This window comes from Streptomyces sp. GDS52 (assembly GCF_052246875.1).
Taxonomy (GTDB): domain Bacteria; phylum Actinomycetota; class Actinomycetes; order Streptomycetales; family Streptomycetaceae; genus Streptomyces; species Streptomyces cathayae.
Window position 1 is genome coordinate 1817168 of record NZ_CM125966.1, and the last position, 115343, is coordinate 1932510.

Annotated in this window: 85 protein-coding genes, 2 rRNA genes and 2 pseudogenes (2 of these 89 running past the window's edge); 31 read left to right on the forward strand and 58 right to left on the reverse strand. The window is 70.4% G+C overall.

What is annotated here, in order from left to right; translation table 11 throughout:
• The 5 genes from ACTWJ9_RS08155 to thyX all read right to left on the reverse strand — a co-directional run.
• Positions 1-1565, reverse strand: a 23S ribosomal RNA gene (locus ACTWJ9_RS08155); it reaches 1558 nt to the left of the window's first position.
• A gap of 300 nt (positions 1566-1865) precedes the next feature.
• A 16S ribosomal RNA gene (locus tag ACTWJ9_RS08160) occupies positions 1866-3394 on the reverse strand.
• Together the 16S and 23S rRNA genes form the textbook arrangement of a ribosomal RNA operon.
• A 505-nt stretch (positions 3395-3899) precedes the next feature.
• On the reverse strand, positions 3900-5585 hold the full coding sequence (locus ACTWJ9_RS08165; protein ID WP_279333478.1) for a ribonuclease J: 1686 nt from the start codon (positions 5583-5585) through the stop codon (positions 3900-3902).
• Positions 5586-5743: 158 nt separating this feature from the next.
• Entirely contained in the window at positions 5744-6643 is a 900-nt protein-coding gene (gene dapA / locus ACTWJ9_RS08170) for a 4-hydroxy-tetrahydrodipicolinate synthase (protein ID WP_279333479.1), read from the reverse strand.
• Positions 6644-6910: 267 nt separating this feature from the next.
• The gene (gene thyX, locus ACTWJ9_RS08175; protein ID WP_279333480.1) at positions 6911-7663 is read right to left on the reverse strand and encodes an FAD-dependent thymidylate synthase; all 753 of its coding nucleotides are present in this window, start codon (positions 7661-7663) and stop codon (positions 6911-6913) included.
• A 179-nt stretch (positions 7664-7842) separates the two neighbouring features.
• Here thyX and ACTWJ9_RS08180 point away from each other — a divergent pair, with 179 nt between their 5' ends.
• Together ACTWJ9_RS08180 and ACTWJ9_RS08185 are read left to right on the forward strand one after the other, a co-directional pair.
• A complete protein-coding gene (locus tag ACTWJ9_RS08180; protein ID WP_202281871.1) occupies positions 7843-8082 on the forward strand; it encodes a hypothetical protein in 240 nt (79 codons plus the stop codon).
• Positions 8083-8246: 164 nt separating this feature from the next.
• Positions 8247-8801 (forward strand): PH domain-containing protein, encoded by a 555-nt coding sequence (locus ACTWJ9_RS08185; RefSeq protein WP_279333482.1) that lies wholly within the window; start codon positions 8247-8249, stop codon positions 8799-8801.
• Positions 8802-8890: 89 nt separating this feature from the next.
• On the opposite strand, the gene ACTWJ9_RS08190 is transcribed toward ACTWJ9_RS08185, so the two are convergent.
• From ACTWJ9_RS08190 to rpsO, 5 genes are all read right to left on the reverse strand, one after another.
• Positions 8891-9334, reverse strand: a complete 444-nt coding sequence (locus tag ACTWJ9_RS08190) for a tetratricopeptide repeat protein (protein ID WP_279333483.1) — start codon at positions 9332-9334, stop codon at positions 8891-8893.
• A gap of 14 nt (positions 9335-9348) precedes the next feature.
• Positions 9349-10101, reverse strand: coding sequence for a 4-hydroxy-tetrahydrodipicolinate reductase (gene dapB, locus ACTWJ9_RS08195; protein WP_279333484.1), 753 nt, complete (start codon positions 10099-10101; stop codon positions 9349-9351).
• 102 nt (positions 10102-10203) lie between these two features.
• Entirely contained in the window at positions 10204-11583 is a 1380-nt protein-coding gene (locus ACTWJ9_RS08200; RefSeq protein ID WP_443295508.1) for a M16 family metallopeptidase, read from the reverse strand.
• Positions 11580-13793: a polyribonucleotide nucleotidyltransferase gene (locus tag ACTWJ9_RS08205; protein ID WP_279333486.1), complete on the reverse strand. Its 2214-nt coding sequence runs from the start codon at positions 13791-13793 to the stop codon at positions 11580-11582. Before ACTWJ9_RS08205 ends, ACTWJ9_RS08200 begins: the two co-directional genes overlap by 4 nt.
• A gap of 367 nt (positions 13794-14160) precedes the next feature.
• Positions 14161-14448: a 30S ribosomal protein S15 gene (gene rpsO / locus ACTWJ9_RS08210; protein WP_109377366.1), complete on the reverse strand. Its 288-nt coding sequence runs from the start codon at positions 14446-14448 to the stop codon at positions 14161-14163.
• A 294-nt stretch (positions 14449-14742) separates the two neighbouring features.
• On the opposite strand from rpsO, the gene ACTWJ9_RS08215 reads away from it, so the two are divergent.
• Positions 14743-15024, forward strand: coding sequence for a DUF397 domain-containing protein (locus tag ACTWJ9_RS08215; protein WP_055605087.1), 282 nt, complete (start codon positions 14743-14745; stop codon positions 15022-15024).
• Positions 15025-15093: 69 nt separating this feature from the next.
• Here ACTWJ9_RS08215 and eccD read toward each other — a convergent pair whose 3' ends face one another.
• On the reverse strand, positions 15094-16599 hold the full coding sequence (gene eccD, locus ACTWJ9_RS08220; RefSeq protein ID WP_423836156.1) for a type VII secretion integral membrane protein EccD: 1506 nt from the start codon (positions 16597-16599) through the stop codon (positions 15094-15096).
• Between the two features lie 345 nt (positions 16600-16944).
• Here eccD and eccCa point away from each other — a divergent pair, with 345 nt between their 5' ends.
• Positions 16945-20922, forward strand: a complete 3978-nt coding sequence (gene eccCa / locus ACTWJ9_RS08225; RefSeq protein WP_443295510.1) for a type VII secretion protein EccCa — start codon at positions 16945-16947, stop codon at positions 20920-20922.
• Between the two features lie 350 nt (positions 20923-21272).
• Here eccCa and ACTWJ9_RS08230 read toward each other — a convergent pair.
• The 4 genes and pseudogenes from ACTWJ9_RS08230 to ACTWJ9_RS08245 form a co-directional block, all read right to left on the reverse strand.
• Positions 21273-21728, reverse strand: a pseudogene (locus ACTWJ9_RS08230) (ATP-binding protein); the annotation flags it as partial.
• Positions 21729-21954: 226 nt separating this feature from the next.
• On the reverse strand, positions 21955-22416 hold the full coding sequence (locus tag ACTWJ9_RS08235) for an SUKH-4 family immunity protein (RefSeq protein WP_279333490.1): 462 nt from the start codon (positions 22414-22416) through the stop codon (positions 21955-21957).
• A 163-nt stretch (positions 22417-22579) separates the two neighbouring features.
• Positions 22580-22687, reverse strand: a pseudogene (locus tag ACTWJ9_RS08240) (type II toxin-antitoxin system RelE family toxin); the annotation flags it as partial.
• A gap of 68 nt (positions 22688-22755) precedes the next feature.
• On the reverse strand, positions 22756-23175 hold the full coding sequence (locus tag ACTWJ9_RS08245; RefSeq protein ID WP_279333491.1) for a hypothetical protein: 420 nt from the start codon (positions 23173-23175) through the stop codon (positions 22756-22758).
• Between the two features lie 605 nt (positions 23176-23780).
• On the opposite strand from ACTWJ9_RS08245, the gene ACTWJ9_RS08250 reads away from it, so the two are divergent.
• The 6 genes from ACTWJ9_RS08250 (at position 23781) to ACTWJ9_RS08275 (ending at position 30176) form a co-directional block, all read left to right on the forward strand.
• The gene (locus ACTWJ9_RS08250) at positions 23781-24623 is read left to right on the forward strand and encodes a helix-turn-helix domain-containing protein (RefSeq protein WP_443295512.1); all 843 of its coding nucleotides are present in this window, start codon (positions 23781-23783) and stop codon (positions 24621-24623) included.
• Positions 24620-24826 carry a DUF397 domain-containing protein gene (locus ACTWJ9_RS08255; protein ID WP_443295513.1) on the forward strand — a complete coding sequence of 69 codons (207 nt, stop codon included), beginning with the start codon at positions 24620-24622 and terminating at the stop codon, positions 24824-24826. Before ACTWJ9_RS08250 ends, ACTWJ9_RS08255 begins: the two co-directional genes overlap by 4 nt.
• 724 nt (positions 24827-25550) lie before the next feature.
• Positions 25551-26102 carry a hypothetical protein gene (locus ACTWJ9_RS08260; protein WP_387037432.1) on the forward strand — a complete coding sequence of 184 codons (552 nt, stop codon included), beginning with the start codon at positions 25551-25553 and terminating at the stop codon, positions 26100-26102.
• A gap of 189 nt (positions 26103-26291) precedes the next feature.
• Positions 26292-26732, forward strand: coding sequence for a hypothetical protein (locus ACTWJ9_RS08265; protein WP_279333495.1), 441 nt, complete (start codon positions 26292-26294; stop codon positions 26730-26732).
• A 73-nt stretch (positions 26733-26805) separates the two neighbouring features.
• Positions 26806-29055, forward strand: a complete 2250-nt coding sequence (locus ACTWJ9_RS08270; RefSeq protein ID WP_443295514.1) for a hypothetical protein — start codon at positions 26806-26808, stop codon at positions 29053-29055.
• A 116-nt stretch (positions 29056-29171) separates the two neighbouring features.
• Positions 29172-30176 (forward strand): hypothetical protein, encoded by a 1005-nt coding sequence (locus tag ACTWJ9_RS08275; protein ID WP_279333497.1) that lies wholly within the window; start codon positions 29172-29174, stop codon positions 30174-30176.
• Between the two features lie 89 nt (positions 30177-30265).
• On the opposite strand, the gene ACTWJ9_RS08280 is transcribed toward ACTWJ9_RS08275, so the two are convergent.
• The 7 genes from ACTWJ9_RS08280 to eccB form a co-directional block, all read right to left on the reverse strand.
• Positions 30266-30568, reverse strand: a complete 303-nt coding sequence (locus ACTWJ9_RS08280) for a WXG100 family type VII secretion target (protein WP_279333498.1) — start codon at positions 30566-30568, stop codon at positions 30266-30268.
• Positions 30569-30617: 49 nt separating this feature from the next.
• Entirely contained in the window at positions 30618-30959 is a 342-nt protein-coding gene (locus ACTWJ9_RS08285; protein WP_279333499.1) for a WXG100 family type VII secretion target, read from the reverse strand.
• Between the two features lie 102 nt (positions 30960-31061).
• Complete coding sequence (locus tag ACTWJ9_RS08290; protein WP_388705766.1) at positions 31062-32174, reverse strand: S8 family serine peptidase; 1113 nt, start codon at positions 32172-32174, stop codon at positions 31062-31064.
• A gap of 201 nt (positions 32175-32375) precedes the next feature.
• Positions 32376-34136 carry a hypothetical protein gene (locus tag ACTWJ9_RS08295; protein ID WP_443295515.1) on the reverse strand — a complete coding sequence of 587 codons (1761 nt, stop codon included), beginning with the start codon at positions 34134-34136 and terminating at the stop codon, positions 32376-32378.
• Positions 34136-34570 carry a hypothetical protein gene (locus ACTWJ9_RS08300; RefSeq protein WP_279333501.1) on the reverse strand — a complete coding sequence of 145 codons (435 nt, stop codon included), beginning with the start codon at positions 34568-34570 and terminating at the stop codon, positions 34136-34138. The genes ACTWJ9_RS08295 and ACTWJ9_RS08300 overlap by 1 nt, the downstream gene beginning before the upstream one ends.
• A 254-nt stretch (positions 34571-34824) precedes the next feature.
• On the reverse strand, positions 34825-36096 hold the full coding sequence (gene mycP / locus ACTWJ9_RS08305) for a type VII secretion-associated serine protease mycosin (RefSeq protein WP_388705772.1): 1272 nt from the start codon (positions 36094-36096) through the stop codon (positions 34825-34827).
• Positions 36097-36114: 18 nt separating this feature from the next.
• Entirely contained in the window at positions 36115-37650 is a 1536-nt protein-coding gene (gene eccB / locus ACTWJ9_RS08310; RefSeq protein WP_279333505.1) for a type VII secretion protein EccB, read from the reverse strand.
• Between the two features lie 227 nt (positions 37651-37877).
• Here eccB and eccE point away from each other — a divergent pair, with 227 nt between their 5' ends.
• Together eccE and ACTWJ9_RS08320 are read left to right on the forward strand one after the other, a co-directional pair.
• Entirely contained in the window at positions 37878-39194 is a 1317-nt protein-coding gene (eccE, locus tag ACTWJ9_RS08315; protein ID WP_279333506.1) for a type VII secretion protein EccE, read from the forward strand.
• Entirely contained in the window at positions 39191-40018 is an 828-nt protein-coding gene (locus ACTWJ9_RS08320; protein ID WP_388705777.1) for a hypothetical protein, read from the forward strand. Before eccE ends, ACTWJ9_RS08320 begins: the two co-directional genes overlap by 4 nt.
• A gap of 76 nt (positions 40019-40094) precedes the next feature.
• On the opposite strand, the gene ACTWJ9_RS08325 is transcribed toward ACTWJ9_RS08320, so the two are convergent.
• Positions 40095-41252 carry an RNA-guided endonuclease InsQ/TnpB family protein gene (locus ACTWJ9_RS08325; protein WP_279333508.1) on the reverse strand — a complete coding sequence of 386 codons (1158 nt, stop codon included), beginning with the start codon at positions 41250-41252 and terminating at the stop codon, positions 40095-40097.
• A gap of 23 nt (positions 41253-41275) precedes the next feature.
• Between ACTWJ9_RS08325 and tnpA the strand changes: the two genes are divergently transcribed.
• The 7 genes from tnpA (at position 41276) to ACTWJ9_RS08360 (ending at position 51398) form a co-directional block, all read left to right on the forward strand.
• Positions 41276-41704 (forward strand): IS200/IS605 family transposase, encoded by a 429-nt coding sequence (tnpA, locus tag ACTWJ9_RS08330; protein ID WP_387037444.1) that lies wholly within the window; start codon positions 41276-41278, stop codon positions 41702-41704.
• 351 nt (positions 41705-42055) lie between these two features.
• Positions 42056-44923, forward strand: a complete 2868-nt coding sequence (locus ACTWJ9_RS08335) for an SCO5717 family growth-regulating ATPase (protein WP_443295517.1) — start codon at positions 42056-42058, stop codon at positions 44921-44923.
• Between the two features lie 295 nt (positions 44924-45218).
• On the forward strand, positions 45219-47132 hold the full coding sequence (locus tag ACTWJ9_RS08340) for an ABC transporter substrate-binding protein (RefSeq protein ID WP_387037448.1): 1914 nt from the start codon (positions 45219-45221) through the stop codon (positions 47130-47132).
• Positions 47133-47150: 18 nt separating this feature from the next.
• Positions 47151-48224, forward strand: a complete 1074-nt coding sequence (locus tag ACTWJ9_RS08345) for an ABC transporter permease (RefSeq protein WP_279333512.1) — start codon at positions 47151-47153, stop codon at positions 48222-48224.
• On the forward strand, positions 48221-49258 hold the full coding sequence (locus tag ACTWJ9_RS08350; RefSeq protein WP_443295518.1) for an ABC transporter permease: 1038 nt from the start codon (positions 48221-48223) through the stop codon (positions 49256-49258). The genes ACTWJ9_RS08345 and ACTWJ9_RS08350 overlap by 4 nt, the downstream gene beginning before the upstream one ends.
• Positions 49255-50367 (forward strand): ABC transporter ATP-binding protein, encoded by a 1113-nt coding sequence (locus ACTWJ9_RS08355; protein WP_279333514.1) that lies wholly within the window; start codon positions 49255-49257, stop codon positions 50365-50367. Before ACTWJ9_RS08350 ends, ACTWJ9_RS08355 begins: the two co-directional genes overlap by 4 nt.
• Complete coding sequence (locus ACTWJ9_RS08360) at positions 50364-51398, forward strand: ABC transporter ATP-binding protein (RefSeq protein WP_443295519.1); 1035 nt, start codon at positions 50364-50366, stop codon at positions 51396-51398. Before ACTWJ9_RS08355 ends, ACTWJ9_RS08360 begins: the two co-directional genes overlap by 4 nt.
• Positions 51399-51424: 26 nt before the next feature.
• Here the strand turns inward: ACTWJ9_RS08360 and ACTWJ9_RS08365 are convergent, their stop codons facing one another.
• The 9 genes from ACTWJ9_RS08365 to rimP form a co-directional block, all read right to left on the reverse strand.
• Positions 51425-52378, reverse strand: coding sequence for a bifunctional riboflavin kinase/FAD synthetase (locus ACTWJ9_RS08365; RefSeq protein WP_279333516.1), 954 nt, complete (start codon positions 52376-52378; stop codon positions 51425-51427).
• Between the two features lie 188 nt (positions 52379-52566).
• Positions 52567-56136: a trypsin-like peptidase domain-containing protein gene (locus ACTWJ9_RS08370; RefSeq protein ID WP_443295520.1), complete on the reverse strand. Its 3570-nt coding sequence runs from the start codon at positions 56134-56136 to the stop codon at positions 52567-52569.
• 345 nt (positions 56137-56481) lie between these two features.
• The gene (truB, locus tag ACTWJ9_RS08375; protein ID WP_279333518.1) at positions 56482-57387 is read right to left on the reverse strand and encodes a tRNA pseudouridine(55) synthase TruB; all 906 of its coding nucleotides are present in this window, start codon (positions 57385-57387) and stop codon (positions 56482-56484) included.
• The gene (gene rbfA / locus ACTWJ9_RS08380) at positions 57384-57830 is read right to left on the reverse strand and encodes a 30S ribosome-binding factor RbfA (RefSeq protein ID WP_279333519.1); all 447 of its coding nucleotides are present in this window, start codon (positions 57828-57830) and stop codon (positions 57384-57386) included. Before rbfA ends, truB begins: the two co-directional genes overlap by 4 nt.
• Positions 57831-57895: 65 nt before the next feature.
• Complete coding sequence (locus ACTWJ9_RS08385; protein ID WP_109377392.1) at positions 57896-58189, reverse strand: DUF503 domain-containing protein; 294 nt, start codon at positions 58187-58189, stop codon at positions 57896-57898.
• Positions 58190-58384: 195 nt separating this feature from the next.
• Positions 58385-61474, reverse strand: a complete 3090-nt coding sequence (gene infB, locus ACTWJ9_RS08390) for a translation initiation factor IF-2 (protein WP_388705793.1) — start codon at positions 61472-61474, stop codon at positions 58385-58387.
• A 150-nt stretch (positions 61475-61624) separates the two neighbouring features.
• Entirely contained in the window at positions 61625-61918 is a 294-nt protein-coding gene (locus ACTWJ9_RS08395) for a YlxR family protein (RefSeq protein WP_279333521.1), read from the reverse strand.
• Positions 61919-62020: 102 nt separating this feature from the next.
• Positions 62021-63007, reverse strand: coding sequence for a transcription termination factor NusA (gene nusA / locus ACTWJ9_RS08400; protein WP_279333522.1), 987 nt, complete (start codon positions 63005-63007; stop codon positions 62021-62023).
• A 2-nt stretch (positions 63008-63009) separates the two neighbouring features.
• Positions 63010-63600, reverse strand: a complete 591-nt coding sequence (rimP, locus tag ACTWJ9_RS08405) for a ribosome maturation factor RimP (RefSeq protein ID WP_279333523.1) — start codon at positions 63598-63600, stop codon at positions 63010-63012.
• A 264-nt stretch (positions 63601-63864) separates the two neighbouring features.
• On the opposite strand from rimP, the gene ACTWJ9_RS08410 reads away from it, so the two are divergent.
• The 3 genes from ACTWJ9_RS08410 (at position 63865) to ACTWJ9_RS08420 (ending at position 66134) form a co-directional block, all read left to right on the forward strand.
• Positions 63865-64692 (forward strand): hypothetical protein, encoded by an 828-nt coding sequence (locus tag ACTWJ9_RS08410; RefSeq protein ID WP_443295521.1) that lies wholly within the window; start codon positions 63865-63867, stop codon positions 64690-64692.
• 3 nt (positions 64693-64695) lie between these two features.
• Positions 64696-65160, forward strand: coding sequence for a ferritin-like domain-containing protein (locus ACTWJ9_RS08415; protein WP_279333526.1), 465 nt, complete (start codon positions 64696-64698; stop codon positions 65158-65160).
• Positions 65161-65222: 62 nt separating this feature from the next.
• Positions 65223-66134, forward strand: a complete 912-nt coding sequence (locus tag ACTWJ9_RS08420; protein ID WP_443295522.1) for an aminoglycoside phosphotransferase family protein — start codon at positions 65223-65225, stop codon at positions 66132-66134.
• A gap of 68 nt (positions 66135-66202) precedes the next feature.
• Here ACTWJ9_RS08420 and ACTWJ9_RS08425 read toward each other — a convergent pair whose 3' ends face one another.
• The 9 genes from ACTWJ9_RS08425 to ACTWJ9_RS08465 all read right to left on the reverse strand — a co-directional run bounded on the left by ACTWJ9_RS08425 (position 66203) and on the right by ACTWJ9_RS08465 (position 77965).
• Complete coding sequence (locus ACTWJ9_RS08425) at positions 66203-67903, reverse strand: proline--tRNA ligase (RefSeq protein WP_279333528.1); 1701 nt, start codon at positions 67901-67903, stop codon at positions 66203-66205.
• 457 nt (positions 67904-68360) lie between these two features.
• Positions 68361-68927, reverse strand: coding sequence for a GNAT family N-acetyltransferase (locus ACTWJ9_RS08430; RefSeq protein WP_279333529.1), 567 nt, complete (start codon positions 68925-68927; stop codon positions 68361-68363).
• Between the two features lie 97 nt (positions 68928-69024).
• Positions 69025-69873 carry a GNAT family N-acetyltransferase gene (locus ACTWJ9_RS08435; RefSeq protein ID WP_279333530.1) on the reverse strand — a complete coding sequence of 283 codons (849 nt, stop codon included), beginning with the start codon at positions 69871-69873 and terminating at the stop codon, positions 69025-69027.
• 134 nt (positions 69874-70007) lie between these two features.
• On the reverse strand, positions 70008-71165 hold the full coding sequence (gene ispG, locus ACTWJ9_RS08440) for a flavodoxin-dependent (E)-4-hydroxy-3-methylbut-2-enyl-diphosphate synthase (protein ID WP_279333531.1): 1158 nt from the start codon (positions 71163-71165) through the stop codon (positions 70008-70010).
• A gap of 228 nt (positions 71166-71393) precedes the next feature.
• Positions 71394-72686 (reverse strand): M50 family metallopeptidase, encoded by a 1293-nt coding sequence (locus tag ACTWJ9_RS08445; RefSeq protein ID WP_279337906.1) that lies wholly within the window; start codon positions 72684-72686, stop codon positions 71394-71396.
• 8 nt (positions 72687-72694) lie between these two features.
• Positions 72695-73957 (reverse strand): 1-deoxy-D-xylulose-5-phosphate reductoisomerase, encoded by a 1263-nt coding sequence (gene dxr, locus ACTWJ9_RS08450; RefSeq protein ID WP_279333532.1) that lies wholly within the window; start codon positions 73955-73957, stop codon positions 72695-72697.
• Positions 73958-74045: 88 nt separating this feature from the next.
• Positions 74046-76025, reverse strand: coding sequence for an acyl-CoA dehydrogenase family protein (locus ACTWJ9_RS08455; RefSeq protein WP_279333533.1), 1980 nt, complete (start codon positions 76023-76025; stop codon positions 74046-74048).
• A gap of 102 nt (positions 76026-76127) precedes the next feature.
• Positions 76128-76862, reverse strand: a complete 735-nt coding sequence (locus tag ACTWJ9_RS08460) for an ABC transporter ATP-binding protein (RefSeq protein WP_279333534.1) — start codon at positions 76860-76862, stop codon at positions 76128-76130.
• Positions 76859-77965, reverse strand: a complete 1107-nt coding sequence (locus ACTWJ9_RS08465; protein ID WP_387038999.1) for an ABC transporter permease — start codon at positions 77963-77965, stop codon at positions 76859-76861. Before ACTWJ9_RS08465 ends, ACTWJ9_RS08460 begins: the two co-directional genes overlap by 4 nt.
• A gap of 169 nt (positions 77966-78134) precedes the next feature.
• On the opposite strand from ACTWJ9_RS08465, the gene ACTWJ9_RS08470 reads away from it, so the two are divergent.
• The 3 genes from ACTWJ9_RS08470 to ACTWJ9_RS08480 all read left to right on the forward strand — a co-directional run bounded on the left by ACTWJ9_RS08470 (position 78135) and on the right by ACTWJ9_RS08480 (position 81319).
• Positions 78135-79424, forward strand: coding sequence for a sensor histidine kinase (locus tag ACTWJ9_RS08470; protein WP_443295523.1), 1290 nt, complete (start codon positions 78135-78137; stop codon positions 79422-79424).
• A gap of 12 nt (positions 79425-79436) precedes the next feature.
• A complete protein-coding gene (locus tag ACTWJ9_RS08475; protein WP_443295869.1) occupies positions 79437-80081 on the forward strand; it encodes a response regulator in 645 nt (214 codons plus the stop codon).
• Between the two features lie 224 nt (positions 80082-80305).
• On the forward strand, positions 80306-81319 hold the full coding sequence (locus ACTWJ9_RS08480; RefSeq protein WP_443295524.1) for a LacI family DNA-binding transcriptional regulator: 1014 nt from the start codon (positions 80306-80308) through the stop codon (positions 81317-81319).
• 67 nt (positions 81320-81386) lie between these two features.
• Here ACTWJ9_RS08480 and ACTWJ9_RS08485 read toward each other — a convergent pair whose 3' ends face one another.
• The 6 genes from ACTWJ9_RS08485 to ACTWJ9_RS08510 form a co-directional block, all read right to left on the reverse strand.
• Complete coding sequence (locus tag ACTWJ9_RS08485; RefSeq protein WP_443295525.1) at positions 81387-82100, reverse strand: glycoside hydrolase family 12 protein; 714 nt, start codon at positions 82098-82100, stop codon at positions 81387-81389.
• 35 nt (positions 82101-82135) lie between these two features.
• The gene (locus tag ACTWJ9_RS08490) at positions 82136-84403 is read right to left on the reverse strand and encodes a glycosyl hydrolase family 95 catalytic domain-containing protein (protein ID WP_443295526.1); all 2268 of its coding nucleotides are present in this window, start codon (positions 84401-84403) and stop codon (positions 82136-82138) included.
• Positions 84400-86367 carry a beta-galactosidase gene (locus ACTWJ9_RS08495; protein ID WP_443295527.1) on the reverse strand — a complete coding sequence of 656 codons (1968 nt, stop codon included), beginning with the start codon at positions 86365-86367 and terminating at the stop codon, positions 84400-84402. The genes ACTWJ9_RS08490 and ACTWJ9_RS08495 overlap by 4 nt, the downstream gene beginning before the upstream one ends.
• A 147-nt stretch (positions 86368-86514) precedes the next feature.
• Positions 86515-87474: a carbohydrate ABC transporter permease gene (locus ACTWJ9_RS08500; RefSeq protein WP_423836080.1), complete on the reverse strand. Its 960-nt coding sequence runs from the start codon at positions 87472-87474 to the stop codon at positions 86515-86517.
• Positions 87471-88511, reverse strand: a complete 1041-nt coding sequence (locus ACTWJ9_RS08505) for an ABC transporter permease (RefSeq protein WP_279333541.1) — start codon at positions 88509-88511, stop codon at positions 87471-87473. The genes ACTWJ9_RS08500 and ACTWJ9_RS08505 overlap by 4 nt, the downstream gene beginning before the upstream one ends.
• Before the next feature lie 28 nt (positions 88512-88539).
• Positions 88540-90234, reverse strand: coding sequence for an extracellular solute-binding protein (locus ACTWJ9_RS08510; protein WP_443295528.1), 1695 nt, complete (start codon positions 90232-90234; stop codon positions 88540-88542).
• Between the two features lie 376 nt (positions 90235-90610).
• Between ACTWJ9_RS08510 and ACTWJ9_RS08515 the strand changes: the two genes are divergently transcribed.
• Positions 90611-93493: a glycoside hydrolase family 3 C-terminal domain-containing protein gene (locus ACTWJ9_RS08515; RefSeq protein ID WP_443295529.1), complete on the forward strand. Its 2883-nt coding sequence runs from the start codon at positions 90611-90613 to the stop codon at positions 93491-93493.
• A 266-nt stretch (positions 93494-93759) separates the two neighbouring features.
• Here the strand turns inward: ACTWJ9_RS08515 and ACTWJ9_RS08520 are convergent, their stop codons facing one another.
• From ACTWJ9_RS08520 to ACTWJ9_RS08530, 3 genes are all read right to left on the reverse strand, one after another.
• The gene (locus tag ACTWJ9_RS08520; RefSeq protein WP_387037380.1) at positions 93760-95220 is read right to left on the reverse strand and encodes an aldehyde dehydrogenase family protein; all 1461 of its coding nucleotides are present in this window, start codon (positions 95218-95220) and stop codon (positions 93760-93762) included.
• Positions 95221-95479: 259 nt separating this feature from the next.
• Positions 95480-97102 carry a PucR family transcriptional regulator gene (locus tag ACTWJ9_RS08525; protein WP_388705817.1) on the reverse strand — a complete coding sequence of 541 codons (1623 nt, stop codon included), beginning with the start codon at positions 97100-97102 and terminating at the stop codon, positions 95480-95482.
• A 149-nt stretch (positions 97103-97251) separates the two neighbouring features.
• Positions 97252-99384: an ATP-binding protein gene (locus ACTWJ9_RS08530; RefSeq protein WP_443295530.1), complete on the reverse strand. Its 2133-nt coding sequence runs from the start codon at positions 99382-99384 to the stop codon at positions 97252-97254.
• Positions 99385-99657: 273 nt separating this feature from the next.
• On the opposite strand from ACTWJ9_RS08530, the gene gabT reads away from it, so the two are divergent.
• Both gabT and ACTWJ9_RS08540 read left to right on the forward strand, forming a co-directional pair.
• Positions 99658-100992 (forward strand): 4-aminobutyrate--2-oxoglutarate transaminase, encoded by a 1335-nt coding sequence (gene gabT / locus ACTWJ9_RS08535; protein ID WP_384200603.1) that lies wholly within the window; start codon positions 99658-99660, stop codon positions 100990-100992.
• A 387-nt stretch (positions 100993-101379) separates the two neighbouring features.
• The gene (locus tag ACTWJ9_RS08540; RefSeq protein ID WP_443295531.1) at positions 101380-102060 is read left to right on the forward strand and encodes a phosphatase PAP2 family protein; all 681 of its coding nucleotides are present in this window, start codon (positions 101380-101382) and stop codon (positions 102058-102060) included.
• Between the two features lie 105 nt (positions 102061-102165).
• Here ACTWJ9_RS08540 and ACTWJ9_RS08545 read toward each other — a convergent pair whose 3' ends face one another.
• Complete coding sequence (locus tag ACTWJ9_RS08545; RefSeq protein ID WP_387037372.1) at positions 102166-102357, reverse strand: hypothetical protein; 192 nt, start codon at positions 102355-102357, stop codon at positions 102166-102168.
• 10 nt (positions 102358-102367) lie between these two features.
• Positions 102368-103219, reverse strand: a complete 852-nt coding sequence (locus ACTWJ9_RS08550; protein WP_387037370.1) for a helix-turn-helix domain-containing protein — start codon at positions 103217-103219, stop codon at positions 102368-102370.
• A 330-nt stretch (positions 103220-103549) separates the two neighbouring features.
• On the opposite strand from ACTWJ9_RS08550, the gene ACTWJ9_RS08555 reads away from it, so the two are divergent.
• The gene (locus ACTWJ9_RS08555; protein WP_443295533.1) at positions 103550-103933 is read left to right on the forward strand and encodes a hypothetical protein; all 384 of its coding nucleotides are present in this window, start codon (positions 103550-103552) and stop codon (positions 103931-103933) included.
• A gap of 184 nt (positions 103934-104117) precedes the next feature.
• On the opposite strand, the gene ACTWJ9_RS08560 is transcribed toward ACTWJ9_RS08555, so the two are convergent.
• On the reverse strand, positions 104118-104672 hold the full coding sequence (locus tag ACTWJ9_RS08560) for a hypothetical protein (RefSeq protein WP_384200593.1): 555 nt from the start codon (positions 104670-104672) through the stop codon (positions 104118-104120).
• A gap of 435 nt (positions 104673-105107) precedes the next feature.
• On the opposite strand from ACTWJ9_RS08560, the gene ACTWJ9_RS08565 reads away from it, so the two are divergent.
• Together ACTWJ9_RS08565 and ACTWJ9_RS08570 are read left to right on the forward strand one after the other, a co-directional pair.
• Positions 105108-108983, forward strand: coding sequence for a DNRLRE domain-containing protein (locus tag ACTWJ9_RS08565; RefSeq protein WP_443295534.1), 3876 nt, complete (start codon positions 105108-105110; stop codon positions 108981-108983).
• Entirely contained in the window at positions 108983-109468 is a 486-nt protein-coding gene (locus ACTWJ9_RS08570) for a hypothetical protein (protein ID WP_384200589.1), read from the forward strand. The genes ACTWJ9_RS08565 and ACTWJ9_RS08570 overlap by 1 nt, the downstream gene beginning before the upstream one ends.
• Before the next feature lie 357 nt (positions 109469-109825).
• On the opposite strand, the gene ACTWJ9_RS08575 is transcribed toward ACTWJ9_RS08570, so the two are convergent.
• The 5 genes in view from ACTWJ9_RS08575 to ACTWJ9_RS08595 are tightly spaced (at most 6 nt apart) and all read right to left on the reverse strand, a layout consistent with a single transcriptional unit that may run on beyond the window.
• Positions 109826-111229 carry an NAD(P)/FAD-dependent oxidoreductase gene (locus ACTWJ9_RS08575; protein ID WP_387037364.1) on the reverse strand — a complete coding sequence of 468 codons (1404 nt, stop codon included), beginning with the start codon at positions 111227-111229 and terminating at the stop codon, positions 109826-109828.
• Positions 111230-111235: 6 nt separating this feature from the next.
• Positions 111236-112045: an ABC transporter permease gene (locus ACTWJ9_RS08580; RefSeq protein ID WP_387037362.1), complete on the reverse strand. Its 810-nt coding sequence runs from the start codon at positions 112043-112045 to the stop codon at positions 111236-111238.
• Positions 112046-112978 carry an ABC transporter permease gene (locus ACTWJ9_RS08585; protein WP_279333570.1) on the reverse strand — a complete coding sequence of 311 codons (933 nt, stop codon included), beginning with the start codon at positions 112976-112978 and terminating at the stop codon, positions 112046-112048.
• Complete coding sequence (locus ACTWJ9_RS08590; protein ID WP_387037359.1) at positions 112978-114153, reverse strand: ABC transporter ATP-binding protein; 1176 nt, start codon at positions 114151-114153, stop codon at positions 112978-112980. The genes ACTWJ9_RS08585 and ACTWJ9_RS08590 overlap by 1 nt, the downstream gene beginning before the upstream one ends.
• A 5-nt stretch (positions 114154-114158) precedes the next feature.
• Positions 114159-115343, reverse strand: the 3' portion of a protein-coding gene (locus ACTWJ9_RS08595) for a polyamine ABC transporter substrate-binding protein (protein WP_443295535.1). The gene runs 63 nt beyond the window's last position; 1185 of the gene's 1248 nt are visible here — the last part of the coding sequence; the start codon falls outside the window, past its right edge — the gene reads right to left on this strand; its stop codon occupies positions 114159-114161.

Below are 115343 nucleotides of genomic sequence, written 5' to 3' on the forward strand. Positions count from 1 at the left end.
CACGGACTTAGCATCGCCTGGTTCGATGTCTTGCGCTTCACAGCGGGTACCGGAATATCAACCGGTTGTCCATCGACTACGCCTGTCGGCCTCGCCTTAGGTCCCGACTTACCCTGGGCAGATCAGCTTGACCCAGGAACCCTTGGTCAATCGGCGCACACGTTTCTCACGTGTGTATCGCTACTCATGCCTGCATTCTCACTCGTGAACCGTCCACAACTCGCTTCCGCGGCTGCTTCACCCGGCACACGACGCTCCCCTACCCATCACGATCCCCGTTGGGGGTTGATATCGCAATGACACGACTTCGGCGGTACGCTTGAGCCCCGCTACATTGTCGGCGCGGAATCACTAGACCAGTGAGCTATTACGCACTCTTTCAAGGATGGCTGCTTCTAAGCCAACCTCCTGGTTGTCTGTGCGACTCCACATCCTTTCCCACTTAGCGTACGCTTGGGGGCCTTAGTCGATGCTCTGGGCTGTTTCCCTCTCGACCATGGAGCTTATCCCCCACGGTCTCACTGCCGCGCTCTCACTTACCGGCATTCGGAGTTTGGCTAAGGTCAGTAACCCGGTAGGGCCCATCGCCTATCCAGTGCTCTACCTCCGGCAAGAAACACGCGACGCTGCACCTAAATGCATTTCGGGGAGAACCAGCTATCACGGAGTTTGATTGGCCTTTCACCCCTAACCACAGGTCATCCCCCAGGTTTTCAACCCTGGTGGGTTCGGTCCTCCACGAAGTCTTACCTCCGCTTCAACCTGCCCATGGCTAGATCACTCCGCTTCGGGTCTTGAGCGTGCTACTGAAGCGCCCTGTTCGGACTCGCTTTCGCTACGGCTTCCCCACCCGGGTTAACCTCGCAACACACCGCAAACTCGCAGGCTCATTCTTCAAAAGGCACGCAGTCACGACATGCAGGCAAGCCTGCATGCGACGCTCCCACGGCTTGTAGGCACACGGTTTCAGGTACTATTTCACTCCGCTCCCGCGGTACTTTTCACCATTCCCTCACGGTACTGTCCGCTATCGGTCACCAGGGAATATTTAGGCTTGACGGGTGGTCCCGCCGGATTCACACGGGATTTCTCGGGCCCCGTGCTACTTGGGTGTCTCTCCAACGAGCCGCTGACGTTTCGACTACGGGGGTCTTACCCTCTGCGCCGGACCTTTCGCATGTCCTTCGTCTACCTCAGCGGTTTCTGACTCGTCCTGTTGCCGGCAGACAACAGAAGAGAGATCCCACAACCCCCACGACGCAACCCCTGCCGGGTCTCACACGTCGTAGGTTTGGCCTCGTCCGGTTTCGCTCGCCACTACTCCCGGAATCACGGTTGTTTTCTCTTCCTGCGGGTACTGAGATGTTTCACTTCCCCGCGTTCCCTCCGCTTGCCCTATGTGTTCAGGCAAGGGTGACAGCCCATGACGACTGCCGGGTTTCCCCATTCGGAAACCCCCGGATCACAGCCTGGTTGACGGCTCCCCGGGGACTATCGTGGCCTCCCACGTCCTTCATCGGTTCCTGGTGCCAAGGCATCCACCGTGCGCCCTTAAAAACTTGGCCACAGATGCTCGCGTCCACTGTGCAGTTCTCAAACAACGACCAACCACCCGTCACACACCGCCAGGGGCGGTGCTGTACCGGGGCCGGCAACTGAGGGTTCGTTCCCTCAGACACCCAACAGCGTGCCCGGCACCCCTGCCGCTTCCCCCGGCGTTCCATGCCCTGACGGGCCGTACTGGACGGAGAAGACGATCAAGAGTGCCGACTAATCAACGTTCCACCCATGAGCAACCAGCACCGGACGTACGCCGGTGTACTGGCCCCTGACCGGCCCGGAGGCCGGTGAGAAGTGCTCCTTAGAAAGGAGGTGATCCAGCCGCACCTTCCGGTACGGCTACCTTGTTACGACTTCGTCCCAATCGCCAGTCCCACCTTCGACGGCTCCCTCCCGCAAGGGGTTGGGCCACCGGCTTCGGGTGTTACCGACTTTCGTGACGTGACGGGCGGTGTGTACAAGGCCCGGGAACGTATTCACCGCAGCGATGCTGATCTGCGATTACTAGCAACTCCGACTTCATGGGGTCGAGTTGCAGACCCCAATCCGAACTGAGACCGGCTTTTTGAGATTCGCTCCACCTCGCGGTATCGCAGCTCATTGTACCGGCCATTGTAGCACGTGTGCAGCCCAAGACATAAGGGGCATGATGACTTGACGTCGTCCCCACCTTCCTCCGAGTTGACCCCGGCGGTCTCCCGTGAGTCCCCACCACCCCCGAAGGGACGTGCTGGCAACACGGGACAAGGGTTGCGCTCGTTGCGGGACTTAACCCAACATCTCACGACACGAGCTGACGACAGCCATGCACCACCTGTACACCGACCACAAGGGGGCACCTGTCTCCAGGTGTTTCCGGTGTATGTCAAGCCTTGGTAAGGTTCTTCGCGTTGCGTCGAATTAAGCCACATGCTCCGCTGCTTGTGCGGGCCCCCGTCAATTCCTTTGAGTTTTAGCCTTGCGGCCGTACTCCCCAGGCGGGGCACTTAATGCGTTAGCTGCGGCGCGGACGACGTGGAATGTCGCCCACACCTAGTGCCCACCGTTTACGGCGTGGACTACCAGGGTATCTAATCCTGTTCGCTCCCCACGCTTTCGCTCCTCAGCGTCAGTGTCGGCCCAGAGATCCGCCTTCGCCACCGGTGTTCCTCCTGATATCTGCGCATTTCACCGCTACACCAGGAATTCCGATCTCCCCTACCGAACTCTAGCCTGCCCGTATCGACTGCAGACCCGGGGTTGAGCCCCGGGCTTTCACAATTGACGCGACAGGCCGCCTACGAGCTCTTTACGCCCAATAATTCCGGACAACGCTCGCGCCCTACGTATTACCGCGGCTGCTGGCACGTAGTTAGCCGGCGCTTCTTCTGCAGGTACCGTCACTTGCGCTTCTTCCCTGCTGAAAGAGGTTTACAACCCGAAGGCCGTCGTCCCTCACGCGGCGTCGCTGCATCAGGCTTGCGCCCATTGTGCAATATTCCCCACTGCTGCCTCCCGTAGGAGTCTGGGCCGTGTCTCAGTCCCAGTGTGGCCGGTCGCCCTCTCAGGCCGGCTACCCGTCGTCGCCTTGGTGAGCCGTTACCTCACCAACCAGCTGATAGGCCGCGGGCTCATCCTGCACCGCCGGAGCTTTCCGTTTCCGCAGATGCCTGCGGAGACGGGTATCCGGTATTAGACCCCGTTTCCAGGGCTTGTCCCGAAGTGCAGGGCAGATTGCCCACGTGTTACTCACCCGTTCGCCACTAATCCGCCCCGAGGGGCTTCATCGTTCGACTTGCATGTGTTAAGCACGCCGCCAGCGTTCGTCCTGAGCCAGGATCAAACTCTCCGTGAATGCTTCCCGGCGTTCCGGGGACACCACGGGAGCGGAACCGCCGGAGGAATGATCCGGCGGTTCACAGCGTCCTCGCTGTGTGTTTCAAAGGAACCGCGTCCCGGCCGGAGGCCGGAGACGGGGTATCAACATATCTGGCGTTGATTTTTGGCACGCTGTTGAGTTCTCAAGGAACGGACGCTTCCTTTGTACTCACCCTGGCGGGTTTTCCTCCGGGCGCTTCCCTTCGGTCTTGCGTTTCCGACTCTATCAGATCTTTCCGGTCCGATTTCCTCGGGGTTTCGCCTTCCGGGGCTGCGCTTTTCGCGTTTCCCTTTCCGGCGGCTCCGACTTTATCAGAGATTCTGAGTCGGATTTCCTCGCCCCTCCGGGGACTGGTTCCGATGCTCGAAGAGATCGGGTTCCCGGTCGGGGTGAGCCGTAAACGTACTGGAGCGGGGCGGCTCGATGCAAATCGAGGCCGCCCCGCTCCCAGTTCACCCGTACGAGCTGTCCTACGGGACCGTCAGACCTCCACGACCACGGGAAGGATCATCGGCCGGCGCCGGTACGTGTCGGAGACCCATTTGCCCAGCGTGCGGCGGATCAGCTGCTGCATCTGGTGCGGTTCGACGACGCCGTCCTGAGCCGACCGTTCCAGGACTTCCGTGATCTTCGGCAGTACGGCGCTGAAGGCGGAGTCCTCGATCCCGGAGCCGCGGGCCTGGACATACGGGCCACCGGTGATCTTCCCGGTGGACGAGTCGATCACCACGAAGAGCGAGATGATGCCCTCGTCGCCGAGGATCTTGCGATCCTTCAGCGCGGGCTCGCCGACATCGCCGACGGAGAGGCCGTCGACGTAGACGTACCCGGCCTGGACCTTGCCGGAGATCTTCGCCCTGCCGTCGATCAGGTCGACGACGACCCCGTCCTCCGCGATGACGATGCGGTCGTGCGGGACACCCGTCAGGGCGCCCAGCTCGGCGTTGGCCCGCAGGTGGCGCCATTCGCCGTGCACCGGCATCAGGTTCTTCGGGCGGCAGATGTTGTAGAAGTACAGCAACTCGCCGGCGGAGGCGTGGCCCGAGACGTGCACCTTGGCGTTGCCCTTGTGGACGACGTTGGCGCCCCAGCGGGTCAGGCCGTTGATGACCCGGTAGACCGCGTTCTCGTTGCCGGGGATGAGCGACGACGCGAGGATCACCGTGTCGCCCTGGACGATACGGATCTGGTGGTCGCGGTTGGCCATCCGGGACAGGGCGGCCATGGGCTCGCCCTGCGAGCCCGTGCACACCAGGACCACTTCGCTGTCCGGCAGGTCGTCCAGCGTCTTGACGTCGACGACCAGGCCCGGTGGGACCTTCAGGTAGCCGAGATCGCGGGCGATGCCCATGTTGCGGACCATGGAGCGGCCGACGAAGGCCACCCGGCGTCCGTACTCGTGCGCCGCGTCCAGGATCTGCTGGATGCGGTGGACGTGGCTGGCGAAGCTGGCCACGATGATCCGCTTGCGGGCGCCGGCGAAGACCTGCCGGAGGACGTTGGAGATTTCGCGCTCGGGCGGGACGAAGCCCGGGACCTCGGCGTTCGTCGAGTCGGAGAGGAGGAGGTCGATGCCTTCCTCACTGAGCCGGGCGAAGGCGTGCAGGTCCGTGAGGCGGTTGTCCAGCGGAAGCTGGTCCATCTTGAAGTCGCCGGTGTGGACCACCATTCCGGCGGGGGTGCGGATGGCCACGGCGAGCGCGTCGGGGATCGAGTGGTTGACCGCGACGAACTCGCAGTCGAACGGGCCGATGCGCTCGCGGTGCCCCTCGGCGACCTCCAGGGTGTAGGGGCGGATGCGGTGCTCCTGGAGCTTCGCCTCGATGAGGGCGAGGGTCAGCTTGGAGCCGATCAGCGGGATGTCCGGCTTCTCGCGGAGAAGGAACGGAACACCGCCGATGTGGTCCTCGTGACCATGGGTGAGGACGATGCCCTCGATGTCGTCGAGGCGGTCCCGGATGGAGCTGAAGTCCGGCAGGATCAGGTCGATCCCGGGCTGTTCCTCCTCGGGGAACAGCACTCCGCAGTCGACGATGAGCAGGCGGCCGCCGTACTCGAAGACCGTCATGTTGCGGCCGATCTCACCGAGACCGCCGAGCGGGGTGACGCGCAGCCCGCTCGCGGGAAGCGGCGGGGGCGGACCGAGTTCAGGATGCGGATGGCTCAAAAGACTCTCCTCACCACACGCGCCACGTACCGGTGGGGCACGTGGCGCGCATGACGTTCGTGCAGAAGCAGTTGTCGTGGTGGTGCGCGGGCACCGGTGGCCCGCCGCTTATTCAGTTGTGGAGTCGGGTTGCGCGAGCGGTCGCGCGAAGTCTGTTGTCAGAGCTGTACCCCGCCTGCGGCAAGATCGATCTTGAGCTGCTCGATCTCTTCCGGCGTGCACTCGGCCATGGGGGCCCGCAGGGGCCCTGCGGGCAGGCCCTGGAGGGTGAGCGCCGCCTTGGTGGTCATCACGCCCTGGGTGCGGAACATGCCCGTGTAGACGGGGAGCAGCTTCTGGTGGATCTCGGTGGCCTTCTGGACGTCTCCCGAGATGTACGACTCCACCAGGGAGCGCAGCTCGGGGGTGACGAGGTGGCCGACGACCGAGACGAAGCCGACCGCGCCCACGGAGAGCAACGGCAGGTTCAGCATGTCGTCGCCGGAGTACCAGGCGAGGCGGGAGCGCGCGATGGCCCAGCTGGCGCGGCCGAGGTCACCCTTGGCGTCCTTGTTGGCGACGATCCGCGGGTGCTCGGCCAGGCGGACGAGCGTCTCGGTGTTGATCGGGACGCCGCTGCGGCCGGGGATGTCGTAGAGCATGACCGGCAGCTCGGCGGCGTCGGCGACGGCCGTGAAGTGCCGGTAGAGGCCCTCCTGCGGGGGCTTGTTGTAGTACGGGGTGACGACCAGCAGGCCGTGTGCGCCGATGTGCTCCGCGGTGCGGGCCAGTTCGATGCTGTGGCGGGTGTCGTTGGTGCCGACCCCGGCCACCACGTGGGCGCGGTCTCCGACCGCCTCCAGGACCGCCCGTACGAGGTCCGCTTTCTCCGCGTCGCTGGTGGTGGGGGACTCGCCGGTGGTGCCGTTGATGATCAGGCCGTCGTTGCCTGCGTCCACCAGGTGGGTGGCGAGCCGCTGGGCGCCGTCGAGGTCGAGTGCGCCGTCCGCCGTGAAGGGCGTGACCATGGCGGTGAGGACCCTCCCGAAGGGGGTCTGCGGAGTGGAGGTCGGAGCCATGGGTTACACGCTACTCGCTGCTCGAGTCGGGGTCTGCCCTCGGGGAGGCGACAAGACAGGACAAAGGTGGAGCCCGGCACTGCCTGCTCGGGGGTTCAGGCAGTGCCGGGCCCGTTCGATCAGGCTAAATGAATTACCGCGAATACCGCAATACGGACAACTCGCAGGACTGATATCCCCTGCGTGATCTCAGCCCTGCGAGCAAGGCCCGTCACCGGCGGACACGAGGAGCTGCGAGCGCCACGCGAACCGTGCCGGCCGCACGGGCTACGGCGCCACGCGCCCGTTGGCGTTGAAGGCGGCATGGGTGAGCGGCATCAGCCGGGCCCACTCGGCCTCCATCTTCTCGCCGACCATCTCGATCTCCCGCTGCGGGAAGGACGGGACCTTCGCCATCTCGTGCTGGGTGCGCAGGCCGAGGAAGTGCATCAGCGAGCGGGCGTTGCAGGTGGCGTACATCGAGGAGTACAGGCCGACCGGGAGCACCGCGCGGGCGACCTCGCGGGCCACACCCTCGGCCAGCAGCTTCTGGTAGGCCTCGTAGGCCTGGTGGTAGGAGTCGCCCAGCACGCTCTGGACGGCCTCGTGCTGGGCCGGGCTGCCTTCGACGAAGACGTACTTGCCCGGGCGCCCCTCCTGGACCAGCTTGCGGGACGCGTCGGGAACGTAGAAGACGGGCTGCAACTCGCGGTAGCGCCCGGATTCCTCGTTGTAGGACCAGCCGACCCTGTGGCGCATGAACTCACGGAACACGAAGATCGGCGCACTGATGAGGAACGTCAGGGAGTTGTGCTCGAACGGGCTGCCGTGCCGATCCCGCATCAGGTAGTTGATCAGGCCCTTGGAGCGCTCCGGGTCCTTCTGCAGTTCCCCGATGGACTGCTCGCCGAGGGTCGACACACGGGCGGCGAACAGGACGTCCGAGTCCGAGGCGCTGGACTTCACCAGCTCGACGGTGACGTCACTCCGCAGGGTGAGCCCATCACGGGTTGACGGCTGGAGGTCGTCGGCGGAGGTCAAGAGAGCACTTCCCGTCACATCGCATCTGCAGGTCGGCGTCCACTCTACGGGGCGCCCGCCACGGCGGGGAGACGGACCGTGCCGCGACGAATTTCCCCATCTGGGCACTTTTTGAGCGTGTCGCTCGTTTGTGTTGATGAGAGTGATTCGTTCGAGATTCGACAGGAGAAGCACCACTGATGTTCGGTCGACGGGAATCCGTGCCGTTCGCCTTCATTGCCACTGCCGACAGGTTCCGCAGTAATGTCACGCCCCCGCCGCGCGAGCGGGCTTCCGCCGGTGAGCTGGCCGGGCGCTGGCTGCTGGGCCTCTGCATCGTCGCCGGTCTGGTGGGGTCCCTGATCCTCGGGATGCCCGCCCTGTCCATCGACCAGTCGGCCACGGGGACCGAGCAGTCACAGGCGTCCGACGGACGCTGATCCGGAGCCCGGACCGGACAACGCCCCGCGCCGGATGGGGCGCGGTGAACCACCGGGGGGCGGGGGCTCCGGCTCCGACCGGGCCCCCCGAGGGTGGTGAGGGGGCATGCAGGTCGGTAGCCTCACCGAGCACAGCCCATGCATGGATCAAGTGAGGACCAGCCGTGCCCCTGCCCTTCTTGACGGCCGATCGCGCTTTCGACACGGCGGACGACGTCGCACTGCCGCACGACGACCGCGACCGCTGGCGGCGCCCGTACCGTCCGGGGCCGTGGCGCGTGGGGGCGGCGGCCGTACTGCTGCTGCTCGCCTCGTTCGTGCTGTTCGCGGCAGTGATCATCGCCGCGACGGCCCCGGTGTCGTCGGCCGGCGTGGTCTTCGGCCTCGCACTGGTCGTCATCGTCTGGGCGCTGCGGCTGCTGCGCATGGGCACGTGGGTGAGTGCCCAGGGGCTGCGGCAGGTGAGCCTGTTCAGCACCCGTACGACGCCGTGGGCCCAGGTGGTCACGGTGCGCACGGTGCAGCAGCCGGTGCGCTGGCTGGGACTGCCGCGGACGGTGCAGGGGCAGGCGCTGCTGCTGACCCGGCGGGGGCGATCCACGGAGACCCTGCCTCCGCTGCTGACCTCGCACAACGCGGACTTCCTGGGACGGGACCCGGCCTTCGACCGGGCGGCCGACTCGGTGGAGGTCTGGGCCGACGAGTACCGGCGGGACTGACCCTGCCCGTCGGGGCCGGACTTCATGTCGTCATGAGCCGGGGCCCGGTCCGCACCTGCGGACCGGGCCCCGGCTCTTTTGTCACGGCGTCAGGGGGTGGCCTTGTGCAGGGCGATCGCCCGTTGCATCGCCTTGCGGGCACGCGCGGTGTCGCGGGCGTCGTGGTAGGCGACGGCGAGCCGGAACCAACTGCGCCAGTCGTCGGGGGCGTCCTCCGTCTCGGCCCTGCGCCGGGCGAAGACCTCGTCGGCCGAGTCCCGGTCGATACGGCCGCTGGGCAGGCGCTTCAGCTCGTCCACGGGCAGTCCGCCCTGGGCGTCGAGTTCGGCGGCGAGGCGGTTGGCGTTGCGGACGAACTCGGTGTTCTTCCACAGGAACCACACGCCGATGACCGGCAGGATGAGCACCGCCACGCCGAAGGTGACGGTGAGGGGCGTGCCGGCCTGGATGAGCAGCACGCCGCGGCTGCCGACCAGGACGAAGTAGACGACCAGGACGGCGGCCGTGACGGCGTAGGAGATCTTCGCGCGCATGGGTCGGCTCGTGCTCAGTTCAGGTCGAGGAAGTGTTCCAGGCCGAAGGTCAGGCCGGGAGTGGTCACCACGCGGCGGGCGCCGAGCAGGATGCCCGGCATGAAGCTGCTGTGGTGCAGGGAGTCGTGGCGGACGGTGAGGGTCTCGCCCTCGCCGCCGAGCAGGACCTCCTGGTGGGCGAGCAGGCCGCGCAGCCGGACGGCGTGCACCGGCACCCCGTCCACGTCGGCGCCGCGGGCACCGTCCAGGGCGGTGGCCGTGGCGTCCGGGGCGGGGGCGCTGCCGGCCCGGCGGCGGGCCTCGGCGATGAGCTGGGCGGTGCGGGTGGCGGTGCCGCTGGGGGCGTCCACCTTGTCGGGATGGTGCAGTTCGACGACCTCGACGGACTCGAAGTACGGGGCGGCGATCTGCGCGAACTTCATGGTCAGCACGGCGCCGATGGAGAAGTTCGGCGCGATGAGCACACCCGTCTCCGGGAACTGCTCGAGCCAGCCCGTCAGCTGTGCGAGGCGGTCGTCGGTCCAGCCGGTGGTGCCGACGACCGCGTGGATGCCGTGGCGTACGCAGAAGTCCAGGTTGCCCATGACCGAGGCCGGGGTGGTCAGTTCGACGGCGACCTGGGCGCCGGTCTCGGCGAGGGTCTCCAGCCGGTCGTCCCGGCTGAGTGCGGCCACCAGTTCCATGTCGTCGGCGGCCTCGACGGCCCGTACCGCTTCGGACCCGATCCGGCCCTTGGCGCCGAGGACCGCCACGCGCAGCTTGCTCATCTTCCTTGCTTCCTTACCGGAGGGGTCGGGGAGGACCGGGGGTCGTGGAGGGTCGGGGATCGATCGTGGAGGGTCGGGAGCCCAGCGGGTCCGCTGGGCCCGCTAGGCAACGGTGTCGTGCAGCCGGGCGGCCTGTCTGTCCTTGAGCGGGCCGATGACCGACAGCGAGGGCCGCTGCCCCAGGATGTCGCGGGCGACCGCGCGGACCTCGTCCGGCGTGACCGAGGCTATTCGGGTCAGCATGTCGTCGACCGACATCTGCTCGCCCCAGCACAGTTCGCTCTTGCCGATACGGTTCATCAGCGCGCCGGTGTCCTCCAGGCCGAGGACGGTGGAGCCCTGGAGCTGGCCGACGGCGTGCCGTATCTCGTCGTCGGACAGGCTGTGCTCGGCGACCTGGTCGAGTTCGTCGCGGCAGATCTTCAGCACGTCGTGCACCTGGGAGGGCCTGCACCCGGCGTACACGCCGAACAGGCCGCAGTCGGCGAAGCCGGAGGTGTACGAGTACACGCTGTAGGCCAGGCCGCGCTTCTCCCGGACCTCCTGGAACAGGCGGGAGGACATGCTGCCGCCGAGGGCGGTGTTGAGCACGCCGAGGGCCCACCGGCGCTCGTCGGTGCGGGACAGACCCGGCATGCCGAGGATGACGTGCGCCTGCTCGGTACTGCGGTCGATCAGTTCGACCCGGCCGGCGGTGCGCAGCGCGCGCCGCCCGCCGCGCGGGGCGACCGGCTCGGCGTCCGGGCCCTTGACGGCACCGGCCTCCTCGAAGGCGGCGCGGACCTGGCGTACGACCTGGTCGTGGTCGATGTTGCCGGCACAGGCGACCACGAGGCGGGTCGGGTCGTAGTGCTTCTTGTAGAAGCGGCGGATGCGGTCGGCGGTGAGGCCGTTGACCGTGTCGACCGTGCCGAGGACCGGGCGGCCCAGCGGGTTGTCGCCGAACATGGTGTGCGCGAACAGGTCGTGCACGCAGTCGCCGGGGTCGTCCTCGGTCATCGCGATCTCTTCGAGGATCGCGCCGCGCTCGACGTCGACGTCCTCCTCGCGGATGCGCGAGCCGGTCAGCATGTCGCAGACCACGTCGATGGCGAGCGGCAGGTCGGTGTCGAGCACGCGTGCGTAGTAGCACGTGTACTCCTTGGCCGTGAAGGCGTTCATCTCGCCGCCGACGGCGTCGATGGCGGAGGAGATCTCCAGGGCGGACCTGCGGTGGGTGCCCTTGAAGAGCAGGTGCTCCAGGTAGTGGGTGGCGCCGTTCAGGGCCGGGGTCTCGTCGCGGGAGCCGACGTGCGCCCAGATGCCGAAGGTCGCCGAGCGGACCGAGGGCAGGGTCTCGGTGACGATGCGCAGGCCCCAGGGGAGGGTGGTCTTGCGGACGGTGCCGATGCCGTTCTCGCCCTGGATGAGGGTTTGGGTACGGGCGACGGCCCGCGCCTCCGGGGAGGTGCGGGCCGTCGCCTTGGAGCCGTGGGACGTCACTTGTCGGCGTCGTCCTTCTTCTCGTCGTCCTCGCCCTCGATCACGGGGATGAGGGAGAGCTTGCCGCGGGAGTCGATCTCGGCGATCTCGACCTGGACCTTGGCACCCACGCCGAGCACGTCCTCGACGTTCTCCACGCGCTTGCCGCCGGCCAGCTTGCGGATCTGCGAGATGTGCAGCAGACCGTCCTTGCCGGGCATCAGGGAGACGAACGCGCCGAAGGTGGTCGTCTTCACGACGGTACCCAGGTAGCGCTCGCCGACCTCCGGCATGGTCGGGTTGGCGATGCTGTTGATCGTGGCGCGGGCGGCCTCGGCCTGCGAGCCCTGGGCGGCACCGATGTAGATGGTGCCGTCGTCCTCGATCGTGATGTCGGCGCCGGTGTCCTCCTGGATCTGGTTGATCATCTTGCCCTTGGGGCCGATGACCTCACCGATCTTGTCGACCGGGATCTTCACGGTGATGATCCGCGGCGCGTTCGGGGACATCTCGTCCGGCGTGTCGATCGCTTCCATCATCACGTCGAGGATGTGGAGGCGGGCGTCACGGGCCTGCTTGAGGGCGGCGGCCAGGACGGAGGCCGGGATGCCGTCCAGCTTGGTGTCGAGCTGGAGGGCGGTCACGAACTCCTTGGTGCCGGCGACCTTGAAGTCCATGTCGCCGAAGGCGTCCTCCGCACCGAGGATGTCGGTGAGGGCGACGTAGTGCGTCTCGCCGTTGATCTCCTGGGAGATCAGGCCCATGGCGATACCGGCGACGGGGGCCTTGAGCGGCACACCGGCGTTCAGCAGCGACATGGTGGAGGCGCAGACCGAGCCCATGGACGTCGAGCCGTTGGAGCCGAGGGCCTCGGACACCTGACGGATCGCGTACGGGAACTCCTCGCGCGTCGGCAGCACCGGCACGATGGCGCGCTCGGCGAGGGCGCCGTGGCCGATCTCGCGGCGCTTGGGGGAGCCCACGCGGCCGGTCTCACCGACGGAGTAGGGCGGGAAGTTGTAGTTGTGCATGTAGCGCTTGCGGGTCACCGGGGAGAGGGTGTCCAGCTGCTGCTCCATACGGAGCATGTTGAGGGTGGTGACGCCCAGGATCTGGGTCTCGCCACGCTCGAACAGCGCGGAACCGTGCACCCGCGGGATGGCCTCGACCTCGGCGGCCAGGGTGCGGATGTCGGTGAGTCCGCGGCCGTCGATGCGCTTCTTCTCCTTGATGACGCGCTCACGGACCAGGGACTTGGTCAGCGAGCGGTACGCGGCGGAGATCTCCTTCTCGCGGCCCTCGAACTCCGGCAGGAGCTTCTCGGCGGCGAGCTGCTTGACGCGGTCCAGCTCGGCCTCGCGCTCCTGCTTGCCGGCGATGGTGAGCGCCTGGGCGAGCTCGGGGCGGACGGCGCCGGTCAGCGCCTCCAGGACGTCGTCCTGGTAGTCCAGGAAGGTCGGGAACTCACCGGTCGGCTTGGCGGCCTTCGCGGCGAGGTCGGCCTGCGCCTTGCAGAGGACCTTGATGAAGGGCTTCGCGGCGTCCAGGCCGGCCGCGACGATCTCCTCGGTGGGGGCCTCGGCACCGCCCTCGACCAGCTTGACGGTCTGCTCGGTGGCCTCGGCCTCGACCATCATGATCGCGACGTCGCCGTCCTCCAGGGCGCGGCCCGCGACGACCATGTCGAAGACGGCGTCCTCGAGCTCGGTGTGCGTCGGGAACGCCACCCACTGGCCGCGGATCAGCGCGACGCGGACGCCGCCGATCGGGCCGGAGAAGGGCAGACCGGCCAGCTGCGTGGACGCGGAGGCGGCGTTGATCGCCACGACGTCGTACAGGTGGTCGGGGTTGAGCGCCATGATCGTGGCGACGACCTGGATCTCGTTGCGCAGGCCCTTCTTGAAGGACGGGCGCAGCGGGCGGTCGATGAGGCGGCAGGTGAGGATCGCGTCCTCGGAGGGCCGGCCTTCCCGGCGGAAGAAGGAGCCGGGGATCTTGCCGGCCGCGTACATCCGCTCCTCGACGTCCACCGTCAGGGGGAAGAAGTCGAGCTGGTCCTTGGGGTTCTTGGAGGCCGTGGTGGCCGACAGCACCATGGTGTCGTCGTCCAGGTACGCCACGGCGGAACCTGCGGCCTGACGGGCGAGGCGGCCCGTCTCGAAGCGGATGGTGCGGGTGCCGAAGGAGCCGTTGTCGATGACGGCCTCGGCGTAGTGGGTCTCGTTCTCCACCAGTGTTCTCTCCGTTACTTGTCGTCTTTGGTCCCCCTCGCCCGTGTGGCGGGAGGGACGTTGTGGAGAAGCACGCCTTCTGGTGCGGGCCGGTCTTCGATCGAAGCTCCCGGGTTGACTCTCCCGGGGGCCACTACCGAGGACCGGCGGCGGCGAGGTGCGCTTCTCCTCGTACGTCATGACGTCCGAGGACGTCGGGGTGGTGCCCGTGACGGCGGTCACCGGGTGCGGTACCGGTCGTCACGGCGATTCGGTGTTCCTGCGTTCTTGCGTTGCGCTACCACACTACAAAGAGGGGGTGACACTCCGCACGTACAGCAAAGGGAGCGGTCCCCTTTTCCCAGGGAACCGCTCCCGTCACAGCGTCTTACCGGGCGCCCGCCGCGCCACGGCGGATGCCGAGGCGGTCGACCAGCGCACGGAAGCGCTGGATGTCCTTCTTGGCGAGGTACTGCAGCAGCCGGCGGCGCTGACCGACCAGGATGAGCAGACCACGACGGGAGTGGTGGTCGTGCTTGTGGGTCTTGAGGTGCTCCGTCAGGTCGGAGATCCGACGCGACAGGAGGGCGACCTGGACCTCGGGGGAGCCGGTGTCGCCTTCCTTGGTGCGGAATTCGGAGATGATCTGGTTCTTCGTAGCGGCGTCGAGCGACACGCTTGCTCCTCATGGTCTGTGAAGGGCCACCGAGTGCCCCCGGTCTTCATCTCGGGGGATCTTCCATGACTCGGGAGGCGGGATCCGCTGGGCGCGGCCTGTGGAGCGGGGCTCCACGGCGCGCACACAGCGCACATACGTCCGTCGCCCAGAGTACCAGCCGGTGGCGGGCCCCCTTACCACGGTCCGCGGAACCGCCCAGGTGGGACGTGGGGTGCCACTAGGGTGAGCGCTCGGACCGGTCATCGGACCGGCCGTCGGACCATTCACACGTCGGGAAGGGGTCGCTGCGACATGGCGGAGACGGCTGAGGAGATCAAGGCACGCAAGGAGCGGGAGAAGGACGAGCTCTACGCCCTCGACATCTCCGGCGTCGAATGGCACAGCGCGCCGGGCACCGAGGAGCACGAGGAGCGGGTCGAGATCGCCTATCTACCCGAGGGCGCGGTGGCCATGCGGTCCTCCCTCGACCCGGACACCGTGCTCCGCTACACGGAGGCGGAGTGGCGGGCGTTCGTGCTGGGCGCGCGGGACGGGGAGTTCGACCTGGAGCCGGCGGGTCCCGAGGCGGAGTGACCGCCGTACGCGTCCGGGAGCGTGCACACGGGTGTGCGCCCTCCCGGACGTCGCGCGTCAGGTCGCGCGTCAGCCGGTCATCGACCGCACCGTCGTGTACACGCCGAAGACGGCGAGCGCCAGCGGCACCAGTGTCAGCAGGACGAAGCCCTCGGCGATCTCCAGGAAGCGGCCCCAGAAGGGCGTGAGCCCGTTGCGGGAGGCCACCAGGCCGATCGCGGTGACCAGCGCCGACACCGCCGCGATGGCCGCGATCAGCCAGATCGTACGGATGTCGAGACCGGCCCGGTCCCCTGTCAGCGCCTCGCGGACCAGGGCGTCCGGCGGGTTGAGCGCCAGACCGAGACCGAGCGCGACCAGGGAGCCGAGCCCCGCGGTCAGCAGGGTGGCGACCTGCGCGGTGTAGCGGAACAGCTGCGCCCGCATGAGCAGTGCGATTCCGGTGGCCAGGGCGAGCAGCAGCGACCAGAGGCCGTCGGAGAAGCTGAGCACGAGGGCGGAGCCGACCGCGAGCAGCGAGCAGCCGCCGACCAGGCCGACCAGGAGTTCGTGGCCGCGGCGGGCCTGGGCCTCGATGCGTTCGGCGTCCACCGGCTCATGGGGCTCGGGGTCGGCGCCGTAGGCGCGCGAGGTGGTGTGCGGCGCCTCGAAGCCGATGGGCAGACGGGCGAAACGCAGGGACAGGCCCGGCAGGAAGGCCAGGGCGCCGACGGCGACGGGAGCGCACAGCGCGGCGATCTCGGCCGGTGTCCAGTCCCTCAGGAGCGCCACGAAGGTGGCGACCAGGGCGAGGCCCGAGGCGGCCACGAAGGCCACGAACGGGCCGTCGCCCCGCGGAGAGACCAGGGCGAGGATCACCGAGGCCACCAGCACGGCCGCGCAGGCGAGCAGGAACTGGAGCTTCCCGACGCCCTGCCCCTCGGAGAGCGACAGCAGGCCCGAGCCGGCCACCCCCACGTTGGGGAGTGCGCCGAGCCCCAGCGCGACGGCGGCGGCCCGGTCGTCGTAGACGCGGGCGCGGACACAGCCCAGCACCACGAGGAGGACACCGGCGATGCCCGCGAGGATGCCGGGCAGGCCGTGCATGTCGTGCCGCGGATCGGCGTTCCAGGCGACGAACGCGAGCAGGGCGGGCAGCACGCCGCCGCCGACGAGGCCCGCGGCACGGGTGAGGTCGCCGTGCCACAGGGACCGGTCCCGGGTGACCGCGGAGGCGACCGCTTCGGAGACGTCGTCGACGACGGCCGGGGGAAGCGACTCGGAGAAGGGACGCAGGGTGAGGAGCTCACCGTCGAGGATGCGCTGGGCCGCGAAGGAGCGGGAGCTGTCGAGGACGGTGCCGTCCCGGCGGACCAGGTGGTAGCCGACCGGGGCGCCCTCGGCGGCCGTCTGCCGGGAGAGCCTGAGGATCTCGGGGTAGACGTCGGCCACCGGTACGTCGTCGGGCAGCGCCACGTCGATCCGGCTGTCGGGCGCGACGATGGTGACCCGGCAGAAGCCGAACCCCGGCAACGTCCCGGACGGGGCTGTCTGGCCGGGTCCGCCCGTACGGGTGGCCGCCGTGGAGGCCGTCATGCTCACGTGCTGCTCCCCCTCAGTGCTGCTGTGTCTGCGGTGTGGTGGTCCCGCGCCTCGTTCCCGGCGTCCGCCGCAGGACGGGGTTGTACGGGGTGTACGGGGTGGTACAAAGCTGTACGGGGCGGACGGGAAACCGTCGAGCGGATCCTCGAGCCGCCATACCGCGCACATCACCCGGAATACCCGTGCATCCGACGGGTTCGCGTGTGCTCACGGGAACATCCGGCACCCTACCGCCCGCAGGTGTGTGAGGGGATCAGTAGGATCGCGCGGCGGCCCTCGTCCGCCAGACACGGGGTGGCGGACGGCAATCCGGCGGGCCGGCAAGGGGATTGGTGAGCAGTGAGCCAGATCGTCGTCAAACGTCCGCCCAGGGCGCTGCCGCCGGAGGTTCCCACGGGCGAGGTGGTCGTGCAACCGCCGCCCGAGCTGCCTCGGGGGCATCAGGAAAGCGTGCTGATGCAGCTGTTGCCGACACTCGGCATGGGCGGCTCGGTGGTCTTCTTCTTCACGAGCGGGCAGCCGTTCATGCGCATCATGGGCATGGTGATGATCGCGTCGACGATCGCCATGTCGATCGCGATGGTGGTCCGCTTCCGCCGCGGTTCCCAGGGTCAGATCGCCGATCTGCGCCGTGACTACCTGAGTTACCTGTCGCGGACCCGCCGGACCACCCTGGAGACGGCGAAGGCGCAGCGTGACGCCCAGTACTACCTCCACCCCTCCCCGGAGCAGCTGTGGGCGCTGGTCGCCGAGGGCAGCCGGGTGTGGGAACGTCGGCCGGGCGACGAGGACTTCGCGCAGGTCCGCATCGGCCTCGGTCCGCAGTCCCTGGCCACCCCGCTGGTCGCCCCCGAGACGGCCCCGGTCGATCAGCTGGAGCCGCTGACGGCGGGCGCGATGCAGCGGTTCGTCGCGGTCCACAGCACCTTGGACGACCTGCCGATGGCGGTCTCCCTGCGCGCCTTCTACCACGTCGTCCTCGGTGGCGAACCGGATTCCGTACGGTCCTCCGCCCGCGCCCTGACCGGTTCGCTGGCCTCGTTGCACTCCCCCGAGGACCTGATCGTCGCGGTCGCGACGGGCCGGGAGGCGGCGCGGCACTGGGAGTGGGCCAAGTGGCTGCCGCACGCGCAGCTGCCCGGTGTCGCGGACGGCGCCGGCTCCCGCCGTCTGATCAGCGGCGATCCCCAGGAGCTCGAGGATCTCCTGGCCGCACGCCTGACCGGCCGTCCCCGCTTCCACCCGAACGCCGCCCCCCTGCCGGACACCCCGCACCTCGTCGTCGTCCTCGACGGCGTGTCCCTCCCGCCGGACTCCATGCTGGCGAACCCCGAGGGCCTGCAGGGCGTGACGGTCGTCGAGGTGGTCGAGGGCGAGCCGGTCGGCACCCACGGTGACCTCTCCGTCCTCGTACGGCCGCGTTCACTGCGCCTGGAGTCGGCGCACGGCGTCGTCTACGAGGGAACGCCCGACGTCCTGTCGCAGGAGTCCGCGGAGGCGCTGGCCCGGCAGTTGGCGCCGCTGCGCATGGTCTCCGGCGGGGACGACGACGAACCGCTGCTGGCGAACCTGGAGTTCACGGATCTGCTGAACCTGGGCGACGCCGCCTCCGTCGACACCCGGCGCACCTGGCGGCCGCGGTCCCAGGCGGAACGGCTGCGGGTGCCGATCGGTGTCGGCGAGGACGGCCGTCCGGTGATGCTCGACATCAAGGAGGCGGCCCAGGAGGGCATGGGCCCGCACGGCCTGTGCGTGGGCGCCACGGGTTCCGGCAAGTCGGAACTGCTGCGCACGCTGGTGCTGGGGCTCGCGGTCACCCACTCCTCCGAGACCCTGAACTTCGTCCTCGCGGACTTCAAGGGCGGCGCGACCTTCGCGGGCATGGCACAGATGCCGCACGTGGCGGCCGTGATCACCAACCTGGCGGACGACCTCACCCTCGTCGACCGCATGGGCGACTCCATCCGCGGCGAACTCAACCGCCGCCAGGAGATGCTGCGTGACGCGGGCAACTACGCCAACATCCACGACTACGAGAAGGCGCGCGCGGCGGGCGCACCGCTCCAGCCCATCCCCTCGCTGCTGCTGGTCATCGACGAGTTCAGCGAACTGCTGACGGCGAAGCCGGACTTCATCGACATGTTCGTGCAGATCGGCCGCATCGGCCGATCGCTGGGCGTGCACCTGCTGCTGGCCTCGCAGCGGCTGGAGGAGGGCCGGCTGCGCGGACTGGAGACATACCTGTCGTACCGCATCGGTCTGCGCACCTTCTCCGCCGCCGAGTCGCGGTCGGCGCTGGGCGTGCCGGACGCGTACGAACTGCCGAACGTGCCCGGGTCCGGCTTCCTGAAGTTCGGCACCGACGAGATGGTCCGCTTCAAGGCGGCGTACGTCTCCGGTGTCTACCGTTCCGGCTCGCAGGGCGCCGGTTCCTCGGACGGCCCGCTGCCGCTGGACCGGCGGCCGGTGCTGTTCACGGCGGCCGAGGTCCCGGTGCGGTACGCGCCGGTGCCGCGGCAGCGCGCGGACTCGGCGGACGGCGCCGGCGAGGTGGACGACGCGCTGGCGGACACCGTGCTGGACGTCGTCGTCCGCCGGCTGGAGGCCCAGGGTCCGGCGGCCCACCAGGTGTGGCTGCCGCCGCTGGACAGCCCGCCGTCGCTGGACGCGCTGCTGCCCGGCCTCACCGCCGTGGAGGGCCGGGGCCTCACCCAGCCCGGCTACGAGGGTGCCGGACGGCTCGTGGTCCCCGTCGGCATCGTCGACAAGCCGTACGAGCAGCGCCGTGACCCGCTGTGGGTGGACTTCTCGGGCGCCGCGGGCCACATGCAGGTCCTGGGCGGTCCGCAGTCCGGCAAGTCGACGCTGCTGCGCTCGCTGATCTGCTCCTTCGCGCTCACCCACACGCCCCACGAAGTGCAGTTCTACGGACTGGACTTCGGTGGTGGCGGCATGGCCGCGGTGGCCGGGCTGCCGCACGTCGGCGGCATCGCCTCGCGACTGGACCCGGAGAAGGTGCGGCGCACGGTGGCGGAGGTCTACGGCATCCTGGCCCGCCGCGAGGAGTACTTCCGGGCCTCGGGCATCTCCTCCATCGCCGAGTTCCGCACCCGGCGGGCCCGCGGCGACATCACGGTCACCGACCAGCCGTGGGGCGACGTCTTCCTGGTCGTCGACGGCTGGGCCAACTTCCGCACCGAGTACGAGGCGTTGGACCCGGTGATCCTCGACATCGCCGCCCGCGGCCTCGGCTACGGTATCCATCTGGTCCTGTCCGCCTCCCGTTCGATGGAGGTGCGGTCCGCGCTCAAGGACAGCCTGCTGAACCGGCTGGAGCTGCGGCTCGGCGACACGATGGACTCCGAACTGGACCGCAAGGTGGCCGCGAACGTCCCCACCGGGGTGCCCGGCCGCGGTCTGTCCCCGCAGAAACTGCACTTCATGGCGGCGGTGCCGCGCATCGACGGCCTGACCTCCGACACGGACCTGGCGGACGCCACCGCCGCGCTGTCGGCCGAGGTCTCCCGGCACTGGCAGGCCCCGGGCGCGCCCCAGGTCCGTCTCCTGCCGCGCGAGTTCCCGGCGCAGCAACTGCCCCCGGGCGACCGTTTCCCGGAGCGCGGCATCGCCTTCGCGCTCGACGAGGACAACCTGGAACCCGTTTTCGTCGACTTCGACCAGGACCCGTTCTTCCTCGTCTTCGGCGAGAGCGAGTCCGGCAAGTCGAACCTGCTCCGCCTGCTGATCAAGCAGCTGACGACGCGTTACCCCGGCGACGAGTGCAAGCTGTTCGTCGTGGACAACCGGCGCTCCCTGCTGGGCGTCACACCGGACTCCCATCTCGCCGAGTACATTCCGATGTCCAACGCCATGGAACACCACATGGCGGCCCTGGCCGACCTGATGAAGCGCCGCACCCCCACCGCCGACGTGACCGCACGCCAGCTCCGTGAGCGCAGCTGGTGGCAGGGGCCGACGGTGTACGTGGTCATCGACGACTTCGACCTCGTCTCCACGTCGAGCGGCAACCCGCTCAGCGGCCTGACGGAAATGCTGCCGTTCGCCCGGGACGTGGGCGTGCGCTTCATCATCGCGCGCTCGACGGCCGGCGCGAGCCGCGCCTCGTACGAGGCCTTCATGCAGCGCATCAAGGAGCTGGGGGCCCAGGGCGTCGTGCTGGCGGGCGACCCGACCGAGGGCGACGTCCTGGGCGGAGTCCGGCCGCGGCCGATGCCCACGGGACGGGGCGTCTTCGTGTCCCGACGGCGGGGAAGGCCGTTGGTGCAGACGGGACTGGTGGCGGAGGAGGCCCTCTGAGGGCTCGGCCGGCACCGGTCCCTGCTCCTTGCGGACCGGTGCCGGCCGGGGACGGACGCCGGGGCCCGTCGCGGCCCTTCTGCGAGACGCCGCGCGACAGAAGGCGGGCGCGGCAGAAGGCCGGTACGACCAGAACCCCGACGCGTACAGCGCCCTCGCCTCCGCCTGGCAGGCGTACACCGCGAACGTGGTGCGGGGGTTCCTGAAGGCGGAGGACAAGGACCTCACTCCGGAGGACGGCGGACGCGCCGATGTTCTGGTCGCACCGGGGGCTGCCCTCCCGGGACGTGCAGGCCGTGTGAGCCGAAGGCCACGTCGGCACGCGGGCCGAGGGGGCGGGGAGTGATGCAGGCGACGACGGCCCAGACGGTTTTGCCCGGGCCTCCCGACCGTTCGGTGACGCCCCATTCCCCGGCCAGCGCCTCGACCAGGGCCAGCCCACGCCCGCCGTCCATGTCGGGCCGTTCGCCCTGCAGCATCACCGGCTTTCGTTCCCCCCGCGCGTCACTCACCTCAACCCGTACCAGCGTGCCGCAGGGTTCGGCCGCCAGCCGCAGCTCGGCGTCCCGGCCGGGGACCCGGCCGTGGGTGACGGCGTTCGTGGCCAGTTCCGCGACGACCAGCTCGACGGCGTCGTGGGCCGGGCTGCCGTAGGCCCATCCCCAGGCGTCCATCTGCTGGGAGGCGAGGCGCCGGGCGAGCCGGGCACCGCGTGGGGTGGCGGAGAAGCGGAGGGTGAAGGCCCTCTGCTCGGCAAAGGGGAGGGCTGAAGCTGCCGGTCGCTGCCGCTGGGGAGAACTCGTCATGCCCCGAAGATCTCGTAGCAACAACCCGTTCACCAGGCCCGACACCCCCACGGCAGTGCGCTGTAGGGACGCCGGACGAGGGCGTCGGACGTGTCGGGGCGGCTGCCCGGCGTACTCGCCGCCCAATGCAAGGAACGCGCCCGCATCCGCGGCGAGAAGGGCATCCGCTGGGGCGGACGCCCCCTCGGCATTGCAGATTGAGCAGCCCCTCCGACGTTCTGCGTGGTCACACACTCATGCCGTAGCCCAGCTCCTCAGCCCCGATGTGCCAGAAGGAGTTCTCGTCGGCAACGGCCTCGGCGTCAAGCATCTCGAATCGTTCCAGCAGCGCTTCAGTGAGCGCGTCGGCGGCCTGCTCGGCCAGGTCCACGGCCTCGTCGTCGCCCAGACCGTCACCGGGCCCCTCGTATGCAGCGGCCTCAGCAGCGGCCTCCTCATAAGCGCGGTTGAAGGCGACGAACGCCTCAATGTTGGAGTTCACCAGTTGGGGAGCACCGCCTTCCGGCAGACACCACAGCGAGCCGTCATCACGCCGCAGAGCGAACGCGCTCAGCCCTGGGTCGACCGCGACCAGGGCATACCGCGCACCTCCGACCGTGCGTTCCGCAAAAGGGGATGCCTGCCACATCCCGGGGTACGGACAGTGAGAACATCCGGCCAAGAGTGAGACGACCTCCGCGTCGATCATGCCGAGAACATAGCCAGCCCCGCCGACACTTCACCAACCCGGTGAAGCCATACGGTCACAGCACCAGGACGGCAGCGGACGCACCCTGACTTCGTCCGTCACCTCGTACATGTCGATGCGCAGCAGCGCCGGTCTCGGCCGTGCGAGCCGCGCACAGGGCGGCTCACGGAACCTGGCGGTAGGCCTCGCGGCGATTGCCCACAGTCAGGACCCACACGATGAGCTGCCCGTCCTCGACGGTGCAGACCGCCCGGTAGTCACCGACTCTGAGCCGCCACCGAGCGTTGTGCCCTTGAGGGCCTTACCCCGCGCGCGGGTGCGGTCTTGATGCCCCGGGCCTCACCCCTCGCGGGCGGCCCACGCCTTGCGCTCGTCGGCGATCCGGTCCAGTTCGCGCATCGCCTCGGCGTGGGCACTCATCCGCCGACTGACGCTGCCGATGGTGAACAGGACAGCTCCGGCCACGGACACCGGCACGGACAGTCCCAGCACGGCCACGGCCTCCGGCCAGTCGCGCTCGTTCTGGCAGTGGTCGCCGTGCCTCAGACCCCTGTTGGCCGTGCCGTGCTCCGTCAGCAGCCGCGACTGGCATTTCACGGAGTACCGGTCGTCGGGCTTGCGGTCCACCTCGTACGGGGTGAGGAGCAGCAGCGTGCACCAGGTCCACAGCAGCCCGGCCACGACCAGTAGGCCGATGCCCCAGGATCGAGTTCGGCCGGCCCGGTCACGGAAGTCGAGGTCGTACTCACTTGATCGCACGACGGGTAAACCTATCAACGGCTTTCGCTGCCCTGGCCAGAACGTTCTCTCCGGGGCACCCGTGAGTCTTTTCTGGGACCTGGTCGAACGCGGCCACCCGTACAAGCCCCGCTCTATGCCCGGCTGTTCCCTCTCCAGCGGACGCCCACCTGGACCACGGCCGGCGGGCTGTGCACCATCCCGCGAGTTCGCCGTGCCTCTGGCTCCCCCGGCATGGAGCCTGACCAGGCACCTCGCCGCCCTCGGCCTGTAGCAACCGGGAGTTGACAGCTCGGACGGACCCGCGGGATGCCGCATGGTCAGCAGCCCGTCGACCGCCGCGGCAACCTCCTTCGCCGCCTTCCGCAACTACGGAAGGGCCTTGAGTTTGGCGTCGTTCGGCGCTTCGGGGCCCTGGTGAACGGCTGCAATCGTCGCGGGGCCGACTTGCAGCGACAGCACCACACACACAGCGCGCACATGCGAACACTGCGAGTGAACATGATTTTCGCGTGGGACGTTCACCCTCAGGGATCAATACGCGCCCTTCCGCCCTCGATCGGCACCCGCCCGCCCTACGCTGCGAAAAACGGTGCAGTTGGCCGGTCACGAGGAGGTGCGGAGCGATGGACACGGGAGCGGACTCCAGAGCGGACGGAGCGGAACCGGACTCAAGCACCGACTTCCTGCGTTGCTTCGGCCGCCAGATGAAGCTCCTGCGCGAGGCTTCCGGCTTCACCCAGACCCAGCTGGGGAGCCAGGTCGGCTACGGCGAGGCTCAGATCGCAGCAGTGGAGCAGGGTCGGCGCATCCCGAAGCCCGAGCTGATCGACGCCGTAGACCGGGCGGTGGACGCGCGGGGCGTGCTGATGGCCATGAAGGAGGAGGTGGCGAAGGCCCGGTATCCAGGGTTCTTCCGGCGGTACGCGGAGTTGGAGTTGCAAGCTGCCGAGTTGCACGCTTACGACAATCATGTGGTCAAAGGGCTTCTCCAAACGGAGGAGTACGCACGAGCCGTCTTCACCATGTGGCGCCCGCTGCTGAGCGAGGAGGTCATCGAGCAGCGTGTGGCCGCACGGTTGGAGAGACAGAAGTTGTTCGCCCGGCGGCCTGCCCCGCTCCTGAGCTTCGTCATCGAGGAACAGGTCCTGCTCCGCCCTGTTGGCGGTCACCGGGTGCTGCGTGACCAACTGGAGCAACTGCTGATCTTCGGGCACGAACGCAACGTCGAGATGCAGGTCATGCCGACAGAGCGCCTGGAACATGCGGGACTTGGTGGGGCATTCACGTTGATCCACCTCCCGGACCAGCGCAGGATTGGGTACATGGAGGTACAGGAGGCGAGCATCCTGTACACCGTGCCCAAGAAGGTCAGTCCGCTGGAAGCGACGTACGGCGTACTCCGAGCACAGGCGCTGACTCCCAGGGAATCCCTGGCCTTCATCCAGAAGCTGTTGGGAGAGACATGAAGGCAAGCAGTCCCGAGCCTGCCGTTGGTGAGCCGAGCTGGTTCAAAAGCAGTTACAGCTCGGGCAGTGGCGGCGACTGCGTCGAGGTCGCGGACACCGGTACGGCCGTACTGGTCCGCGACTCCAAGCGGCCCGGCGGTCCGGTTCTCACTGTCGGTGCCGACCAGTGGACGGCGTTCGTACGGATGACAGCGCGCGATTGACCTGAAGAGGAGGGGTGGTCGGAAGCCAAGTTCTGGCTTCCGACCACCCCTCCTCTGTGCTCAACGGGGCGCCAACCCTGTGTCTTACGGTGGACATTCAACCTTCCCCACCCCTTGAGCAGCACGAGTCGGCAGGGTTGTTAGCCTGGCGAGTGCACGCCAATCGAGCAAACGGGGGCAAGAAGGCAGGGCGGAGCGGGCGGTACTCGCCTCCTGCTGAGCTGAGTGGCCCCGTCCCGATGGTGATTCCGCTCTGGGATGTACCGGAGAAGACAGGGCGAAGCTTTTGAGCCTGACGCCTCGGCAGTGCGGGGCACACCAGCCGACCACCCCATATTCGCCTGTTTTAGATCACCCGTCGAATACGGCTTGGCACGGCTGAGACCCTGTCACCTCGTCCTCAGGGCACGCTTCGCATCCAACCGGATGATGTCTGTCACTCGAGTTGTCCTCACACAGGGGAGGCGACAGTGAACGAGCTCAATGATTCAAGGAAGTGTCTCAACTGATGAGCAATATCCCTCTGTCACGTATGGGCACGGAGTCGACTCGCGCTCGTGCAGCGCAACGTGCGCTTGTCCTTACCGCACTGCTCGCCACGACCGCGCTCGCCTGTAGCCCCGCTTCCGACAAGGACGAGGCTGAACACAGCGCGTCCCCGCCCCCCGCAGCGGCCAGCGGTGCGGGGGGCGGGGAGGCCTCCGCCGACGCTCGCATCGAGCAGGTGAACGAGACCATGCGGAAAACACCGTTCAGCGCCGTCGGCACAACCACCGCCTTCGACGAAGGGTTGCAGGAGATCCGGTGGAATCCCTCCCAGGGCCTGCACATCAAGCTCACCGGAATCGGGGGCGACATGTACTGCAAGGATGGCGTGACCTATACGAGTGCGGACCTGCTGGCGAAGAACCTGCAGTCCAAGGGGATAGAGATCACCGTTCCCGAGCGGCTCGACGACACCTATGTGACCACGGAGAGCGGGCAGGGATGCGAGGCCTACTTCGCCGTACCGCCCGGCACGTTCGCTCCCGACAAGGACACCGACATCGAGGGAGTGCCGGCACAGGCCGTTACCGCAGCATCGGGGCCCACTTCGGACGTCTACTACATCAGCGAGGAGGACCCTGCTCGTCTGCTGAAGATGGAATCGACGCGCGACGGGCGCAAGAGCCGCACGACGTACACCGACTTCGGCAAGGAGACCAGTGTCGTCCTCCCGAAGGCCGACCAAGTCATGCCTCTGGAGCAGTTCCGTGAGGAGGTCGACGCGGGCTGACGCCCCTGCGGGTGGTCTCTCGTGGGTCCGTCACGCGCTTCATGCGTGACGGACGGGACTCTCGGGCGCTGTCCTGGTCGGTGATGGCAGGCAGCGGTCACGGCGGACGAACGCCCTTGTGATCCACAAGTCGGCCTGGTTGTTAGCCTGTCGGGCGCACGCCAATCGAGTGGACGGGGACATGAAGGCATGGCGGAGCAGTACGGGAACGCCGGTGGGACCGGGCAACCGGTCGGTATACGGCTGAATCAGTACCCGGCGGATCCAGGGGGCTCGCCGGGGCTTGTGGGCAGTGGCCGGAAGGACCTGGCGTCCAGCCCTGCTCAGAAGAAGGCCGCGGCCAAGGACATCGAGGAGAATCTCGAGCCCGACACCCGCAAGGCCGGCGACCGGGCGGACGAGGAGACCAACGCCGCGGTCAAGGCCTTCGCCGCGAAGGACGGCCACGGGTGGGTCACCTCCACAGCACTGAAGAAGGCGCACAAGACCTGGGGCGAGCAGGTGCAGAACCTGATGTCCCGTCTGAGTTCTGAAAAGGAAGCCCTGCGCAGCACCAACATCCTCTTCCAGAAAACCGACTTCAGCGTCGGACAGGGCGTGCGTCAGTCTTCCAACCTGGACGCCTACTGAGCCGCCCCCTCCCGCCACCGACCGTTCACGCCGACGCGCACCACGGGGACCCATGCCGACGTACCACGAGATCATGACGACCGACCTGGCCACGCTCACCAGCGCAGCCGACGGCTGGGACGACATGGCCAAGGAGTTCAGCAAGCAGGAGAAGGCCTACAAGCGGGACGTGCACGGCATATCCATGGGCCAGACCTGGCTGGGGTTGAGCGCGGACGCCGCCAACCGCCGCTTCGACACCACGCTGACGGAGTACCAGGACGCCCAGACCGAGGCGAAGGCCATCGCCTCCCTCCTGCGCGACGCCCACACCCAGTTCGTCGACCTCCGCGGCAAGCTCAGGACCGCCCGCCAAGAGGCCATCGAGGCCGACATGAAAGTGTCCGACCAGGGCGTCGTCTCCTACGACACCCAACGGGTCAGCGAGAGCACACGCACCGCCTACCGCCACGACCCCGATTTCCAGGAGAGCGTCCGCAAGAGCGTCCGCTCCTGGCAGGAGCGCATCGACCAGCTCGTCAAGGCCGTCACCGACGCCGACAAGGGCGTCGAGATCGCCTTCAACGCCGTCGTCGTCGATACCGACCTCCAGGACGGCACCTTCAACGGCTTCAACGGCCAGGCGAAGGGTGACATCGAGAAGTACGAGGCCGAGAACGCCGAGGAGATCGCCACAAGGATCGCGGGAGGCGAGAAGGTCTCCGCCGCGCAACTCGCCGAATTGGACCGCGCTTTCCGAGACAACGCCAAGAGTAAAGAGTTCACACAAACCCTCCTCAGCGGTCTGGGTGCTTCGGGGACCATGGAGCTCACCAACCGGCTCAGCACGCTCAGCCACGGCGGCAAGGACAGGGGAACGTTTGCGGGTCTTCAGGAGGGCTTGGCCAACTCCCTGGCGACAGCGACGAAGAACCCCGACTCCGCTTTCTACAGGAAGTTCCGCACCGACATGCAGAAGGCCGGTGTCCAGAAGTTCGATCTCGACGTCGCCAACCAGAAAATTTCAGTCGGCGTCGGCCACGGTCAGCAAGTGCGTGGCTACCAGAGCCTGGTCACTCTGATGCAAGCGGGCGACGGATACTCCGGGCAGTTCCTCAAGGACCTGGCCACCGACATTCGAGCCGTCGAAGACAAAACACAGGGTGGGGACCCGGACATATGGGACCTCAGTGGCCACTTCAGCGGAAAGGACGACGGCTGGTTCGCCAATGATCCGCTCGACGGCGTGCTGGGCATCATGGCCAAGGACCCGAGCACGACCATCAGCTATCTCGACCCAGGCCCCGACGGAAAGAACGACAACCTCACGTACCTGCTCGCGGAGCGGGATTGGAACCATGTCGACACCACTCGTTGGCAGGGCAAGGTCGAGGTGACGGGTGAGGACACTTTCGACCAGGATGTACGAGCAGGACTGGGACTCGCACTGGCCACAGGAGCCACGGGCAACGTGGCGGGAGCCGATGGAACCGAATTCAGTCACCACACGGCCGCGCAAGCCCGTGTCATGCACGCCACGGTCAACCTCCTGGACTACGGACATGCTGACGGCACGTTCGGTGAGGACAAGAAGGAGCCGCGCACAGGGAAGGCCGACGAACTGCTGGCCGGTGATGACTACGCCGCCTTGCGCGGGCCTCTCTCTCAGGCACTTGCCGACTACTCACCGGATGTTGTGGAGACCATCAACGGCGACGCTCCGGGTGGCCGCGCCGGCAGGGCGGAAATCTACGAGAATGGCGAAGATTCCCAGATTCAGAACAGCCGCAGCAGCTTGATACGCATGATGCGTGGCGTATCGGAAGCAGACGACATCCAGAACTTCGAGCGCATTTATCACGCGCAACAGGGTTACATGTCCGAGCAACTGATGGACAAGGATTTCCCGAACGCTACCGCTGCCCTGAACGAAGCCCGCAAGTATGGCGAAGTCACTGGTGCTCTTAACGCCGTCGGCGGTGACGTGAAGATGGACGTACACGACGACAAGATTTCCGATGCAACCGATACACGGTTCTACGGCTACCACCTCGGTGGCGGCATGATCACCAACATTCCGATAGTAGGAGACATGTCCCAACGCCTGGTGGACATCTCTCTCAATAACTGGCTGGCGGGGGTACAGGCAGAAGAGGGTTCCTTGGCCAAAGAGGAATTGAACCGGAGCAACGACGTAGCGCAAGACAACATCGACCGCTACTTCGACAGGTGGGGCGAGGAGCGAAGCCTGGCCCCAGAGGTCGCCGAGGACGCCGCCGGCGAGGCCCAGCAGAGTTACATTTCCGGACGGCAGACCGCGTACGAAGCTCTGCGGTCCCGCTGAGCGCAAGCCCGAAAAAAGGAATCGATACACACATGCCCCCCAGCCCACACAGGAAGAAGTCACTGCTCATCGCTGCGGGAACGTTGGTTGCCGTCAGTGCTCTCGTCTCGACGCACATGTGGCAGAACACGAATGTGCTGGGGTCGGCCTCATTCTGCGACCAGCGGGTGGAGTCTGCGGACGCACAGGGTGCCCTGAATTCCTCGGGCCGGGTCTCGGAAGGGCGTGTGCAAAGCTCCCCCGGCGAGCCGGAATTCACGTGCGTGATCGAGCGCACCAGTCGCTTCCTCGGGGACACGGACCAGCAAGTCACCTTGACGACCGCGAACGAGGACGGACCCTTCCCGTACACCACTCATGTGTGGAAGAACCCCGGCGCACGTTCCTACTTCAAGGGGGAAACGAGTGGAGCCGTGGCTCCTACCGGGGGTTACGTCGTCCTGCCGAAGTCGTGCTGGGGCAAGGTGGGCAACATACGGGGAACCCGTGTCATCCCGCCCGACGACGACGGTGTGTCCGCCGTCGAAGCCACCATGACGAAGGGCCAGGCCGACCCGGAAGGGCTGGCCCGGCTCCTGGCTCGCGCCGCGCAGAAAGTCGCCGCAGACGCCGGATGCGCCACCCCGTCGCTGGAAGAGTCACCGGAACTCGCCGCACCTGACGGCGTGCGCACAACGGACGTCGGGAAGGTATGCGGACTGCCGGGCTTCTCCTTGCCCGACGACACTGTGATTACCGGTGTCGCCGAACCCGATCAGGAGCAGATCAGCAGGGACGCGAAGGACGTGTGGGCGTGCGATCTGACCCTGGCCGGCAGTGCCGGGGCCACCGTCTCCTTCGCCGCAACCTCGGACCAGAACATGGTCGACGCAGCCCTTCAGGACACTCACGGTTTCCGCGAGCTGCCCAACAGCCAAGGTATCGCCGCCGTCGACCAAGCAATTCTGCACTGCGCCGAAGGCGACGTGTACTTCGCCGCTCACTGGAACCGCGAGTACACCGGCGCCCTTTCGGACAAGCAGGATCGGGTCTCGAAGGTCCACGGGAAAACGTTCGACGCCTTCGTCGCCTCTGCGGCCGACCTGTATTCCTGCCCTGACGTCACGCTTACGAAAAGCTGAGAAAACGGGATTGTGGATAGACGACAGGGTGGACACCTCCCGCGCGTGTCCACCCTGTTCGCTTTCTGCGTGCGCTGTGCGCGGTCGCCCTACATGAAGTAGCTGGCGCCCCTCAGGTCGCCGCCTCGGTAGTCACCGCCGGCGGTGCCGACGGTCTTGCCGATGCTGACCAATGCCTGGTGGATGCCGGAGGCGTGGCGGTCCCACTGCTTGGTCTTCTTGGTGAATTCCTCGTAGGCCTCGCCGCCCCAGCCCGCGGCCGCGTCCAGTACCGCCTTCTTGAGGGCCTCGAGGTCCTCCTCGAGCTTCTTGGCCTGGTCACCGAGTTCGGTGGCGAGCGCGTCCATGGTGCCGTAGGTGACGGCGAGTTCGCCGTAATGGGGTGCGGACATGTCTTCCTCGTTTCTTGGGGATCCTGCAGATCGTTTTCGCGGACTCGCGTCAGTACTTGCTGAGTGCCGAGGTCTTTCCACCGAGGTCGTCCACCGAGATCTTGGCGACGTCGGCCTCGATCTGGTCCTCGAGCTTGCGCTTGTCGGCCTTGTTCAGCTGGATGCCCTCGAGGAAGTCGTCGAGCATCCGGCCGATCGAGGCCATGTGGCTGTTGATCTCCGTCTGCTTCTTGTCGAAGGCGATGGCGCCCTGGCCGGTCCAGTGCTTCTCGATCATGTCGATCGTTGCCTGGAGTCGAACGAGAGACTGCCTGATCGAGTCGTACCGGTCGACGACGTTCGTCTGGAGTTTCTCTACCTGGGCCTCGTAAAGCTTGCGGCCTTCAGCCATGTCGGCAGTCCCTTTCGTGAGAGCGGTGGTGCGGTGCGGTGTGGCACCGCGTGGTGGTGGGTGGTCGGTTGTGCCGGGGGCCGGCTGGTGTGTGCGCCTTTCCTATGCGCGTCGTCGTGAGCGGATCACGGCGAAGGCGCCGCCCCCGATCGCCAGGACCGCCGCTGCGGCTCCGAGGGTCACCCAGAGGGTGGTGTTGTCGGAAGTCCCCGTGTCGAAGGCGGCTGTTGAGTTCTGGTCGTCCGACGTGTCCTTCGTACCCTTCGGGGGCTGGGGAGACGGTGAGGTGGTGGAGGCCACCGGGTCGCCCGATTCGTCCAGGACTCCGGTGGCGTTCTCCTTGGCAAGCGGGTCGGTGCCGGGCGGGACGGGCTTGAAGTCCTCGTCCATCAGGACCTTGCGCGGACGGATCAGGCCGTAGCCGAGGTAAACACTCGGGTCGTCCCTCGCCCAGTCGCGGCCGGCGGTGTCGATAAGGCTGGCGAGGACCTGGTTGGCGGTCCAGTCGGGGTGGGCGGACCAGATAAGGGCGGCGGAGGCAGAGGTGAGAGCGGTGGCGGCGCTCGTTCCTCCCTGATCGCAGTACGAGCGGAAGGTTGCGTCGCACCAGCCGGGCATGTTGATCCCAGGAGCTGCCAAGTCGACGTAGTTTCCGTACTCCGAAAACTTCGCTACCTTTCCGGACTCGTCCGAGGCAGCAACACCGACTACATAGGGATAGGCGGCAGGATATCCGATGAGGCTCTTTCTTTCCGCATCGTTCCCCACGGAGGCGAACATCAATTTACCCTTGGACTGAGCATACTTTACGGCCGACTCAACTTCGGAGTTGTCACCCGGGCTTCCAAATGACATATTGATGATTTTGGCATCGCTGTCAGCAGCTGCTCTGATCGCTTCGGCCGGGCTCGGAGTCTTACTTATCTCCGCCTTGTCCTTCAGAACATCGGTGAACACGATCCGGTAAGGCACGATTCTGGCTCCGGGAGCAAGCCCCTTCAGGCCCCCACCCGCGCCGGTGCCGACGATCAGTTCCGCCATGGTTGTGCCATGGCCATCGTAATCATCAGTGGCCCCATAAGCGACAGTCCGTGGCACCTCGTCCGTGAGTACCTGCCCTTTCAGGGAAGGAGTTTCAGGGTTGACACCAGAATCGATGACCGCAACCTTGACCCCCTTTCCGGTGCTCACTTTCCATATCTCATCGGTTTTCATCGCCGACAGGTACCACTGTTGCGACTGGGCGTCTGCAGCTGCTGCACCGGACGTCAGACCTGCCGAGAGGATGAGTACAGCCCCAAGTGCTGAGCAGACACAAGTGCTCCACCTCTTGTGCCGCTCCCGAGAGGTCGCGCTCCGCCTGACGCGTCGGCTGAACCTTGACACCATGCTTCTGTCTGTCCTTCTTCAGTCCGGTCAGTCGGTCGCCGACGGATCACTGCGCCGCTCATCGCGACGTGAACGGCCCGTGTCGGAGCCGCGATTACCTGTGGCACCACGTTGCGTCCCGGAGGATGCCTCAGTGGTGCGTACTCCGTTCCTTGGGCCGGGAGCTCTCCCGTTGGGCATTCCGACGACACCGTCAGGGCTGTTGATGGAACGGCGGGAAGCCTGCCCTGTGTTCGACGTCGTAGAAGGCACTCCGATCACCCCGTGCTGACCGGGCCTCTGCCCAGTCGTGCGCGAACCAGGTGCACTTTCACCACCGATGACCGTGCCGCGCGGCAACTTGGAGCCATTCCCGCCAGGCGCAGCGCCAGTGACTGGCCGCCCGCCGATAACACCACCGCTACGCCCGGGACTACTACGGTCGGACGGCGAGGCTCCCATAGCACCTACAGGACCACGGGGGACACCTCCGACGTGTCCGGGCATCGGTCCTCCAGGCTTCGGTACCCCGCCGACGATGCCACGTCCCACAGGACCAGTTCCGGGGCTCCCTGCTTGCCCCGGCAGCGCGGTACGTCCTACTGGTCCCAGAGGGCCGGTCCCGCGGCTTCCCACCGGCCCCGGCGCAGCAGCACGTGGATTCTGGCCCAAGGGACCAGGTCCGGTACGACCTGCCGGAGTGTTGCCTGTTGTGCCCCCGGCTCGTCCCTGTGCCGACGGGGGAACCTTGGCCGCGGGCATGCCACTGGGCCCCCTGGTGCGTCCGACGGTCCCGCGAAGAGCGGGTGTAGCCGTGCTGGGGACGATGGGAGGAATCGATCCCTGCTGACCAACGGGCCCAGCCGTCGCTGGTGGTGTGGCCGTGGTCGGCTTCATGGCCTCCTGGGGCGGCAACGTACCAGCGCTGTTGATCTCCGTGCCGACTCGTTGGTCTAGACGTGCAACGGCATCGACTGTTTCCCTGGTGACGGGCGCTAGATCTCCAACTGGCTGCGACCGCCCGGCAGGTGAATTAACCGGCTGTCGGTCTACGACTGCCGAATCTTCGGCCCCCGGCAGCCCTGGCGTCACCCGCACTCGGGGAGGCTCCACTTTCTCACCGCCCCACGGCTCCGGGACCCCCGCATCCGGCATCTTCGGGAATACCGGCTCCTCCTCCTTCGCCATCGTTCCCGCTGACACCGTGTAGAACGACGCCAGTCGGTACATCTGGTTGATGGCTTCCTGGCGGTGGTCCTCCGCCTTCACCGCTGCCGTGTACTCGTCGTTGCTCTCGACCTGCTTGGCCTCGGGGAGCTCCTCGACCCGCTTGGGGTCGGTGCGGTTGTCGCGCGGGGGCATGGACTTGCGGACGGAGGCGAGGCCGGAGCCGGCGGCCAGGACCTGGGTGCCGACGACATCGGCGTAGTCGGCGATGCCCTTGGCGGTCCTGACGAGGCTGGTGGCCCACTTGGTGAAGGCGGTCTGGGACTCGCCCTTCCAGTCGATGTCGCCGAGGAGGTTGTCCTCGAGTTCGTCGGCGGCCTTCTGGATGGCGTCCCGGGCGTCGACGAGGGCGGTGCCGGCGGACTCCAGGAGTTCCGGGTTGGCGGACTCGACGATGTCGATCATCTGGTTGAGCTTGTAGTCCTCGAAGCTCGTGGAACCGAAGTGGATGCCCCGGACCGAACCCAACGGGCTGACGGCGAGGCCGGTCATGCTCGTGACAGCGTCGAGCATGTTGTTCTGTGCCAGCGCCTCCCGCCGCTCCTCCTGGTGCAGGTCCGGCTTGTTCTCTTCGCCGCTCATCAGTACCCCGCGTCGGTCTGGCCAGCGCGGTTCTCCCGCTTGTCGTGCTGGTCGAGCATCTCTTCCCGCGTCTGGTTGACCTCGAGCCGGATCTCGTGGAACCGCCGGCGCTGTTCCTCTTCGAGGTTGTCGAAGGTGACGTCCACGCCATGTACGGCGATCTGCATGGCCTCCAGTTGGAGTCCCAGCGACTTGGAGAGGGCGGTGATGCGCTCATGGACGCGCTCGTACTCCAGGTGGAGCATCTTGCCCTCCGGGAAGGCGCCGCTGCCGAAGGCCGTCTCCGGCAGGCTGTGGGCCCGGACCTTCGACGAACCGCCCGGCGATTCCTCGAAGGTGGAAAGCAGGTCGTCCACCCGCTTCTTGAACGTCGACAACGCCATCACACCGCGGCGCAGATCCGCTGCGCCTCCGCCCCCGTCTGCGAAAAGCACTTCGCTTCCTCCCCGTTCTCCCCGTGCTGTGGCCGGATCCGCGCACGTCACCCGACGGTTCGCGCTCTTGCGGTGATCACGACCGCAACCACAACGGAATCACAACGGAACCACTCTAGTGACCCGCACCGACAGCCCCAACTGCCATATCCAGTCGTGGTACTGACACTCTGCAGGCCCTCGCCCGTCGTTCACCGGACAATATGGCTCTCACTTCGGTCACGGACACCCCGACCGTGGTCGAGCGGTCTTTCTCACATTGCAGTGTGGTCCCTGCGAACGCCCGCCGTCCGGGGCCGTCTGCGGGCGTCCCGGATCGCCACCGCCGTTCCGCCCAGCCCTGCCACCAGGACCGCCGCACCGACGGTGACGTAGGTCGCGAGGCGGGCGTTGCGTTCGTCGGCGGTCTCGCCGAGCGGGAGCTTCGCCGCGGTGGGTGCCTCGGCCGAGGTCAGGCCTTCGTCGGGCCGGGGGGACTCGACCGGCCGGTCGTCCTCCGTCAGCGCGCGGACCGGGTCCACCACTCCCCAGCCGACCAGGCGGTCGTGGCCGGCGATGGTGCGTTCCGCGGTCTGTTCGATCTGGGCGACGATCTGGCGCGGGGTCCAGGTGGGGTGCTCGGCCTTGATGAGCGCCGCGATGCCCGCGACGTACGGCGCGGAGAAGCTGGTGCCGTTGTCGGCGCAGTGGCCTCCGCGGGGAACGGTGGAGATGATGTCGACGCCCGGTGCCGCCACGCCGACGAAGTCGCCCGACTGGGAGAAGGACGCGCGTTCGTTGTTGCGGTCGGAGGCGGCGACGGCGAGGACGCCCTCGTAGGAGGCGGGGTAGGTCTTCTTGGTGTTGCCGCCGACTCCGTCGTTGCCCGCCGACGCGACGACGACGACCCCCTTGGCCAGGGCCTCCTCGACCACCGCTTCCAGCTTCGGGTCCGGTTCGACGGCGCCCGCGGTGTCCTGGGAGATGTTGATGACGTGCGCACCGGCCTGGACGGCGTAGTCGATCGAGCGGGCGAGGCTGTCGGTGTCTCCGTTGCCCTCCGCGTCGTTCTGCTGGATCGGGATGATGGTCGCCTCGGGGGCCAGGCCCACGAAGCCTGTCCCGTCGGCGGGCCGGGCGGCGATGATGCCGGCAACCTTGGTGCCGTGGCCGACGGTGTCGGTGGTGCCGTTCTCGTTGCCCCGGTCGACGGGGTCGCCGTTCTCGTCCTTGAGGTCCTCGGGCAGGAAGTTGCGGCCGCTCTTCACGTCCACCGCGTTCTTCAGCTGGGGGTTCCTCACGTCGACGCCGGTGTCGATGACGGCGACCCGTACGCCCTTGCCCCTGGACTCGCTCCACAGCTCGTCGAGCCGGACGCGCTGGAGGGACCAAGGGCGGCCCGGATAGGTGGCGTTGGGGTATGCGCACTGGTCGGAGAAGGAGTCCTCCGCGGCGGCCGGGGGCGCGATGGCCAGGGAGGCCGCCGTCAGCAGGGTCGCGGCGGCTGGCGTGAGGAGGAGGAGGGAGCGAAGGCGCTTGCGTCGCATGATGGGTGGCGGCCTCCGCTACGAGCCCTGCGGCTGGCGTGCCGCGGCCGTGGACAGGCGGGGGCCCGTGGGGAGGAACGCGGACCAGGCGGCGGGGATCGGCGCGGGGTCCACGTCGGCGTAGCCCAGGCGTGTCTGGGCCTGCTGGGCCTCCTGCTCCAACTGCTTCTTCTCCTCGGCCGACATGCCGATCCCGGCGTCGTCGGTGGCGCTGTCCGCGTTGGACTGCAGGACGTAGCGGAGGCCGGTGTCGGTGACCAGGAAGACGGGGCCCGCCTTCGTCTCCGCGCCCTTGAACTGGCGGTAGAGCTGACCGGAGCCGGGCGTGACGTAGGCACTGGAGGAACCGGCGGGGAGGTCGGCCGGGAAGTCGGTGCCCGCCCAGGTGCTGAGGGTGGTGGCGCCCTTGTCGCCGACGCCGCGCAGGACGTTGCAGACCGTGTTGCGGCTGCCCTTGGTGTCCGCCGCCGAGTTGACCGCTTCGGGGGTGCCGGTCGGCCAGTCGTGTTCGGTGCCGAAGGGCTCGCCCGGGACGATCGCCCCGGGGCTCATGTCCAGTGCCTGGCCGGCCTGCCCGACCTGTGCCAGGTCCTTGCTGAACAGCAGGAGTTGGGCGACGAAGGCGGACACCGGCGCGACCCGGCCGGGCAGTACGACGTAGTACTGCTCCTTGTTGTTGTCGAACGCCTTGAGCACCGTGCCGACCTTGTCGGCCGACTCGCCGAGCTTGCCGGGGGCGTTCGCGGGTGTGCCGGGCGTGCTCCCGACGTCCGGGAAGGTGATCGGGTCGCCCTGGTGGAGGGTCGCCAGCCATTCGCGGGACACCCGCTGGGGTTCGCGTCCGGAGCCGACGACCGTGCGCAGCAGCAGTTCCAGGTCGGCGCCGGTGTCCACCTCGTCGATCCGGTACGCCGTGCCGCCCGGGTCCACGACGAAGCGCTTGCCGTCGGGGCCTGCCACGTAGAGCAGTTCGCCGCCGGTCAGCTTCTGCTTGCCCTCGGTCAGTTCCTTCTCGCGGTCGGCGAGGACCAGTGCGGCCTTCTGGATGGACCGGCCGCCCGCGCTCGGACGCTCACAGACCGCCCACCGCTTGGCGGCGCCCGCCTCCTTGTCGGAGGGCAGACGGTCGGGGGCGTAGGGGATGCCGATGGTGAGGCCGTGCGGGAACTTGCCGCTGTCCAGGAGCGATTCGCTCACGGTGACGACATCGCCCTTTCCGGGGGCGAGGAGGAGCTTGGCGGACGCCATGTTGAGCACGGGGTGCAGTTGGGCCTCGTCGCCGGTCTTCAGGACGACGTACCGGGTGGTCGACTTGCTGGCGATGATCACTTTCTCGTTGGGGGTGTCCCAGCCCTTGGGCGCGGTGGGCTTGAACATGCCCCAGGCGCCGAACACGGCCATGACGATCACGCCGATGACGAGTCCGGGCACCACGCCCCGCAGGGGGCGCGGCGCACCTTCGTCGGAACCGTGCGGGAACGACTGGACGAAGGCCGCGAGCAAGCGGCGCTTCGCGAAGGTGTAGGCGTTGAGTTGATCCCGCCGAGATGCCATTGGTGAGTGTCTCTCCCCGTGTCCCGCCCGTGTGCGTCCGTGTCCCGATCGTGTCTGTCCGGGCAGTACCGGGGATCGCCGTCCCCTGCCCGCCGATGTCGGACGCGGCCCCTACTATGCCTGGTGTGAGGGGGGAGTTGGGGACCGGGTAGGGTGCCTGGGCCCTTCGGAGCCTGGTGCGGTACCGGAGTTCCAGCGAGTTGCGGGCGAATTGGGGGGATGGAGTGATGGTTGCCGGAACGCGGGCCTCGAGCCGTGACCGGACGGGGGCACGCGGCTCCGCCGGACCGGGGTCGCGGGCGACGCGGCAGCCGTCCGCGCGAGGCGGTCCCCATCTCAGGCTGCGTGCGGGACGGCCGGGTTCGTTCCGGCTGCAACGGATCGTCCTGCTGGAGCTCGCGGCAGCCGTCCTCCTCACCGGGTGGGCCATCGGCACCCTGGCGCTGGTGCCCGCCGCCGTGGTCGCCGTCGCGTTGGTCCTGCCGGCCTTCGTCCGTCGCCGGGGCCGTTCCCTGCCCGAGTGGGTCGCCACGGCGCGGGCCCTGCGCGCCCGGCGGAAGCGCGCCCCGGAGCTGGTGATAGCGCCCGGCACCGAGCCGGGACTCGCCCCGGCCCTGGAGTGCGATCCGAGCCTGCGCACGTACGCGTACGGCGGCCGAGAGCGGCGGCCCGTCGGCATCATCGGGGACGGGACCTTCGTCACCGCGGTGGTGCAGGTGGAGGGGGACGCCACCGCCCTGCGCGCCGAGCGGAGCCGGCGGCCGCTGCCGCTGGCCCTGGTGCGGGACGCGCTCGAGGTGGACGGGATCCTCCTGGAGTCGGCGCAGATCGTGCTGCACACGCAGCCCGCGCCCGCGCTGCACCTGCCGCGTCAGTCCGTGGCCGTCAGCAATTACGCGCCGTTGCAGGAGCAGACCGGCGCTCCCGCGGTACGGATCACCTGGATCGCGTTGAAGGTCGCCCCGGAGCTGTGTCCGGAGGCCGTGGCGGCCCGGGGCGGGGGCCTGGTCGGCGCGCAGAAGTGCGTCGTACGGGTCGCCGACCACCTCGTCAGCCGGCTGACCGGCGCCGGGTTCCGCGCCACGGTGCTCGACGAGGAGGAGCTGACGTCGGCCATCGCCACGTCGGCCTGCGCCAACCCGCTGGTGACGGCCGAGGCGGGGCGGGCGGACCGGCACGAGAGGCGCACCGAGGAGTCCAGCCGGAGCTGGCGCTGCGACAACCGCAGGCACACCACGTACTGGATCCGCAAGTGGCCGCACCTGGGCGGCGACCGCGGGAGCTCGCTGCCCCAGTTCGTCGCGCGGGTCACGGCGGTTCCCGCGCTCGCCACCACGGTCAGCCTCACCCTCGCGCGCGCGGACCGGCGGGAGATGTCACTGCGGGGCCATCTGCGGATCACCGGGCGCAGCGCCGAGGAACTGACCGAAGCACGACGTGCGGTGGAGAGCGCCGCGCGGGAGGCCGGCGCGGCGCTGACGCGGCTCGACCGGGAGCAGCTGCCGGGCGTGCTCGCCACTCTGCCCCTCGGAGGTGTCCGATGACCGCCATGACGACACGGACCGCTGACGGGCCGGAGGGGCCGGACGGACCCGCTGCGCCGGGAGCCGGGAACGTACCGAGCGGTGCACGGCCGTCGGCCGCCCGGCGGGCACGCGGCCTGCTGCACGCCGGTTTCGGCCTGCTCGGTCCACGCCACGGCCACCACACCCTGTCCGCGGAGGACGTGGACGCGCTGTCGCTGCCCATCGGGGACGACGGCGTCGTCATCGGGGTGGACGCCGAGGGACAGTCGGCGGTGCTGGGACTGAACCGGCCCACGCCGTACGATGTCGTGCTCATCGGCGGCCTGTGGACGGCCCAGGTGTTCGCCCTGCGGGCCGCGGCGACCGGCGCGCGGGTGGCCGTGGAGACCGGGCGGGCGCAGGCGTGGACCCAGATGGTCCACGCCATGGGCGGCGGTCAGAACGGGCTCGCGGTCTACGACGTGGGGCGGGTCCCCCCGCTGGGCGCCTCAGCCGGTACGCCGGTACTGGTGGTGCGCGACTGCGGCATGCGGCCACCGCGGGGGCGCGTGGTCTCCGGACCCTGGAGGTCGGTGCTGACGCTTCTGCCCTATCTCAGCCCCGTCGCGCCCCGGCTGATCCGGCAGGCGCGTCTCGTGGGCGTGCAGCGGGTGTCGCCGGACGAGGCCGGGGAGTTGGGCCGCTCGATGGGCTTGCCCCGGGGCGAGGTGGAGGCGTTGCCGACCCTCGCGGACGGCGTCACCCTCTGGTGCGCCGACCGCGATCGGCAGTACGTGATGACTCAACCGACGGACGCCGAGGTCGGGTTGCTGGGTACACCGCGACGGATGGAGTCAACTTGACCCGGCCCTGAAGGACCGGGCTTGGAGGTAGCGCCCAGCCGGCTGCTGGGGTGGACTCCTCCGTCCAGACACCCCGTTATGGGGTGGCAGGGACGCGTGACTCACGCCCCGCGTTCCACACGCTCTCGCCACGGGTGGCGATGTTGTGGGAAGCGTTCCGGTCGGCGTGGGCAACGACCCCGCACCCCCGGCAGATGAAAAGCCCCTGGTCGACCCGGTTGCGCTTGTCGACGTGGCCGCACTCGGCGCACGTCTGCGACGTGTACGCGGGATCGACGAAGACCAGGGGCACGCCCGCCCGCTCGGCCTTGTAGACGATGAAGTCTCCGAGCTGGGCGAAGGCCCAGGAGTGGAGTGCGACCCGTTGGGGCTTGCGGAGCCGTACCCGGTTGCGGATGCCCTTGAGTTCTTCGAGGGACAGGCCGCGCCCGGTGCGTTCAGCCTCGGTCACGATCCTCTTGGAGATGATGTGGTTCTGGTCGGCGGCGTGCCGCGCCTCTTTGCGGGAACGGGCCTTGAGCCGCCGCTTGGCGCTCTTGGTGCGCTTCTTCTGGAGCTTGGCCCGCAGGGCAAGCTGTCGCTTGCGGTACCGGTTGAGCCCCCGCCCGGCGGCGAGGTAGCCGGTGGAGACGGTGGCGATGTTCTCGATGCCGAGGTCCACGCCGATGAAGCCGTCCGGCTCGTATTGCTCGGCCTCGGGCACGTCACAGGTGGCGACGAGGTAGAATACGCCGTCGCGCTCGATCAGGTCGGATTCGCCCTGCCGGTGCGCCTGGAGCAGCTTGAGCGCGTCGGCGGAGCAGGCGAAGCGGATGTTCTTGACCCGGCCGTCCACGGTCCAGATGGACACGGTCCGCTGGTCGTACTGCCAGCTCAGGCACCGGTCGTCATACGGCTGGGCGGCCTCGGGGCGAAAGGTGATCGGCTTGGACTCGGCCTTGCGGCGACGCCTGGAACCGTCCTTGCCGAGGTTCCCGGCACGGATGTTGGCCTTGAGCGTGGTGTACGAGTCGCGCACCTTCTTGATGACGTGTTGCGTGGCCTGCGCTCCCAGCCCGCGGGCTTTGAGTTCGGCGTAGGTGTGCTTGCGCAGCTCGTATTCGCGCGGCACGCCGTGCTCGAACGCCACCTCCGACACCCAGTTCGCGGCGTCGTTGACCGTGCCCAGGGTGCGCTCAAGCGCGGATGCCTGCGCGGCGTCCGGCATGAGCTTGACCTGTGTCACGATCTTCATGGGCGTGATCGTAGCATTGCCCTATGTCACCACGCTGGGAACCAAACCCCGATATCCGCAGGGGTCGTAGCGTCGTCCACACCCTGCACGCGCACTTGGTCTTCACCCCTAAGCACCGGCGCGGACCGTTCACCGACGAGATCCTTCGGCGCTGCGAAGAGGTCATGCGCGACGTGTGTACCGACTTCGGCGCGGACCTGCGGGAGTTCAACGGCGAACGCGATCACGTCCACCTGCTCGTGCACTACCCGCCCAAGGTCGCCGTCTCCCGGCTCGTAGGCTCCCTCAAGGGCGTCTCCGCCCGGCGCCTGCGGCAGGAGTTCCCCGGCCACATCCGCACGTACCTGTGGGGTGAGCACTTCTGGTCGCCGTCCTACTTCGCCGCCTCGTGCGGGGGCGCCCCGCTCACTGTCATCAAGGAGTACATCGAGAACCAGAAACGTCCCGGCTGAGGTCAATAGTGCAGACCCGTGCACTCGTGCGGGTCAGAGCAGTGTCAGGAAGCGCTTCCCCCCGGGCGTGAACGCCCCGGGGTTCCGCGCTAGATCATGCTGAAGACACCACCTCTGTGCAACGTGTTCGCAGGACGGGCCTGCCGGTGTGCCAGTGGTGGCGATTAGGCTGGGACCGGACGCGACGCCAGAACCCGTGGGCCGGACGTCGGCTTCCAGGGGGGCCGGTGGGTCGGACGACCGTGATCGGACGAAATCGCAGCGCCCCAAAACGCCCTCGAACAAGTCTGGATGACGAGAAATGGTCGCCTCAGCACGGCGTGAGGGTGTTCGACCACACCAGGAGGAACTGTGAGCAGCGATCGGGACGGGACGCGCGGGGGCTGGGCCACACCCGGCGATGACCAGCCCGACGCGGAGTCCTCCGTCGAGGCGACGGGCGAGTTCACCATCGACTACGCGCCGCCGGCCTGGTACACGCAGAATGCTTCGGAGGGGTCGGGGTCTGGGAGTTTCGGGCCGGGGGCCGATTCTTCGTCCCCTTCACCCCCTTCGCCTTCTTCGTCTCCCTCGTCTCCGCCGCCCGCTCCCGCGCCGGGGGTTCCGTTCACACCGCCGGCTCCGCCGTCCGAGGGGCCGGTCGGCGTGCCCAGGCTTCCGGCGGGGAGCGGTTTCGAGCCGCAGCAGCCTTCGGAAGGGAACGAGCGGGGCGAGGCACCCGTGCCCGCTCCCCCGTCCGTGCCCGAGCCGGAGCCCGACTCCGGTAACGGCGACCTCGAGAGCGGTGCCACCATCCGGTTCTCCCCCGCCGCCCTGAAGCGGGAGATCCCGGAGCCCGAGTCCGAGACCGCACCCGAGGCGGAGGCGGAGGCGGCCCCGAAGCCGGATGCGCGGCCGGAGTCGGCCGAGGCTCAAGACGGGAACGATGACGTCGAGGTCCCCGAGGTCGCTGACGGTCTTGAGGACGAGGACATCGCCGGCGTCTCCGGAACGTCCGCGGAGGACGGTCAGGACGACGCGGACGACGCCGAGGGCTCCGAAGGCCCCGAAGACGTTGCCGCCGTGGCCGAGGCGGATGCGCCCGCACCCGGGGACGTCAAGCCGGTGGTGGGTGACGCGCCGGAGGGCGGCGTGGCCGGTTCTGACGGTGCGGACGACGGCCCGGAACCCCCAGACGGCGCAGACAGCACAGACGGCACAGACAGCGCACCTCAGGATGCCGTTCCGGCCTCCTCCGGCCCTCCGGCTCCGGCCACCTGGACTCCCCCGGCGCCGCCGGTGGCGCCGCCCCCTCCGTACCCCGCCGCCCCGGCGCCCGCGAGCCAGTGGCCCGCGCAGCCGCCGCAGGCCCCCGCGGCGGCACCGGTGCAGCCGATGGACGCGCAAGTACCCGCGCAGCAGCCGCCGTTCCAGCCGCAGGCTCCGCAGCCCGCGCCCGCCGCCTGGAACGCGCCGGACGGGCCGACGCCACCGCAGCACCAGGCGCCGGTCCCGCCCGCTCCGCAGGCCGGATACGGTTTCCCCCAGCCGGGCGTTCCCGGTCCCGGCGCCCCCGCCGGTTACGGGTTCCCGCCCGCCGGTCCCGGGCCGACCGCCCCGACTCCCCCGGCCCAGCCGGGCGGTTACGGCTTCCCGCAGCAACCGCCTGCGCAGCAGCCCGTACCGCCGCAGGCGCAGCCCCAGCAGCCCCTGCCGCCGCAGCCTCAGCAACCGCAGGCCGCCCAGCAGGGGTTCCCCCTCCAGCAGCCCCAGCCCCAGTCCCAGCCCCCGCACGCCGGTCAGCCGCCGCAGCCGCCCGTCGACCCCCGCATCGGGGCCGCCTGGCCGCAGCCGATCCAGCACGACCAGCGGCAGCAGACCAACCCCGGTGCCGCGCCGCTCGGTTACACCGCGGCCGTGGAACTGTCCTCGGACCGGCTGCTCAACAGCAAGAAGCAGAAGGCGAAGAGCAGTCGGCCGGCCGCGGGCGGGTCGCGTTTCAAACTGGGCGGGAAGAAGGAGGAGGCCGAGCGGCAGCGGAAGCTGGAGCTGATCCGTACACCGGTGCTGTCCTGCTACCGGATCGCCGTGATCAGCCTCAAGGGCGGTGTCGGCAAGACGACCACGACCACCGCGCTCGGCGCCACCCTCGCCAGTGAGCGGCAGGACAAGATCCTCGCGATCGACGCCAACCCGGACGCCGGCACGCTCGGCCGCCGGGTGCGGCGGGAGACCGGGGCCACCATCCGTGACCTGGTGCAGGCGATCCCCCACCTCAACTCGTACATGGACATCCGGCGGTTCACCTCCCAGGCCCCCTCCGGTCTGGAGATCATCGCCAACGACGTCGACCCTGCCGTCTCGACGACCTTCAACGACGAGGACTACCGGCGGGCCATCGACGTGCTGGGCAAGCAGTACCCGGTCATCCTCACCGACTCCGGTACGGGTCTGCTCTACAGCGCCATGCGCGGGGTACTGGACCTGGCCGATCAGCTCATCATCATCTCGACGCCGTCCGTGGACGGCGCGAGCAGCGCCAGCACGACGCTGGACTGGCTGTCGGCCCACGGGTACGCGGATCTCGTCTCGCGGTCGCTCACGGTCATCTCGGGTGTGCGCGAGACCGGAAAGATGATCAAGGTCGACGACATCGTGTCGCACTTCCAGACCCGTTGCCGGGGTGTGATCGTCGTACCGTTCGACGAGCATCTGGCCGCCGGTGCGGAGGTCGATCTCGACATGATGCGGCCGAAGGTGCGGGAGGCGTACTTCAACCTCGCGTCGCTGGTCGCCGAGGACTTCGTCCGGCACCAGCAGTCGCACGGCCTGTGGACCTCCGACGGCAACCCGCCGCCGGTCGCCGCCCCGCCGCTGCCGGGGCAGTACGTCCCGGGGCAGTACGCCCCGGGTCAGCACATGCCGGGACAGCCGTACCCCGGACAGCCGGGCCCGTACCCCCAGCAGCCGCAGCCCGGCCAGCCGTACGCTCCTCCCGGCCACCCCGGCCACCCCGGCCACCCCGGTCAGCCCCACCCGCAGCAGGGCCAGGGCCACCCCCAGCCCCCCGCACCGCCCGGCCCGGCATACCCGCCGCAGGCCGCTCCCGGCCAGCCGTACCCCCAGCCCGGCTACGGCTATCCGTACCCGGGCCCGCCCGGCCACCCGGAGCAGCACGGCGGGGGGCAGGCACCACCCCCGCAGGCACCGCCTCCGCAGGCACCGCCCCCACAGCAGTAGGGAATGTCACCCGATCGGCCCCTTTCGAGGGGCCGATCCCGTTTCCGGCCCGCACCCTTCACACACAGATGCAGGATCTCCCGTATTCGGGGTGCGGCACAGCGTCAGCCGCTGGCCAGGGGCGCTTCAGTGGTCTCGACCAATGGGTGCACAGCACTCGCCAATTCGTTGTTTTCGCAGGCCACATGGGGTGTGCGTGCCGTTGACTCCCGCCGGACACCGCTGATAGACACTCACCACTCACCTGATCAGCCAGTCCTACCCGTGCGAGTGATGACGCGAGGTCAGCGACCCTATGGACACGAACGATCAGTACGGCGGTCAGCACGAGACCGGACGTCCGGGCACCGGACCACGGTCCGGACCACGGCCGGGCAGCGGCGTTCCGCGTCGAATCCGGCTCGCCACGGCGGCCGGTGCGGCCGCGCTCGCCCTCACCGCCGGGCTCTCGACCCCGCTCGACCCGGCGCCGCGGCAGGCCCGGGCGGCCGACGGCGGGAAGCAGACGCTGACCGTCGCGGTGGCGCAGAGCGTCGACTCGCTCAGCCCGTTCCTCGCGGTGCGGCTGCTCAGTACGAGCATTCACCGGCTCACCTACGAGTATCTGACCAACTACGACCCCGAGGACAACCGGGTCGTCCCGGGGCTGGCCACCGAGTGGAAGTCGTCCCCGGACAAGTTGACCTGGACGTACACCATCCGCTCCGACTCGAAGTGGTCGGACGGGCAGCAGGCCACCGCCGAGGACGCGGCGTGGACGTTCAACACGATGATGACCGACGAGGGCGCGGCCACGGCCAACGGCAGCTTCGTCGCCAACTTCGAGGAGGTCACCGCACCGAGCCCGACCGAGCTGGTCATCCGGCTGAAGAAGCCGCAGGCCACCATGACGGCGCTGGACGTGCCGATCGTGCCCCGGCACGTGTGGGAGAAGGTCGACGACTTCTCGAAGTTCAACAACGACAAGGACTTCCCGATCGTCGGCAACGGGCCGTTCGTCCTCACCGACCACAAGCCCGACAGCTATGTGCGGCTGGTGCCCAACAAGGACTTCTGGCGAGGGGCGCCGAAGTTCGACGAGCTGCTCTTCCGGTACTACAAGGACCAGGACGCGGCGGTGTCCGCGCTGCGCAAGGGTGAGGTGTCGTTCGTCGCCGGGTCGCCGTCCCTGACGCCGGCGCAGGCGGCCTCGCTCCAGAACGAGAAGAACATCAAGGTCAACGACGCGCCCGGCCGCCGCTTCTACGCCCTCGCCACCAATCCGGGCGCGAAGGCCAAGAACGGCGAGAAGATGGGGGACGGGCACCCTTCGCTGCTGGACCAGCGGGTCCGCAACGCGCTGTTCCGGGCGGTGGACCGGAAGACCATCATCGACAAGGTGTTCCAGGGCCACGCGGAGCCGGGCGCGGGCTACATCCCGCCGCGGTACGGGCAGTACTTCTGGGAGCCGTCGGCCGACCAGGAGCTGGCGTACGACCCGGCGGAGGCGGCCCGGCTGCTCGATCAGGCGGGCTACGAGAAGAACGGTGACGGCAAGCGGGTCGGCAAGGACGGCAAGCCGCTGAACTACCGGGTCCTGTGCCACGCCACCGACCCGAACGACAAGGCCATCGGCAAGTACCTCGAGGAGTGGTGGGGCGAGCTCGGCATCGGGATCACGCTCAGCTGTCTGGACAACGTGACCGATCCATGGCTCGCCGGCGAGTACGACCTGGCCTTCGACGGCTGGTCGGTCAACCCCGACCCCGACTTCGTCCTGTCGATCCACACCTGCGGGGCGCTCCCGGCGACCCCGAAGGACACCGGTGCGACCGACAACTTCATCTGCGACAAGAAGTACGACGAGCTGTACGCCCGGCAGCTGGCCGAGTACGACCCCGCCGAACGGGCGAACATCGTCCGGCAGATGGAGTCACGGCTGTACGACCTCGGGTACATGAACGTCATGGCGTATCCGAACGCGGTCGAGGCGTACCGCACCGACCAGATCGAGTCGATCACCACGATGCCGAAGAAGGCCGGCAACCTCTACGGCCAGGACGGCTACTGGAGCTGGTGGTCCGCGGTGCCGGCGGGCTCCGGTGAGGCATCCGGGGACGGGTCGTCGACGGGGGTGGTCGTCGGGATCGCCGCGGGTGCCGTCGTCCTCGTCGGACTGGGGGTGTTCGTGGCGATGCGGCGGCGGGCCACCGCCGAGGACCGCGAGTAGGGCGGGCGACGGGTACTCATGACCGCCGACGCGACATCCGCTCCGGTCGAGGGCACGCGGACCGCCGGTCCGGCGAAGGACGGACCGGCGGCCCGCGGGCCGCGCGCCCGCACCACCACCGCGTACCTGCGGTACGTGGCGGGCAAGGTGGCCGGCGCGGCCGTGTCCCTCCTGGCCGTCCTCGTCACCAGTTTCTTCCTCTTCCGGCTGATCCCCGGCGACCCGGTGAAGTTCATGACCGGCGGCCGTCAGGTCTCGGCCGAACAGCTGGCCGCCTACCGAAGGGAGTTCGGGCTGGACCTGCCCTTGTGGCAGCAGTTCACCGACTACTGCGGCAAGGCGCTCACCGGGGATCTGGGAACCTCGTACCAGTTCAACGCACCGGTGATGGACAAGGTCACCGAGGCGTTGCCGAACACGCTGCTGCTCACCGGTACCGCCTTCGTCCTCTACACGGCGCTCGGCGTCGTGCTCGGCACCCGGTCGGCGTGGCGGCACGGACGGCTCGGGGACCGGGTCCACACGGGGCTGGCTCTGACGCTGTACTCCATCCCGTCCTTCTGGCTCGGGCTGCTGCTGATCATCACGCTGTCGGTGGGCGTCGGCCCGGTTCCGGGGCTGTTCCCCACCGGCGGCATGGAGTCGGGCGGTGAGGAGGGCTTCGCCCGGGTCCTGGACGTGGCGCACCACCTGGTGCTGCCGGTGCTGACGCTGGTCGCGGTGGAGTACGGGCAGACGCTGCTGGTGACCCGGTCGGCGCTGCTGGACGAGATGGGCAGCGACTATCTGACCACCGCGCGCGCCAAGGGGCTGCGTGACGACCTCGTACGGCGCAGGCACGCGGTGCCCAACGCGCTGCTGCCGACGGTGACGCTGATCTTCATCAACCTCGGCCGGACGGTGGCCGGGGTGATCCTGGTGGAGACGGTGTTCTCCTGGCCGGGGCTCGGCGGGCTGTTCTACCAGGCGCTGAGCGTGCCCGATCTGCCGCTGGTGCAGGGGCTGTTCCTCGTGTTCGCCGCCGCGGTGATCGTGATGAACACGCTGGCCGATCTGATCTATCCGCTGCTCGACCCCCGGGTGGGCCGATGACGACCGACAACGACACGACAGGGAAACCGACCGCTCCCGGCGTCCCGGCCGACGACGGGACGCCCCCGGCCCCGGACACGCTCGCGGCCGCCCCTGTCACGCTCGCGGCCACCCCGGCCGCGGCGGGGAAGGGACCGGCGGCCACGGGCCCGCGCGCGCTCGCGTGGCGGCGGCGCCGGGACTCGGCCGCACGCTTCTGGCGGCAGTACCGCACCCACCGGGCCGGTGTCTTCGGCCTGGCGGCGCTCCTGCTCTTCGCCCTGCTCGCGCTGGCCGCTCCCCTGCTGGTCGGCTCCGACGTGGACAACGTGACGGACGCTCCGGGCAGCCCGATGGAGAGCCCGAGCACGGAGTTCCCCTTCGGCACCGACCAGTTCGGGCGGAACCTGCTCGGTCTGGTGATCTGGGGGGCGCGGGTGTCCCTGCTGGTGGGGCTGCTCGCCGCCGTGCTGTCGGTGGCGATCGGCACCCTGATCGGCGTGACGGCGGGGCATTTCCGGGGCTGGTACGCGACGGTGATGATGCGCGTCACCGACTGGTTCCTGGTGATGCCCACCCTGGTGCTGGCGATCGCGCTGGCCACCGTGATGTCCCGCTCGCTGGTCACCGTCGTGGTGGCGATCGGGGTGACCACCTGGCCGACGACGGCCCGGCTGGTGCGCGCGCAGACCCTGGCGGTGGAGACCCGGCCGTACATCGAACGCGCGCGGGCGCTGGGCGGCGGGCACTGGCACGTGATGTCGCGCCATGTGCTGCCCAACGTGATGCCGCTGGTGCTGGCCCAGACGACCCTGATCATCTCCGCGGCGATCCTCGCCGAGGCGACCCTGGCGTTCCTGGGGCTCGGTGATCCGACGGTGGTGTCGTGGGGCGGGCTGCTGCAGGACGCGCGGGAGGCGGGCGCGGTCAGCGCCGGCCGCTGGTGGTACCTGGTGCCGCCGGGCATCGCCATCGCCGTGGTGGCGCTGGCCTTCACACTCTGCGGGCGTGCCGTGGAGTCCGTCCTCAACCCCAGGCTGGGGGTGTCCCGTTGAGCCTGCTCGACGTCAGGGACCTGACGGTGACGTACGCGGGCGGGGCCGCCGCGGTGCGCGGGGTGGACCTGCGTCTGGAGGCCGGCCGGAAGCTGGGCATCGCCGGGGAGTCGGGCTGCGGCAAGTCCACGCTCGCGCTCGCGCTGCTGCGGCTGCTGCCGGCCGGGACGCGGACCGGTGGGCAGATCCTGCTGGACGGCGAGGACGTCCTGACCATGAAGTGGGGCCGGGTACGGGCGGTCCGCTGGGCCGGGGCCTCGATCGTGTTCCAGGGAGCGATGCACTCCCTCAACCCCGTCCACCGCATCGGCGACCAGATCGCCGAGCCGATCCTGCTGCACCGCAGGGCGACCCCGGCCGGGGCGCGGAGGAAGGCCGGTGAGCTGCTGGAGCACGTCGGTCTCCCGGCCGCCCGCGCGACGGACCACCCGCACGAGCTGTCCGGCGGGCAGCGCCAGCGCGTCATGATCGCGATGGCGCTGGCCTGCGATCCGCGGCTGATCATCGCGGACGAGCCGACCACCGCGCTCGACGTGATGATCCAGGCGCAGATCCTGCGGCTCATCGAGCAGCTGGTCGCGGATCAGGACGTGGGTCTGATCATGATCAGTCATGATCTGGCGGTCCTCGCCGACACCTGCGACCGGCTCGCGGTGATGTACGCGGGCCGGGTGGTGGAGGAGGGCCCGGCCGGACAGGTCCACGAGGCCGCCCGGCACCCCTACGCCCGTGCCCTGTCGGCGGCGTTCCCCCGGATCGGCGACCCGGCGTCACGCTTCGCACCGCGGGGGCTGGCGGGCGACCCGCCGGACCCCTTTGCGCTGCCGGCCGGGTGCGCCTTCCATCCGCGCTGCCCGGTGGCCCTGGAGTCCTGCGCGGTCGAGGACCAGGCACTGCGGCCGGCGGGGCCGGGGCGGCGGGCGGCCTGTGTACGGGTCGCGGAGGACACCTCCGGGGACACACGGGCCCACGAGCCCGAACGACACGGACCCGAACGGCAAGGACCCGGGGCTCACGTGCCCGAACCACAGGAATCCAGTCCGCAGGAACCCGGCCCGCGGGAACCCGGTCCGCGGTCCCTGGAGGAAGTGAGGCGTACCACCCCATGACGGCCTCCCCCACTGTCGTCCCCGGCTCCCCCGACTTCACCGGCACGCCGCCCCTGCTGAGCGCCCGGGGTGTCCACGTCGTCTTCCCCGGCCGGAGCGGCGCCCCGCCCGCTCGCGCGGTGGACGGCGTCGATCTCGACATCCGGCCCGGTGAGATCGTCGCCCTGGTGGGTGAGTCGGGCTGCGGCAAGACGACACTGGCCCGTGCCCTGCTGGGCCTGGTCGAGCCGACCGCGGGGCGCGTCTCCTTCGACGGGCGGCCGCTGGACCGTTCCGGCCGCTCCCTCAAGGCGTACCGCAAGCGGGTCCAGCTGGTGCTGCAGGACCCGAGCGGTTCGCTCAACCCCCGGCACACGGTGTACGACGCGGTGGCCGAGGGGCTGCGCATCCACGGTCACCGCGGCAACGAGCGGGCGGCGGTCGCGGGGGCCCTGTCCCGGGCCGGGCTGCGGCCGCCGGAGCGCTTCTTCCTGCGGTACCCGCACGAGCTGTCCGGCGGACAGCGTCAGCGGGTGGTGATCGCGGGTGCGCTGGTCCTGGAGCCCGAACTCCTCGTCGCCGACGAGCCGGTGGCCTCGCTGGACGCCTCCGTACGCGGCGAGATCCTGGCACTGCTGCTCCGGCTGCGCACCGAACTGGGCCTGTCCGCCCTGGTGGTCACGCACGACCTGGGACTGGCCTGGAACATCGCCGACCGGGTCGCGGTGATGTATCTCGGCCGGATCGTGGAGACCGGGGCGGTGGAGCAGGTGCTGACCGCGCCCCGGCACCCCTACACCCGGGCCCTGCTGTCGGTGCTCCCGGAGGCGCCGGGCGACCCGGTGGTCCTCACCGGTGAGCCCCCGGACCCGGCCCGGATCCCCGACGGCTGCCGGTTCCACGCACGCTGCCAGATCCTGCTCGGCGGCGAGGCGGACCGGGCGGGCGTGGCAAACGCGTGCCGGACCCAGGACCTGGAGATCCTCGACGGCGGGGGCGACGGGGCGGGTGGCCAGGTGGCCTGCCACTGGGCCCGCGCGGGCGGAGTCTGACCGAGGCCCGTGCCGCCCGGAGGGGGCTACGCCGTCCCGGCGGCGGCCACCAGCTCCGCGCAGCGCCTGACGTCCGCGGCCATCTGCTCCATCAGGTCCTCCAGGGTGTCGAACCTGGCCTGACCGCGGACGAAGGCGAGGAAGTCGACGGCGACGTGGAGGCCGTAGAGATCCAGGCCGACGCGGTCGATGGCGTAGGCCTCGACCGTGCGCTCGGTGCCGTCGAACTGCGGGTTGGTGCCGACGGAGATCGCGGCCGGCATCACCTCGCCCTGGGCGTGCAGCCAGCCCGCGTAGACGCCGTCGGCGGGGATCGCGGTGTGCGGGAGCGTCTCGACGTTGGCCGTGGGGAAGCCCAGTTCGCGACCGCGCTGGGCACCGCGGACGACCACGCCCTCCACCCGGTGCGGGCGGCCCAGGATCTCGGCGGCGCCCTCGACGTCGCCCTCGGTGATCAGGCGGCGGGTGAGCGTCGAGGAGAACGGCTCGCCGCCGCCCGCCTCGCCGGTGACGTGCAGGTCGACGACCTCGACCTCGAAGTCGTAGACCTTGCCCTGCTCGGCGAGGAATTCCACGGTGCCCGCGGCCCGGTGGCCGAAGCGGAAGTTGGGGCCCTCGACGACCGCTGTGGCGTGCAGCCTGTCGACCAGGACCTTCCCCACGAATTCGGCCGGTGACAGCTTCGAGAACTCCGTGGTGAACGGGAGGATCAGGACCGCGTCCACCCCCAGCTCGGCCATCAGCTCGGCGCGGCGGTGGTGCGGGGAGAGCAGCGGCGGGTGGCTGCCGGGGCGGACCACCTCGCTGGGGTGCGGGTCGAAGGTGACGACGACCGCGGGGACACCCAGCTCCCGGGCTCGGTCCACGGCGTGCCGGATGATCAACTGGTGTCCGCGATGGACTCCGTCGTAGGAGCCGATGGTGACGACGCTGCGCCCCCAGTCCTGGGGGATGTCCTCCAAGCCACGCCAGCGCTGCACTGTGCCTGCTCCTTGTCGAAACCTTGTCGAGCCCGCGGGACCGTGGACTTCTTCTGCGCAGGTCTAAGGGTGCCATGCCGACCGCCGTCGGCCCGCATCGGCATGGGCGCTGTGACGGGGTCCACCGACTGGCACGGCCGATCACGCCCCGGCACGGCCGACCACGACCGGCACGACCGGCCGCGGGCTCAGGCGGGGACGCCCGCGCCCGCCAGGTTCTCGATCGTGCGACGGGTGCCGGGGCCCACCACGGCGGCCCACTCCTGGGGCGCCTCCGCCAGCCAGTGGGCCAGGGCGGCGGCGAAGCCCGGCACCCGCCGCCCCAGGTCGACCAGGCCGCTGTCGAAGTGGGCGGCGCCGTCGGGGGTGCGGGCGAGGAGCAGACCGGTGCGGTGGACGAGCTCACGCGCGGTGGTGCCGGAGCAGCGGGCCGCGGCGCCCAGCACCGCGGCCAGGACGGCGGGGTCGGGGGCGCGGGTGAGGAGCGGATCCAGCAGTTCGCGGCGCAGGGGCCGGGAGGCGGGGGTGCCGGGCCCGGCGAGGACACCGGCGAGGGCGGCCCGCAGCGGCTGCGGGCCGCCCTCCAGCAGGCCGGTGAGCAACGGCAGGAGTGCGTCGTGGTCGGCGTGGCCGGCCGGTTCCCGGGCCAGGCGCCGGTCCGCGTACGCGGCCAGCTCGCCCGCGAGGTCCGGCCGCTGTTCCACCGCCGTCCGCAGGAGCGCGGCGACGCGGGGGGCCAGGGCGGGCGTGGTGGCGTCGGCGAGGGTGTGCAGCGTCTCGCGTGCGTCCGGGTGGGCGAGCCTCGCGCGGAAGGCCTCGAGGACGGGCTCCGGGTGGGTGGTGAGGGCACCGGTCAGCGCGCTCGGCGGGAGGTGCGGGTCGCCGGCCGCGAAGTGGTCCAGGGCCCGCGGGAGGTGGCGGTCCCTGCTGCTCGGGTCCTGGACCAGGAGGGCGAGCGCGCCGCCGTGCAGGGGCCGGTCGGCGGTGCGCACCAGCAGGGCGAGGGCCGCGTACCGCAGCAGGGCGCGGTCGGTCACGTCGCGGGTGTGCGGCGCGGCCCGCAGTCCGTACGCCACGGCTGCCGCGCGGCGTGCGGGCCGCTCGTCGCGCGCCCACCGGTCGACGGCCCTGCACACCGCCGAGGGGTCCTCCTCCGCCAGCGCGCCGAGCAGTTGCCCGGCCCGCCGGTGCGCGCTGTCGGCGAGCGCCTCGGTGAGAGTGTCCGGGGCGCGGTGCCGGTGGGTGTGCAGCAGGGCCTGCGCCGCCGTGGCGACGGTCGCGTGCGGGGTGGCGGGCAGCGGCCGCTCGTCCTCGAACCACCGCACCAGGTGCGGGAGCACGGCGACGGGGTCGGCGGTGAACAGGCGGGCGGCGGCGTCCAGGAAACGGGGACCCGTCTCGCCCGGCGGGCCGTCGGCGTGGACGAGTCGGCGCAGCAGCTCGAAGCCGGTCTCCAGGGGCAGCGGGAGAGCCGTCCAGAAGGCCGGTCCCAGCTCCCTCGGCGTCCTTTTCCGCTGCTGCCGCCAGGCCACGACCCGGTCGGCCAGCAGCCGGAGCACCTCGGCGTAGGGGGTCGCGTCGGGCACGCATGCGAGGGTCTCGGTGAGCAGCCGGGCGGCCCACCAGGAGCCGGGGTCGGCGTCGAGGGCGTGCACCAGGTCCGCCAGCCGGGAAGCGAGCGGGCCGGGTCCGTGGCGACGGGCGAGCAGCAGCATGGCCTGGACGACGGGGCCGATCCGGTGGTGCGGGACGGGCAGGCGGTCGGTGCCGGGGCGGGCGCCGTGATCATGGACCTGATCGTGACCATGACCGTGGACGTGGACGTGGGGGCGGTGGTCGTGGACCAGGGCGCGCAGGGCCGCGTCCAGGTCGAGGTGGGTGCCGTGGAGCCAGTCGGCGAGTTCCTCGTGGGCGAAGCGGTAGCCGGTCCCGGCCGGGACGAGGATGCCCTCGGCGAGCACGGCGGAGGCCCAGCCGGCGCCCCCGCCGAGCCGGGCCGGGGCGGGCCCCCACGGGAACACCGCCTCGAACGCCTCCCGGTCCAGCTCGCCCTGCCCGGGGCCGAGACTGCGCCGGGCTGCCTCGTGCACCTGCCCGGAGACCCTGGCGGCCAGCCGGCGTACGGCGGTGCCGCGCAGCCCGCTCTCGACGGCGAGGCGCACGGCCACGCGCAGGCACATCAGGTCCAGGTGGGCGGAGAGGACGTCGTGGCGGTCGGCGCGGGCGTCCGGGGCCTGAGGGGCGTCGGCGAGGGCGGCCCGGACCTCCGCGAGCAGCCGGAGGGTCAGCGGGTGCCGGGAGTCGGCCGGGGAGCCCTCCGGGATGCCGTAGCGGGCACGCGCGTGGAGGGCCTCCTCGGCGGTCAGGTCACCGAGGCGCACACAGGCGGGGAGGTCTTCGGCGGTGGCTTCGTCCTGGTGCCCGTCCCCGTGCTCACCGGGCGCACCGGGCGCACCGTGCTCACCCCGGTGTCCGCCTCCGTCCCCGCTCCGGTGCAACAGGTCCGCGGGGAGGAGTGCGCCCGCGCTCTCCCAGTACTCCGCGCGGCACCCCACCACCAGCCGCGCGCCCGTCCGCCGCAGCCAGCGCGCCGTCCCGTCGGTCCACCGGGCGAGGCGGTCGGCCAGGACGGGCGGCATCTCCTCCGGGCCGTCGAGCAGGACCAGCAGGGGGCGGCCGGCGGTGCCGGCCAGCGCGGCGAGGCGCCCGGGGCCGGTGTCGCCGAGGCCTTCGGGGCCGCCCGGGAACGGGGTGCGGGAGGCGGCCACGATGCGGGCTGCCCGGTCGAGTGCGCGGTGGGCCGCGTTCGCGACGGAGAGGTCGTCGTCCCGCAGATCGGCGCCGCGCAGCCACAGCGTGGGCAGTCCGGCGCGGTGGCGGCGGGCGGCGAGCCCCGCGAGTTCCGTGGTACGGCCACTGCCGGGCGGTCCGACGAGACCGAGCACCGCGGCCCGGCCGCGCTCGAACGCGGCGAACTCCGCGGCCGTGGCCGCCCGCTCCACCGGCGCCACGCCTCCGGGCGCGAGGGCGCCCGACGGGCCGTCCTGGGCGACCGAGGTGGCGGTGAGTTCCAGGACTCCGGCGAGATTGAGGTCGGCGCCGTACGCCGGGACCGTCGCCGCGTTCTCGGCGAGCAGTTCGGCGAGCGGGCCCCGGGCGGGACCCAGCGGCACGGCGAAGCCGACGTCGCGGCCGCCGGAGCGGAGGGCCGTGCCGAGGACGCCGAGCACGGCTCCGGTGGCGGCGTCGAGCACCGGGCCGCCGGCCGCTCCGCCGCCGGGGCGCAGGGCGTCGCGGCCCGTGGTGCCGATGGCGAGTTCCAGCACGTCGTCGAGGGGGTGGCAGTGGTCGGTGGCCGTGTACGTCACGGGGGTCGCTCCCAGGACGCGTGCCTCGCGCCAGCACCCGGCGGCGATCCGCACATAGGTGCCGCTCTCGACGCGGTTCCGCGGGGCGACGGGCAGGGGGGCGGTGCCGAGCCCCTCGCAGCGGACGAGGGCGAGGCCGAGTTCGGGCAGCGGGGTGACGGCGTCGGCGCTCACCACGCGGTGGCGGTCGTCGGGGCCGTGCAGGACGAGGCGGGGCAGGCCGTCGACGGCCTCGTGGCTGGTGATCAGGGTGCCGCGGTGGTCGGCGGAGAAACCGAGACCGCGCGGACGGCCGGCGAGATCGTGGATACGGACGAGGACGTCGCCGGGCGAGTGCTCCCCCGCCGTCCGGACGGGCTCCCGCCCCACCGGACCGTTGCGCGACGTCATCGTCGAGCCTCCCCGCCGTGCCGTGTGCCGTGTCCTCGCCCTGCCGTGTCCTCGAGGTCCGCGAGGACGTCGAGGACACCGAGGCCATCGAGGTCCGCGATGAGCGCGATGTTCCCGATGACCTCGACAGTAAGGCCGGAATGACCAGCGGGGCGGCCCACTCGGCGAACGCGCCCCCTTCCGCTCCCCCGGTTCACTCCGAGCGCCCGCACTTACGGGTGAATCGACGTGTCCGGATGGACAGCCTTGGGTGGGGGAACCGAGGGGGACCGTGGAGCGGCGGCATGTCCATCCCCGTGACGCCGCTCCACGGCGGGGCCGCACCGCCGGCCGTCCGTGCCGGCGTCAGGTGAAGACGGCCAGGCTCTTGGCCTTGCCCCGGTGCTGCTCGACGAGGGCGAGGAACTGCGCCTCGGGGCCGAAGACGGCCACCGGACCGGCTCCCGCGTACTCCTCGGGCATCTCCAGGCGCACACCGTTGGTGAGCAGCCGGGCGCGCCGGGTGTCGACGTCCCAGCGAGGGAAGGCCACGGCCGCGGCCTCGGCGATCGGCAGCACGGTCAGTTCCTGCTGGTGCTGCTCGAGGGTGCGGGCCGCGTCCAGCTTGTACGGACCGACCCGGGTGCGGCGCAGCACCGTGAGGTGGCCGCCCACGCCCAGGCCGGCGCCCAGGTCACGGGCGAGGGCACGGATGTACGTACCGGAGGAGCAGACGACGGAGACCACCAGGTCGAGCACCGGGGTGCCGTCGTCGGCGACGGCCGGCCGGACGTCGTGCACGGCGAACGAGGAGACGGTGACCGGCCGGGCGGGGATGTCGAACTCCTCGCCCTCCCGGGCCCGTTTGTAGGAGCGCACGCCGTCGATCTTGATGGCGCTGACCTTGGACGGCACCTGCATGATGGCGCCGGTCAGCTCGGCGACGCCGGCGTCGACGGCCTCGCGGGTGACTCCGGAGGCGTCGGTGGACGAGGTGATCTCGCCCTCGGCGTCGTCCGTGAGGGTGTTCTGCCCGAGCCGGACGGTGCCCAGGTACTCCTTCTCGGTCAGCGCGAGGTGGCCGAGGAGTTTGGTCGCCTTCTCGACGCCGAGGACGAGGACGCCCGTCGCCATCGGGTCGAGGGTGCCGGCGTGGCCGACGCGCCGGGTGCGGGCGATGCCGCGCATCTTGGCGACCACGTCGTGCGAGGTGAAGCCCGACGGCTTGTCGACGATGACAAGGCCGTCGGGCGTGGTGTGCTTCTGGGTCATTCGGCGGTGTCGTCCGTCTCGTCCTCGGGCTTGCGGTACGGGTCGGCCCCGCCCGCGTACGTGGCGCCCGCGGACGCCTCGCGCACCTTGGCGTCGGACTGGCGCGCCTTGTCGAGGAGGTCCTCGATGTTGCGCGCGGTGTCCGGGAGCGCGTCCATGACGAACGTCAGGGTCGGCGTGAACTTCACGCCCGCCGCCCGGCCCACCTCGGAGCGCAGGATGCCCTTGGCGCTCTCCAGGCCGGCCGTCGCGGCCGCGCGCTCCTCCTCGTCCCCGTACACCGTGTAGAAGACGGTTGCCTCCCGCAGGTCACCCGTGACCCGGGTGTCCGTGATGGTGATGTGGGTGCCGAGCCGCGGGTCCTTGATCCCGCGCTGCAGCTTCTGGGCCACCACCTCTCGGATGAGGTCCGCCAGCCTTTTCGCCCGCGCGTTGTCGGCCACTGGTCCGTCTCCCGTTCTTTCCTGTCTGAGTGGTCGGAACTCCGGGTTCCCGGAGCCTGGATCCGTCAGTCGTCCTCGCCGTGGAAGCGCCGCCTGACGGACAGCAGTTCCACCTCGGGGCGCCCGGCGACCAGCCGTTCGCACCGGTCCAGTACGTCGGTCAGGTGCGCCGCGTCGCCGGACACCACCGCCAGGCCGATGACGGCCCTGCGGTAGAGGTCCATGTGATCCACCTCGGCCGCGCTCACCGCGTACTTCCGCTGGAGCTCGGCGACGATCGGGCGGACGACGGAGCGCTTCTCCTTCAGCGAGCGAACGTCGCCGAGGAGGAGGTCGAAGGACAGCGTCCCCACATACATGTACAACCGGTTCACCCGCCGGTACGGGATCGACGTCCCCGCCGTCCGTGGTGGGCGGGGACATCAGAACCGTACATCGAAGGGGCGAGTCCGATCGACGGATATTGCGCTCCGGGGCACCGGGTGCCCGGAGACACGGACCGGCCGGCGGGCCGTGTTTCCAGGGGCCCGCCGGCCGGTGTTCACCGTGGGGTGTTACGCCCGCGGCTTCTCGCGCATCTCGTAGGTCGCGATGACGTCGTCGACCTTGATGTCGTTGAAGTTTCCGAGGTTGATACCGCCCTCGAAGCCTTCGCGGATCTCGGTGACGTCGTCCTTGAAGCGACGCAGACCGTCGATGTTGAGGTTCTCCGCGATGACCTTGCCGTCGCGGATGAGGCGCGCCTTGGTGTTGCGCTTGACCTCGCCGGAGCGGATGAGAACACCCGCGATGTTGCCCAGCTTGGACGAGCGGAAGACCTCGCGGATCTCCGCCGTGCCGAGCTCGACCTCTTCGTACTCCGGCTTGAGCATGCCCTTGAGGGCCGCCTCGATCTCCTCGATCGCCTGGTAGATGACCGAGTAGTACCGGACGTCCACACCCTCGCGCTCGGCCATCTGCGCGGCACGCCCCGCGGCGCGCACGTTGAAGCCGATCACGATGGCGTCGGAGCCCATCGCCAGGTCGATGTCGGACTCCGTGACCGCACCGACGCCGCGGTGCAGGACGCGGATGTCGACCTCTTCGCCGACGTCCAGCTGGAGCAGCGAGGACTCGAGGGCCTCGACCGATCCGGACGCGTCACCCTTGATGATCAGGTTCAGCTGCTGGACCTCGCCGGCCTTGAGCACCTTGTCCAGGTCCTCCAGCGACACGCGGCGCGTGCGCTTGGCGAACGCGGCGTTGCGCTCACGGGCGGCGCGCTTCTCGGCGATCTGACGGGCCGTACGGTCCTCGTCGACGACGATGAAGTTGTCACCCGCACCCGGGACGTTGGTCAGGCCCAGGACCTGGACCGGCGTCGACGGGCCGGCCTCGGCGACGTTGTTGCCGTTGTCGTCGAGCATGGCGCGCACGCGGCCGTAGGCGTCGCCCACCACCATCGTGTCGCCGACCCGCAGGGTGCCTCGCTGGACGAGGACGGTCGCCACGGCACCGCGGCCGCGGTCGAGCCGGGACTCGATCGAGATGCCCTGCGCGTCCTGCACCGGGTTGGCCCGCAGGTCGAGCGAGGCGTCGGCGGTGAGGACGACGGCCTCCAGGAGGCTGTCGATGTGCAGACCCTGCTTGGCGGAGATGTCGACGAACATGGTGTCGCCGCCGTACTCCTCGGCCACCAGGCCGTACTCGGTCAGCTGACCGCGCACCTTGGTCGGGTCCGCGCCCTCGACGTCGATCTTGTTGACCGCGACGACGATCGGGACGTCGGCCGCCTTGGCGTGGTTGAGCGCCTCGACCGTCTGCGGCATGACGCCGTCGTTGGCCGCGACGACCAGGATCGCGATGTCGGTCGACTTCGCACCACGGGCACGCATGGCGGTGAACGCCTCGTGACCCGGGGTGTCGATGAAGGTGATCCGGCGATCCTCTTCGTTGACCTCGGTCGTGACCTGGTAGGCACCGATGTGCTGGGTGATGCCGCCGGCCTCGCCCGAGGCGACGTTGGTCTTGCGGATGGCGTCGAGCAGGCGGGTCTTGCCGTGGTCGACGTGACCCATGACGGTGACCACCGGCGGACGGACGACCAGGTCCTCCTCGGAGCCCTCGTCCTCGCCGAACTCCAGGTCGAAGGACTCGAGCAGCTCGCGGTCCTCCTCCTCCGGGCTGACGATCTGAACCGTGTAGTTCATCTCGCCGGCGAGGAGCAGGAGCGTCTCGTCGGAGACGGACTGGGTCGCGGTGACCATCTCGCCGAGGTTCATCATGACCGCGACGAGCGACGCCGGGTTGGCGTTGATCTTCTCCGCGAAGTCGGTGAGCGACGCACCGCGCGACAGGCGAATGCTCTCGCCGTTGCCGCGAGGCAGCATCACGCCGCCGACCGACGGGGCCTGCATGGCCTCGTACTCCTGGCGCCTCTGCCGCTTCGACTTGCGGCCACGACGGGCCGGACCGCCGGGACGGCCGAAGGCGCCCTGCGTGCCACCGCGGCCACCGGGACCGCCGGGACGGCCGCCGAAGCCGGGACGACCGGCGAAGCCGCCGCCGCCACCGCCGCCACCGGGACGACCGGCGAAGCCGCCGCCACCGCCACCGGGACGAGCGCCGCCACCGCCACCGCCGGGACGGCCGGCGAAGCCGCCGCCACCGCCGCCGGGACGAGCGCCGCCGGGACGACCGGCACCGGCCGGACCACGGCCACCGCCGGGACCGCCACCGGGGCGGGGACCGGCAGCCGGACGCTGCGGCATCATGCCGGGGTTCGGACGCGGGCCGCCGGGGCCGCCACCGGGACGGGGACCGCCCTGCGGACGCGGCATCGAGCCCGGGGTGGGACGCTGCCCGCCCGGAGCCTGCGGACGCGGACCGCCGCCGGCCTGGCCACCGGGGGCCTGGGGACGGGGACCGGCGCCGGGGGCACCGGGACCGCCGGGACGCGCGCCCTGCGGGCGGGGTGCCTGCGGGCGGGCCATGCCGGTGGAACCACCGGAGGTGAAGGGGTTGTTACCCGGACGCGGGCCGGCCGGGCGTCCACCCGGACGCTGACCGCCGCCACCGGGGCGCTGACCCTGACCGGCCGGACGTCCGCCCTGGCCACCCTGGCCGCCCTGACCCTGACCGCCCTGACCCTGACCGCCGGGGCGACCACCGGGCTTGGGGGCGCCGGGACGCGCGCCGGGCTTCGGCCCGGACGGAGCCGGGGAGGCAGCCTGCGCGGCCGGCGGGGCCTGGAACTCCGGAGCCGCCGGTGCCGGACGCGGCGCGGGCCGCGGACCCGGCGTCGGGCGCGGACCGGGAGCCCCGGACGAGGGCGCCGAGGGCGCCGAGGACGCCGACGGGGCCGCGGGCTGCTGGGCCGCGGCGGGCTTGGGTGCCGGCGGCTTCGGGGCAGCCGGACGGGCCGCCTGCGCCGGCGAGGGCGCTGCGGGCCTGGGGGCCGCCTTCCGGGGGGCGCCGGGCTTCGCGGCGGACTTGCCGTTGCCCCCGCCCTGCTGGAAGGCGTCGGTCAGCTTGCGTACTACGGGCGCTTCGATCGTTGAAGACGCCGAACGGACGAATTCACCGAGTTCCTGGAGCTTGGCCATGACGACCTTGCTCTCCACACCGAACTCCTTGGCGAGTTCGTAGACCCGGACCTTAGCCACTTCGCTCCTCTGAGGTCCGGGTTGCGTCCGGACCGTCGCTAGTTCATGGGCGTACTCATCGCGTACTCATCGAGTGCTCATCGCAATCTCGACCTGCTTTCGACTCGCGAGGTACCAGACCGCACGGGGGGTTCCGCACGGCATGTCTTCCTATGGATTGCTCTCACAACCCTGTGCCTGCTCGACGTGGTGGCGCAACGCCTTTACGTCGAGCGGTCCCGGGACACGGAGCGCCCGCGGAAACGCCTTCCGGCGCACCGCCTGGTCAAGACAGACCGGGACGGGGTGCACATAAGCACCCCGGCCGGGCAGCGTACCGCGTGGATCCGGGACGCACGCGTCCTCGATCACCACGATCCGCAGCAGCTCTTCCTTGACCGCTCGCTCCCGGCAGCCCACGCAGGTTCGCTCGGGGCGTGCGCGGGTAGGTGTCCGGCCAGACATTCCTCAGTCTACCTCCCCGGGCCGACCTCACCCCTTTGGGGCAAGAATCGAACAGATGCCGCCGGCGAGACTGTCGTGATCTCAGCGGGCGGAGGCTCGGATCTATTCCCCGGGCTGTTCCGTGTCCGGTCGGATGTCGATCCGCCAGCCGGTCAGGCGGGCGGCCAGACGGGCGTTCTGCCCCTCCTTGCCGATCGCCAGCGACAGCTGGTAGTCCGGCACCGTCACCCGGGCGGACCGGGCGGCCAGGTCCACGACCTCGACCTTGGAGACGCGGGCCGGCGACAGCGCGTTCGCCACCATCTCGGCCGGGTCGTCCGACCAGTCGACGATGTCGATCTTCTCGCCGTTCAGCTCGCCCATGACGTTGCGCACCCGACCGCCCATGGGGCCGATGCAGGCGCCCTTGGCGTTCAGCCCGGACCGGGTGGAGCGGACGGCGATCTTCGTACGGTGACCGGCCTCACGGGCGATGGCGGAGATCTCCACCGAACCGTCGGCGATCTCCGGCACCTCCAGGGCGAAGAGCTTCTTCACCAGGTTGGGGTGCGTACGCGACAGGGTGACCGAGGGGCCGCGCACGCCCTTCGCCACCCGGACGACGTAACTGCGCAGCCGCATGCCGTGCGGGTAGGTCTCGCCCGGCACCTGCTCCTGCACCGGCAGGATGGCCTCCAGCTTGCCGATGTCGACCAGGACGTTCTTCGGGTCGCGGCCCTGCTGGACCACGCCGGTGACGATGTCGCCCTCACGGCCGGCGTACTCGCCGAGCGTCACGTCGTCCTCGGCGTCACGCAGGCGCTGCAGGATGACCTGCTTGGCCGTGGTGGCCGCGATGCGGCCGAAGTCGGACGGGGTGTCGTCGAACGCGCGGGCCTCCTGGCCCTCTTCGAGGTCCTCGGGGTCCTCCTTCGCCCACACCGTCACATGCCCGGATGCCCGGTCGAGCTCCACACGCGCGTGGCGGCGGCTTCCCTCGGTGCGGTGGTAGGCGATGAGGAGGGCCGATTCGATCGCCTCGACCAGCAGGTCGAGGGAGATCTCCTTCTCCCGTACCAAGAGCCGAAGGGCACTCATGTCGATGTCCACGGTTACGCCTCCTCTTCCGTCTCGTCGTTCTTGTCGTTCTTGTCGTTCTTGTCGTTCGCTCCGGTCGTACCGGTCGCGTCGTTCTTGTCGTTCGTTTCGGGCACGTCGGTCTTGTCGTCCTTGCGGTTGAACTCGACCTGGACGCGCGCCCTGCCGATGTCGTCGAAGGCGAGTCTGCGCGCGGTGGCCTTGCGGCCCTTGACTCCGGGCACCTCGAGGTCGAGGCCCTCGTCGTCGACCCGCAGGATCCTGGCGACCAGTTCGTCGCCCGCGGTCAGCCGGAAGCCCACCAGGCGGCCCGTGGCACGCACGTAGTGGCGGTGCTCGGTGAGGGGGCGCTCCGCGCCCGGGGTGCCGACCTCGAGGGTGTACTCCCCGCCGCCCATCGCGTCGGTCTCGTCGAGTTTCGCCGAGAGCGCGCGGCTCACATCGGCGATCCGGTCCAGATCCGCGCCGGTGTCGGAGTCGACGACGACGCGCAGCACACGCTTGCGGCCGACCGCGTCCACGGCGATCTCCTCGAGATCGAGGCCCTGCGAGCTGACGAGCGGTTCCAGAAGTTCTCGAAGCCTCTCGCTCTGGGTGCTGCTCATCCGGGTGACTCCTCGGCCGCGTGTGCTGTTGTGGGACGGTGCGCGTGTCTGGTCAAAGGGTATCCGGTCGCGGGGGGTGATGCCGTCCACCCGCTCACGGAGGGTGCCGCTGACCATCGTCGGGCGGATGCACGGGTACCGTGATCACGGGCCGGTGGCCCTTCTTCCGTTCTTCCGTTCATCTGCTCTTCTGTTCTTTCCGTCGCCCCGCTTTTTCCGTTGCTTCCGTCGCCACGTTCGTACGAGCCCCCGAGGACGTCTGCCGTGCCGTTCCCCCACGCTCCACGCGCCCGCTCGGGGCCGCGCAGGAGGAGCCTGTTCGCCGTCGCCTCCACGGCCCTGCTCGTGACGGGCTGTTCCACCGGGTCCGAGAAGCCCGAGGCCACCGCCGGCGGTCGTCCCTCGTCGGCCGAGCGGGTACGCGCGCGTGCGGCGGGCGACAGCAGGGAGCTGGCCGAGCGGTACGACGCCGTGATCGCTGCGCATGCCGGGCTCGCGCCACGGCTGCGTCCGCTGCGCGAGGAGGTCGTACGGCACGCGAAGGCCTTCGGGAGCACGGCGACGTCCACGGCGTCGCCGGGGGCGGCGGGGCCGCAGGCGTCGCCGGGGGCGGCGGGGCCGCAGGCGTCGCCGGGGGCGGCGGGGCCGCAGGCGTCGCCGGGGGCGGCGGGGCCGCAGGCGTCGCCGGGGGCGGCGGGGCCGCAGGCGTCGCCGGGGGCGGCGGGGCCGCAGGCGTCGCCGGGGGCGGCGGGGCCGCAGGCGTCGCCGGGGGCGGCGGGGCCGCAGGCGTCGCCGGGGGCGGCGGGGCCGCAGGCGTCGCCGGGGGCGGCGGGGCCGCAGGCGTCGCCGGGGGCGCAGGGAGCTCAGGGGGCGCCGTCCCCCTCCGGGGCGCAGCGGTCCGCCTCGCCGTCGGCCTCCGTGCCCGCGACGGAGAAGGACGCCCTCGCCGGGCTCGCCGCCGCGGAGCGGGAGATCGCCGACCGGCGGCTGGAGGAACTGCTGGACGCGCCGGCCGAACTGGCCCGGCTGTTGGCCTCGGTGGCGGCGGCCGGGGCGGCCCACGTGTATCTGCTGACGAAGACGAAGGGGTGACGGATGAGCGAGGCGAAGGACCGGGAACTGCGGGCGCTCCAGGCGGCCCTGGCGGCGGAGCACGCGGCGGTGTACGGCTACGGGGCCGTCGGCGGGCGGATCGCGAAGGAGCTCCGTACGGACGCGCGCGCGGCGTACGACGCGCACCGCGCACGCCGGGACGCGCTGATGCGCGAGGTGAAGGACACGGGCGGCGAGCCGGTCGCGGCCGCCGCGGGCTACGCGCTGCCGTTCCCGGTACCGGACGCGGCCGCGGCGGTACGGCTCGCGGCGGAGCTGGAGAACCGGGTGGCCGGGGTGTACTCGGACCTGGTGCGCGCGAGCCGCGGTGAGCGGCGCCGGGCGGCGGCCGAGGCGCTGCGGGAGGCCGCGGTGCGGGCGGTGCGCTGGAGCGGGGAGAGCGTAGCCTTCCCTGGGCTCGCCGAGCGGGCCCACCCGGCCTCCGGGGCCCCGACGCCGGCGGCGTGACGGGGCTGCGGGCCGAAAGCGGCGGCAGGCATCGCTCACAGCACGAAGGGAACTACTCGCGCATGGTCTTCGAACCGCCGCAGCGCCTGGTGAGGGCGCTCGGTGAGACGGCTCCCGACGGTGCCCGGTGGCTGGAGGGGCTGCCCGAGGCGGTACGCGAGGCCGTCGCGGTGCGCGAGCTGACCGTGGAACGGCTGCAGGTGCCCGGGGGCCGCAGCAGTCTGGTGCTGCTGGTGCGGACGTCCGACGGCGGCCCCGCGGTGCTGAAGCTGGCTCCGGCCAGGGCCCGGCCGGAGAGTGAGTGGGCCGCGCTGGCCCACTGGAACGGTCTGGGCGCGGTCCGGTTGCTGGAGCCTTCCCCGCCCGCCGACGGCGCGCTGCTGCTGGAGCGGCTGCATCCGGATGTCTCGGTGCGGTCGCTGCCGGAGGCGAAGGCGCTGCTGGAGGCGGCCGGGACACTGCGGCGGCTGTGGGTCGAGCCGCCCTCCGGCGATGCCGCCCGTCCCTTCGAGACGGTGGCGGAGCGGACCGGCCGGCAGGCCGAGGCCATGCGGGCGTCCGCCGCGGGCGACCCGGAGGTGGGACCGCTGGTGTCGGCGGCGCTGGCGGTACGCGAGGAGCTGCTGGCCGGACCGCCCGAGCACCGGCTGCTGCACGGCACGTTCCGGCAGAGCAAGGTGCTCGCCGGTGAGCGGATGCCGTGGCTGGCGGTGGGTCCGGACCCGCTGGTCGGGGAGTGCGCCTTCGACCTGGCCCGGCTGGTCCGCGACCGGGTGGAGGACCTCGTCGCCCAGACCTCCGGCGCGGCGACGACCCGCCGCCGGGTGAAGCGGCTCGCGGAGTCCCTGGAGGTCGATCAGGAACGTCTGCGCGGCTGGACGCTGTTCCGCGCGGTGGAGTCCGGCGTCCGCGCCCGCCGTGTGGGCCGCGGCCAGGACGCCGAACTCCTCCTGGAGTTCGCGACCTGGCTCTGACCGCATGTCCGGCGCCCCGGACCCGCCGCCCCGCGCGGTGGTGGTTCCGCGCGGGGCCGCCGGACGGGTCAGGCGGTGAGGCGGGCGATGGCCTCGTCGACGGTGAGTTCCTCGCGTTCGCCGGTACGGCGGTCCTTCAGCTCGACGACGCCCTCGGCGGAGCGGCGGCCGGCGACCAGGATCTGCGGGACGCCGATCAGCTCGGAGTCGGTGAACTTCACGCCCGGGGAGACACCCGCGCGGTCGTCGACCAGGACGCGGACCCCGGCGGCGGCGAGCTTCTGGGAGACCTCGAGGGCGAGTTCGGTCTGCAGCGCCTTGCCGGCGGCGACCACGTGGACGTCGGCCGGGGCGACCTCCTCGGACCAGCACAGGCCCTTCTCGTCGGCGGTCTGCTCGGCGAGGGCCGCCACCGCGCGGGAGACGCCGATGCCGTAGGAGCCCATGGTGACGCGGACCGGCTTGCCGTTCTGTCCGAGGACGTCGAGCTTGAGGGCGTCGGCGTACTTGCGGCCCAGCTGGAAGATGTGGCCGATCTCGATGGCGCGGTCGAGCCTCAGGCCGGTGCCGCACTTCGGGCAGGGGTCGCCCTCGTCGACCACCACGACGTCCACGTACGCGTCGACCTCGAAGTCGCGCCCGGCGACCACGTTCTTGGCGTGGGTGTCGGCCTTGTTGGCGCCGGTGATCCAGGCGGTGCCCGGTGCCACCCGCGGGTCGGCGATGTAGCGGACCTTCTCCAGGCCCTGCGGGCCGACGTAGCCGCGGACCAGGTCGGGGCGGCCGACGAAGTCCTCGGCGGTCACGAGTTCGACGGGGGCCGGGGCGAAGTGCGCCTCGAGCTTGCCCATGTCGACCTCGCGGTCCCCGGGAACGCCCACGGCGACGATCTCGTCGCCGACCTTGACCAGCAGGTTCTTCAGCGTGGCCGAGGCGGGGACGCCGAGCGAGGCGGCGAGGGTCTCGATGGTGGGGGTGTCGGGCGTCGGGATGTCCTCGGCGGCCGGGACCGCGGAGCCGTCGACGGGCCGCACCTCGTAGGAGACCGCCTCGGTGTTGGCGGCGAAGTCGCAGTTCGGGCAGTCCGCGAAGACGTCCTCGCCCGCCTCGGCGGGGGCGAGGAACTCCTCGGACTTGGAGCCGCCCATCGCACCGGCGGTGGCGGCGCAGATGCGGTAGTCGAGGCCGAGGCGCTCGAAGATCCGCTGGTACGCCTGGCGGTGCAGGGCGTACGACCGGGACAGCCCCTCGTCGTCGAGGTCGAAGGAGTAGGAGTCCTTCATCAGGAACTCGCGGCCGCGCAGGATGCCCGCGCGGGGGCGCGCCTCGTCGCGGTACTTGTTCTGGATCTGGTAGAGGATGACCGGCAGGTCCTTGTATGAGGACGCCTGGTCCTTCACCAGGAGGGTGAAGATCTCCTCGTGGGTGGGGCCGAGGAGGTAGTCGGCGCCCTTGCGGTCCTGGAGGCGGAACAGCTCGGGGCCGTACTCCTCCCAGCGGCCGGTCGCCTCGTAGGGTTCACGCGGCAGGATGGCGGGGAGCAGCACCTCCTGGGCGCCGATCGCGTCCATCTCCTCGCGGACGACGCGTTCGACGTTGGCGAGGACCTTCTTGCCGAGCGGCAGCCAGCTCCAGATGCCGGCGGCGGTGCGGCGCACATAGCCGGCCCGGACGAGGAGCTTGTGGCTGAGGACCTCGGCGTCCGCCGGGTCGTCGCGCAGCGTCTTCGCCATCAACTGGGACATGCGCTGGACCGGTGCGTTCGCCATGGTTCTCGTACTCCTGCTGCTGGGGGTCCCCCCGCTCGAGCGCGGTCGAGAGTGGGAGAGGGTGATGAGACAGGAGGTTAGCCGGGCGGGACGGGGCGGTGGAAATCGGTTAGGGCCTGTCCGGCGGAGCAGGTCGCAGGAAATCGACGGCGCCTGGTCAGCGCGGGTGAGCGGGGGCGATGGGGGTCCCTCCCGCTCATGGGGGTCCCTCCCGCTCATGGGGGTCCCTCCCGCTCGAGCGAAGTCGAGAGTGGGGGAGAAGTCGAGAGTGGGGGAGCGTGCAGCTGCAAGGCGGAGGAGGGCGTCGACGCGACGGGGGTCCCCCCTGCTCGAGCTCGTCGAGAGCTCGGGGGAGTCGGCAACCGACGACAACGCGGCTGGGGGTCCCCCCTGCTCGAAGAGCTTGAGGGAGGGCGTGCCGGCCCCCGCGTCTGCGGCATGATCCGCCGGACAGGCCCTACGGGCGCCGGAGGGGCAGGGGTGCTCCCATGACGGCGTACGGCTTGGGGGCGCTGGGGAAGTGGACCCGGCGGGCGAGGTCCTCGTATCCCAGCGAGCGGTACAGGCCGCGGGCGGGGCTCTCGATGTCGATGGCGGAGAGGATCGAGCGGGGTTCGTCGGCCCCGTCGGTGATCGTGGTGATCAGGGCGCGGCCGATGCCGTGCTTCTGGTGGCGCGGGTGGACGTGCAGTTCGGTGATGACGAAGGAGTCGTCGAGCCAGTGGTCCCGGTCCTGGGCGCGCAGGTAGGGCTCGACGACGGTGGACCACCAGTGGGCTCGGTCGTTGGGCATGCCGTAGACGAAGCCGACGAGACGGCCGGCGCGGGTGGCGCCCAGGGCTCTGGCTCCGTGCAGGGTCATGTGGCGCAGCACGATCTGCCGGCGTACGGCCACCTCGTCGGGGCCGAGACCGAACGCCGCCGCCTGGACCGCCAGTGCCTCGTCGACGTGGGCGGTGAGGTCGAGGGGGCCGATCACGATGTCGTCGGGACGGGGGTGCCCGTGACCGGGAAAGCGCAGCATGCCGGGGAGACTACAGGGCGTCGGCACGGGCCGGGACTGCTCGGCGGAACGCACTTCGGGGCCGGGGCGCAGGGCGTGGGGCTCTGGGCGGCCCGGTTCAGAACAGGACGCTCATGAACGCGCCGACCTCCTGGAAACCCACCTTCCGGTAGGTCCGGCGCGCGGGGGCGTTGAAGTCGTTGACGTAGAGGCTGGCCACGGGGGCGATGTCGGCGAGGGCGTAGCGGAGCACGGCCGCCATGCCCGGGGCGGCCAGGCCCCTGCCGCGGTGCTCGGGGGCCACCCAGACGCCCTGGATCTGGCAGGTCCGGTCGGTGGCGGCGCCGATCTCGGCCTTGAAGACGACCTTGCCCTCGGCGTCGAAGCGGGCGAAGGCGCGTCCGGCGCCGACGAGTTCGGCGACCCTGGCCTGGTAGAGCAGCCCGCCGTCGCCCGCCAGGGGGGAGATCCCGACCTCCTCGGTGAACATCGCCACGCAGGCCGGCATGATCTTCTCCATCTCGTCCTTGCGGACGCGGCGGACGGAGGGGTCCGGGGCGATGGTGTCGGACAGCCGGTCGGTGACCATGAGGGGCTGGTGGGCGCGGACCTCCCTGGCGGGGCCCCACTGGGGTTCGAGCAGCCGCCATAGGTCGGCGGTGGGTGCCGCGGGACCGACGACCGAGGAGCAGCGCCGGCCGGCCCGGCGGGCCCGGTCGGCGAAGGCGCGGACGGCGCGGGGGGTGGCGCAGATGGGGACCAGGTTGGCGCCGGCGTAGCAGAGGGAGGTGAGCATGCCGCCCTCGTACCAGCCCCACATCTCGCCGCCGAGCCGCCATGGGTCCAGGCCCGCGACCTGCACCCGGGATGTCACGAAGGCGTTCGCCACCGGCTCGCGGTCGAGGACGGCGAGGGCGGCGTCCAGGTCACTCGGTTCGAGGACCCGGGAGGTGGTCTGCGTCAACACGCGCGGGGGGCCTCACACATTTGGGTCTACTGGTTTCCGCACTGTACCTGCCGAATTTGTGTGCTGCCGCCCCACGGTGGGGAAACGTTTCCCGCCCGGGGTCGCCCCGGGCGGGAACGGGCTGACCGGCCGGGTCAGCCGGCGACCGAGATCTGGGGTTCGCCGGAGGCGATGCCGTCCTTCTCCATCTGCTCGGCGATCTTCAGGGCCTCCTCGATCAGCGTCTCCACGATCTTCGACTCCGGCACCGTCTTGATCACCTCGCCCTTGACGAAGATCTGCCCCTTGCCGTTGCCCGAGGCCACCCCCAGATCCGCCTCCCGCGCCTCCCCCGGACCGTTGACCACACAGCCCATCACCGCCACCCGCAGCGGCACGTCCATGCCCTCCAGCCCGGCGGTCACCTCGTCCGCCAGCTTGTACACATCCACCTGCGCCCGCCCGCACGACGGACACGAGACGATCTCCAGACCCCGCTGCCGCAGGTTCAGCGACTCCAGGATCTGCAGCCCCACCTTGACCTCCTCGGCCGGCGGCGCCGACAGCGACACCCGGATGGTGTCCCCGATCCCCTCCGACAACAGCGCCCCGAAGGCCACCGCCGACTTGATCGTGCCCTGGAACGCCGGACCCGCCTCGGTCACCCCCAGATGCAGCGGGTAGTCGCACCGCGCCGCCAGCTGCCGGTAGGCCTCCACCATCACCACCGGGTCGTTGTGCTTGACCGAGATCTTGATGTCCCGGAAACCGTGCTCCTCGAACAGCGACGCCTCCCACAGCGCCGACTCCACCAGCGCCTCCGGGGTGGCCTTCCCGTACTTCCGCAGCAGCCGCCGGTCCAGCGACCCGGCGTTGACCCCGATCCGGATCGGCGTGCCGCGCTCGCCCGCCGCCCGCGCGATCTCCTTGACCTTGTCGTCGAACTGCTTGATGTTGCCCGGGTTGACCCGCACCGCCGCGCAGCCCGCCTCGATCGCGGCGAACACGTACTTCGGCTGGAAGTGGATGTCCGCGATCACCGGGATCTGCGACTTGCCCGCGATGACCGCCAGCGCGTCCGCGTCGTCCTGGGTGGGACAGGCCACCCGCACGATCTGACAGCCCGAGGCGGTCAGCTCGGCGATCTGCTGCAGCGTCGCACCGATGTCGGAGGTACGGGTGGTGGTCATCGACTGCACCGACACCGGCGCGTCCCCGCCCACCGCCACCGACCCGACCTGGATCCTCCGGCTCTTACGGCGCGGGGCCAGGGTGATCGGAACGGACGGCATGCCGAGAGAAATCGCAGTCATCTGCTGTGCAACCCCAAGTCGTGGATCAAGGTCCGGCTCCCGGTGAGCAGCGGGCTCCGCGGTCCGAGATTACGGCACGAGCGTTGGCCCGAGCACATCCCGTCCGTAAACCCACTCAAAGGGCGATGGCCCGGAACTAAAGGGTTCCGGGCCATCGTGAACGGCGGGTGTCCGGCGGATTCGCACCCGGTGGCGGGGCGGGGGTCCGTACCGGTCCGGCCGGTCCGTCTAGGAGATCCGTACCGGGTTCACCACGTCCGCGACGAGGACGAGGAGCGTGAAGCAGACGAAGATCCCGGCCACCACGTAGGCCACCGGCATCAGTTTCGCCACGTCGAACGGGCCCGGGTCGGGGCGGCGCAGCACCCTGGCGAGGTTGCGGCGCAGCGACTCCCACAGGGCGCCCGCGATGTGCCCGCCGTCGAGCGGGAGCAGCGGGAGCATGTTGAACAGGAACAGGGAGAGGTTGAAGCCCCCGAGCAGCATCACGAACATGGCCATCTGCTGTGAGGCGGGGATCTCGAGGGTGGCGATCTCACCGCCGACCCGGGCCGCCCCGACGACGCCCATCGGGGAGTCCGGCTCACGCGGACCGTCGCCGAAGGCCGCGTCCCACAGGGCGGGGACCTTGGACGGCAGGGCGGCGAGGGAGTCGACGGCGTCGCCGACCCGGTCGGTCATCCAGACCACGGACTCCCCGAAGTCCTGTTTGACGACGCCGGTGGCCGCGCTGAAGCCGAGGAAGCCGGCCTTGACGTACTCACCCTCGACGTAGACCCCGTCGGAGTCCTTCTTGGCGACCAGGTTGGTGGCGATCTCCGCCTGGAGGGCGACCTCCCGGCCGTCGCGGTCGACGACGATCGGCACGCTCCGGCCGGCGCTGTCCCGGATGAGGTCGGAGAGGACGCCCCAGTCGTCGGTGCGGACGCCGGCGAAGGAGACGATCTTGTCACCGGCCTTCAGGCCGGCGGCCTCGGCCGGGGACCGGGGGTCGGACTTCTTGCACTCGTCGCGGTTCTCGCTCTGCGAGATGACGCAGGAGGAGACCGAGCTGACCGTCGTGGTCTGCTGCTGGATGCCGAAGCCCATCAGCACGGTGAGGAACAGCACCGCCGCGAGGATCAGGTTCATGAACGGGCCCGCGAACATCACGATGACCCGTTTCCACGGTTTACGTGTGTAGAACAGGCGTTTCTCGTCGCCGGGCTGCAGTTCCTCGAAGGCGGCGGAGCGGGCGTCCTCTATCATGCCGCGCCACGGCGAGGTGGAGCGGGCCTCCAGCCGTCCGTCGGCACCGGGCGGGAACATGCCGATCATGCGGATGTAGCCGCCGAACGGGATCGCCTTGACGCCGTACTCGGTCTCGCCCTTGTTCCGGGACCAGAGGGTCGGGCCGAAGCCGACCATGTACTGGGGCACCCGGATGCCGAAGAGCTTGGCGGTGGAGAGGTGGCCCAGCTCGTGCCAGGCGATCGAGAGCAGCAGGCCGACCGCGAAGACGACTATGCCGAGGATGAACATCAGGGTCGTCATGCACGCGCCTCCGCGCTCGCCGTGAGGGATGTCAGTTCCCGGGTCCTCGCTCGCGCCCAGGTCTCCGCTTCGAGGACGTCGGACACTCTCAGAGAGGTTCCCGTCCGCGGGGTGCCGTGCTCCTCCACCACTCGGGTGACGGTGTCGATGATCCCGTTGAACGGCAGCGCGCCGGCGCGGAACGCCTCCACGCACTCCTCGTTCGCCGCATTGAACACCGCCGGGGCGGTGCCCGCGAGCCCGCCCACGTGCCGGGCCAGGTTCACCGAGGGGAACGCCTCGTTGTCCAGGGGGAAGAACTCCCAGGTGGACGCCTTGCTCCAGTCGAAGACCGGGGCGGCGTCGGGGACCCTTTCGGGCCAGCCGAGGCCGATGGCGATGGGCCCGCGCATGTCGGGGGGCGTCGCCTGGGCCAGTGTCGATCCGTCCGTGAACTCAACCATCGAGTGGACATACGACTGCGGGTGGACGACGACCTCAATGCGATCGAAGGGAATGTCGTACAGCAGGTGCGCCTCGATGACTTCGAGGCCCTTGTTCACGAGGGTGGCGGAGTTGATCGTGATCACCGGGCCCATGGCCCAGGTGGGGTGGGCCAGGGCGTCCTCGACGGTGACGTTCGCCAGTTCGTCCCTGGTGCGGCCGCGGAAGGGGCCGCCGGAGGCGGTGACGACGAGCTTGCGGACGTCCGCGCGGGTTCCGGCGGCCAGGGCCTGGAACAGCGCGGCGTGCTCGGAGTCGACCGGGATGATCTGCCCCGGCTCGGCCAGCCCCTTGACCAGCGGGCCGCCGACGATCAGCGACTCCTTGTTGGCGAGCGCGAGGGTGCGGCCGGCCTCGAGGGCGGCGAGCGTGGGGGCCAGTCCGATGGAGCCGGTGATGCCGTTGAGGACGGTGTGGCAGTCGGAGGCGGCGAGCTGCGCGGCCGCGTCCGCTCCGGCGAGGATCTCGGGCAGCGGTTCCCCCGGCCCGTACCGCGCCGCCAGCGCCTCGCGCAGCGTGCCCACGACGTCCTCGCGTGCGACGGCGACCGTGCGCACCCGCAGCCGGTGGGCCTGCTCGGCGAGGAGGGAGACGCGGCCGCCGTGGGCGGACAGGCCGGTGACCCGGAAACGGTCGGGGTTGCGCAGCACGAGGTCGATGGCCTGGGTGCCGATCGACCCGGTGGAGCCGAGGACCACCACGTCCTTGGGGCCGTCCCCCGCCACGGGGTCGTACACCAGGTGTGGGTCGGCGAGCGGAGCTGGAGCGTCGGTCATGGGGCCTATTGTGTCCGGTCGCGGACGCTGCCGGGGCCCCGCCCCGGCAGCTCGCGCGTCCTGTCCGACGCCCCCGCCCCGGCCCGCCTCAGCGGATCGGCCGGTGCTCGTTGCTCCGTGTGCTGGGGCCGGACGTGGTGTCCGCGATCCAGGGACCGTCGTCCGAAGGGTCGAGGACGCCCTGCTCCAGCCACTCGTAGGTGCCGGAGAGCACGCCCTTGACGACCTTGCGGTCGATGTCGTCGGTGTTGGTCCACAGCCGGCCGAAGAGTTCGTCGACGCGGACGCGGGACTGGCGGCAGAAGGCGTCGGCGAGCTGGTAGGCCTCCCGGCCGTGGTCGTCGCGGCGGCGCAGCAGTTCGGCCCGGACGCAGGCGGCGCTCATCGCGAACAGTTCGGCGCCGATGTCGACGACCCGGCCCAGGAAGCCCTGCTTGGTCTCCATCCGGCCCTGCCAGCGGGACATGGCGTAGAAGGTGGACCGGGCGAGCCTGCGGGCCGTGCGCTCGACGTAGCGCAGGTGCGGGGAGAGGTCGACCTCGTGCTTGAACTCTCCGTAGGTTCCGGGGAGCTGTCCCGGGCCCGCGACCAGCCTGGGCAGCCACTTCGCGTAGAAGACGCCCGCGTTCGCGCCCGCCTTCGCCTTGTCGCCCAGGGTTTTCTCGGGGTCGATGAGATCGCCGGCGACCGACAGATGGGCGTCGACGGCCTCCCGCGCGATCAGCAGGTGCATGATCTCGGTGGAGCCCTCGAAGATGCGGTTGATGCGCAGGTCGCGCAGCATCTGCTCGGCGGGTACCGCCCGCTCGCCGCGCGCCCTCAGGGAGTCGGCGGTCTCGTAGCCGCGTCCGCCGCGGATCTGGACCAGTTCGTCGGCCATCAGACAGGCCATCTCCGAGCCGTACAGCTTGGCCAGCGCCGCCTCGATGCGGATGTCGTTGCGGTTCTCGTCGGCCATCTGGGAGGACAGGTCGACCACGGCCTCCAGGGCGAAGGTGGTCGCCGCGATGAACGAGATCTTCGAGCCGACCGCCTCGTGCAGCGCCACCGGCTTGCCCCACTGCTCCCGGGCCGCCGACCACTCGCGGGCGATCTTCAGGCACCATTTTCCGGCGCCGACGCACATCGCGGGCAGGGACAGCCGTCCGGTGTTGAGCGTGGTGAGCGCGATCTTCAGGCCCTGGCCCTCCTCACCGATGCGGTGGCCGGCCGGGACGCGGACCCGGTGGAAGCGGGTGACGCCGTTCTCCAGGCCGCGCAGGCCCATGAAGGCGTTGCGGTGCTCGACCGTGATGCCCTCGGAGGCGGCCTCCACCACGAACGCGGTGATGCCGCCCCGGTGGCCCTCGCCCTGGGGCACGCGGGCCATGACGACGAGGAGGTCGGCGACCACGCCGTTGGTCGTCCACAGCTTCACGCCGTCGAGGACGTAGCCGCCCTCGCCGTCCGGGACGGCGGTGGTGGCGAGCCGTGCCGGGTCCGAGCCGACGTCGGGCTCGGTGAGCAGGAAGGCCGAGATGTCGGTGCGGGCGCAGCGCGGCAGGAACGTGTCCTTCTGCTCCTGGGTGCCGAAGATCTTCAGCGGCTGCGGGACGCCGATCGACTGGTGGGCGGAGAGCAGCGCGCCGATCGCGGGGCTGGCGGAGCCGACCAGGGCGAGGGCCTTGTTGTAGTAGACCTGCGTCAGGCCGAGGCCGCCGTACTTGGTGTCGATCTTCATGCCGAGGGCGCCGAGCTCCTTGAGCCCGGTGACCACCTCGTCGGGGATCCGCGCCTCGCGTTCGATCCGGGCTCCGTCGATCTTCGTCTCGCAGAAGTCGCGGAGTTTGGCGAGGAACTCCTCGCCGCGCTCGGCGTCCTCGGTGGCCGGAAGGGGGTGGGGGTGGACGAGGTCGAGCCGGAAGCGGCCCAGGAACAGTTCCTTGGCGAAGCTGGGCCTGCGCCAGTCCTGTTCCCGGGCGGCCTCCGCGACCTGGCGGGCCTCACGTTCGGTGACGGTGGGCCGGGCCCCGGAGCGGGGTGGCTGGGGTGTCCGGTGTGTCCTGCGTGATTCGGGTGTTGCGGTCATGAGGCTCACCTCGCCGCGAATCGGGATGCGTGGACGACGGCCCGCGGGGCCGATGTGCATGACCTTGGGGGCCTGCGGGTCGTTTTACGTTACTGACTGGTGCTACTCGTTCGTATGTACCCGATGCGCAGCCGCCCCACCACCCTTTGTGCGTCCATTCGGCTGACCCGCCGGCGTGAGGCGTCCGTCGTGGACCTCGGCGATCCGGTCGGCGGCGGCGAGCAGGGCTCGGTCGTGGGTGACCAGGACGGTGGCGGTCGCCCGTTGGTGGGTGAGCCGGGTGATGAGCTCCATGACGGCTGCGCCGCGTTCGTGGTCGAGGGCGCTGGTGGGTTCGTCGACCAGGAGCACGGTGGGGTCGTTCATCAGGGCGCGGGCGATGTTCACCCGCTGGCGCTGGCCGCCGGAGAGCTGGTGCGGGCGGCGACCGGCCTGGCCGGCGAGCCCGACGGCGTCGAGCAGTTCCATGGCCCGGTCACGGGCGCCGCGCGGCTTTCGGCCGTCGATGTGCGCCATGACCTGGAGCTGTTCGGCGGCGGTGAGGGAGGGCAGCAGGTTCGGCTGCTGGAAGACGATGCCGATGCTGCGGCGGCGCAGGTCGGTGAGGTCGCCCCGGCTCATCCCGGTGGTGGGGGTGCCGTCGACGGTGACGGTCCCGGAGTCGGGTGCGACGAGGGTGGCGGCGACGGCGAGCAGGCTGGACTTGCCCGAGCCGGACGGGCCGACGACGGCGGTGAGGCTGCCCCTGGGCACGTCGAGGCCGACGTGGTCGAGAGCGGTCAGCCGGGAGTCGCCGTCGGGGTAGGTGAGGGTGATGCCGGTCAGTTCGAGGCTCATCGGGCGCTCCCCAGGGCGGTCAGCGGGTCGACGGAGGTGATGCGGCGGATGGAGAGGGCGGCCCCGAGAGTGCCGAGGACGATCATCACGGCGGCGGGGACGAGGACGGTCCCGGGGGCCAGTTCGAAGGGGACGGCCGAGCCGGAGAGGGCGGCGCCGGTCGCGGCGGCGAGAGCGGTACCGAGGAGGGTTCCGCCGGTCAGCAGGACCAGGGCCTGGCCGAGGGCGTCCGTCAGCAGATTGCGGGTGGGGGCGCCCAGCGCCTTGAGGACGGCGACGTCACCGCTGCGCTGGATGGTCCACACGGTGAAGAAGGCGCCGATCACCAGTGCGGAGATCGCGAACAGGAAACCGCGCATCAGCTGCAGGGAGCCGTTCTCGGAGGTGTAGGAGCCGATCGCGGACAGGGAGTCGTCCTTCTCGACGGTCAGGGTGCCGGCGGCCCGGTCGATGGACGCGATGTCCGCGTCCGGGCCGGTGTTCAGGGCGATGACGGTCGCGGTACGGCCGTCGGCGGCGCCGGTGTCCGCGGCGGTACCGGCGGACGGGGTGACGGCGTTCCAGGTGCCGAGCGTGGTCCACACCACCGGGGTGTGGCTGAAGGAGGCGTCCCCGCTCACCGCGGCGACGGTCAGCCGCCGGCCGGCGAGGGTGACGGTGTCGCCCGGCCCGGCCCCCAGTTCGGCGGCGGCGGCGTCGGACAGCACCACCGCGCGGTCGTCGATCCGGTCACTCGCGGGTGCGAGCGGTGAGCCCGCCGGCACACCGAGCACCGAGACCCCGGTGGTCCGTTCCCCCGCGCTCGCCCGGGTGGTGGTGATGCCCAGCGGCTGGGCGCGGGTCACACCGGGCGCCGCCTCCCAGGTCCGCCACTGTTCCTCGGTGACGGTGGATTCGGCGTACGAGAGGTCCTGGCCGTCGGCGGGGGCGGCGAAGGCGATCCGGTCGGCCGGCAGGCCGGTCACGGCCGAGACGTTCTGCCGCGCGAGCCCCGCGGTCAGGCCGGAGAGCAGCCCGACCAGCAGGGTGATCAGCACGACCACGGTTCCCATCAGTGCGAACCGCCCCTTGGCGAACGCGAGATCCCTCCAGGCGACGAACATGCCCCGGCCTGCCCTTTCGATCGGTGGAAGCGACACGTCCCACCCTCGTGGCACGGCCCCGGGCCGGGCATCACACACAGGGCCGGACTTTGCGAATCGAAGGGTCGGGGCGCGGCTCCACCTTTTGATCGATGCCCGGTGAGCGGAGTTCTTCGTAGGGTGGTGGGTGATGAACGTCCTCACTCCCACCACTCGGCCTCTCGCCCGGTGCCTGCATCTGCTCGTGGCCGGGCTCCTCGCCCTGACCGCCGCGCGGGCGCTCGTCACGCACGATCCGCGGGCGGGGGCCGTGGTGACGGTGTGCGCCGCCGTGGCGGGGATCTACGCGGTCGGCCCGCTGACGCCGCTCATGTCCGTCTCCCGCCGGGCCGCCGGGTGGTGGCTCGCGGGGCTGGGCGCGGTCTGGCTGCTGTTGCTGGCGCTGACCCCGGACGCGGTGTGGCTGGCGTTCCCGCTGTACTTCCTCCAGCTGCACCTGCTGTCCCGGCGCGGCGGGCTGGGCGCGGTCGCCGCCACCGCCGTCGCCGCGATCACCGCGTTCGCCGTCCATGAGCAGGCCTTCTCCCCCGCCGGGGCGGTCGGGCCCGCGCTGGGGGCGGCCGTCGCGGTCGCCGTGGTGTGGGGGTACCAGGCGCTGTACCGGGAGAGCGAACAGCGTCGCCGGCTGATCGAGGAGCTCACCGCCACCCGCGCCGATCTGGCCACCGCCCAGCACACCGCCGGTGTCCTGGCCGAGCGTGAGCGGCTGGCCCGGGAGATCCACGACACCCTGGCCCAGGGCCTGTCCAGCATCCAGCTCCTGCTGCGCGCCGCCGAACGCGCGCTGCCGAAGCGGCCCGAGGCGGCCGGCGCGCACGTCGTGCAGGCCCGGCAGGCGGCCGTCGACAACCTCGCCGAGGCCCGCCGGTTCGTGGCCGCCCTCAGCCCGCCCGCGCTGGAGGGCACCACGGTGGCGGGTGCCCTGGAGCGGCTGTGCGCGACCACCAGCGCCCAGCACCCCGTCACGGTCCGCTTCCGCCGTACCGGTACTCCGCTGACGCTGCCCACCGCCGTGGAGGTGGCCCTGCTGCGCATCGCGCAGTCCGCGCTGTCCAACACCGTCCGGCACTCCGGGGCCCGGAGCGGCACGGTCACGCTCTCCTACCTGGACGACGCCGTGGCACTCGACGTGGTGGACGACGGCACCGGGTTCGATCCCGAGCGCCCGGGGGCCCCGGACCCGGCCGCGGGCGGTTTCGGCATCGCCGGAATGCGGGCCCGCACCCGCGCCCTCGACGGTGCCCTCGCCATCGAGTCGTCACCGGGCCGGGGCACCGCGCTGTCCGCCCGCTTCCCCCTCCGGGCCACCGAGGCCGGGAACGAACACCCGGTCCGGGACGAACACCGGAACGGACACCGGGACGCGAACGAGGTCCGGACCGAGAGCGAGTCCCGGTCCCGGGACGGAAGCGAGGTGTGACCGGTGAACGACATCCCCGCCCCCAGCCCCACCCCCATCCGCATCCTCATCGCCGACGACCACCCGGTGGTCCGCGCGGGCCTGCGCGCCGTTCTGGAGACCGAGCCCGGCTTCAGCATCGTCGGGGCCGCCGCCACCGCCGAGGAGGCCGTGACCCTCGCGGCGGCCGGCGGGGCCGACGTCGTCCTGATGGACCTGCAGTTCGGCGCCGGAATGAACGGGACACAGGCCACCGCCGCCATCACGGCCCGTCCCGGGGCGCCCCGCGTGCTGATCGTCACCACTTACGACACCGACGCCGACACCCTCCCGGCCATCGAGGCCGGCGCCACCGGATACCTGCTCAAGGACGCCCCACCCGAGGAACTGGCCGCCGCCGTCCGCACCGCCGCCGCCGGACGCACCACGCTCGCGCCGACGGTCGCCGACCGGCTGATGAACCGGCTGCGCACACCGCACGCCGCACTGACCCGGCGCGAGACGGAAGTGCTCTCCCTGGTCGCCGAGGGACTGTCCAACCAGGCCATCGGCGCGCGGCTGAACCTCACCCAGGCCACCGTGAAGTCGCACCTGGCCCACGTCTACGCGAAACTCGACGTGGACTCCCGTACGGCCGCGGTCGCCGCCGCTCTCGCGCTGGGCGTCATCCGCCGCTGAGAGCGGGCCGGGGCCCCTCGGCGCCGTACCGGAGGGCTCGTGGGAACCTGACGGGGTCGGGGACGGCTCGTACCCCGCCCTCGGGGCGTCGGGAGAGAAGTCCGTCGAAGCGCTTCGACAGCGTATGGACACCCGCTCCTGCTGGCATTACTGTCGGACCACCCCCATTGCCCCCTGTACGTACGGCGCACTGTCGAAGCGCTTCACAACAATTGGAGAGCTGGATGGTCACCCTCGCCGAGGTCGCCCAGCACGCCGGAGTCTCGGCGAGCACGGTGAGTTATGTCCTCAGCGGCAAGCGGTCCATCTCCGCGACCACCCGCCGGCGGGTCGAGGAGAGCATCCGTCGGCTCGGGTACCACCCGAACGCCGGGGCCCGCGCCCTGGCCAGCAGCAGGTCCAACGTCATCGCGCTGATGATCCCGCTGCGGACGGACATGTACGTGCCGGTGATGATGGAGATCGCCATCGCGGTGGCCACCACGGCCCGCACCCACGGGTACGACGTGCTGCTGCTCACCGGCGAGGAGGGCCCCGACGCGGTGCGCCGCGTCGTCGGCAGCGGACTCGCCGACGGGATGATCCTGATGGACGTCGAGCTCGAGGACGAGCGGCTGCCGTTGTTGCGGGGGGACGGGCGGCCGTCGGTGCTGATCGGGCTGCCCGCCGACACCACCGGCCTGACCTGTGTGGACCTCGACTTCCGGGCCACCGGCGCGCTCTGCGTGGAACACCTGGCGGCGCTGGGGCACCGCGACGTCGCCGTCATCGGCGAGGCCCCCGCGGTCTACGAACGGCACACCGGCTTCGCCGAGCGCACCCTCGACGGGCTGCGCTCGCAGGCGCGGGACTCGGGGGTGCGGCTGCTGCACCGGCCGTGCGAGGGCGGGTACGCCGCGATGGCCGTGACCCTCGCCCGGATCCTCGACGAGCGTCCGGGCACCACGGCGTTCGTCGTGCAGAACGAGTCGGCGGTCGAACCGCTGCTCGCCCTGCTGCGGCAGCAGGGCCGGGCCGTGCCGGAGGACGTCTCGGTGGTCGCGATCTGCCCCGAACAGGTCGCCGTCCAGGCCTCGGTGCGGCTGACCTCGGTCGTCATCCCCGCGCAGGAGATGGGCCGGTACGCCGTGGAGCACCTGGTCGCCAAGCTCGACGGGCGGGGTGACGAGGAGGTCGTCCTGATCGCGCCCGAGCTGACGGTACGGGCGAGTTCGGGCCCGGCGCCCGCCCGCGCGTAGCTCCTCCCGCCCCGTCCCGCTCCTCCGCCGTGTGGGCAGCCGGCTGCCCACACGGCGGAGGCAGCAGTCAGCTGCTGCTGACCGTCAGGTTGTCGGTGCGGAAGTCCAGGCCACCGGGCGACGACGTGATCTCGTAGCCGAACTGCACGTCGCCGATGGTCTCGTTGCCCATCCAGCCCTTGGTGTCCTTGATCCAGTCGAGGATCGGCAGGATGTCGACGGTCCCGGAGGTGGAGTTGGACGTGCGCAGGAACGAGAAGACCTGGTTGGCGCCGTTGTCGCCCTTGTAGACGTTCCAGGTGTGGCCGCCGAGGCTGACCGTGCCCTGCGCACTGCCGAGCGGGCCGACGGGACCGTACCGGTTGACCCAGAGCATGATCTCGTAGTCGTGGTCCGTGTCCCAGATGTCGTACGACGTGTTGTACGCACCCGCGGACGGGACGGTGACGTTGTAGCTGCTGGTCAGCGAACGGAGCGAGTCGATGGGCTTGTTGACCACCTTCTTGGCGTTCGGGTACGACTTGATGCCGCCGGTGCCCGGGTGGTTCGCCCACGTGCCCCAGTTGGTACCGGAGTTGGCCCAGACGCACTGGCTGCCGGCGCCGGAGCCCCAGATGTTGTTGTACAGGATGTAGCCGTTCAGGGTGGTGTTGCCCCACTGGTCGCAGGAGCTCCAGATCGCGGCGTGGGCGGGGGCGGAGGCCAGGCCGACGGTGAGGCCGAGGGCGAGGGCGGGCGCTGCCAGGACCGTGCCGATCCTGCTCGGGATGCTTGGTGCCATCGGGGTCCTTCCATGGGTGGGGGGAATCGCTGGGGTCACCGCGCCTTCAGGGTGAGGACGCGGTCTTCGTGGGCGACGAGGTCGAGGGGCTCGGCGCCGTCGGAAGTCCGGAGTTCGATGCGGACGGTGCGGGTGGGACGCAGCACGGCGGTGGCGCCGTCCGGGGCCCAGGTGAGGTCGAGTGCGGCGCCGAACCGGGTCCGCACCCCGCGCAGCGAGCCGCGCGGATACGCCGGTGGCGGTGCGGGCAGCAGGACCAGCCGGCCGGGGGTGGACTGCACCAGCGCCTCGATCAGCACGGCGGGGAGGGTGTGGGCGGCGTCGGCGTTGTAGACGTGGCGGTGCGGGTAGTGCGCGCTCATCAGCGAGTAGTGGAAGAAGTCACCGCCGAGGACGCGGTCGAGGGCGCTCTCGACCCGGTCGGCGTCGCGGAGGCGGGCGGCGATCAGGGCGTGGTGCAGATGGCCGTGCGCGGAGTCGTTCTCGGGTCCGCGCAGTTCCAGGGCGCGGTGGGCGGCGGCGGCCAGGTCCGGGGTGTCGTAGGGGGTGATCTCGTCCAGCGGCCAGACGCCGTAGAGGTGGCTGAGGTGGCGGTGGTCGTAGGAGTCCGCCAGCTCCGGCCGGGCCCATTCGGCGAGCGCCCCGTCGGCGTTGACGCGGTGCGGCGGGATCCGGTCGGCGAGCGCCCGCCAGCGGTGTGCGTGCTCGGGGTGGTACGCGGCGGCGGTCAGCAGGGCGTGCCGGGCCGCGGAGAGGTCCATGGCCGCGTCGAGCGCGCCCCAGCTCGCGTTCGCCGGACGGTTCTCGGGCGAGTAGGAGGGGACCACGACCAGTCGGCCCTCGTCGTCGGTGCGGGTGAGGAAGTCCTCGTAGAACAGGGCGACTTCGGCGAGCGCCGTCGCGGTGCGCGGATCGCGCTCGCCGTGGGTCTCGTCGTGGTCGACGAGGGGCTTGAGGAGCCAGTCGGCGCCGGCCGTCCACAGGTGCAGGGGGTACTCGCGGCTGAAGTGGTAGGAGTGCCCGGACTCGCCGTCGCTGTGCGCGGGCGCGACCACGCCCCGCGTGCCGAAGACCGCGCGGGCGTTGTCCCGCCAGTCGGGCAGCTGGCGGTGGACCAGTGCGGCCAGCGCCTCGGTGACCTCGGGGAGGGCGGCGGCAGCGGCGGAGGCGGTCTGGAGGTTGAGGTTGGCGTCGTTGGTGAAGGCTCCGGACCAGGCGGTGTCCCATGTGCCGGTCCACAGTCCGGTGAGGCGGGGCGGGAACAGGCCTCCGGAGGACAGCAGATGGTAGCGGCCGGCCGCGAAGAGACGTTCGAGCAGCGCGGCGCTGTGCGGTCGGCCCAGCAACTCGGAGCCCGGCAGGGAGCGTTCGGCCGGGTCGGCGGCGAGGTCCAGGGCGACACGGTCGTAGGCGGTGCGGTGCGGGGGCAGATGGCGGGCCAGGAGGTCGTCGTACGGGTCCGGTCCCTCGCCGAGCAGAGCGCGCAGGGCGCGGCCCTCCGCGACCACGTCCGCCTCCCCGGTGTGCCGCCGCACCCGGGTGAGCAGCAGGACGGACCGCGCGCCCTCGACGCGCACCCCCCACGGGGCCGGTGTGGTCGTGCCGCCGGTGACGACGGCCAGGGTGACGCCGGTGTACGCGAGGTCGCCGTCCGGGTACCGGGCGCGCAGGCTCAGCAGGGCGCCCTCGGGGGTGAGGACGGCGCCGTGGCCGACGCCCAGTGCGGTGGGGGCACCGGGGAGGCGGTGGTCCAGGGTGATGCCGAGGACGGGGCCCGGCTCCGTGACGTGCTGGACGACGACGTCGTCGGCGCGGGAGACGAAGACGCGGCCGGTCCGGCCGGCGCGGGTCGTGCCCGTGACGCCGGTGGTGAAGTCGACCGTGCGGCGGTACCGGGCCGGACCCTCGCCCCGGCCGCCCCGTCCATCGCCCCGGCCGCCCCGTCCGTCACCCCGACCACCCGGGTCGTCGCCCGGGCGGCGCAGGCGCACCTGGAAGGCCGGGTGGAAGGGCCGTACCCACCGGAGCGGGCGGCCGTCGGTGAAGTCCTCGGCGGCGGTCAGGTCGCCGGAGAGCAACCGGTCCTGGAGGGCGGGGAGTTCTTCGGCCAGCCGGGGCGGCAGCCGGTGTTCGTCCCCGTCGCCGTCCGGGCGGACCAGGGTGTGATGGGTGACGACGACCCGTTCGTCGTCCGGGTCACCGAACACGAGGGCGCCGTGGCGGCCGTTCCCGCTCAGGAAGCCGTCCTCCCAGCGGGTGGCGGGCCGTGGTTCCCAGGTTCCGTGGACGGGTGTGGTGCTCATGGCTTCAGCACCGCCACTCCGTGGCGGCCGAGGGTGAGCTGGTCTGTCACGGTCGTCTCCGTCAGCACGTCGCGGTGGCTGCCCGGCACGTCGACGACGACCGGTTCGCGGCCGTGGTTGAGCAGGAACAGCAGCTCCCCCCGGCGTACCGCCTCGACCTGGTCCGGGAGCCCGTCGAGCACCGGCCGCACCCCCGCGCCCGCGGCGATCCGGGCCAGCAGCTCGCGCAGCGCCCCGGGCTCGGGGAGCGTGGAGACGTACCAGGCGCGGCCCTTGCGCAGCACGGCGGGCAGTCCGTCGAGTTCCCCGCCCTTGTAGGGCGTCGTCTCGTCGGCGGTGCCGTCGGCCTCCAGTTCCTCGGACCACAGGGTGCCGCGGAAGCCCTCGCACTCGACGGTCTCCCCCGCCTCCAGCGGCCACCACTCGTGCAGGGTGCGGATGCCGAGGAGTTCCCGCAGCCGGGCGTCCATGCCGCCGGGCCGCACCCGGTCGTCCTCGTCGGCGATGCCCGTCAGGAAGCCGCAGACGAGGGTGCCGCCTCCGCGTACGTACGCCAGCAGGTTCTCCACGGCCGCGTCGGTGAGGAGGTAGAGCTGGGGCACGACGACCAGCGGGTGGGCGGACAGGTCGTGTTCGGGGTGGGCGAAGTCGGTGGTGAGGTGGGCCTGCCACAGGGCCCGGTGCCAGGCGCGGAGCACGCCGGGGTGGTCGACCTCGTGGGAGGGCCGGGCCTCCTGGTCGCCCGCCCACCAGGAGTGCCAGTCGTGCAGCACGGCGACCTCGGCGGCGCGGTGCCGGCCGGCCACGTGCGGGGCGATCCGTGCCAGGTCCGCGCCGAGCCGTGCGACCTCCTGGTACGTGCGGCCCTGCTCGCCCGCGTGGCTCACCATCGCGGAGTGGAACTTCTCCGCGCCCTGCCGGGACTGGCGCCACTGGAAGTAGCAGACGGCGTCCGCGCCGCGCGCCACGGCCTGCAGGGACCACAGCCGGTTGAGGCCGCGGGGCTTGGGGTGGTTCACCCTGCGCCAGTTGACCGGTCCGGCCGCCTGCTCCATGAGTATCCAGGGGCCGCGCGCCTGGGAGCGCGTCATGTCCTGGACCAGGGCGCCCTCCTGCGCTCCGGAGGGGTCGCGCGGGTCGGGGTAGAGGTCGACGGAGACGACGTCCTCCTCCTCGGCCCAGCGCCAGGCGTCCTGCCCCGCCCACAGCGGCATGAAGTTGGTGGTGACCGGGAGGTGCGGGGTGTGCCGGCGGACGATGTCGCGTTCGGCGGTGTAGCACTCCAGGAGCATGTCGGAGGTGAACCGTCTGAAGTCCAGCAGCTGGGTGGGGTTCTTCAGGTAGTGCGGGCGGCGGGGTGGCAGGACCTCGGCCCAGTCGCCGTAGCCCTGGCTCCAGAACGCGGTGCCCCAGGCGGTGTTGAGGCCTTCGAGGGTGCCGTACCGGTCGTGGAGCCAGTCGCGGAAGCGGGCGGCGGCCTGGTCGCCCCAGTCGTAGGTGCAGTACTCGTTGTTGATGTGCCACATGGTCAGGGCGGGGTGGCCGGCGTAGCGGGCGGCCAGGTCCTCGGTGAGGGCGGCGGCGTGCCGGCGGTAGGTGGCGCTGGAGTGCGAGAAGTGCTGTCTGCCGCCCCACTCCTCGGTCCGGCCGTCCTCGTCGCGGGGCAGGGTGTCCGGATGGAGGTGTCCCATCCAGGGCGGCGGCGAGGCGGTCGGGGTGGCGAGGACGACGCCGATGCCGGACGCGTGCATGAGGTCCATCAGCCGGTCCAGCCAGCCGAAGTCCCGTGCGCCTGGCTGGGGTTCGATCCTCGACCAGGAGAAGACGCCGAGTGTCACGGAGTTGACGCCGGCCTGCCGCATCAGGCGGACGTCCTCGGGCCAGGTCTCCTCGGGCCACTGCTCCGGGTTGTAGTCGCCGCCGTAGAGGATGCGCCCGCGGGTGGCGTCGCCCAGGCCGGGCATCAGCCGCGCTCCCCGAGCGGGGCGGGGGACGTACGGGGGGTGCGGGACGCGTGCATGGTCCACCTCGTTCTGCGGGTGCCGGGGGCGGGGCTGGAGCCGGCCGAAGGGGTGAGAGCGGGGACCGGAGAGCGCACGGTTCCCGGCCCGTCAGCCCTTCACGGCGCCGGTGAGCATGCCCTTCCTGAAGTGCTTCTGGACGAAGGGGGACAGCACGGCGACGGGCAGCAGGGCGATCACCATCACGGCCATCTGCACGGCCAGGCCCGACAGTTCCCCCGTCTTGATGGCCTGGCCGAGGCCGACGGGCGCCTCCTGCTTCTGGACGAGCTGGATCATGACGTTCTGCAGCGGCAGCATGGTCTGGTCGTTGAGGTACAGCGAGGCGTTGAACCAGGCGCTCCAGTAGCCGACGGCGTAGAAGAGCGTGATCACGGCGATCACCGCGCGGGACAGCGGCATGACGATCTGCCACAGGATGCGCAGGTCGCCCGCCCCGTCGATGCGGGCGCTGTCGACGAGTTCCTGCGAGATGTTCATGAAGAAGCCGCGCAGCACGAGGATGTTGAAGACGCTCACGGCGCTGGGCAGGATCAGCGCCAGGTAGCTGTCGGTCAGCCCGAGGGTCTGCACCAGCAGATACGTCGGGATGAGGCCGGCGCTGAAGAACATGGTCGCCAGCAGCGTCATGAGGATCCAGCGGTGCCCCAGCGAGTCGGTGCGCGACAGACCGTAGGCGCACAGCACGGACACGGTCATCGAGAACAGGGTGCCGACCAGGGTGACTCCGACGCTGACGAGCGCGGCCCGGGTGACCTGGCCGCCGCTGAGCAGTTCCTGGTAGGCGATGAAGGTGATGTCCCGGGGCACCATCACCAGGCCACCCGCCTCGTCGATGGTCCTGCGGGAGGACAGGCTGGTGACGATCACGATCCACAGCGGGAAGACGATCGCCAGGCAGGCGAGGAGCAGGACGATCCCCTTGCCCGCGAGCCCTGCCCTGCCGGGCTCCTCCTCCCACACCGGACGGGGCGGGGCGGACCGGCGTCCGGGCCGGTGTCCGGGCCTGCGCGCGGGCCGGCGCGCGGGTTCGTCGATCACGGTGGTCACTTCTTGTACACCCCCTGCTCGCCCATGAGATGGGCCACCTTGTTCGCGGCGAGGACGAGGCCGAGGCTGACCACGCCCTTGATGAGTCCGGCGGCCGCCGCATAGCCGAAGTCCTGGTTGCGCACGCCGTTCCACCACACGAAGGTGTCGAGCACCTCCGCCGCCCCGGGGCCGACGGCGTCGCGTTGCAGCAGGATCTGCTCGAAGCCGACGGTGAGCGCGTCGCCCACCCGCAGCACCAGCAGCAGGGCGATCACGGGCCGCAGCGCGGGCAGGGTGACGTGCCACATCCGGCGCCGGCGGTCGGCGCCGTCCATGGCGGCGGCCTCGTACAGGTCGGGGCTCACCGAGGCCAGGGCGGCGAGGAAGACGATGATCCCCCACCCGGCGTCCTTCCACACGCTCTGCGCGGTGATCAGGAACACGAAGGTGTCGGGGTTGGTCATGACCGCCAGGCCGTCGTGACCGTTCTGGCGCAGCAGTTGCGAGAAGATCCCCGCGCCGCCGAACAGCTGCTGGAAGACGGCGACGACCAGGACCCAGGAGAAGAAGTGCGGCAGGTACAGGATGGCCTGCGCGACGGCCCGCACACGGGGTCTGATCACGCTGTTGATGAGCAGCGCGAGCAGGATCGGGATCGGGAAGTACAGCACGAGCTGGAGGAAGAAGATCACCAGGGTGTTCTTCAGGGCGTTCCAGAACGCCGGGTCCTCGATGATCCGCTGGAAGTTCTCCAGTCCCACGAACGGGCTGTTCAGCATCGAGACGACGCCGTTGTCGCTGATGTAGGGGTCGTAGTCCTGGAAGGCGACGACGTTGCCGAGGATCGGCAGGTAGTTGAAGACCAGGACCAGCGCCACGGCCGGCAGGGTCATCAGCAGCAGGACGCGGTCGCGCCGGTATCTGAGCCGCAGGCTCAGCCTCCTTCGGCGCGGTGACTCCCGGGGGCGGGCGGTGCCGGCTCCGTCGGAGGTCGCCGGTCGCGGGACCGGCGTAGTGGCCTCGGCTTCGCTCCGAGGCACCGTGCTGTGCGACACGGCGGGTCTCCTTGCCTCGGTACGGGGGTCAGCCGGCCGCCGGGCCGTTCTCGTCGAGGATCTTCCGGTACCAGTCGCGCAGCTTGTCCCCGCCCTTGCTCTTCCAGTCGGAGACGGCCTGCTGCATGTCCCCGATCTTCTTGCGGCCCCGGATGATGTCGTCCTCCAACTGCTCGAAGTCGTTGGAGAGGTTGGTCCAGCGGGAGGGTTCGGTGATCTGCATGCCGTAGAAGGCCGACTTCCTGGTGAACGCGCCCATCCGCTGCTGCCACTCGACCTGGCCCTTGGCGACCTCGGGGAAGTCGGGGTGGGCGATGGTCGCGGCGGGGCTCGCGATCATCACGTAGGCGTTCATCACGTCGACGTTGCCCTGGTCGGTCTTGGTGGGCACGCCGTCCTCGACGGCGTAGTGGGTGCCCTCCACGCCGTAGTTGGTGAGCATGTACTCCTTGGTGCCGTAGGGCGCGGCGGTGACGTTGGCGAGGGCCAGCACGTCGCGGATCACCGCCTTGGACGCCTTCTTGTTGACGAAGGCGAAGATGCCGGCCGGGTTCTTGGCCCACAGGGTGGGGTCGCCGCCGTCATGGCCGAATATGTCCATCCCCCAGATCTTGAACTCCGGGTTCTGGCCGGCCTGTTCGGCGGTGCGGCTCCACCACTGCGAGGAGTCCTGGTTGTAGATCAGGAACTCGCCGGCGGCGAACTTGGGTCCGGGATCGGTCGCGTTGCTCTTGCCCAGTTCGGCGTCGGGGTGCACGACGCCGGCCGCGAACAGCTTGCGCGTCCACTCCAGGGCTTCGAGGTACTCGTTGCTCTCTATGCGGTAGCGCAGCTTGCCGTCGACCTGGTTCCAGCCGAGCGACTTCTCCTCTCCGGAGAGGACGCCGAAGGCGTTGAAGGCGGTCCACTTCATGTCCAGGCAGGCCCAGCGCTTGGCCCTGGCGTTCGTTGCGTCCTTGGCCAGTGCCATGAACTCGTCGCAGGATCGGGGGACTTCGTACCCCTCCTGCTCGAAGATGTCCTGGCGGTAGAGCGGCACGATGCCGGTGACGTACGAGGACGGCATGGGCAGGCCGCGCAGCTTGCCGCCGAAGATGGACCGCTGCCAGGCGTCGGTGGGGATCGCCGCGAGGTTCGGGTACTCCTTGACCGCGTCGCCGGAGAGGTACGGGCCGAGGTCGGCGAACTTGCCGATGACGGCGCTGGGGATCTTGCCCGTCATGTTCCAGCCGGGCACGACCACCACGTCGGGCACGTCACTGGAGGCGAGGACCGCGCCGAGCTTCTGGTCGTAGGTGTTGCCGTCCTGGTTCTGCCAGACCACGTCGACGCCGATGAGGTCGTTCATCGCCCGGTAGTAGGCGTTGCCGCCTTTGGGCGGTGAGCCCCAGAACGGCGACATGACGGTGACCTTGCTGCCCTTGCCGAGCTTCTCGGGCACCGAGGTCTTCAGACCGGCGAGGTCGAGCTTGCCGGTGAAGCCGACCGCGGAGCCGTTCCTGCTGGGGATGTCGGGGGTGACCACGTCGCTCGCCACGTAGGTCGGCAGCAGCTTCTTGGCGTCCTTGCCCGAGGTGGTGCCGTCCCGCGAGCCTCCGTCCGAACCGCCGCACGCGGCGAGCAGCGGCATGCCCCCCGCCACCGCCGCGGTGGCGACCGCGGTGGAGGCGAGGAAGCTTCTCCGGCTGGGCCCGGAGGAGGTGGAGGCGGCGTTCGGCGTCATTGCGTCAACCCTTCATGGCGCACCAGGACACCCGGCGGTGGCCGTCGGCTGCGGTGTCTTGACTGGAACCGGCTGAGCCGAAGCGGTCGTTCGGAGGGAACGTGCCGGGGAGGCGGCCTCGCAGTCGAAGCGCTTCGATGTTGCTGCGAGGTTAAGTGAACGCCCAAGGGCGCACAAGAGTCATCTCCAAGATTCCTCGGAGGCACGGCACGGTCCCGCCCGGTCGCAACTCATGGGCTGCCATCGCGGAATACCCGGGACGCGCTGCGGAGCACCCGATTCGACGCTCCCGCGTCCTTGACACCCACCCCTGCCCGGAACCAGCATCGAAGCGCTTCGAAAGCGTCTCATCGCTCCACCGCAAGGGGACTTCCACGTGACCGCACACACGCCGCCCACCCCGCCCTTCCGTGATCCGCTGCTGCCGTTCGCGAAGCGCGTCGACGACCTGCTGTCGCGGCTCACCCCCGACGAGAGGATCAAAGCCCTGCACCAGTTCACGCCCGCCGTCGGGCGCCTGGGCGTCGCCGCCTTCCGCACCGGCCAGGAGGCGTTGCACGGCGTCGCCTGGATGGGTCCGGCGACGGTGTTCCCGCAGGCGGTCGGGTTGGGTGCGACCTGGAACCCCGGGCTGGTACGTCGGGTGGGCGAGGCGGTGTCCCGGGAGGCCCGCGCGATGCGCGCCCGGGACGAGCGGGTCGGCCTCAACGTCTGGGCCCCGACCGTCAACCTGCTGCGCCACCCCCTGTGGGGCCGCAACGAGGAGGGCTACTCGGAGGATCCCCGGCTCACCTCGGCGATCGCCACCGCCTACACCCGCGGCCTGCGCGGCGACCATCCGCTGTACTGGCGCACGGCCCCGGTGCTCAAGCACTGGCTCGCGCACAACAACGAGACGGACCGGGACACCACCTCCAGCTCGGTCCGCCCGCGCGTGCTGCACGAGTACGACCTGCGCGCCTTCCGCGACACCGTCGAGGCGGGCGCGGTGGCCGGGGTGATGCCGGCCTACAACCTGGTCAACGGCCGCCCGAACCACGTCTCGCCGTATCTGCGCGAGCAGTTGCGCACCTGGACCGACGAGGAACTGCTGGTCTGCTCCGACGCCGGCGCTCCCTCCAACCTGGTGGACTCCGAGCACTACTTCGACACCCACGAGGAGGCCGTCGCGGCCTCGCTGCGGGCCGGCGTGGACAGTTTCACCGACCACGGCACGGACAGCTCGGTCATCGTGGGGCGCCTCGAGTCGGCCCTGCGGAAGGGGCTGTTGACGGAGGCCGACATCGACACCGCGGTTCGCCGGCAGCTCTCGGTACGTTTCCGGCTCGGCGAGTTCGACCAGGACCCGCCCGCCGAGGAGCACGCCTTCGACACCCCGGAGCACCGGGCCCTGGCGCAGGAGGCCGCCGAGCAGGCGGTCGTCCTGCTCAAGAACGACGGTCTGCTGCCGCTGGCTCCGGCGAGCACCCGTATCGCCGTCGTCGGCCTGCTCGCGGACGAGTGCAAGCTCGACTGGTACAGCGGCGCCCTCCTGCACCGCTCCACTCCGCTGGAGGGGCTCTACGAGCGGTTCGGCGCCGAGCGGGTGGAGTTCGCGGAGGGCGTGGACCGGGTGCTGCTGCGGACGTCCGCCGGCACGTTCCTGCACGTCCCGCCGGCGCCCGACACCCCCGACGCGGCACCCGGCGCCGAGGGCGCGCTGGACCCGGCGCTGCTCGCGGGCCGCACCGACCTGGCCCCGCTCACCGCCGGCCCGGACGGCACCGAACTCGCCCTGGTCGACTGGGGCGAGGGCCTGCTGACCCTGCGCGCCCCCGACGGCCGGTACCTCTCGGTCGCCGAGGACGGCTACCTCCGCGCCTCCGCCGACCAGCCGGGCGGCTGGATCGTGCGGGAGACGTTCCGGCTGGAACCGCACGGTGACGGTCACCTCCTCAGGCACATGGGAACGGGACGCCATGTGCTGGTCGCCGCCGACGGCGTGAAGGTTGCCGCACCGGACACGGCCGACGAGCCGGGCCCCGAGGCCTTCGGGGAGGTCTCCGGGGAGGTCTTCGGGCTGATCGTCACCGAGCACGGCGAGGAGACGGTGGCGCGGGCCGCGGCACGGGCCGACGCGGTCGTGGTGGTCGCCGGCAACGATCCGCACATCAACGGCCGGGAGACCGAGGACCGTACGACGCTCCGGCTGCCCGCCCAGCAGGAGCTGCTGCTGCGCGCGGCCCGCGCCGCCAACGAGAACACGGTGCTGGCGCTGGTCTCCTCCTCCCCCTACGCGGTCGATCCGACGGACCTGCCGGCGGTGCTCTGGACCGCGCACGGCGGTCAGGCCGCGGGCACCGCGCTGGCCCGCGTGCTCGCCGGTGACGTCTCCCCCGCCGGCCGGCTGCCGCAGACCTGGTACGCCGACGACGCCGATCTGCCCGGCCTCCTCGACTACGACGTGATCGGCTCCCGCCAGACCTATCTGTACTTCGAGGGCACGCCGCTCTTCCCCTTCGGCCACGGCCTCTCCTACGCGGCCTTCGCCTACGGCGGGTTGACGGCCCGGGTCGGGCCGGAGGCGGTGCGCGTCTCCTTCACGGTCACCCACACCGGTGCCGTCCCGGCCGACGAGGTGGCCCAGCTCTACACGCGGGCCGTGGACCCCTCGGTGCCGCGTCCGCGCCGCGAGCTGGTGGCCCACCGGCGGCTGACCCTCGCACCCGGCGAGACGGCCGAGGCGGCCTTCGACGTCCCCCTGTCCGCCTTCGCGTTCTGGGACGTCGCGGTGGGCCGGTGGCGGGTGGAGCCGGGCCGGTACGAGCTGCTGGCCGGCGCCTCCAGTGCGGACGTCCGGCAGCGGACCGTCCTCACCCTCGGCGGCGAACCCGGCGTCCCCCGCCCGGTCCTCGAACGCGGCCTGGACGCGGCGGACTTCGACGAGCAGAGCGGCACCGAGATCGCCGACCGGACCAGGGAGTCGGGCGACGCGGTGACCCCGGTGGCCGGGAAGCCGGGCGAACTGCTCTTCCGCCGCTGCGACTTCGGGAGCGGAGTGACGGAGGTGACCGTCGAAGTGTCCGGCGGGGGCACCGTCGAACTGTCCCTCGACGGCGGCCCGGTGCTCGCCACCCTGTCCCCACAGGCCCCGACGTCCGGCCCGTACGACTACGTCACGCTCGGCGCGTCCGTCGACGGCGTGCACGGCGTACAGGACCTGCGCCTGGGACTGCGCGGCCCGCTGCGGCTCGCGCGGGTCGGCTTCCTCCCCGGTTGAGGGCCCGGGGAGGGCCGACGCGAAGAAGGGTCCGGCACCGGAAGGCACCGGTGCCGGACCCCTCTGTACGACGGGCTCGCCTCCTCGCGGAGCCGGCCGGGAGTGGCCGGCGTCGCGGCGGGCGGCGTTCGTCCGTCAAGGAGCGGCGTCCGGTGCGTGCTCCGGGGGCCCCTGCCCGAGCGAAGCCGAAGCCCGGGGCACGTGCCGGGCCCCGCGACGGGGCGAACGTCGCCCGCCGCGGTGCCCGAACCGGGAGCCGGTCCGCCTCAGAGGGCGAGGCCGGTCAGCACCATCACCCGCTCGTAGGTGTAGTCGTCCATCGCGAACCGCACGCCCTCGCGGCCCACACCGGACTGCTTGGCGCCGCCGTACGGCATCTGGTCGGCACGGTAGGAGGGCACGTCGCCGACGACCACGCCGCCGACCTCCAGGGCGCGGTGGGCCCGGAAGGCGGTCTGCAGGTCGTGGGTGAACACCCCTGCCTGGAGGCCGTACCTGGAGTCGTTGACGGCGGCGAAGGCCGCGGCCTCGCCGTCCACCTTCTGCACGGTCAGGACGGGTCCGAAGACCTCCTCGCAGGAGATCGTCACACCGGCCGGGACGTCGGTGAGCACGGTCGGCGCGTAGGAGGCGCCGTCGCGCTTGCCCCCGGTGAGCAGGGTGGCGCCGGCGTCGACGGCCTCCTGCACCCACGCCTCGACGCGCTCGGCGGCGGCCTGGCTGACCAGCGGGCCGACGTCGGTGGCGTCGTCGGCCGGGTCGCCGGTGACCTGGGCCTCCACGGCGGCGACGATGCGCGGCAGCAGCCGGTCGTGGACAGAGGCGTCCACGATGACCCGCTGCACGGAGATGCAGGACTGGCCGCCCTGGTAGTTGGAGAAGGTGGCGATGCGGCTCGCCGCCCAATCCAGGTCCTCGTCGCTCGCCCAGTCGGCGAGGACGACGGCCGCGCCGTTGCCGCCGAGCTCCAGGGTGCAGTGCTTGCGCGGCACCGAGTCCATGATCGCGTAGCCGACCTGCTCGGAACCGGTGAAGGAGATCACCGGCAGCCGCTCGTCCTGCACGAGGGCGGGCATACGGTCGTTGGGGACCGGGAGGATGCTCCAGGAACCGGCCGGCAGCTCGGTCTCGGCGAGCAGCTCACCGAGGATCAGCCCGGACAGCGGGGTCGCCGGGGCGGGCTTGAGGACGATCGGCGCACCGGCGGCGATGGCCGGGGCGATCTTGTGGGCGCACAGGTTCAGCGGGAAGTTGAACGGCGCGATGCCCAGCACGACGCCCTTGGGGAACCGCCGGGTGAAGGCGAGCCGCCCCTGGCCGCCGGCGTCGGTGTCGAGCCGCTGGGCCTCGCCGCCGTTGAACCGGCGGGCCTCCTCGGCGGCGAACCGGAACACGGACACGGCCCGGCCGACCTCGCCGCGCGCCCACTTGATCGGCTTGCCGTTCTCGGCGGAGATCAGCCGGGCGATCTCCTCGGTGCGCTCCACGAGCCGCCGGCTGACGTGGTCGAGGGCGGCGGCGCGGACATGGGCGGGGGTGGCGGCGAACTCGTCCCGTACGGCGTACGCGGCGGCCACGGCCTCCTCGACCTGGGCGTCGGACGGCACGCTCACGGTGCCGACGACCCGGCCGTCCCACGGCGAGGTGACGTCGAAGGCGGCCTCGCCGGTGGCCTGGCGGCCGGCGAGCCAGAAGGCGTGGGTGGCTGCCGATTCTTCCTTTGGCATGGCGAGTCCCGGCCCTTCCGCGTTGGGGGTGGTTGCTTGGCTTGCTGAATCCACGGTAGGGCCGGGGGGAGAGCGGGTCGTTTGTCCGAGCCGTAGCAGTCGGCTGCCGCCGCGCGCCGCTTTGGCAGGTCGGCCGTCGGCACGCCCGCCCGCCACACCCGGCACCGGCCCCGCCTCTCGGCCCGCGGTCAGGCGTCGAGCGTCAGGCGTCAGGCACCAGCCGTCAGGGCTCAGCCGTCAGGGGTTCAGCCGTCAGCCGTCAGTCGGACGAGGTCGCCTTCAGAGCCAGCCACAGCTCCATGCGGACGTCCGGGTCGTCCAGGGAGCGGGCGAGGATCTCCTCGACGCGGCGCATGCGGTAGCGCAGGGTGTGGCGGTGCACGCCGAGGTCGGCCGCCGCCGCGTCCCACTGCCCGTGCCGGGAGAGCCAGGCACGCACCGAGGCGACGAGGTCGCCGCGTCCGGTCGCGTCGTGCTCGTAGAGGGGCCGCAGCAGCCCGTCGGCGAACGCCCGGACCGCGTCGTCGGCGAGCAGCGGCACCACGGACCCGGCGGCCATCTGCTCGTGCTCCACCAGCACCCGCCCCCGCCGCCGCGCCACCGACAGCGCCTGTCCGGCCTGCTTGTAGGCGGCGGACGCGGCGATGGGGCCGGCCGGTGCGGACAGGCCCACGACCAGCTCGCCCTCGTCGGCGCCGACCAGGGGCTCATGGGCTCCCCCGCCGCTCCGCACCGCCTCCAGGCCGGCCGCGTGATCGCAGCACGCGGCCACCGCCGCGCCGCCGTCGGCGGCCAGCACCACCAGCCGCTCCCGCTCCGGCACCACCAGGACCGCCTCGCCGGAGCGGGCGGCCGCCGATTCCACGACCTCCGCCAGGGCGCCGAGGGCGTCGCCGTTCGGGTCGCCCTGGGCCCGGGCGACGGGCGCCGCTCCCGTCTCGGCCACGACGATCCGGAAGGGCGCGTCCAGGAGGCCCCCGTACAGGTCTCCGGCCACCGCGCGGGCGTGGTCGGGCTCCCCGGCGAGCAGCATGCGCAGTACGGCGGCGCCGATCCGCTGTTCGGCCGCGCGCAGGGAGCCGGAGCGTTCCGTGGTCAGGGTGAGCAGCGCGACGGCGGAGTGCACGGCGTACCGCTGGGCGGTGCCGAGCGCGCTCGCCGTGCCCACGGCGAGTGCGGCCCGGGGGCGCCGGCCGGTGCCGAGGGAGTGCAGTTCGACCCGGTCGTCGATCTCCGGGTTCTCCGGCCCGGCCACCACCGACGAGGCGGGCGCGGGCCGTTCTCGCAGCCGCCGCACCTCTTCCGTGAGCCGTGCCGCGCGCCTGCCCGCCCACTCCGGCGCCGCGGCGACCACGGCGCCCGAGGCGTCGTACAGCGCGGTCCAGCCCTCCACCTGGGCGGCGAGCGCGGTCAGCAGCCCCTCGGGGCCGCCGGCCAGCCCCTGTCTGGTCAGCTCCCGCTGGGCCGCGAACCCCGCGGTCACCGCGCGGTACTGGTCGGCGGCGATGGCGGCGGAGACGGCCTTGCTGATCGCGAGGAAGGGGGTACGGCGCGGCACCTCCAGCAGCGGCAGCCCCTCCTCCCGCGCCGCCTCCACGAGCGCCTCGGGAATGTCCTCGTAGTGGACGCCGACGGCGAAGCCGAGCCCGACGACACCCGCCCCCACCAGGCGTTTCACATAGCGGCGCATCGCCGCCGGATCCTCCGCGTCCAGCTTCAGGGCGGTGATCAGCAGCAGTTCCCCGCCCTCCATGTAGGGCACGGGGTCGGCCAGCTCACTGGCGTGCGCCCAACGGACCGGCACGTCGAGGCTGTCCTCACCCGCACGCACGGTCAGTTTGAGCGTGGAGTGGTGGACGAGCGAGGCGAGCGTCGGTGGCATGGGGCCTTCAGGTCGGCGGAGATCGGGACATCGGGCGAACGTCGTGTACTTTTGGCCGCCACGTATGAACGACCTCTGTCGATTCTGCCCCACCGTACGGTCACCGCGTCACCGCATCATCGCGTCATCACGTCCCCGCGTGCCGCGGCTCAGCCCCGCAGGTCCACCAGCAGCGGTGGCGCGTGCTCGCCCCTGACGTCGGTCAGGGAGAGCACCGCGTGCCCCGCCGGCATCGCGTGCGCCAGTTCCGACGCGGACCACCGCTCCCGCTCGACCTGCCGCACGGTGACGGCCCGCGCGGTCGGCGCCTTGCCGGTGATGGCCCGCCGCACCGCGTGCCAGGCCTTGCCCGCAGGACTGTCCGCGATGATCTGCCGGTCGGTGACGTCCCGCGCCTCGGTCCACTCCTTGCCCCACACCTCGGCGAAGTCCTGCCCGTCCCACGGGGTGAGCCCGGCCAGTGCCATCCGGCATCCGACGGTCCCGAGCAGCGGTCCGCGCAGCGGCCTCGCCACGTCGTCCAGGGTGCGCAGGGTGAGCACCGCCCCGGCGTTGGCCGACCGCAGCCGCTGGATGCCGCGCACGGCCTCGGGGGTGATCACGCCGGTCGCGTCGTCCAGCACCAGGCAGGCGAACAGCGACCTGTCCTCCCGTACCGTCACGCTCGCCGTGAACTGCGCCAGCACCAGCCGTGCCAGCACCCGCGAGGCGTCGGCGTGGCCCCGCTCGGGCAGGTCGACCCGGACCCGCACCGGGTGGTCCAGCGCCTTGAGGCTGAACGGCCGGCTTTGCCCGTCGGTGGCCGCGCTCTTGAAGAACGTGGCGAAGGCCGGCCGGTCCAGCAGCGCCACCCGGTCGGCGAGGATCCCGCCCACATCGCCCGGGTGCGCCATCTGCCGTTCCCGGGCGTCGAGTTCGCGCAGCAGCGACTCCTGTCCCGTCTCCGCCAGGCCCTGGCGCAGCGCGGCCAGCGGGCCGGGCGAGCCGTCGAGCAGCCCGCGCAGTTCCGGGACGGAGGGGAAACGGCCGTGCACCGCGTGGAAGGGGCCGAGGAGCTGGGCGAGGACGGTGGTGGCGCGCCGGCTGTCGCTGCCGGGGTGCGGGTCGGCCAGGTCGCCGACCAGTGCCTCGGCGAGCACCGCGGCGGCCTCGTCGGGGTCGGTGGTCCCGCCGTACAGGTCGAGGTCGTACGCGGAGTCGGGGTTGCCGATCCGCACCACGACGTCGTACGCGTCGGCCGGGCCGATCCCCGCTCCCGCGGCGCCGACGACGACCACGGCGGCCCGCCCGGTGAGCGCGTGCAGGCACAGCGATTCGGCGAGCGGCCGGACGACACCGCCGGTCTTGCCGGAGCCGGCCGGTCCGACCGCGAGCAGGGAGGTGCCGAGCAGTTCGGGGCCGAGCGCGAGGCCGGCGCCCCGGTAGGCATACGGGTTGCGGGTGTCGTCGGCGGCGGTGCCGAGCCGCACCTGCCCGGTGACCAGGTCGTGCCGGGCCTGTCGGGCGGGCAGGTCGCGCGCGCCGGACGGGTGCGGGCAGGCGGCGGCGCCGTGGCCGAGCACCGCGCCGGTGAAGGTGGCGAGGGAGTGCCGGCCGGTGCGTACGCCCTGCCAGGCGCGGGTGATGCGGGCGTGGTCGACGTCCCGCATCAGCCCCGCGCGCGCGTCGGCGGCGAGCCGCTCCGCGGCGTCGGCGGCGCCCGCGGCGCGCAGGGCGGGCCAGGCGGCGGGGTCGGCCTCGGGAGCGGACGGAGGCCCGCTCTCCGGGGGCGTACGGCGCCATGCGGGCGGCCCGTAACGGCTCCAGACCTCACCCCAGCGGCCGAGCCGCCCCATGCCGATCATGAGGGCGCCCGCGATCAGCAGGTAGTAGGTGTAGACGGCCACGACGGCGCCGAAGCTGTGGGGCTCGGCCCAGGAGTCGGGGATCATCGCGTAGAGCGGCAGCAGCCACCAGCCGCCGAGGTACCCGTTCCACAGCAGCGACCAGATCAGCCAGCCCACGAGGAACGCGATCAGGGCCCCGCTCAGCAGCTGCCGCCCCGGGATCCGCTCCGGCTCCTCCTCCAGGCGCGGCCGGTGCCCGAACCGCCACACCCCGGGCAGCGCCTCCGGCCGCGGCGTGCGCAGCCAGGTCAGGAACGCCGACCCGTCCGGCAGCGGCGGCACGCCCGGCGCCCTGGCCGGCCTCGGGGGCACCGAGGGCACCTCCGGCGGCCCCGCGGGGCGCGGCACGGGGTGCGCATGCGTGCTCCGAGCGTCCTGGGTCCCGTCGCCGTCCATCGCCCTTGCCCCCTGACCAGCCGCGCCGTTCACCGTCAGCGAGCCAATCTAACGCCCCGGCAGGGCGAGTTCACCGTTCACCCGGCCGGGTCTCGCCCCTGTGGGAAGCCCGTCCGCGCCGAACCCCCGCCGTGCCCCGCGCCGCCGCTATGTCCACCACGGACAATCCGGCCCCCGGAACAACGCCCACATGGAGCATGCCCAGCTCCCCCTCCCCGCCCTAGCCTGCGAGAAAAGAAACCAAGTGTCCGTTACACCCCCCAGGAGCCCCGCATGACCGCACTTCCGCAGGAGCGCCGCGTCGTCACCGCCATCCCCGGCCCGAAGTCGCAGGAGCTGCAGGCCCGTCGTACCGCCGCGGTCGCGCAGGGCGTGGGCTCGGTGCTGCCCGTGTTCGCCGCGCGGGCGGACGGCGGGATCATCGAGGACGTCGACGGCAACCGGCTGATCGACTTCGGCTCGGGCATCGCGGTGACCTCCGTCGGCGCCTCCGCCGAGGCCGTCGTCCGCCGCGCCTCCGCCCAGCTCGCCGACTTCACGCACACCTGTTTCATGGTCACGCCCTACGAGGGGTACGTGGCCGTGGCCGAGGCGCTCGCCGAGCTGACGCCCGGCGACCACGCCAAGAAGTCGGCGCTGTTCAACAGCGGTGCCGAGGCCGTCGAGAACGCCGTCAAGATCGCGCGCGCCTACACCAAGCGGCAGGCGGTCGTCGTGTTCGACCACGGCTACCACGGCCGCACCAACCTGACCATGGCGCTGACCTCGAAGAACATGCCGTACAAGCACGGCTTCGGCCCGTTCGCCCCCGAGGTGTACCGCGTCCCGGTCGCCTACGGCTACCGCTGGCCGACCGGCGCCGAGAACGCGGGTCCGGAGGCCGCCGCGCAGGCCATCGACCAGATCTCCAAGCAGGTCGGCGCGGAGAACGTGGCCGCGATCATCATCGAGCCGGTGCTCGGCGAGGGCGGCTTCATCGAGCCGGCCAAGGGCTTCCTCCCCGCGATCAGCGAGTTCGCCACCGACAACGGCATCGTCTTCGTCGCCGACGAGATCCAGTCCGGCTTCTGCCGCACCGGCCAGTGGTTCGCCTGCGAGGACGAGGGCATCGTCCCGGACCTGATCACCACGGCGAAGGGCATCGCCGGCGGCCTCCCGCTGGCCGCCGTCACCGGCCGCGCCGAGATCATGGACGCCGCGCACTCGGGCGGCCTCGGCGGCACCTACGGCGGCAACCCGGTGGCCTGCGCGGGCGCGCTCGGCTCCATCGAGATGATGAAGGAGCTGGACCTCAACGCCAAGGCGAAGAACATCGAGGCGGTCATGAAGGCCCGCCTCACCGCCATGGCCGAGAAGTTCGACGTCATCGGCGACATCCGCGGGCGCGGCGCGATGATCGCCATCGAGCTGGTCAAGGACCGTACGACCAAGGAGCCGAACCCGGAGGCGACCGCCGCCCTCGCCAAGGCCTGCCACGCCGAGGGCCTGCTGGTCCTGACCTGTGGCACCTACGGCAACGTGCTGCGCTTCCTGCCGCCGCTGGTCATCGGCGAGGACCTGCTGAACGAGGGCCTGGACATCATCGAGCAGGCGTTCGCACGCGTCTGAACGACGGATACGCACGTCCGGCGCAGCCGGCGGCAGGGCATGTGAAGAAGGTGTGCGAGGTGGATGGCAGGACGCCGTTCCGGCTGTTCCGCACCCATCCGCTGCCGTAGGTTCTCTTCCCAGATGAGAGAACCACCCGCCCACAGGGAACCGTGGGGCAGGCCGCAGCCTCCCCGGCTTCGACCTGGTCGTACCTCGCGCACACCACCGGAACCTTCGGTTCCGGATCTCCTCACCGATCGGACGGTCGCCCGCCCCACACCCCCCGGGGCGCGCGACGTTCCGATGCGAGCGGACGGCCACAGACCGACCGTTCCCCGAAGGGCCGACGCAGCTCCCCCCCTTGCGTCGGCCCTTCGGCGTCGCCGTACCTGCGAAGCTGTGCGCGTGTCGTCCTCCCGCGTCTCCTTCCTGCTCGTCTGTCTCGTCGGTCTTCCGGCTCTGCTCCTCTCGCTGATCACCTGGCAGGTGGTCAGCCACGGTCCGCTGCTGGGCGTGGACCGGGACGTCAGTGATGCTCTGCTGCATCCGGACCGGGGCTCCGAGCTGCTCGCGGATCTCGGGAACGTACAGGTCGCGGTTCCGGTGCTCCTGGCGGTGCTCGGGTACGCCGCCTGGCGAGGGCGGGCCGCGGGCAGGGACCGGTGGTGGCCGGCGCCCCTCGGGGCGGCGGGGTTGATGGTGCTGGTGCCGGTGCTCGTCGTACCGCTCAAGGCGTGGACGGCCCGGCACGGCACGGCGGCCGTGCCGCCCGGGACCGGCTACTTCCCCTCCGGGCACACGGCCACCGCCGCCGTCGCCTACGGTGCCGCGGCGCTCGTGCTGCTGCCCTGGCTGCGCACGGCCACGGCCCGCCGCGCCCTCGTCACCGTCTGCGCCGCCCTCGTGCTCGGCGTGTCGTACGGGCTCGTGCGGCGCGGCTACCACTGGCCACTGGATGTCGTGGCCAGCTGGTGCCTCGCCTCCGTCCTGCTCACCGCGCTGTGGCTGCTGCTCGGCGGCCCCGGCCGAGGCAGGCGCCGAAGCCCTTCCGGACCTCCCGGCTTCCGAAGAACCGGCCCTGGTTGACCGACCACGTCATCAGACCGCGCGGGGTCGGCCAGGTGCCACGGGCGGCGGAGACGTCGCCCGAAAACCCCCCTCGAACGAGGGTCCGCCACCCCACCACCCGGCTCAGAGCAGGTGATCGGCCTTCCCCGCCTTGATCTCCAGGATCAGCGAGCGCAGCGCTTCGCGGCTGTCGGTGAGGTACTGGTCCTCCTGTCCAGCTATGGCTATGTAGGCGTTGCCTTGAGGGTCGGTGCCGAAACGGAAGCAGCTCGCGCCTTCGCCGCAGAAGGGTTCTTCCCAGGTGATGCCGTCCATCGGGGTCTCCTCACAGGCCGTTGACGATGTCCCGGACGAGGTCGCGTGACGCCTTCCGCGACAGGGCGACACGCTCGGTCCAGTCCAAGTGGGCACGGTACTTGGCCAACTGCGCCTGCTCACCGAGGAAATCGGGACCGTGGGAGTTGTCGATCTGGACGGTGTCGAGCTGCGGAACCGGTCCCTCCAGATAGTTCACGGTCTGTCCGGCACCGGGAAACGTGCCCGCCGAGAACGGAACGACGAGTAGCTGGACGCGGGGGCGTTCGGACAGTTCCAGCAGGTACTCCAGCTGGGCACGTGCGGTCTTCCGCCCACCGAACTGCATACGGAGCGCGGCTTCGTGCACGAGCGCGACGTACTCCGGCGGGTTCACGCCCTCCAGGACCTGTTGTCGCTCGACACGGTAGGCAAGGCGCAGGGCAACTTCGTGTTCGGGCAGTGGCGGCAGCACAGCTCTGAAGAGTTCGAGTGCGTGATCACTGGTTTGCAGCAGCCCCGGGATGTGCACCGTGTGGAACGTCCGCATCCGCACCGCGCAGGACTCCAGCTCGGCGATGTCCAGCAGTCCAGCGGGCAGAGCGCCTCGGTAACGCTCGCACCAACCCCGACTGGTGAGCCTCGTCATGTTCACCAACGCGTCGATATAGGTCTCGTCCGAGCAGTCACAGTTGCAGGCGAGAGTACGCAGCCGCTCCTCGCTGATCGTGCGGATCCCCGTCTCGATGTTCGAGATCTTCGCCCGGTCGAGCCCGAGCAGTCCGGCAGCCTGGTCGGCCGTTATCCCCGCCGCCATCCGCATCTTGCGCAGCTCACTGCCCAGACGCTTCTGACGCTCGGTGGGTGTCGTCCTCGGTGGCATGCCGTTCCTTCCCGTACGGGTCGTCAGCAGTCTGCCGCCAATCAGCACCACCGGACCACGATCGGGTCAATTTCACCGAACAAGTGGCAATGTAACCATCCATAGCTCTACATTCAGTGACGCACCGCATACGTACGGCAGTCATTGCCGCGCGAAGAAACCCGTATGCCCGACGTCAGGAGCCCACCATGCCCCTCTGCCCCACCGCCCCCACCTACCCGGCGGACCCGACCGCCCCCGCCCCCCGAAACCCTGGCCTACAGCTTCACGCTGCCCGCATCCCTCGCCAGCCCGGCCTTCGCGAGGACCGCGACCAGGCAGGCCCTCAAGATGCACGGCCTGTCCGACATGCTGGACCCGGCCCTCCAGGCCGTAGGCGAACTTACCGCTACCGCCTGCCAGTTCACTGACTCCCCGAACTACTACCTCTCCCTGCGCTACCGAGCCGGCACCCTCCGCCTGATCGCCTACGACAGCCACCCCCGCCACACCCAGCCCCACCTCTCCACGGCCTGCGACACCCGCCGCCACGCCTGCCTCCGCCTCCTCGCCCGCATCTGCCGGGCCTGCGACGGCTCCTGGGGCTTCGGCGACTCCCACGAACCCGGCGGCGGCACCCGCATGTGGGCGAGCCTGCCGAGGGAGGGCGCAACGGCGTACGGAGCGGGAGCCGAAAGCCCGTCCAACGGAGGACCGGTTATCAGAAGGGCATAATGAGCCCTGCTGGCAAAGCCGGCGCTCTTTCCATGACGGTTCGCCGGGTACGGGGTGGATCGATTGCCGAATACACCCCGCGCCCAAGCCATCGATCAGATGTGGGACCTCGGCGCCACTGCCGTACCGAACCTGGAGTCCGCGGGCTCGGCAGAGCCGCTCACCGCGACGACCGCACCCGCGATCAGCGTGTCAGGGCCGAGCAGGGCTTCACGACCACTGGGCAGGAGTTCCACAGCTCCACCCCGGCCGTGAGCAGTTCCAGCACCGCGCGTTGCTCGTCAGGAGTCCATGCGTCGCACTCGTCCCCGAACAGCTTCTCGTAGGCGTTGTCATGTACCGCGCCCTGCTGGGGCAGCCGGTGGACCTCACCGAGTCCTCGGGCCAGATCCTCGAAGAAGTTCCACGCGTCCAGCACCGCCCCCGAGGGGACGCGCCGGCGCGACGGGTCCTTCAGCCAATGCTGGACACGGACGAGCTCCAGCGTGCCGGCCTCAGAAGTGACCAGCCGCCGCCCCCTCCGGCTCACATACACCCGCGCCTGCCGAACAGTCATGAACACCGGCGCCCGGCAATGATCAGCTCCTGGCAACGCCAGCACCTGATCAGGGTCGTCGCCCCTGCCACCGATCCACAGAACCACCCCGCTGCGGCCGAGCCCACGCACCCGGTACGCATAGAGACTCCCACCACTGCGGCGTCCGGCCGCGAACACCTCTACCGTTTCGATCTTTGCCACGCCCTCACACTGGCACGGCCCGCGGGGGCCATCGCGGAAATTCTCCGCAGCCGGAGCCTGACGGCCTCGCCCGGAGCCAGGTCCTCGCCGTGAGCGAAGGCGCCGCCGTTGGAGTAACCGAGTTCGCCAACCTCGTCGCCGAACACGTAGGGACGACGCCACCACCGTCGCCCGCGTCATCGGTGAAGCCGCCACCACGGCCAGGAACTTCGCCGGCCAGCCGCGTCGCGCGCACGATGCCGCTCAGGACGTCCGCGGGCGCTGAAGCAGGCAGCGACAACGGCGGACGCGGCCAGGAAGGAGTTGTGACTTACACCTCACCGCATGTACGCGCGGAGGGAAAACTGTGAAGATCCTTATCCTTTTCCGTGAATGGAGGGATCCAGCATGAAGAAGAGACACAGACCCAGGTGTTCACGCATACTCGGGTTCAGCATGTACGCGCTGGCTGGCTGCTTAGCCATCGAGATCGGCGTCCCGGTGCTGCAGGCCGACACCTTCACCGCACGGCCTGTCTCGTCAGTGGCGGCGGAGTCCGACGGCGTCGAGACGGAGGTCGGTGCGGCGCGTATTCGCGCGGCTCTGCTTGGTCAGCGCGTAGAAGTCGCCGCGCTGCGTACGGAAAGTTCGACCGTCTACGTCAATCCTGACGGCTCGGTGACCGAAGAGTCGACCACCGGACCGACGAGAGTCAAGGACGAGAGCGGAAGATGGCGAGACGTTGACACGACGCTCGTTCGCCGTGATGGGGTTGTGCAGCCGAAGCAGGCCGCAGCGGACATCAGCTTCTCCGATGGTGGTTCGGGCACTCTCGCGGAAGTGAGCGAGGGCAGTCACACGCTCGGCATCGGCTGGGACGGCCATCTTCCCTGGCCGACGCTTGAGGGCAACACCGCGACCTACAGCGATGTTCAGCCCAACACCGATCTGGTGGTCTCCGCACTGCCGGAAGGCTTCTCGCATCTCCTCGTGCTGAAGGAACGGCCGAAGGAGCAGGTGGAGCTGAGGATACCCGTTGTCGCCGACGGCTTGACGCTCCGTAAGGCTTCTGATGAACGGCTGCTCTGGGAGAGCAAGGACGGCGGCGATGTGGCCACTGCACCCGTTCCCGTCATGTGGGGAGCTACTGAGCGCGCTGCGTCCGGTGAGCCGGCCGATGTCACCGATGTCGCCGTCGCGGTGGAAGGCAGCGGTGACGAGCAGACTCTGGTTCTCACGCCAGACAATTCGTTCCTGCAGGATCCTGGCGTGAGATACCCCGTGACTGTGGATCCGACCAACACGCTACTTGGCCCCGTCACGGACACCTGGGTCCAGGATGCCGCCTATCCGACGTCCCAGCGCGGCTCCACCGAACTGAAGGCGGGGACGTACGACGGGTCGGAGCGCGCCCGTTCCTACCTCAAGTTCGATGCGGCCCGATTCCGCGGCAAGCGCATCATCGACGCCAACCTGCGTCTCTTCTCCTATTGGTCGTCGTCTTGCTCGACAAACAATGCAGGGATCCAGGCCCGGCGGGTCACCAGCGACTGGGACCCCTCCGCCATCTCCTGGGCAAAACAGCCGAGTACGACCACTACAGCGGCTCCCGTCTCGAAGGCGGCAAAGGGCTACAACGCGAACTGCCCCGCCGGACAGGTCTCGTGGGACGTTGACGGCATCGTCCAGGCGTGGGCGGACGGTCAGCCCAACTACGGGGTACGTCTGGCGGCTGTGGACGAGAAAGACCCCCTCACCTGGCGGCGTTACCGATCGGCCAACTACGTTGACGGGTCGCACGACTCCGCGACCGAGCCATCACTGATCGTTACGTATAACTCCGCGCCGACGATTCCCGCGGAGCTGGGGGTCAGCCCCCTCAAGGCCGGCACCCCACTTGCGGTTCGGTCGCTCACACCCACCCTCCAGGCCAAGGTCGGTGACAGTGACGCCGAGTCCGCGTTGACGACCGAATTCCAGATTCAGCCCGATCCTGGATTCGCTGATACCACGTACACCTGGACCGGGAAGACCGCGGAGTTCACGCCGGGCACCGTGGCCACGCTGCAGGTTCCCACCGCCTCGGCACTGCCGGACGGCACCCACCTTCGGGTCCGGGCACGCACCAGTGACGGGATCGACACCTCCAACTGGTCCGGCTGGACGGCGTTCCAGGTCGACGCGAGCGCTGTGCTGTCCGCAGACTTGCCCACCCAGCTCCAGGCTGGAGCAACCGACACCACCTCTCCCCTGGTCACGGGCGTCGTCACATCGCCCAACGGGGGCATGGTCGAGGCTCAGTTCCGGCTCGGCAACGCCAGTGGGACCCAGACCCTGGGCAGCCAGTTCGTGCCCAACGGCGAGCGCGCCGGTTTCAAGATTCCTGCCGACCGGCTCAATTCCGGAGGGCCGTTCAACTGGTCGATGAGGGCCTGCTACGAGGGCAAGTGCTCCGCATGGACCGAGAAGACCGCGATAGCCGCAGGGTCCGGTACGGAAGTCGTCGAGACGCCCGCCAGTACGTCGGTGAGCGTTCCGCTCACCAAGGCCACCGTCTGCACCGGCACGACCGCCTGCGTCGGCGAAACCGGCACGGCGCTGAAGGTGGGCAGTGTCTCCGGCAAGAACTGGCGCACCTACCTCAAGGCCGATCTGTCGAGGATTCCCGCCGGAGCACGAGTGACCCGTGCCACACTGCAGTTGCAGTCGAGCGCGGTGACGCCCGACCTGGCCGTACATGCCCTCAACGACGCATGGGCCACCACGGGGACCGGAAGTGACTTGGACAAGGTCACGGCTCCGGGTGTCAACCTGGACGCGGCGACCCCCTGGACGATCGACGTCACCGGCCTCGTCACCGGCTGGACCGACGGCGCCAACATCAATCACGGTCTGGCGCTGCGAAGGGCGGATACGGCGCCGAGCACGGCGGGCATCAGTTTCACCTCGGCCACATTTACGGTCGAGTACGGGCCGGCCACACCGCCGTCACCGCCCAGAGGGCTCCATGCGCGGGCGGGGGACGGGGGAGCCCTGGTCCTGTGGGACGCCAGCGCGGACAGCGGTTACAACGACACGGACCTCACCTACGAGGTGACCGCACTCGATGCCGCCGGCGCTGTGGCGGCCAAGCGCACCACGCACGGTACGGACATGGTGATCACCGGCCTTGCCAACGACGCTCCCTACACCTTCAAGGTGAGCGCCTCGAGCCCGTACGGCACCAGCACTGCGGTCACCAGCGATGCAGTCAGGCCGCTGCGCGCTCCCTTGAGTGCCGCCACCTACACAGCGACCGTCAACGAGTACATCGAAGCCACCGCCGCTTTGAACACCGGCGCGCACAACAGTGCAAGCGCCGCGATCAACGGTCGGCCCAACGCTGCGAAGTACTCCTGGTTGTTGAAGGCGGAGGAATTCTGGCTGATCGATACGCGTGACGCCCTGAAAGCGGACAGCCTCACCTATACGTCCATCACGTCCACTCTGTCGGACGTGCTGGCGATGCCTTCCGCTGACGGTTCGGTGACCGTCCGTACCACGGTGAATGAAAAGAGAACGCTCGCCGACACGCCCGAGGAACCGGAGACCAGCGAGACAACCACCCTCTACTTCTTCTCCGGGGAGGATTCGCCCGTACTGCGGAGCAGGGTGAACGCCGCGCAGCACGAACAGCGGATATCAAAGGGCGACGACGCCTACGGTTCCGTGACGCACAGCAGTGTGGAGAGCGACATCTCTCCCACGGCATCCACACGGCAAGTCCCCCATACCCTCAGTGCACTTGCTGCGGACGAAGCCCAGTACGCGCCGTACGCCACCGTGAATGACAGTGGTACAGCGAAATGGGCCAGGGCTCACTGGAACGACCGGCACGAGTACAGCCAGGACTGCACCAACTACGTTTCCAAGGCGCTGTACCACGGCGGCGGAATGCGCATGAAGGGAAAAAACAAGGACAAGAAGAGTGTGAACAACTGGTGGCGCATCAAGCACTCCTCGCCGCCGCACTCGGGTGGGGGTTTCTACTACACCAACTCTCACACGTGGACCGTCGCTGACAAGATGGAGACGTTCCTGTCCAAGCACAGCTACGGCATCGTGAACACCGAATCCAAGCAGAAGGAGGCCAAGGTCGGCGACGTGGTCTTCTTCAACTGGGGTGGCAGGGGAGGCTGGGACCACGCAGGCGTCATCACCAAGATGGCGAAAGGAAAGGCCTACGTGAGCGCGCACAACAACAACCGTCTGAACCAGCGCCTCGACACCTACATCCGAAGCCAGAGGGGCACGTGGGCGAACATTCATCGTGTCAGGCCGGAGTGGTACTGATGTCCAAGACCTCGGGAGCCAAGTGGCTCATGGCGGCAATCGTCATCCTGTGTCTGGGCGGAGGCGTCCTCACATGGTGGCTGCTTCGTGAACCGGCGCCCTACGCCTTGCGGGACACCCCCGAGGTGAAGGTGACGGTCCGCGCCGCGGAATCCACCTACCCCGAGGGCAAGGAGGTCGCTCGCGAGGTCGAACTGGTCCTCGAGGTGTACGTCCAACGCCTCCGGGGTGGTGACGCTGCGGACCTGGCCGGGATCGGTGCCCCGTGGTACACCGGCCGGGAGAAGGCCGCACAACGCCTGATCGCCGAGTTCGGCACACACGCCGACAAGCCGGTCGAAGCAGTCGTGGCCGACCCCGTCGCACCGGGCCTGGCCACTGTGGAACTCCGCTTCAGTGACGGCCGGCAGCAGATGCTCGACCTCACCCGCGACGACGATGTGTGGTGGCTGAGCATGGGGAACGGTGATCCGGTGAAGCCGTAGGCACCGGTACCCCTTGATGGATCGCGACCGCCGTCCAGAAGCCTTGTGCTTGTGGACGGCGGTTCGCTTGTGCGGCTTCGCAGACCGTTGTCCGCTTCGCGATCACGTAGGTCCGAGGAGGGTGAGCGGTCGGCGGACGTCGCGGGCGTTGTGCCGAAGGGCGGAAGCGATGCTGGTCTTGCCGACCGGGCGGAGGGCGCCCAAGCGCTGGCGGTCGCCCCTACGTGACCGTCCCCAAGCCAGCCGTAACCGGTACGAGTTGGTCGAAGCACGGGCATGAGAAGACCTCCCTCTCTTGTGGACACGCGGGGCGCGTCGCGAGGGAGGGAGCTCTCTCAGGAGGTCTCCCCTCCGGCCTCAGCTGTCGAAGCCCAGGCCCAGGCGGTCCAGGGTGCGCAGCCACAGGTTGCGGTGGCCGGCGTTCGCGTCGGCGCGGGCCAGGGACCACTGGGTGAGGGCGATGCCGGTCCAGGCGAACGGCTCGGGTGGGAAGGGCAGGGGCTTCTTGCGGACCATCTCCAGTTCGGTCCGTTCCGTGCGCTCCCCCGCCAGCAGGTCCAGCATCACCTCGGCGCCGAAGCGGGTCGCGCCGACGCCGAGCCCCGTGTAGCCCGCCGTGTAGGCGACCTTGCCCCGGTGGGCGGTACCGAAGAAGGCCGAGAAGCGGGAACAGGTGTCGATGGCGCCGCCCCAGGCGTGGGTGAAGCGGACGCCCTCCAGTTGCGGGAAGCAGGTGAAGAAGTGGTCCGCGAGCTTCGCATGGGTCTGCGGGCGGTGGTCGTACTCGGCGCGCACCCGGCCGCCGTACGGGTAGACCGTGTCGTAGCCGCCCCACAGGATGCGATGGTCGGCGGTCAGCCGGAAGTAGTGGAACCGGTTGGCGGTGTCCGCGAGCCCCTGCCGGTTCCGCCAGCCGACGGACGCCAGCCGGTCGGCGGTGAGCGGCTCGGTCATCAGGGCGTAGTCGTAGACCGGGACGGTGTACGCGCGGGCCCGTCGGACCAGGCTGGGGAAGACGTTGGTGCCGAGCGCCGCGGTCCGGGCGCGGATCTGCCCGTGGGGGGTGCGTGCGGCCACTCCGGCGCCGTCCGTGCGCAGGCCGAGGGCGGGGGTGTGCTCGTACACGCGGACGCCGAGGCCGAGGCAGGCCCGTTTCAGCCCCCAGGCGAGTTTCGCCGGATGGAGCATGGCCACGCCCCGGCGGTCCCACAGGCCGGCCCGGAAGGTGGGCGAGTCGACCTGGGCGCGGACCGCGTCGGCGTCCAGGAACTCCACGCCGTCGCGGAGCCCCCGGCGGTCCATCTCCTGGTACCAGTCCCGCAGTTCCCGTTCCTGGTGGGGCTCGGTGGCGACGTCGATCTCGCCGGTGCGTTCGAAGTCGCAGTCGATGGCGTGGCGGGCGACCGTCTCCTCGATGGCGTCGAGGTTGCGGGCACCCAGCTGCTCCAGCCGGTGGATCTCGTCGGGCCAGCGGGCCAGGCCGTTGGCCAGGCCGTGGGTGAGCGAGGCGTCGCAGAATCCGCCGTTGCGGCCCGAGGCGGCCCAGCCCACCTCCCGCCCCTCGACCAGGACGACGTCCCGGCCGGGATCCCGCTCCTTGGCGATCAGCGCCGTCCACAGTCCGCTGTAGCCGCCGCCCACGACCAGCAGGTCGCAGGTCTCGGCGCCGGTGAGGGCGGGCTCGGGCCGCGGCCTGCCGGGGTCGTCCAGCCAGTACGCGAGGGGCCGGGCCTCGGCGAGGGATGCCGTCCGACGGCTCATGGTGACCTACGCCTTCTGCCGGTCGCGGCGCTTGCTGTGCTGGGTGAAGGCCATGGAGACCAGTACCAGCAGCACGGCGACGACGAACATGGCCGTACCGATGACATTGATCTGCACGGGGGTTCCGCGCTGGGCGGAGCCCCAGACGAACATCGGGAAGGTGACGGTGGAGCCCGCGTTGAAGTTGGTGATGATGAAGTCGTCGAAGGAGAGCGCGAAGGCGAGCAGCGCGCCCGCCGCGATGCCGGGGGCGGCGATCGGCAGGGTGACCCGCCAGAACGTCTGGAACGGGCCGGCGTACAGGTCCTGGGCGGCCTGCTCGAGGCGCGGGTCCATGGACATCACCCGGGCCTTGACGGCGACCACGACGAAGCTGAGGCAGAACATGATGTGGGCGATCAGGATCGTCCAGAAGCCCAGCTGGGCGCCCATGTTGAGGAACAGGGTCAGCAGGGAGGCCGCCATCACCACCTCGGGCATCGCCATCGGCAGGAAGATCAGCGAGTTGACGGCGCCGCGGGCGCGGAACCGGTAGCGGACCAGCGCGAACGCGATCAGCGTGCCGAGCAGGGTGGCGCCGAGGGTCGCCCACAGGGCGATCTGGAGGCTGAGCGCCAGGGACCCGCACAGGCCGGCGACCCCGCACGGGTCCCGCCAGGCGTCCGTGGAGAACTCCTGCCACTGGTAGTTGAAGCGGCCCTTCGGGTTGTTGAAGGAGAACACGGTGACGACGACGTTCGGCAGCAGGAGGTACGCGAGCGTCAGCAGTCCCGCGATGACGACGAGACGGCTCTTGAGCCAGTTGACGAAGGGCATTTACACCAGATCCTCCGTGCCGGACCTACGGATGTAGAGCGTGACCATGACGAGGATCGCGGCCATCAGGATGAACGAGAGCGCGGCGGCCGTCGGGTAGTCGAGGACGCGCAGGAACTGCATCTGGATCACGTTGCCGACCATGCGGGTGTCGGTGGAGCCGAGCAGGTCCGCGTTGATGTAGTCGCCGGTGGCCGGGATGAAGGTCAGCAGCGTGCCGGAGACGACGCCCGGCATCGACAGCGGGAAGGTGACCCTGCGGAAGGTGGTCGAGGGCCTGGCGTACAGGTCGTTCGCCGCCTCGTGCAGCCGCGGGTCGATGCGCTCCAGCGAGGTGTAGAGCGGCAGGATCATGAACGGCAGGAAGTTGTACGTCAGACCGCAGACGACGGCGAGCGGTGTGGCCAGCACCCGGTCGCCCGCCGTCCAGCCGAGCCAGGCGGTGACGTCCAGGACGTGCAGGGTGTTCAGGGCGTCGACCACCGGGCCGCCGTCGGCGAGGATCGTCTTCCAGGCGAGGGTGCGGATCAGGAAACTGGTGAAGAACGGCGCGATCACCAGGATCATGATCAGGTTCCGCCAGCGTCCCGCGCGGAAGGCGATCAGATACGCCAGTGGATAGCCGAGCAGCAGGCACAGCACGGTCGCGGAGGCCGCGTAGAGCACCGAGCGGACGAACTGCGGCCAGTACGTGGACAGTGCGTCCCCGTAGACGGCGAAGTTCCAGGTGACCCGGTAGCCCTCCTCCAGGGACCCCGTCTGGACGGAGGTGGAGGCCTGGTAGATCACCGGCAGCGCGAAGAAGACGACCAGCCACAGCAGGCCGGGCAGCAGGAGCAGGTACGGCGTCCAGCGACCCCGCCTGCGCGGCGGTCTCTTCTCCTTCTTCTCCGGGGCGGGCGCCAGGGGCGGCGCCTCGGTGGCCGTGGCCATCAGGCGACCTCACCCTCGACGGGCTCAGCGGGCTCGACGGTCTCGACGCCCGCGTCCGCATCCTGCGCGGCGTCCAGACCGAAGGTGTGCGCCGGGTTCCAGTGCAGGACGACCTCCGCGCCGGGCACCAGGCGGTCGTCGCGGTCGATGTTCTGGACGTAGACCTCGAACGCGGTGCAGACCGGGCTGTCGACGACGAACTGCGTGGAGACACCGATGAAGCTGGAGTCGGCGATCCGGCCGGTGATCCGGTTGCGCCCCTCGGGGATCCGTCCGGTGTCGTCCGCGTGGGCGAGGGAGATCTTCTCCGGGCGCACCCCCAGCAGCACCTTGCCGCCGGTCGTGGTGGGGCCGCTGCTGCGCGCCGAGGGCAGGACTAGTGTGCCGCCGCCCGCCTTCAGCACGAAGTCGTCGCCGGACCTGGAGTCGACGTCGGCCTCGATGAAGTTGGACGTGCCCAGGAAGTTGGCGACGAAGGTGGTGCGCGGGTTCTCGTACAGGTCGGTGGGCGGGCCGAGTTGCTCGACCCGGCCGGCGTTCATCACGGCGACCGTGTCGGCCATGGTCATGGCCTCCTCCTGGTCGTGCGTGACGTGCACGAAGGTGATGCCGACCTCGGTCTGGATGCGCTTGAGCTCCCGTTGCATCTGGCGGCGCAGTGTGAGGTCGAGGGCGCCGAGCGGCTCGTCGAGCAGCAGCACCCTGGGATGGTTGATCAGGGCGCGGGCCACCGCGACGCGCTGCTGCTGGCCGCCGGAGAGCTGGTGCGGCTTCTTGCGCGCCTGCTCGCCGAGCTGGACGAGCTCCAGCATCTCCTCGACCTGCTTCTTCACGCTCTTGATGCCGCGCCGGCGCAGGCCGAAGGCGACGTTCTCGAAGATGTCGAGGTGCGGGAAGAGGGCGTAGGACTGGAAGACGGTGTTCACCGGCCGCTTGTACGGCGGGAGCGCGGTGACGTCCTGGTCGCCGAGGTGGACGGTGCCCGCGGTGGGTTCCTCCAGGCCGGCGATCATCCGCAGGGTGGTGGTCTTGCCGCAGCCGGACGCGCCGAGCAGGGCGAAGAAGGAGCCCTGGGGCACGGTCAGGTCGAGGGGGTGTACGGCGGTGAAGTTCCCGTAGGTTTTGCCGATCTGCTTCAGTCGGACGTCGCCGTTGGTCTGTGTCGTCGTCTTCATCGTCGTCACGCCCCTGTGAGTTTCGCGAACTTCGCTTCGTAGGCCGCCTCTTCCTTGTCGCTCAGGGCTCGGAAGGAGTGGGTTCGGGCCGCTACGTCCTTGGTCGGGATGATCAGCGGGTTCTCCGCCGCCGACTTGTCGATCTTGGCGAGTTCCTCCTGCGCGCCGTCGACGGGACTCACGAAGGCGACGTAGGCGGAGAGCCGGGCCGCCTGCGGCGGCTGGTAGTAGAAGTCGATCAGCCGCTCGGCGTTGGCCTTGTGGCGGGCCTTGTTGGGGATGAGCAGGTTGTCGGTGGCCGTCACGAAACCGGCGTCCGGGATGACGTACCCGATGTCGTCGCTGTCCGCCTGGAGCTGGACGATGTCACCGCCCCAGGCGACACAGGCGGCGATGTCGCCCTTGGTCAGGTCGGACGTGTAGTCGTTGCCGGTGAAGCGGCGGATCTGCCCCTTGTCGACGGCCTTCTGCAGGCGGTCGATCGCCGCGTCGTACTCGTCGTCGGTGACCTTGGCCGGGTCCTTGCCCATGTCGAGCAGGGTCATGCCGATGCTGTCGCGCATCTCGGACAGGAAGGAGACCCGGCCCTTGAGCTTGGGGTTGTCCAGCAGGTCGGAGACCGACTTCACCTCGATGCCGTCGAGCGCCTTCTTGTTGTAGGCGACGACGGCCGAGACACCCTGCCAGGGGTAGGAGTAGGCACGCCCCGGGTCCCAGTCCGGGCTGCGGAACTGCCCGGAGAGGTTGGCGAAGGCGTGCGGCAGGTTCGCCGGGTCCAGTTTCTGGACCCAGCCCAGGCGGATCATCCGCGCGGCCAGCCAGTCGGTGAGGACGATCAGGTCGCGGCCGGTGTCCTGCCCGGCGGCGAGCTGCGGTTTGATCTTGCCGAAGAACTCGGTGTTGTCGTTGACGTCCTCGGTGTACTCGACCTTGACGCCGGTCTGCCGGGTGAACGTGTCGAGCGTGGGACGCTGCTTGCCGTTCTCGTCGACATCGATGTAGACGGGCCAGTTGGAGAAGTTGACGGTCTTCTCCTCGGCCGAACGGTCCTCGGCGGAGGTGCCGCCCTGGGTCCGGCCGGCAGCGGGGATGCCACAGGCGCTCAGCGCCCCGAGTCCGCCGGCCGCGAGCGCGCCGCCGGCGGAGGCGCGCAACAGGGACCGGCGGGTCAGTGCCGCCCGGCCGTTGCG

Coding starts and splice junctions, on each gene's coding strand:
- dapA (WP_279333479.1), bottom strand. CDS start 6,643: ATGGCTCCGACCTCCACTCCGCAGACCCCCTTCGGGAGGGTCCTCACC.
- ACTWJ9_RS08180 (WP_202281871.1), top strand. CDS start 7,843: ATGTTCGGTCGACGGGAATCCGTGCCGTTCGCCTTCATTGCCACTGCC.
- ACTWJ9_RS08190 (WP_279333483.1), bottom strand. CDS start 9,334: ATGCGCGCGAAGATCTCCTACGCCGTCACGGCCGCCGTCCTGGTCGTC.
- dapB (WP_279333484.1), bottom strand. CDS start 10,101: ATGAGCAAGCTGCGCGTGGCGGTCCTCGGCGCCAAGGGCCGGATCGGG.
- ACTWJ9_RS08215 (WP_055605087.1), top strand. CDS start 14,743: ATGGCGGAGACGGCTGAGGAGATCAAGGCACGCAAGGAGCGGGAGAAG.
- eccD (WP_423836156.1), bottom strand. CDS start 16,599: ATGACGGCCTCCACGGCGGCCACCCGTACGGGCGGACCCGGCCAGACA.
- ACTWJ9_RS08235 (WP_279333490.1), bottom strand. CDS start 22,416: ATGATCGACGCGGAGGTCGTCTCACTCTTGGCCGGATGTTCTCACTGT.
- ACTWJ9_RS08250 (WP_443295512.1), top strand. CDS start 23,781: ATGGACACGGGAGCGGACTCCAGAGCGGACGGAGCGGAACCGGACTCA.
- ACTWJ9_RS08255 (WP_443295513.1), top strand. CDS start 24,620: ATGAAGGCAAGCAGTCCCGAGCCTGCCGTTGGTGAGCCGAGCTGGTTC.
- ACTWJ9_RS08265 (WP_279333495.1), top strand. CDS start 26,292: ATGGCGGAGCAGTACGGGAACGCCGGTGGGACCGGGCAACCGGTCGGT.
- ACTWJ9_RS08270 (WP_443295514.1), top strand. CDS start 26,806: ATGACGACCGACCTGGCCACGCTCACCAGCGCAGCCGACGGCTGGGAC.
- ACTWJ9_RS08275 (WP_279333497.1), top strand. CDS start 29,172: ATGTGGCAGAACACGAATGTGCTGGGGTCGGCCTCATTCTGCGACCAG.
- ACTWJ9_RS08280 (WP_279333498.1), bottom strand. CDS start 30,568: ATGTCCGCACCCCATTACGGCGAACTCGCCGTCACCTACGGCACCATG.
- ACTWJ9_RS08285 (WP_279333499.1), bottom strand. CDS start 30,959: ATGGCTGAAGGCCGCAAGCTTTACGAGGCCCAGGTAGAGAAACTCCAG.
- ACTWJ9_RS08290 (WP_388705766.1), bottom strand. CDS start 32,174: ATGAAAACCGATGAGATATGGAAAGTGAGCACCGGAAAGGGGGTCAAG.
- ACTWJ9_RS08295 (WP_443295515.1), bottom strand. CDS start 34,136: ATGAGCGGCGAAGAGAACAAGCCGGACCTGCACCAGGAGGAGCGGCGG.
- mycP (WP_388705772.1), bottom strand. CDS start 36,096: ATGCGACGCAAGCGCCTTCGCTCCCTCCTCCTCCTCACGCCAGCCGCC.
- eccB (WP_279333505.1), bottom strand. CDS start 37,650: ATGGCATCTCGGCGGGATCAACTCAACGCCTACACCTTCGCGAAGCGC.
- eccE (WP_279333506.1), top strand. CDS start 37,878: ATGGTTGCCGGAACGCGGGCCTCGAGCCGTGACCGGACGGGGGCACGC.
- ACTWJ9_RS08320 (WP_388705777.1), top strand. CDS start 39,191: ATGACCGCCATGACGACACGGACCGCTGACGGGCCGGAGGGGCCGGAC.
- ACTWJ9_RS08325 (WP_279333508.1), bottom strand. CDS start 41,252: ATGAAGATCGTGACACAGGTCAAGCTCATGCCGGACGCCGCGCAGGCA.
- tnpA (WP_387037444.1), top strand. CDS start 41,276: ATGTCACCACGCTGGGAACCAAACCCCGATATCCGCAGGGGTCGTAGC.
- ACTWJ9_RS08340 (WP_387037448.1), top strand. CDS start 45,219: ATGGACACGAACGATCAGTACGGCGGTCAGCACGAGACCGGACGTCCG.
- ACTWJ9_RS08345 (WP_279333512.1), top strand. CDS start 47,151: ATGACCGCCGACGCGACATCCGCTCCGGTCGAGGGCACGCGGACCGCC.
- ACTWJ9_RS08350 (WP_443295518.1), top strand. CDS start 48,221: ATGACGACCGACAACGACACGACAGGGAAACCGACCGCTCCCGGCGTC.
- ACTWJ9_RS08360 (WP_443295519.1), top strand. CDS start 50,364: ATGACGGCCTCCCCCACTGTCGTCCCCGGCTCCCCCGACTTCACCGGC.
- ACTWJ9_RS08370 (WP_443295520.1), bottom strand. CDS start 56,136: ATGACGTCGCGCAACGGTCCGGTGGGGCGGGAGCCCGTCCGGACGGCG.
- truB (WP_279333518.1), bottom strand. CDS start 57,387: ATGACCCAGAAGCACACCACGCCCGACGGCCTTGTCATCGTCGACAAG.
- ACTWJ9_RS08385 (WP_109377392.1), bottom strand. CDS start 58,189: ATGTATGTGGGGACGCTGTCCTTCGACCTCCTCCTCGGCGACGTTCGC.
- ACTWJ9_RS08395 (WP_279333521.1), bottom strand. CDS start 61,918: ATGTCTGGCCGGACACCTACCCGCGCACGCCCCGAGCGAACCTGCGTG.
- rimP (WP_279333523.1), bottom strand. CDS start 63,600: ATGAGCAGCACCCAGAGCGAGAGGCTTCGAGAACTTCTGGAACCGCTC.
- ACTWJ9_RS08415 (WP_279333526.1), top strand. CDS start 64,696: ATGAGCGAGGCGAAGGACCGGGAACTGCGGGCGCTCCAGGCGGCCCTG.
- ACTWJ9_RS08420 (WP_443295522.1), top strand. CDS start 65,223: ATGGTCTTCGAACCGCCGCAGCGCCTGGTGAGGGCGCTCGGTGAGACG.
- ACTWJ9_RS08425 (WP_279333528.1), bottom strand. CDS start 67,903: ATGGCGAACGCACCGGTCCAGCGCATGTCCCAGTTGATGGCGAAGACG.
- ACTWJ9_RS08430 (WP_279333529.1), bottom strand. CDS start 68,927: ATGCTGCGCTTTCCCGGTCACGGGCACCCCCGTCCCGACGACATCGTG.
- ispG (WP_279333531.1), bottom strand. CDS start 71,165: ATGACTGCGATTTCTCTCGGCATGCCGTCCGTTCCGATCACCCTGGCC.
- ACTWJ9_RS08445 (WP_279337906.1), bottom strand. CDS start 72,686: ATGTTCATCCTCGGCATAGTCGTCTTCGCGGTCGGCCTGCTGCTCTCG.
- dxr (WP_279333532.1), bottom strand. CDS start 73,957: ATGACCGACGCTCCAGCTCCGCTCGCCGACCCACACCTGGTGTACGAC.
- ACTWJ9_RS08455 (WP_279333533.1), bottom strand. CDS start 76,025: ATGACCGCAACACCCGAATCACGCAGGACACACCGGACACCCCAGCCA.
- ACTWJ9_RS08460 (WP_279333534.1), bottom strand. CDS start 76,862: ATGAGCCTCGAACTGACCGGCATCACCCTCACCTACCCCGACGGCGAC.
- ACTWJ9_RS08465 (WP_387038999.1), bottom strand. CDS start 77,965: ATGTTCGTCGCCTGGAGGGATCTCGCGTTCGCCAAGGGGCGGTTCGCA.
- ACTWJ9_RS08470 (WP_443295523.1), top strand. CDS start 78,135: ATGAACGTCCTCACTCCCACCACTCGGCCTCTCGCCCGGTGCCTGCAT.
- ACTWJ9_RS08480 (WP_443295524.1), top strand. CDS start 80,306: ATGGTCACCCTCGCCGAGGTCGCCCAGCACGCCGGAGTCTCGGCGAGC.
- ACTWJ9_RS08485 (WP_443295525.1), bottom strand. CDS start 82,100: ATGGCACCAAGCATCCCGAGCAGGATCGGCACGGTCCTGGCAGCGCCC.
- ACTWJ9_RS08490 (WP_443295526.1), bottom strand. CDS start 84,403: ATGAGCACCACACCCGTCCACGGAACCTGGGAACCACGGCCCGCCACC.
- ACTWJ9_RS08495 (WP_443295527.1), bottom strand. CDS start 86,367: ATGCCCGGCCTGGGCGACGCCACCCGCGGGCGCATCCTCTACGGCGGC.
- ACTWJ9_RS08510 (WP_443295528.1), bottom strand. CDS start 90,234: ATGACGCCGAACGCCGCCTCCACCTCCTCCGGGCCCAGCCGGAGAAGC.
- ACTWJ9_RS08520 (WP_387037380.1), bottom strand. CDS start 95,220: ATGCCAAAGGAAGAATCGGCAGCCACCCACGCCTTCTGGCTCGCCGGC.
- ACTWJ9_RS08525 (WP_388705817.1), bottom strand. CDS start 97,102: ATGCCACCGACGCTCGCCTCGCTCGTCCACCACTCCACGCTCAAACTG.
- ACTWJ9_RS08530 (WP_443295530.1), bottom strand. CDS start 99,384: ATGGACGGCGACGGGACCCAGGACGCTCGGAGCACGCATGCGCACCCC.
- gabT (WP_384200603.1), top strand. CDS start 99,658: ATGACCGCACTTCCGCAGGAGCGCCGCGTCGTCACCGCCATCCCCGGC.
- ACTWJ9_RS08545 (WP_387037372.1), bottom strand. CDS start 102,357: ATGGACGGCATCACCTGGGAAGAACCCTTCTGCGGCGAAGGCGCGAGC.
- ACTWJ9_RS08550 (WP_387037370.1), bottom strand. CDS start 103,219: ATGCCACCGAGGACGACACCCACCGAGCGTCAGAAGCGTCTGGGCAGT.
- ACTWJ9_RS08555 (WP_443295533.1), top strand. CDS start 103,550: ATGCACGGCCTGTCCGACATGCTGGACCCGGCCCTCCAGGCCGTAGGC.
- ACTWJ9_RS08565 (WP_443295534.1), top strand. CDS start 105,108: ATGTACGCGCTGGCTGGCTGCTTAGCCATCGAGATCGGCGTCCCGGTG.
- ACTWJ9_RS08570 (WP_384200589.1), top strand. CDS start 108,983: ATGTCCAAGACCTCGGGAGCCAAGTGGCTCATGGCGGCAATCGTCATC.
- ACTWJ9_RS08575 (WP_387037364.1), bottom strand. CDS start 111,229: ATGAGCCGTCGGACGGCATCCCTCGCCGAGGCCCGGCCCCTCGCGTAC.
- ACTWJ9_RS08580 (WP_387037362.1), bottom strand. CDS start 112,045: ATGCCCTTCGTCAACTGGCTCAAGAGCCGTCTCGTCGTCATCGCGGGA.
- ACTWJ9_RS08585 (WP_279333570.1), bottom strand. CDS start 112,978: ATGGCCACGGCCACCGAGGCGCCGCCCCTGGCGCCCGCCCCGGAGAAG.
- ACTWJ9_RS08590 (WP_387037359.1), bottom strand. CDS start 114,153: ATGAAGACGACGACACAGACCAACGGCGACGTCCGACTGAAGCAGATC.